This is a genomic window from Labrenzia sp. THAF82 (assembly GCF_009363435.1).
Classification (GTDB): Bacteria; Pseudomonadota; Alphaproteobacteria; order Rhizobiales; family Stappiaceae; genus Roseibium; species Roseibium porphyridii.
In genome coordinates this window covers 5,861,315-5,976,657 of sequence record NZ_CP045354.1, presented here as the reverse complement: position 1 = coordinate 5,976,657, position 115,343 = coordinate 5,861,315, and the positions used below count along the sequence as shown (strand labels likewise).

The following is a 115,343-nucleotide window of genomic DNA, read 5'->3' as shown; positions in this document are numbered from 1 at the left end:
ACACTTATTTGAATTCCATTCACGGCAATCATCGCAATAGTGCGCATGTCAAAATGTCCTAATGTTGACAGAAGCATGGCGAATGAGAGGGGACTTTAATTCATGACGGGCGATCCGCTGGTGACCGCGGTCACACGTGCGCCAAGAGCGCTTTGGTATGCTGGTCGAGAGCAGTGTTCGCTCGAGGGAGTGACGATGGAGGCCTTGCGACCGGGTGACGTTCGTATTCAAACTCTCTTTAGCGGCGTCAGTCGCGGCACAGAAGGACTGGTCTTCCGAGGCGAGGTGCCTGGAAGCGAATGGCAGCGTATGCGCGCACCCTTTCAGGAAGGAGAATTTCCGTTCCCCGTCAAATATGGATATGCCAATGTCGGCAGGGTTCTGGAAGGCGATCCCGCGCTTGAGGGGCGTATCGTTTTTTCGCTCTTTCCACATCAAAGCGATTTCACTCTTCCATCCGGTTACTGTGCTCCCATTCCTGACGCTGTCAGCGCGGAGCGGGCGGTTCTCGCCGCCAATATGGAAACGGCACTTAACGCTATATGGGACGGAAAACCATCACCTGGGGATCACATCTGCGTGGTTGGCGCGGGAGTTGTCGGCCTTTTGACTGCATACGTTGCATCTCGTTTGCCCGGATCAGTGGTCACGATTATCGACACCAATGGCGAGCGGTCTGCCATAGCCGAAGTACTTGGATTTGAGTTTGCTTTGCCGGATGCCGCGCCGGCCAACCAGGATCTTGTGTTTCACACAAGCGCATCCGCTGCCGGCCTTGAAACGGCGTTGAAGGCCTGTGGCGATGGTGCCTCTGTTGTCGAAATGAGCTGGTATGGGGCCAAAGGCGTTCAGGCACCGTTGGGTGCCGATTTTCATTGTCGCCGGTTAAAACTCATCTCAAGCCAGGTCGGAACCATTCCGGTGGACCGGCAGGCACGCTGGTCCTACCGCCGCCGCCTGGAGACGGCGCTCCATTTGCTTCAAGATCCGGTGCTGGACGCGCTGATAAGCCATCGTATAAGGTTTGACGACCTGCCTGATCAGCTTCCCGATTTGTTGAACAAAGCGTCAGATGTGCTGGCTGCGCTCGTCGTTTATGACGGTGCAAACGACTAAATCCCTTTCGTCTCACTTACCTCCACACTTTCAGGACTATCGAAATGTTTGCAGTTGAAGTTCGCGACCATGTGATGATTGCCCATTCGTTCAAGGGAGAGCTGTTCGGCCCGGCTCAGGCGCTGCATGGCGCAACGTTCGTGATCGATGCGGCGTTTCTGGCTGACAGTCTCGATGAAAATGGTGTGGTCATCGATATTGGCCGCGCGCACGATGCCTTGAAAGAAGTGCTGCAGCCTCTGAACTACAAGAACCTCGACGAAGTGCCGGAGTTTGAAGGCACCAACACCACGACAGAGTTTCTGACGAAGCACATTCACGATCACCTCGCCAAGGCAGCGCGCAACGACAAACTGGGCCGTCCGGGGTCAGAACTTGGTGCGATCCGCGTGACAATTTCAGAATCGCACGTGGCACGTGCCTGGTACGAAGCCAAGATCTGAGCCTCGATGAAAAGTCTATGTTTCGCCTATCCGGGCGACTTGGAAACACCAACCGGTGGTTACGGTTACGACCGGCAAATCATCACAGGTCTGAAACGTGACGGCTGGAATGTTGATCTTTTGCCGCTCGGAGATGGATTTCCGTTTCCCGATGACCAGACATTGGCGACTGCCAGGAAGCGCCTGAATGACCTTCCTGACGGTCGTCTGGTGGTCGTTGACGGTCTGGCCTTCGGGGTTATGCCCGACACCGCCATCGAACTTAAGGACCGATTGAAGCTGGTTGCGCTTGTTCATCATCCTCTTTGCCGTGAGAACGGTTTGAGCAACGCTGAGGCGTACACGCTGGAAAGCAGCGAGCGGGCAGCGCTATCCGGTGCAAGTCATGTGATTGTCACCAGCCCCGCTACCGGCAATCAGGTTTCAGATCTTTTTGACATTCAAAAGAAGAAAATCAGCGTCGTCTTGCCTGGTACAGATTTGCCCGCACCGCGACAGAAAAATGCGCAGACACCTGTTCGCTTGCTCGCGGTTGGAACGCTGGTTTACCGAAAGGGATACGATCTGTTGCTAAAGGCGCTGTCCCGCCTGAAGCAATTTGACTGGCAGTTGGATATCGTCGGTGGCCTTGAGGCCGATCCTGCCTGCGCGAATGTAATTCAGCGTCTGGCCCAGGATTTCGGTCTAGAGGAACGGCTTGTTTTTCATGGTGCCATACCCTCGGATGAGCTGAAGAATTTCTATCAGTCTGCAGATGTATTCGTTCTTGCCAGCCGCTACGAGGGGTATGGGATGGCGTATACCGAGGCGATGGCGCATGGGCTTGCCGTCATAGGAAGTGGCGGAGGCGCTGTTCGGGATACGCTTCCGCAAGGCGCCGCGCTTTATTGCCCTCCGGACGATATCACCTCCTTGCAATCGGCTTTGGAAAGTCTGATGACAGATCGGGATCTGCGCCAAAAGCTGTCTGTTGGAGCGCGCCAGGCTGCAGAAAAGCTCCCGGGTTGGCACGATGCGTCCGAAAGGTTCTCGCAGATACTTCAAAGGGTGTCGGAATGAGTGGATTTTCATCGCATTGGTTGGCGTTGCGGGAGCCGCTCGATTTGGCTGCCAGAAACACCGTTGTGGAGCGGGCTTTTCTTGACGTACTGCCCACTTCCGAAGTTCGTGTTCTTGACCTTGCCAGCGGAGCAGGCTCGACCGTTGCCGCATTGAAAGACAAGTTTCAAATGCCGGTCAGCTGGCAACTGACGGATTTTGATGTGTCGTTGCTGGACGTGGCTTCGAGCCGATTTCAGAGTGACCTCAAAGTGCAGCAAGTCGATTTGCAAGCCGATCTGGAGAAACTACCCTTTGAACAGTTCGATGCGATCACCACTTCGGCATTTCTCGATTTGACCTCGAAAGCGTTCCTGGAGCGTCTGATCGACAAGGTTGTCGAAGCGGGGAAGCCGTTTCTGGCAAGCCTGACCTATGACGGGCGGACGGAATTCTCTCCCGGTCATGGTATGGACGAAACTCTGCGCGAAGCGCTCAACCGGCATCAGCAAACCGACAAGGGGTTTGGTCCCGCGCTTGGTCCTGAGGCCGCCAGGGTGGCGATTGAGCTGTTCAGGGCGCGCGATTGTCGCGTCGTTCAGGGCACTTCAGACTGGCAGGCAGGTGATGACACTCAAGATTTTCTGCTTGAGTTCCTGAGCGGATGGCAGCGGGTTGGCCGTGAGGTGGGGCTCGAAGCCGAGCAACTGGAAAGCTGGTGGCAGGACAGACAGATAAAGATTGGTGCAGCGCAGCTGCATGTCATGGTCGGCCACGTGGACTTTGTGGTTCTGCCTTAAAGCCGCCGTCGCCCAAAAAAACAGCGTTGGGCATAGGATTTTTGTAACATGGAAGCTGGTCGCGGCACCATGATGTGTGGCTGGTCCGGTTAATCTGCCGGTAAGCATAAAACCAACGAATTTACGGATTTGGTCGCTTTTCGCAGCTTTTGCGCAATCTTCGTACCACCGAAGCTTCCCGTATAAATGGCATGATAAGGAATTTGCGTTAGCGAGAACTGTAATACAGGAAGCGTTTGCACTATTCTTGAATTGCATTTGGTTCGCAGAAATCTTCGTCTAACAGAAGAGTTCCAGATGTTTGGGGTAGTGCTCAAACTGAAGGTTCCCGCGTGATGGATCAGCGCTGTGAAACGACAAACCGAGCTATCTACGTAGACTTGGATGGCACGCTCATTAAAGGCGATCTTCTTTGGGAGAGCCTTTTTCAGGCGCTTCGCAGAAAGCCTTTTGTTGTTTTCCTGATCTTCGGTTGGTTGCGCCACGGCATTGCCTTCACAAAGGCGAGGCTTGCCGAGGCTGCAGAAATTGACGTCAAAACCCTGCCGTACAGATCAGATGTCGTTGAACGGTTGAAGACAGAAAAAGCGGCAGGCCGGCGGCTCGTGCTGGCGACCGGGTCGAATGAAACCCTTGCTGATGCCGTTGCCGAGCATTTGGCGATCTTTGATGAAGTGCTTGCATCCGATGAAACGACCAACCTGACGGCGCATCGTAAGCTCGATCGGATAAGGGATCGGATCGGCGACGAAGGCTTCGACTATTACGGCAACTCACATCACGATGTCTGCCTGTTTGAGGAAGCGTCTGAAGCGACGGTCGTGGCACCGGACAGGGTTGCGCACAACTGGCAACGCAAAACAGGTGCTGAACGAATTGATGCGACAGAGAGTGAAGTCAAAGCTGCGCTACAGGCCATGCGACCGCATCAATGGCTTAAAAATGCTCTGATTTTCGTGCCTGCGGTTCTGGCGCACGAGATTTTTGTCGGGTCCGTCTTTGTCAGCAGTTTGCTGGCTTTCATAGCCTTTTCACTCACGGCTTCGGCCATTTATGTGGTCAATGACCTCTTGGACCTTGAAGCGGATCGCCGTCACCGCACCAAGTGCAATCGTCCATTCGCAAGCGGCCGGTTGAGCGTTCCAAACGGCTTGCTTCTGGCAGCTGGCTCGATTGTGGTTGCTTTCACTATCTCCGCTTTCCTTCCCTTGGCCTTTACCGGGATCCTGGTGCTTTACCTGTTTATTACAACGGCGTATTCGGTCGCCATAAAGCGCATGCTCCTGCTCGATGTATTTGTCCTGGCCGGTCTTTACACCGTACGTGTCCTTGCCGGTGGGGCTGCGGCAGATATCGAGTATTCGTTCTGGTTGCTCGCATTTTCTGTGTTCTTCTTCCTGTCACTTGCTCTGGTGAAACGCTTCACCGAGTTGCAGCAAGTCGGCGAAGTTGCCTCCAGGGAAGTTACCGGTCGCGGTTACCGTCATGTTGATCTGGAACCTATCTCGCAAGCAGGGATGACATCCGGCTTTGCAGCAGTGTTGGTTCTCGCGCTTTATATTCAAAGTCCGGTAATCGAAGAAGCTTATGCCATTCCGCAGCTCATCTGGCTTTTGTGCCCGCTGGTGCTCTACATCATCATGCGTATCTGGATCCTCGCACGCAGAGGCGAGATGCATGAAGATCCGATCGTCTTCATCCTGAAGGACTGGCGTAGTCAATTCATGATCGGCTGCGGTGCCGTCCTTTTCCTGATTGCTGCAGCCTGGTAAACCCACATGGCTAAAGAAATGCGGCGGATTGCCAGTTGGGGCGGATTGTCCGTCAAAAACCCGCGTCTTCTCGCACCTGATCAGTATCTGACCAGTGAGGTCAAATCGGATGGCGCTTTGCCCTTTGGCAATGGCAGAAGCTATGGCGATAGCTGTTTGAATGCAGCCGGGAGCGCGATCACGTCACAATCCGCAAATCGAATCCTGTCTTTCGACAGGTCTTCGGGTCTGTTGGAGGCGGACGCTGGCATCCTTTTGAGCGATATCATCGCAGCCGTAGCACCGCATGGCTGGTTTCCTGTGGTGGTTCCCGGCACCCAGTTCGTGACGCTTGGCGGTGCCATTGCCAATGACATTCATGGCAAGAACCACCACAGGCGTGGGACATTCGGCTGTCACGTCGTGGAACTGCTGCTCGAAAGATCGGACCAGGGTTCCCTCCTGTTGAAGTCGGATGAGGAGAGTGGTCTTTTCGATGCAACGATCGGGGGCATGGGCCTCACGGGCCTGATCCGCAAGGCGACCATTCAATTGATGAAAATTGGTTCCTCTTCGATCAGCCAGGTGACAACCCGGTTTGACAATCTGGAAGCTTACTTCGGGCTGGCTGATGAGGCAGATGCGCAGCATGAATATGCGGTCGCCTGGATCGATTCTCTGGTCAAAGGGAAGCACTTCGGCCGGGGCCACTTGATTGCCGGCGACCATGCGGCTGAAGGCGAGCATCCGCAACGCAAATCGGCACCGCGTTTGAATATCCCGTTAACTCCGCCGATCTCACCCCTTCAAGGGCCATTCCTGAAGCTCTTCAACGAAAGCTACTTCAGAAGCGCTCCTGTTGGCCGATCCGAGCAACTGGTCGCCTTTGACAAGTTCTTTTTTCCGTTGGACCGCATTGGGCGGTGGAACCGGCTTTATGGGCCAAAGGGCCTGCATCAGCACCAGAGCGTAATCCCGCCCGAAAATGCATTTGAGGTCATAAAATCTCTCCTCGAGTGCACCCAAAGAAATCATCATGGGTCCTTTCTGACAGTCCTGAAACGCTTTGGTTCACTGCCAAGCCCGGGGATCTTGAGCTTTCCGCGTCCGGGTTTCACGCTGACGCTTGATTTTCCGAACAAGGGTGGTGTGACACACCGGTTGCTGGAGCAACTCGACGACATCACCATTCAGGCTGGGGGGGCGGTGAACCCTTACAAGGATCGGAGAATGTCGAGTGCGACTTTCAGGGCCTCCTTTCCCAACTGGCAAGAGATCGAGGAACTGAGGGATCCGGCGCTTATGTCGGACTTCTGGCGCAGAACCGTCCTGGATGGCAGGTAACATGGTGAATCAAACAATAATAACATGAAGAAAATTTAAGTATTAGAGTTACTCATTATTATTCATACAGTGATATCAAAGTTAAATAGCGCCAGAATTAAGATAATTTAATCAAATTAGATCGATAGTTGCGTTGGTAGAATTTACAGTGAGTGGAGACGATGGGGTATGGCTAAGTTCCTCCCTTTTATTTTATTTACCGTACTGACGAATGCAGCTGCACAAATAATGTTAAAGTACGGGATGACCAGACTGGGTGATTTCAGCGGGTTGTCCAGTAATCTGATTATCAAACTACTTCAGGTCGTGTTCTCGCCATTCGTCTTTTTGGGTCTTTGCACCTTTGTGATCTCAATGGCATCACATCTATATGTCCTGTCGAAGGTAGAGCTGTCTTACGCCTATCCGTTTTTGTCACTCGCTTATGTGGTTGTGGCTGTCTACGCCTATTTCATTTTCCAGGAAGACCTGAACGCAATGCGCGTCATCGGGATCGCCTTTATCTGCGTTGGCACGATCTTCATCGCGCAGGGTGGATCCAACCACGATCAGAACCACGCAAAATCCCAGGTTGAAACTGCGGCCCTGAAGGAGACTTCGAAGTGAAACATATTCTTTTCGGCGGCGACGGTTTCGTCGGTCGCCAGCTTGCAAAAAAGCTCCTGGAAGACGGGGAAGAGGTCATTGTTGCCGATATCGTCAATGACAATCAGTCTGTCTATCCGAAGGCAACTTTTCTTACCTGCGATGTGACCGATCCGGCCTCTATCGCCGCGGTTCCGATAGCTGCGGAAGACATGGTTTACAATCTGTCAGCCAAGATGCTTTCACCGATCCAGGTGCGCGCAAAACGCCACGACTTTTTCTATCCGGTCAATTACGACGGAACCAAAAACATCATCGAAGCGATGGACCGTGCTGGCGCCAAGAAATTGGTGCACTACACGACCGACATGGTCTATGGCCACACCGTCACCTATCCAATGACCGAAGATCATCCTGTTGCACCTCTCGGTGAGTATGGTCAATCCAAGTTGGATACGGAGTTTCTTGCAGCCGACTGGCGCGAGCGTGGTATGGATATCACTCTGTTTCGACCTAGACTGATCATCGGTCCGGGCCGTCTTGGCATCCTGACCAAGCTCTTCAAGCTCGTCGACATGAACCTTCCGGTGCCCATGATCGGGTCCGGCAAGAACCCTTATCAGTTCATTTCAGTGTTCGACTGTGCAGATGCCGCTTACCGCGCCTGGAAAGCAGGTGTCCCGAACGAAGCCTATAATCTGGGCTCCATCAATCCGCCTCCGGTCAAGAAGCTACTTGGCGACCTCGTGAAGCATGCGGGATCCAAATCCATATTGCTGCCGACCTGGGGATTTGCGGTCAAGCGCACCCTGGATTTCCTTGACGCCATCAACATGCCCCTGATGGATCCGGAACAGTATCTCATTGCTGACGAGATGTGCGTTCTCGATGTTTCAAAAGGCGAACGTGACCTTGGCTGGGTTCCAGCCTATCGCGACGAAGACATGCTGATCGCCGCATATGACGAATACCGATCACAGAAAACGGCCGGAAACGGTGCCAATCACGGCAGCGTTCAGCCTGCAGAATAGGACTATCCATGTTAGCTAATGTTGCGACAAAGCAGGACATGCCTGAGGCAGAACCGATGCAAAGCACCAAACCGGACCTGATGACGGTTGAAGAGGCGAAGGCTCTCGACACCAAGTCAATGGCTGAGCTGTTCAAAGACCATATCAATCCCGGACAGTTTCATTTCATGAAGTTGCTCGGCTTCCACAAGGTCAAGATCGAGACCGCCGAAGGGATGTATTACACCGACCAGAACGGTAGAAAGATCCTGGACTTTTTCGGTGGGTTCGGCTCGCTTGCCCATGGGCACAATCATCCGCGTGTGATCGCCGCGCGCAAGCAGTTTCAGGACGAAAACAGGCACGAGATCGCCATTGCGTTTCTCTCTCAGTATGCAACAGCTCTTGCCAAGAACCTGGCAGCCTGTTCGCCGGGCGACCTTGACATGGTTTTCCTCGGTTCGACCGGTTCAGAAGCCATGGAAGCTGCCGTCAAGGTGGCCGAGCGGGCCTCGGGCAGGAAAAACTGCAAGATTGTGTACGCTGAGAACTCGTTTCACGGAAAGACGAAGGGCGTTCTGTCGCTGACGGATTCTGAACTCTATCAAGGCGACTTCCAGTTGGTCGGCAACCGGGTGAAGGTTCCGTTTGGTGATCTGCAGGCCCTGAGCAATGCCATTAAGTCTGATCCAGACATCGGCGTCGTTGTTTTGGAAACCGTCCAGGGCGGCGGTGGCATTATCTCGGCACCTGAAGCCTATTGGAGAGGCGTCAGAGACTTGTGCGATGAGCACAATGTGCTTTGGGTGGCCGACGAAGTTCAATGCGGTTACGGCCGGACGGGAAAATTCTACGCTTTCGAACACTATGGCGTTGTTCCGGACGTCACGGCGCTGGCAAAATCGCTCGGTGCGGGCAAGGCTGCTGTTGGTGCAATGATTGCCAAGCGCGATGTTTACATGAAAGCCTACGGCTCTCCCAAAACAGCGATGATCCACGCGCAGGCGACATTTGGCGGCATTGGCGAGGCAAGCGTCACAGCCATGGAAGGTCTGAATGTTCTTTACGATGAGGATCTGATTGAAAACTCCGCACAGGTCGGCGCTCATCTGATCTCGCGCCTGAAGCAGATCCAGGAAAAGTACCCGAAGATCATCAAGGATGTCCGTGGACAAGGATTGATGGTCGGACTGGAATTTCAGGATTTCTCAAAGACGATGCCTATGGTTTTGCGTCCGGTTCTCGCCATGCTTGATGAAAAGCTGAAAGGTTCGCTCTCTGGCTTCATTGGAGCTCAGCTTCTGCGCGATTACGACATTCTGGTGGCCTTCACCGAGTACAATCGCAATGTCATTCGCCTCGAGCCACCACTCGTCTGCACCATGGACAACGTTGATACGTTCTGTGATGCGCTGGACGACCTCTTGTCGAAAGGCATTGTCAGCATCGTGAACGGCTTTATCAAATCGCAGGCCGGTTAGTTTTGAGCAAATTGAGTGCGATCTGGCAGTCAATGTCAGTGCGCTTCAAATATGAAAACCCGCTTCATTCGAAGCGGGTTTTTTGTCTTTCAGGTCGTGTCTCTGCTTGCCATGGCTTGGCAGTTCGGACAGTCACGATAACCAGCCTCCCGTCTGCAAGGCTTCCAAGTGGACAATGGCTTGGCATTCAGGCATCTGCCCGAGTGAGCAGTTTGAAAGCAATATCGGCCTATGAAACCCGTTTGGTTCCGGACTGCGCGACAGAAAATTCCGGCTTCCAGATTTCCATCAGGACCAGCAACAGGGGCAACATGTAGGGCAGATAAACGCGATCATCCGGGAGCGGAAAGGTGACGAATTTTCCGCCAATACAAAGTGTTAAGGCGATAACCGCCATCCATTGACCGCGTGAGATCTCGAAACCGTTGCGGATAAACAGCGCAAATCCGAGCAGAAAGACTGCCAGTAACATCAGCCAATCATAGGCCTGTACCGTGCGCGCAAGGTTGATCAGCAGCGCTTTGATGAAAAGGACGGCGTCAAAGGCTGGGTTGAACCCGCGCATGTCGTCCTGGTATTCAATGTTTGAGAAATAGAAATGAGGCCACCAGCCCGGATGCTCCGCAGAGCCCGTCACAGGGAAATAAAGACACACGCAGGCAATAAAGAGGGCCAGATAGGCCAGCCGATATTTACTCACCGCGAGCGCTGCCAGGAGCAATGCGAAGAACAATAGAATACCATCCGGCCGGACCAGAAAGGCAAGGATGAGAAACGGTGCTGCAAAGAATGGCTTTTCCCTGCAGACAAAATAGATCGCTGGCAGGGTAAATACCGCCATCATCAGGTCAGGTGTCGCTTCTCTGGCAGAAAAGACATAGCCGATCAGTATCGAGACGGGTCCGATGATCAGAAGGCCTTGAACGAAGTTTCGCCGAAAACTCCAGGCAATGACAAAGACACCGACCAACGCTGCTGAAATCGTAGAAATCAGCGTTGTGGCATGCACGCGGCCAGCGACGTCTCCAAGATGCTTGATTGCTTCGACATAGGCCAGTTTCACCCGGTACATGGGGAACAGCGACACAAAGTGGTCAGGGTTCTCATATTGGCCAACCCTATAGGGAATAGATGCAGTCACTTTATAGAATTGAAGCTCCGAAGCGGCTTCCTGAACTTCACCGTAAGCGGTCGCGTGAATTTCTTCCGCCGTTTCAAGCCTGTCTTCCACCGCGATCCCGACATAGGCCAGGATGTCCCAATTGTAGACCGGATTGAAATAGGCGAGCGCCAGGGTTCCAAGAATGATGACCGAGTAGAAGCCGACGGAGAGTGTATTCAAAACACGCTTTGAAAGCAGGGTTCCGATCGATTGCAAAATGGGTCCAAAGCGTTCGCCGAATACGGTTCCGATAGACATTGCTTCAATAGTTCCGATTTGCATTGTTTTCAGATCGTCGCAAAGACTTGTGCTCGATGTTCTTAAGCAAAACGCAAATGCGCCGATCAGTTGATCTCGCACTGATGCGAAAACCAATAGAGTTGGCTTCAATTTAGAAATCTCAGGCTAATAACGCATTAATAGAAGTTGCAAAGAGCAGGAACCACGAGCCAGGTCAGTCAGCTTTTGACGATCTCATGCGAGTTTTCAACCCATCGAACAGCGGTCGGATTTCCTTCCAGGTGACCGCCCTTAGAAGAAACAGTGCCAGGAAATAAACTGGTGCGGCAGCGCTGACGGCGATCAGAAGACCGATCAGTCCGGAGACGATGGTAAGCATGTAGGCTGCTGTTGCCCCGCAAATAGCCGCCGCCAAGGTCGATTTCATCAGGGCAAGCACGGGCAGACGGAGCTGAAGGACGCGATGGCAATAGATACTCAGCATCAGTAACAGAAGAATGCTGGCACCGCCGCGAATCCAGGCGGCTCCCAACTGACCGTAAGACGGTACGGTGATCAGCAGCGACACAGTGGTTGCGCCACACCAAACCAGCATCATGCGAAGCTCGTCAGTGCTCCGGTTTTTGGCGAGGATCGCGCGTGAAATGACAGATGCAAGTGCCTGTGCGATTGCAAATGCAAGCAATATGACCGCCGGCCAGACCGCGGGGGCGAAGTCTTCCCCGAAGACGACCGGAATGAGCTCGCTCGCGATGGAGGCACCGCCAATGGCGATGGGAGCGATGACAATTCCAAGCCATCTAATCGTTTCCTGAAAGGCACTGGCGAAGGCAGTGTCGTCGGCGTTGTCGTGCATTGCTCCGAATTGGGGAACCACGAAGGCGAGAATGAACACGGCCAATTGCGCAATCATGCCAGACATTGTCAGGCCGATGGAATAGTAACCCACTTGGGCGATAGAGAAAAAGAAACCAATAAGTGCAAGCTCGATCCGGGCTCCGAAAAGGGCAAAGACGCTGCCCGATATCCAGTTGTTGCGCGCGTAGATTTTGACATCAGCCGGGATCTCGCGGACACGCTCGGCTGTTTGACCAAGGTAGCGCCTGAGATCGAGAGCCTGCGGCAGGTGCCGTGTGGCATGTCCGAGAATTGCGCCGACGGGGCCGAAAAGCAAAGCACCGCCCAGCACCGAGAAAAACTGCAAGACACAGCCCGTCAACGTCATCTTCGCAGCGCGATCGAACTGACCAAGACCCTGTGCTGCGCCGATGGAAATTGTCGAATAGGCGTAACTAAAAAAGAGAACGATTGTGGCAAGCCAGACGGATGATCCGCGTGCGTCATTCCCACTGGCAAGCCAAAGTGCATAGGTTCCTATTCCGACTGCCATGATCGCCGTTGTGACAACAAAACGGGACAGCAAAGTCTGCAATAGGGCGCTGTGAAGATGATCGCCGGATACGTCACGCGCAATGAAGCGCAATGTTGCTTGCGGCATGCCATAATCCGAGACAACGGTGGCAACGGTCATGAACCAAAGGGCGTAAGCCACGATGCCAGTGCCTTCGACGCCAAGCGTGCGGGCCACAATGATGCTGCAGATGAACCCCATGAACATGGAGAGAACGCCAGCTGTGGTGTTCACCACCGAATTTCGAAGCATGGACGCCATCAGGCCATACTCTTCGCAGTCGAAATTACAGTCATCTGAATCCGGGCCAGACTTGTTCTTGGGCCCAGGGGCCTCTGCATCAAGGATCGGAGACGAATGCCCTCCGACTTGTAACGTGGTGTACTTATTTGGGTCTTGTTTATGCGTATTCGTTTAAGATTTCGTATGGCCGTTTTTCTTGAATGTCGCCGATGAGTGTGCGGGAGATTTCGCAAAAACAGGACGGAACAGTGCTGCTTTTCGGTAGAACAGGCTGTGTTCGAACAAGCTGTAAAACACACGTTGAGCAACAGGTCGGTCAAAAGTCCCTGTATCTGATTGCCACATCTTTCCAATCGAGAACCTCGGTATTGCCTTCCGTGTAAGGCCTGCCAAGAGCGTTTTCGATTGCGAAGGTCACGGAGGCCGTGTCGCCGGGTCTATAGCCATAGCGATTTGGTTTTTCGCCAGCCGCAAAATCCGGGCAAATGGCATTGAGTTTCAGATAGTCGTACTGCATGAGCTTCATGCTGCTATCGACCAGGTAGTCTGCATGCTCCATGTCGTGATAGGGCGCGGCGCCAGCATCGGCATATTTCAGATAGGGAAGCGTTTCCGTAAACTCCATCCGACCATACTCGGTGATGTTTTCTGCACCGTTTTCAAGTTTGGGCGTACCGATCAGATGAAAGTGAATGTCCGGAAAGTTTTCGGATGCGACTTCGAAAAACGTCGGATCGAAAAGCATTGATCCGACTGTGACGATGTTTTTGCCTCCTGAATAGGGACTCGGGCCAATTGTATCGAAATCTGATTTTGAAATGCCATGTGTCACGAAGTGAACTGGACAGCCAAAATCCTGGAAGTGCTTGGCCATGGCCCGGGCGACGACAACTATGTGGCTGATGGCGGATCGGTCGCGGTAGAGCTGCTCTTCAATAAAGGGATGAGCGTTCACGGTTTCCAGAAGATCGGATGCCACGTAAATGAGCTTTGCATTTGGCGCACAGCGCCTGATCCGCCCGACCAACGCCGCCGCTATTCCCGATTCCACGATGATCAGGTCGGCTGTCTCACACGCCCGGTCCATTTCGGAGCAAGACGAGTTGATCCACCATTTGAAAAGACTGTTGGTCAGGAAAGCGAGGCTGCCGAGCCCTCGGTTGAACGGATGTATCGGAGAGCGCCACAAGAAACACTCTATACCGTTCCTGGTTTGCCATCTGTTGGCATCGCTTGAGAGCGCTTTGCGGTGATCATGAGACAACAAGGATAGTGGGCTGAAACCGACGGATACGAATTTTACCGAGCTGCCCAAAGCGTGATAAGCGTCCGCAAGGAAGTGCAGGCTGGCTCGCCACTCGGTTCGATAATCGTGTCGGGAAACGATGAGGATCTTATCTGCCATAAACCTCTTCCGTATTCAGCCTCAGTCGCTGCTCAGGTTTCACCCGCATTGCTGGTCCAGATCCTGAAAATATGGTTTGAGGACTTCAATCTGGGGTTTGTCGATCCCGTTGTCCGGTTGCAGGGACAGGGGATAATCTCCCCACCAGTCACCGGCTGCCCAGGCTGTCCAGCCAATCCAGATGTCGCTCTGACTGGCCAGGTAGTCGCCAAAATCGTCAAGTCCTTCCAGGCAATCGGGTGAACTGGTCCCACCGAATTCACCCAGGAAACCTTTGTACCCATATTGCCGCATCCAACCCGTTACGCCTTCAAGCGCCAGAATTGCGTCTTTGACCCTTGGACAGGTGGGATTGGTACCGGAAAAATTGTCGTCCATATATTGGTGAAATTCGAAGGCGAAATTGTCGGCGCTGTCTGAAATGTGCTGGAACAGTTCGGCATTGGAGCCACCTTCCTGATCATCGAACCAGTGCGAAGCGCCGCTCCAGACATTACCCGGTACAAGAACAAGATTGTTCGCACCCGTCGCTCGAACGGCATCGAGACCCGCCTGCGCCGCTTCGAACCACACCGCAGATCCAATGTCCGTTGGTTCGTTCATCAATCCGTAAACGACCAGCGGGTTTCCGGAAAAGATGGGTGCCAGTTGCGACCAGAAATTTGCGAAGTCGGCCGCTGTCAGTTTGCCTTTGCCCAGGCGATCGTTCTCGTACTCGGCGTAATTGTGCGGATCGAGAACAACTGTGAGTCCGCGTCCGTTTGCCTGCCGGACCACATCAACCAGGCGCGTAAGCTCCGCGCTGTCAAACGGACCGTTCAACTGGGGTTGAAGTCTTTCCCATTTGAAGGGAAGCCGAATGGCAGTCATCTGCCGAGATGCAGCCCAGTCCAGAGTTTCGTCAGAGGGATAAATGTAGCTTTGCCCGTACTCGCCCTGCGATCCGCCAAACTCACCTCCCGCAAGGTTGACACCACGAAGGCATCTTTGTGCGGAAGCCGGATGCGAAATAGCCGCGACGAGCAGGGTCGTAGCAAGAGCGCCGGCAACGAAACGTCCCGGAAGCGGGATGCGTTTTGATGAGGTCAGTTTTGGGCGGTGATATTTCATAAAGGCTATAGACGGGTAAGCGCTGTTTGGCGATATGATCATAAAGATCTTGTTGAAGGACGGATGTTACCTTGCGCGGAAAGTGCTTGAGCACAAATGTTTTCGCCGGAAAAGATATATGAAACATGAACCCGACACAGACGAGATACTTAACGGCATTGCTGATTTCTCCGATGTGCGTGTTGTTCACGTGGTTCGGCAATATGCTCCCAATATAGGTGGCCTTGAAGACGTTGTCCGGAACCTGGCGGCCAAGCAAAATGGGCGGTTTGCCGGTCTCAAGGTTGTCACGCTGGACAGATTGTTCACGGACTTAAGCGCCAGACTTCCGGGACGGGAGATCATTGACGGCATCGAGGTGTGTCGCATTCCGTTTCGCGGAAGCACCAGATACCCTCTGGCTCCGTCGGTCCTGGGTGAAATCAAGGACGCTGATCTGGTGCACGTCCATGCCGTGGACTTTTTTTACGATGCCCTTGCTCTGAGCAGGTTCTGGCACCGGAAAACCCTGGTTGCGACAACGCATGGCGGCTTTTTTCACACAGCCCGGTTTGCGCGTTTGAAGCAGGTCTGGTTCAATTCGCTGACGCGATTGTCCTCATCCCAGTATTCGGGCATTGCCTGCTGCAGCCAAAGCGACTTCGATCTGTTTCGAAAGATCGCGCCAAGGCGCACCGAACTGATCGAAAACGGAGTTGATCTTGAAAAGTTCGGCGAAGCGGCTTCGGTTGAACCCCGGAAAACACTCTTGACACTCGGGAGGTTTTCTTCGAACAAGCGCTTGAACTTGTTGCTGGATCTTATGAAATCCCTGTCGACTTCCGACGACAGCTGGACCCTGCATGTGGCGGGTGTTGAATCCGATCTCACAAAGAATGACATTCTGTCACGAGCACAGTCTCTCGGGCTGGGCAGCCAGGTTTATGTCCATGTTGGTCTCAGCAACCAACAGCTGCGTGACCTGATCGGTCAATGCAGCTTGTTCGTCAGCGCTTCAGATTATGAGGGATTTGGCCTGGTGTTGATTGAAGCCTTGAGTGCGGGTCTCATTCCCGTTGTTCATGCAAATCAGGCCTTTCAATCGCTTTCCGACAGCAATCCACTCATCCGGCTATGTGACTTTGAAGACGTGAAGAAAACGGCAATTGCGGTAGACTCGGCTTTACAGGACCTTCTTTCTGATCAGAGTTTGCGCGAGCGTGCGGTTCAATCCGTTCAACGGTACGGCTGGCCACACACTGCGAAAAAATACGACGACCTTTATACTCGCGCCCTGAGGCTCTGACGATTTTGTTCCCGTGTGCTCCAAAAGCTCCGGGTATCGTGGTTCGACGCAGTGGGTTTTGCAGCGGCGTCTTGTCGGCGCGTGATGGTTGTTGAGGACTTCATGATGTCTGCCGCTCCTGCAGCGACCCAGAAAAGGGCTGCCAGCTTGATCGAATAGAACGAATTGGAAACGGTCATGAGCAAGGAAATATAGACAACGGCCAAGGCCTTGAAGTGAAGTGCTTGCTGGCTGTTGGAAGGCGCAAAGACAAAGAGCGTCCAGAGGGCCAGCAAACCGATAATCCCGCACTTGACGATGGAATAGGCAAAACCGTTGTCGGCAAGAAAGGGAACATCCGGCCGCAAACCGAACAAGGCATCCAGAGTGATCAGCTGCTGCAGATGACTTGCATGGATGAGCCGTCCAATGAAGTTGTCAGCCCAGGGCAAGTCGGGAAAGAGACCACCGAACACAGCCAGAGCAAATACGATCAACGGCGGCAGGCACCACCAAAGAAATCTTGGGACGAGATAGGCAGCGCCTGCTGCAACGAACAGGAAGAAACACACGAACATTCCGAACCGGGCGTCCGCGAGGACAATGACGACAAAGGCCAGTACCAGGAGCAGAATACGGTGATGCATGCCTTTTCGAAAGAGCGCCCAAAGGCATAGAAATGCTCCGAAATTGCCCATCGTAACGGGCTCCAGGAAGACCGAAGAAGCTCTGATCTGACCGAGAAAGTCAAAGAAGTTTCGTCCTCCGACGCGGGTGCTCGAGACAAACAAATTCGAACCTTCGATAAAGTTGTCATCGATTTCCAAGGTGCCACGCGCAACGTAATATCCAAAGATATCAACGGCCTGCGTGTAGAGATCCAGGAAAAGGAATTCGAAGAATCCGATTGCCAGAACAATGAAGGTACAGGTCCAAACCAGCCTGTCAGCGTCTTCTATCCGTTGGAATTTGCGTCCAATGAAATAGAAGATAATCGGGATGAGAAAGTCGCGAATGGCTTTCAGATCAAGTTCCGGACGCAAGGCAAGAATGAAGGCCATGTAACTCAGGTAAAGCGCCAGAATGACATAGAGCGCAGGATTGCGGCTCATGGCGAGCAGCAGCGCGCAGCCAATCAAGGCGAGCTCGGTCAAGATGACGTGGCTTTCAGAGATTCCGATCAAGTTTGTGTTGAAAACCGCCAGCAGGAAGTTGAAGGTCAGGGTCGCGATAACAACTGCGCTGATAGCTTTCAGCCAGAGTTGGTAGCGACGCTCTTCAATGTCCTGCAGTGTTCCGGCAAAGGCTGGCCGGTCAGACAGCTGAGAGTACAACATTGCCGATGATCCGGTCTTGCCAGGGCTCCAGATAGGCCGTTGTGCGCTCAAAGTCACTGGATCTGGTTTCGCCAAGCGCTGTGATCAGAATGATACCATCACAATGGCGCAAAAGGACAGGCAGCAGCGGGCTGGCATCAATGTTACCGGCGTCGATCAGCAGAAAGTCGTCATAGCTGGAAGCGAGATCTGCGTTGGCTGCGTATTTTCGTCTTGTATCGATTTGCTCGACACGCAGATAGCTCGACAAGCCTTTCCTCTGCGACACCGAACCGAGGTCGCTATCGTTGGCCGCGATTGCAAGACCCTGATCGGAAAGGTTCATGGCCAACTTATTGAGGGTATTTACTCTTGGGTTGGCCGAGGCCTCGGTACTGTCTGACGATTGATCTGCACGGCGTTTTCCGACGGTATGAGCAAAGAGCACCTCTTCACCCATGTCATGCAATTCAACAGCGACATTCCGGATAAAGCGAGATGTGTTGCCCGTGTTCCCGATAGACAGAACGAGCACGTTGGCTGGCTTTTCGTCTGCAAATGCCTGCCGGAGAGCATAGGCCACCCGGGTGCGTGCAATTCCGTTCTGCTTTTGAATTGACGACGCGGGTTTTCCCAACCATCCGGTCAGTGCGGACCCGCTTCCGCGGTCATTGGCCGGCGCGGAGATATTGGCCAGGATCGGAGCGCCTGTTCCGGTCACGACAGCGCGTTCGCTGGTCAGGTTACCGCGCAGAAGGGCCAGGCCGATCACACCGGCAGCCGCAAATACAAACCCGAACAGGCTACCAGCACCAAGGGCAACGATCTTGTTGGGTCCGGTTGGTGAGGATGGCACCGGAGCTTCCGAAAGTATCCTGGAGCTGTTGGCGTCCAGTTCCGGAAGTTCTTCCAGTTCTCTTGAGCGCTTCAGGAATGCCTCATAGATACTGCGGCTGGCATCAGCCTCGCTTTGCAGCTGGCGCAATTCAATAAGTGCTTTGCCCTGCAGTGTGTTCTGCGACTGCAAGTTCTTGGATTGCTGCTCCAGGCCGCTCAAGGTGAGGCGTGCCTGCTCGAACTGGCCTTTGACAGTTTGCTTGATACGTTGAAGTTCGGACTGGATCTGACGTCCGGTATTGTTCATTTGCGATCGTAATTCGCGCAAGGTCGGGTGATTGGCGCCAAGCGTTGTTGCAGCCTCAGCTTCCTGCTGGGCAATACGCGAATACTGGACCCTCAACGAATTCAGAACCGAACTGATCGCATCTTGGGGAACGACGCCCGCTTCAACGTCCGCCAGAGTTAGAGATGCCATCTGATCATTGATGACCTTGGCCCTTTCCATCGCAACCCGGGCTTCTGTGATCTGGTTGTTGAGAGCGTCGAGCTGCTGGTCGACAACCGACCCGCCGGCGGTGCTGATCAGGCCTTGCCGTGCCTTGTAGGCTTCCACGGCGGCCTCGGCTGTTTCGACGCGGCCACGCAACTGTTCTGCCTGTTCACTCAGGCTTTCGCTTGCTCGTGCTAGCGACTGGGTACGGTTCGTTCTGGATTGCTCGATATAAGCGTTTGCGGTCTCGTTCGCGATTGCCGCCGCAAGTTGCGCATCTGTGTGCTTGACCACGATAACGAACACCAGTGATCTTTCGATCCGGTAGACGTTGAGCGCTTCGCGAAGGGCTTCAAGCGTCGCCTCTCTTGATTCCGCAGATGACCGGTTGGAGCTGAAACCGCCGAGAATTTTTTGTCTCAGTCCCGGTTGCTGGAATTGGGGCGAATCGTCCAGTCCAAGAGAGTTGGCGACTTGGTTCAGAACGGCTGCAGACAATATGATGTGCGTTTGGCTGTCCAGATCCATGCTCTGGAGGGATTGGTTGCTGGCCGTCCCCACCGGATTGTTGGATATGATCTGCGCTCCTTCCGGCTGCACAAGAAGTTCGGCTCTCGTCTCGTAGACGGGGGTCTTCAAGGCAACAAAGACAAACGCTATTCCGGCAAAAAGGACTGGAAACAGAAGCAGCCAGAAGATATTGCGTTTCAGAAGTGCAGGTATGTCCGTGATATCGATCATGATGTTGTCTGCACTGTTGCGTCAGGAGCAATTTCGGGTCTTGTCGTGTTTCCGGCCAGTCAAAGATGCGTGAGCATGCTTCAACCATCTTGGGTCAGGAAATTCGTAAACAAACATGATTAACGCATCGCAAATATTCGGCAGGCGTCTGCCGGTGTGCGATCTCGGAACATGGTATATGTTCGGTTACTTCTGCCTAATAAAACATGACGGTCCTAAGAATAGGCCATTAATCCTAAAAGCAAATAGCGAGAGGAATTAAATAAATTTAATAATGTTCGACATAAGACTCTCGTAACTTACATAAGAACAATCGTTAGCTCGGCAATTGGCCGTCATTGGAATTTTTTTGGCAATGAACAAGGTTGAGTTGGATCTGCAACCGTGGATCAACACAATGGAAATTGGACCGCTGGAAATTTCGCGCCTGAATCGTCGGGAAGCGATTGGACTGATCCGGTCGGCCGTCCTTCGGGGCGAGCGATTGGATGTTGCCATTTGCAATGCTCATACGGTCCTGACCGCAATTGACGATCCGGAATATGCGGCGACACTCAATCGCATGACCTTGTTGAACGACGGGATCGGGATTGATCTCGCCAGCCGGTTTCTGAACGGGAGCCCTTTTCCTGACAATCTCAATGGCACGGACTTTGTGCCCGATGTCTTGAAAGACATTGGTCTTTCCCTGCGCATCTACCTGCTCGGAGCTGAGGAAACGCAACTACAGCAGGCTCGGAAACATATCGAGAAAACCTATCCTGCACACGAAGTCGTCGGCTGCAGAAACGGCTATTTCGATATGGATGATTGCCAGGAGGTATGCGCGGAGATCAGTGCGCTAATGCCTGATCTTATTCTGGTTGCCATGGGCAATCCGAGACAGGAAAAGTTCATCGTTCAAAATCGACAGAATCTAAATGTGAAAGTAGCGATCGGTGTTGGAGCGCTTTTCGATTTCATGTCGGGGTCCGTTGCCCGCGCGCCGAAGATTGTTCGCGCAGCTGGATTGGAATGGCTCTTCAGGTTGCTGCAGGAGCCGAGACGTTTGTTTCGCCGCTACGTCGTTGGAATTCCGAGATTTGCGTCCGCTGTGTTCAAATTCAGATTTGGCGGCTAGTCGCAACCATCCACGAACTGTTCGACAAATTTCAGAACCTCGGCTGTCGAGGAAGCCGTGTCGGCGTCCGGTAACGCCGGTCTCTTGATCATGAGAAGAGGGACCTGGAGTTGCCGGGCTGCTTCGATCTTGGCGTAGGAGGAGGCTCCACCGCTGTTTTTCGTCACCAGATGCGTGATCTTGTGGTGCTTGAGCAAGTGTCGTTCGGCATCGACGCTTTTGGAAGGACGTTCGAGAACCAAGTGCCAGTGATCGGGCAACGGTCGTTCGGGCGGCTCAATCATTCGCACCAGTGCAAAGCAGTCGTCTCGATAGGTGAACTTGTCAATTTCCTTTCGCCCGACTGAAAGAAACGCGCGCGACTTTTTGGGCAGCGCCTCAGCTGCAGCGGTTGTCGAGGCAACATGTTGCCAGGTGTCACCGTCGACTTCATGCCATATGGGCCGCTCCAGGCGGATGAGATGCGTATCGGTCTGACCGGCAGCGTCAACGGCATGCCGGCTCATTTGGGCAGCGAAGGGGTGCGTCGCATCAATGATCAGGTCGACACTTTTCTCTTGAAGATAGCTGACAAGACCATCAACGCCTCCAAATCCGCCTATCCGGGTCGGAACACCGAGATCAGGCAGATCTTTGACAACGCCCGCAAAGGATACTGTCAGTTTGACCGCGGCAAAACGTTGAGCAATAGACTTTGCTAGTTGTCGTGCCTCGGAGGTTCCGGCAAGCAGCAAGATGTGGTCAAGTGTCCGTGTCAAATCCACATTCTCCGAGAACAAGTCCCTGCCGATCCGTGATCAGGACCTCGATCGCAACAGGGGCGTCCCTCAGGATCCGGCGCACCGCTGCCTTTGACCTGCGCGCCAACGGCAAGCTCAGGTCGATATTTTCTGCCAGAGACGCATCAAGCACTTCTTTGGCGGTATTGGCCGATGCGGCGGCTTCGATCAGGGATGCGGGAGCCGCCGCTTCGCTGAGAAGGCCCTGCAGAAACGAGAAATCGACGGAACTGCGCGCTGAATGCAGGTCGAGCGCGCCTTGGGCCAGTTTCGACATCTTGGCAAATCCGCCGGCCATCGTCAGCTTGTCCACGGGGTGGGCGCGCAAGTATTTCAAAAGGCCGCCCGCAAAATCGCCCATATCCAGATAGGCAGCTTCATCCAGTTGGTAGCGACCGCGAACAGCATCTTCCGAAGATGATCCGGTGGCACCGACCACATGCGTCAATCCGATCGCCCGGGCAACATCAATACCCCGATGGATCGAGGCAATCCACGCTGCGCAGGAAAACGGGCGCACGATGCCTGTCGTGCCAAGAACCGAAAGCCCTCCCACGATACCCAGTCGGGGGTTCATGGTTTTCTGCGCGAGCTCAGCTCCACCATCGATGGAAATGGTGATTTCAACGTCGCCGGCAGCCCGATGTCTGGTGGCGACTTCCGCAATGGCCGCCTGTATCATCTGGCGCGGTACGGGGTTGATCGCGGGTTCGCCCGGAGGAACCGGCAAGCCGGGCCGTGTCACCGTGCCAACCCCTTCTCCGGCCCTGAACTTCACACCTTCAGTCGGTGGCAATCTCGTGACAGCTGATGTGATCAGCGCGCCATGCGTCACATCAGGGTCGTCGCCGGCATCCTTTGTTATGGAAGCGGTTGCTGTGTTGCCTGATAGTGCGTGGCGCGTCAGCGCGAATTGGGTTGTGCCGCCCTTTGGCAGCGTGATTTCAACAGGGTCCGGAAAGGTGCCCGTGAGAAGTGCTTCATAGGCCGCTTTCGCTGCGGCCGTTGCACAGGCGCCGGTCGTCCAACCGCGTCGCAACTCTTTGGGCTCATTTCTCGACATCGTTCCTCTATAGCGGAAGATGCCGTGCTTTGCGCGCTCGTCAATATATAAGCGATGAAATGTCGTATTCGGGCCGATTTTGATCGTGGAATCGCTTGGCGCTTGCGTCCAAGACAGATAAACAGGAATAATGAACGCAGAGAGCGACAACAACAGCTTGCCCAAAGGCTTACCGGATTTTGAGCCGGGTTGGGTCTGGCTGGCCGGTGCGGGCCCGGGTGACCCTGGATTGCTGACGTTGCATGCCTTGAACGGCCTGCGCCAGGCGGACGTGGTGGTCTACGATGCGCTCGTCGACAGCAGCATCCTTGCCTGGGTCAAACCGGATGCGGTTACGGACTTTGCGGGAAAGCGGGGCGGCAAACCCAGTCCCAAACAGCGTGACATCACCCTGAAGCTGATCGATTACGCGCGTCAGGGCAAAAGGGTGTTGCGACTGAAGGGTGGTGACCCATTCGTTTTCGGCCGTGGCGGTGAGGAAGCGCTCGGACTGGTCGAGGCTGGAATTCCGTTTCGGATCATACCTGGAATAACAGCAGGTATCGGCGGTCTTGCCTATGCCGGAATTCCAGCGACACACCGCGACTGCAATCAGGCCGTCACGTTTCTGACAGGACACGACCAGTCTGGACTGACCCCGGACGCCATCAACTGGGAGGGCATCGCCAAAGGTTCGCCGGTTATTGTCATGTATATGGCAATGAAGCATCTGGAAACGATTGCCGGAAAACTCATGGCGGGTGGACGATCCGCAGCTGAGCCGGTTGGCATTGTCTGCAACGCTTCTCTTGACGGCCAGGAAATCCTCGAAACCAGCCTGGGTCGGTGTGCCGAAGACGCCAAGGCTTCAGGGATGGCTCCGCCGGCAATTGTGGTCGTCGGCGAAGTCGTACGGCTGCGCAGTGGCCTTGACTGGCTCGGAGCAATGACCGGCAAGATGCTGGATAGTGATCCGCTGGAGCTGCGGTCCGGCCGCCGTTCGGCCGATGCCGGTTGAAGCTGCACCTGTCACGACAAAGGGCCTGATGATTGCCGCACCGACGTCCGGTGCTGGCAAGACAACTCTGACGCTTGCGCTTCTTCGTGCCTTTAAAGACGCTAGCAAGGTGATCGTCTCAGCCAAGTCGGGTCCGGACTATATCGACCCACGCTTTCACCAGGCGGCCAGTGGAAAACCTTGCGTCAATCTGGACGCCTGGGCCATGACACCTGACACGCTCAATTCTCTAGCTCTTTCTCAGACAGACAACGCCGAACTGATGATCGTTGAGGCAGCCATGGGCCTCTTCGACGGTGCTGCAAATGGCAAAGGCTCTGCAGCAGATCTCGCTGTTGCGCTGGGTATTCCCGTCGTTCTCGTCATTGACTGCGCAAAACAGGCTCAGTCGGTCGCCGCACTTGTTCACGGCTTTCGCACTTTCCGGTCAGACATCGATTTGGCGGGTGTCATCTTGAACCGGGTGGGCAGTGCCCGGCACGAAAGGATGCTGCGTGATGCGCTCGCACCGCTCGAGGTCGAGGTGTTTGGGGCCATCGAAAAGTCTGATGCTCTTGGTCTTCCCGCACGCCACCTTGGGCTGGTGCAGGCGAACGAACACCCGGACCTAGACGCTTTTTTGAAGGGGGCTGCAGGCGTTTGTCGGGACAGAATAGATCTGGACCTTTTGGCGCATAAGGCAGTTCAACTCAGTGACGCGAAGCGGCGGTCCCGCGATCTGCCTGAGCCGCTTGGCCAGCGAATTGCCGTTGCGCAAGATGTTGCCTTCGCCTTTGCCTATCCGCATCTCCTGAAACACTGGCAGGAAAGTGGATCTGAGCTATCCTTTTTTTCACCACTTGCCGATGAAGCGCCAGACAACAGCGCGGATGCGATTTTTCTTCCTGGCGGTTATCCGGAACTACATGCGGGAAAGCTCGCCAGCGCGACGCGGTTTTTCGCCGGCATGACAGAAGCAGCGAATGCCGAGCGCCTCATCTACGGCGAGTGCGGCGGCTACATGACACTCGGCGAAGGAATGATCGATGCAGAGGGCATTCGCCACCGGATGCTCGGGCTTCTTCCGTTGGAAACGTCGTTCAAGGCGCGCAAGCGCCACCTCGGATACCGCAAGCTGCGCCCGTTGAAAGGTGCTGCCTGGACCCGTCCCCTGACGGCACATGAATTTCACTATGCAAGTATCATGTCGGAAGGAAAGGCCGCACGATTGTTTTCTGCTGAGGATGCCGCTGGCAATCAACTTGGCGATCTTGGGCAAACCATAGGGGCGGTCAGCGGCTCCTTTGCACATGTGATCGCCTGTAGTTGAGTGCCGCTCGCAGCTGCACAAAATCTCGCCGTTTCTCCTGAAAACATCGACAGTTGACGCAAAGCGTCTGCAAGACCGGATGCGCCTGATGGCACGGGGCGCAATGGAGAACCGGTTACATGAAAGTGCTCATCGTCAATCCGCCGCATACGGCCATCGGCAGCCGTATACCTGATGACCATCTGCCGCCGCTTGGACTTCTTTCCATCGCAGGGCCCCTGATCGACGATGATCATGAAGTAGATTTTCTGGATGCGGAATTCGGTCCATTGCCGATTTCTGACATCGTTTCCGCAATAGAAAAGTCAGGTTGCGAAGCTCTGTTACTCGGCCATTCCGGGTCAACGTCCGCCCATCCGACAAGTTCCGAAATTGCAAGGCGTGCCAAAGAGTGCTGCCCGGGGCTGCTGGTCATCTATGGGGGTGTTTTCCCGACTTATCACTGGCGGGACATTCTGCGCGAAGCACCAGAGTTCGACATTCTGGTCAGGGGCGAGGGCGAGGAAACCTGCCGACAGCTCGTCAATGCTCTTGGTCGAAACCAACCGATTGCCGGCATAAGAGGCATAGCGTTTCGAGCCGAAGGGAAGGTTGTCTCAACACCGCCGCAGCCGATGATTCGAGACCTCGACGCCTACCGGATCGCATGGGAACTGATCGACTTTGATCGCTATTCCTACTGGGGTGGAAAGCGCGCGGTGGTCGTCCAGTTTTCAAGGGGGTGCCCACATCCTTGTACCTATTGTGGCCAGCGCGGGTTCTGGACACAGTGGCGCCATCGTAACCCGGAGGTTTTTGCAGCCGAATTGGCCTGGCTTCATCGCAAGTATGGCATCGAGGTTTTCAATTTTGCCGACGAAAACCCAACGTCCTCGAAGAAAATGTGGAAACGGTTTCTGGAGGCGGTCATCTCGGAGAATGTTGAAATCACTTTGGTTGGCTCAACGAGAGCAGACGATATTGTTCGTGATCGCGACCATCTTCATCTTTACAAGAAAGCGGGCGTGGAACGGTTCCTGATGGGCATGGAGCACACGGATGAGAAGGTTCTTGCCAAGATCCGCAAAGGCGCGACACCCAGTACGGATCGTGAAGCGATCCGGCTCATGCGGCAGCACGGCATGCTGTCCCTCGCAACCTGGGTGGTCGGTTTTGAAGAGGAACGGGATCGGGACTACTGGCGGGTTCTTCGTTTACTGCTCAGCTATGACCCGGATCAGATCCAATCGCTTTACGTGACGCCGCATCGCTGGACACCTCTGTTTGGCGATATCCGGCACCGCCGGGTCATCCAGTTGGATCAGCGCAAGTGGGACTATAAACACCAGGTCCTTGCCACACGGCATGTACCGCCCTGGCGGGTGTTTCTTTGGGTGAAGGCAATCGAATTCATCGTGCAATCCCGTCCACGTGCGCTTTGGCGGCTTTGGTCAATGCGCGATCCAAAGCTCAGGCACGCCCACAAATGGTACTATGCAATGGGTCGAAGGGTGTGGATACACGAGGTGCTCGGGTTCCTGTTTCGTGACAAGCGCATCAAAAATGGGCCAAGCGTCGCTGAATATTGGGGTGAAAATTACGAGAGCGAGGAAGCGTTGTCACGAAGCCGATCGGCTGCTCCTTCTATCTCCAACGCTGAGCCATTGCAGTTGAACAGCGCGAGCTAGACAAAACGATTGCCTTACCAAAAGCTCTTCTTCGGCCGCTTCCGCAGCTGACACATCTAGGAGACCATTCAGGCTGTCAGATGAGACGGCAGCGGTTTTCTTCCCGTTCGATCCGCTTGCTTTTGTCGAGCAATGCGAGTGCACGATAACAGGCCTCGTGCGACAGCCCGAGTGTCCGGGAAATGTCTTTCCAGGAAAGATGCGGATCGCGCCAGCCCTTCGCATCGGGTGGTAAAGATTGAAGATAGGAATAAACCCTGTCGTCGGCACGTTTGATGTTGCGCAGCTCGATCTGATTGCGCAGGCCGCGGATCTGAATCGAGTAGGCTTTCAGCATCAGCATCGCCATGGCTGGATCATTGAGTGCTTCCAGCACAGCAGCCTTGTCATAAGCCGTGCAACGAACGTCCGTTTCACCAACGGCATCGCAATGGTAACGGTCTGAAAAAAGGGACGCCTCTGCGAAGAGGTCGCCGGGGTCGGCGCGCTGTACGACGAGTTCCTGGCCGCTTTCAAGGATACGAACCATGACCAGTCGGCCCGTCCGTACAAAGAACATACGCTTGACCTGATCGCCTGTTCGAAAAAGAAAGTTGTGTTTTTTCAATGCGACATCAGTGGCTTGCAATCCGGCGGCGTCAAACGCCGCGCGTATGTCTTCTTGGCCACTCATCAACAGAACACCTCACAAGCATATGATTATGATCATATACCTTTTGCGACAAGTTTGCGAGACTAGGCCAGAACGGCCCCATCGGTCGGCGTGAAGCAACAGATGCCGAAAAACTCAAACAACGGCCAGAGCCAAATCGGACATTGCAAGTGCTTCACGCCTTGGCCTTCTTCTTGGGCCTCAAAACGTGAACATGATCGGCGTCATAGAGCGCGCTGTCGCGGAAGTCCTCACCCGGCTTTAAGGCATGACCGACAAATATCAGGGCGGTTCGGGTAATTTTGGAGGCCCGGACCTTTCCTGCAATGGTCGACAAGGTTCCATGAATGAAGCTCTCATCCGGCCATCCGACGCGGAAGGCGACAATCACAGGGCAATCCGGACCGTAGTGTGGTGTCAATTGCCGCTCGATCTCGCGCAGATTTCTGACAGAGAGATGGATTGCGAGTGTGGCACCGCTTCGGCCAAGCGTGTCCAGATCCTCATTGTTCGGCATGGCGGACGACTGCATGGCCGTTCTGGTGACAATAACTGTCTGCGCCACCTCTGGTATTGTCAGTTCAGTCTTTAGGGCTGCCGCGGCTGCCGCAAAGGCTGGTACGCCCGGCGTCACATCATAATCAATGCCAAGGGCATCAAGACGTCGCATTTGCTCAGCGGTTGCGCCATAAATGGACGGGTCTCCGGAATGGACGCGGGCGACATCCAGGCCTTTGTCATGGGCAGACTTGATTTCCTCGATGATCTCGTCAAGCGTCAACGGCGCGGTATCAACGACCCGAGCATCCTCTGGAGCTGCTGCAACAATCTGTTCAGGGACCAGAGATCCGGCATAGAGGCAGACCGGACAAGACTGGATGAGCCTCAGTCCTCTAACCGTGATGAGGTCCGGATCGCCCGGACCGGCGCCGACAAAATGAACAGTCATGCCTGGTTTTCCGCTTCAGTTTCGTGTGAGCTGTCGTCTGCTGGGGATGACGTATCTTGAGATACATCGGTCGGCTTTGGAGCATCTATGCGTTTGGAGTAGCCGCGCGGGGTATAGACGAAGGGATGGCCGTCGCCGCGCAACACCGAGCGGGTCGTTGAAGAGCCGACGAGCACCGTCGTCAGCATATCAACATCGTCAACGGAAAGTGCTTCCAGCGAAAGCACTCTGATCGTCTCATCCGGGCGGCCGAGATTGACGCCGAGAATGACCGGTGTGGCACCCGAACGATGCTCCAGCAGAATCTCTTTGGCCATAGCGAGTTGGGTACGTCTGCGCTGTGACACCGGGTTGTAGAATGCGATCACGAAGTCGCCTTCAGCGGCGGCCTTAAGACGTTTTTCAATGACTTCCCAGGGGGTCAGCAGATCGGACAGGGAAATTGCGCAAAAGTCGTGACCGAGCGGAGCGCCGATCAACGCCGAACATGCCTGCAATGCCGAAATGCCCGGCGCATTGGTGATCGTAACGCGTTTTGCCGCATCGGAAACACCGCCGAATTCCTGGTTTCGATGCAGCAATTCGTAGACAAGCGTTCCCATCGCGTAGATGCCGGCATCGCCGGAAGAAATCAGCGCGACATTCTTGCCTTTGCCGGCTTCCTCAAGTGCGAACCGAACCCTGTCTTCTTCTGCACCAAGCGGAAAATTGTGATGAGTCTTGCCGGTGATGTGTTTTTCGACAATGTCGAGGTACAGCGAATACCCGACGACGTCCGATGCCTCGGACAGCAGTTTGGTTGCCTGCGGTGTGCGCCAATCATCCTTGCCGGGTCCGATGCCGATCACCGACAGGTGCCCTCTTGCCTGACCCACGGCCGACGTGTCGATTGCCTTTGGAGATCTGGCAATGGCGCAGGTCGCATTTTCGGTTTTCTGCTTTTCAACCGTCAGTGCAGCGAAGGGACCGGCCGCCGCAAGCGCGCCACCTTCCGCAACGCCATAACAACCCACCTCATCGAAGACCACATTTGAGGGGTTTTTCAGCCGAGGCGTTTCACGCTGCAGTTCCACGGCGGAAAAAAGTCGCACTGGCACACCGAGATGATCGGCCAGGTCATTGACGGCAGTCTCATCGGCCTTCAGGTCAATTGTTGCAACACATGCAACGGCTCCGGGGGCGATTTTGGCTTCTGCGAGTTGTGTCTCGACAAGGTCGATCAATTCCTGGTTGGCACATCCTCTTGCACAGCCGACGCCGACGGCGAACTTCTGTGGATGGTAGACCAACCGGGTCGGTCCGCTGACCTCCGGTTGCTCACTGGCAACGAGGGAAATGGCCGCGTCGTCAGAGTGCACAAGGTCGGCTTCTGACAACCAATCCGCATTGCCTTCCAGGCGGACCGACGCGCCTGAGATAAGCTCGGCCATGACCGGTTTGGCATCTTCGGGGTTGATCAGCCGCCAGCCGGAAGGAGGAGCATCAAGCGCGACGCCAAGCTTAAGATCGCCGGCGGTTGTGATCGCCGCATGGCCGCGAAGCCCACGGGCCAACACACGGGCCAGCTCGTTGGCGCCCCTGTGACCGCCGAGCAGCGGCACAATGCTTGAACCGTCCTCTGAAATGGCGATGACTGGAGGTTCTGATGTCTTGTCCGAGAGAACCGGAGCCAGCGCGCGTATCAGGATCCCGCTCGCGCAGAAGCCGACGATCGGATGGCCAGCCTTGAACAGGAGCTGAATGTGCTCGATCGTTTCGTTGAACTGGGTATCGGCTATCGGCACACGGCCGGCCAGACCGTGAATGCGCGCAGTCGAAAACCGCTTGGCAACGTCTTGTGCCGTTTCAAAGCCGGTCTCGTTCAGGACGAGAAGGATGGGGGAAGCGTCCACGCTTCGTCTCCCTTGTAGATAAGGATCATGGAAAAATAGGGTGCAGTTTCCGCCTCTAGGTCAACAAGGCGGTGAACCTTTTGTTCGGGAAGGCTGGCGCGTTCCACATAGCCGGCGCGATCGAGCAACCCCATTTCGGACAAAAGCGCCTTCAATCGTGCCAGATGTCGCCCGACCTTCATGATGGCGACAGCCTGGGCCTCTTCGACCTTGCGACGGATCTCATTGTCGGGAAGGGGTCCTGGGATGATGGTCAGAACGTCGTTTCGCGATGTTAGCGGGCGTCCGAGCTGTGCCGCACAGGTTGTCAGTGATGTGACCCCTGGCACGATTTCAACCTCGAACCGATCTGCCAAACGTTCAAAAAGATACATGAACGATCCGAAGAAAAACGGGTCGCCTTCACAAAGGGTGACAACATCCAGGCCACTCTCAAGCACTTCGGCAATGTCTGCAGAGGCCTTGTCATATATTTCCTTGGCGGGAAACCGGTCCACGCGCATGGGCACAATGATCGGGATTTCCCGCGCCTCGTTGCCGATCAGGCCATCGGCGATTGAACGTGCGAAACTTGTTCCAGAATCTGGGGCTGGATAGGCCACCACCTTCGCCGACGTGATCAATCGATGCGCCTTGAGGGTCATCAGCTCCGGATCCCCTGGGCCGAGGCCGACGCCATAAAGCTTGCCGCTCATGACTTGGTGACACTCCACTGGGTTACGGTCATCTGCGGGCGCCACCCTGTCAGGCCGCCCACTGCGCTTGCCTTCTGTACGGAAAGCCGTTTCAAGGCTCCTCCAAGCGTTCGATATGCTTCAAGTAGCACGGCTTCGCTTTCAAGGGTGACCGCGTTGGCCACAAGCTGTCCGCCAGTTTTCAACGCAGCCATGGCAGCTGTAACAGTGCCGGGAGTTGAGAGACCCCCGCCGATGAAAACAGCATCAGGTTCAGGCAAATCGGCAAGTCCATCCGGCGCAGATGCATCTTTGAGCTCAAGATGCGGTACGCCGAGTGCAAGCGCATTGTCCGCAGCCATTTGGCGCCGGTCGGCATTTGGTTCCAGCCCAATGGCTTGCGTGCGATCAGCTGCGCGCAACCACTCAATGGCAACCGATCCGCAACCCGCGCCGATATCCCAGAGGAGAGCGCCCGGAAAGGGTTTCAATTCAGCAAGCGTCACTGCACGGATGTCCTGCTTGGTCATCTTTCCGTCGTGTCGAAAGGCGTCGTCGGCAAGGCCGGCTGTCCGACCACGGAACCTTGAGTTCGGGTCGGCGACGACGTCGAGCGCGAGCGTGTGAAGGTCCGCAACCGTGTATGACCAGTCTTCCACCGTCCCATGCACGATGCGCTCCTTTTCACCGCCAAGATGCTCCAGAACCGTCAGCTTTGTACGTCCATAGCCTTCATCCGCCAAAATGTCGGCGACCTGGCGTGGCGTGTCGCTATTGCTGGTCAGAAGCAGGATCCGAGCCCCCGGATAAAGGGCTGCCCGTACCAAGTCGACAGGCCGGCCGTGTACCGACAGACATTCTGTTTCCTGAAGAGACCAGCCCTTTCGCGCGGCCGCCAGTTGGAAGGCGGAAAGAGAAGGCAAGACCCTCATTTCATCCGCTGAAAAGTGCCTTAGAAGCGAAGCGCCAATGCCGAACCACATCGGATCTCCGCTTGCGAGAACAGCAACTTTTTTGCCGGATTGCTGCTTCAGGTCCTCATAGACGCCTGCGAACGGGCTGGGCCAGGACTTCGCCTCAGCACCAGCCGGGACGTTTGCCAGCGCCAGATGACGCTTGCCTCCGTAAACGAGGTCAGCCTGATCGAGTGCATCCCGCCCACCTGGAGCCAGCGCACCGTCTTCGCCTATGCCAATCAGGGTTAGCCAGGAAGTCATTCTTCTTCCTTCAGGCTGTACGGTTTTATAGAGGGCCTTACGGATAGATCCTTTGGTTTTCCGTCTTGCGGAAGCACAACCTTGCGGCCACCTCTGGATCGGTGATGCTGCTTTTCAGCCGAGGTTGCCTCGCTTGTGCCCGAGCCTTTGTTTGGGAATAGCGCTGCGGTACCGCCGGGTCGAGAGAGAAACCCGCGAGAGCGCATTGGCTCTTTTGTCCCAACCGATCTGAATTTGGGTTTTCCGATTTCGTCGCTCAAGTCAGTCTTCCTCCGGGAGACCGGCCACAAGCGCGTTTACCGCTGCCGCAGCCATCGCCGAACCGCCGCGCCGGCCGGCAACGGCAAGATAGGGGATCTCAAATGGATTGTTGACCAATGCGTCCTTGGATTCTGCAGCGCCGACAAAACCAACCGGGAACCCCAAAATCGCTGCTGGGCGAGGTCCGCCATCAGTGATGAGTTCCAACAGGTGAAAGAGCGCGGTCGGCGCATTGCCGATGGCAACGATCGCTCCGTCCAGTCGTTCACGCCATAATTCAACGGCCGCCGCCGATCTGGTCGTTCCGAGCTGCCCGGCAAGGTGAGGCACCTGTTGATCGTTCAATGTGCATATCACCTCTGACCGGTCTGGAAGCCGGGACTTGATAATGCCGTGAGAGACCATTTCCACATCACAGAACACCGGTGCAGCGGAAGCGATGGCGGAATGCGCAGCCTCCAGAATACCGCTTGACCAGCGCAGGTCCTTTGGCAGATCCGTCATACCGCAGGCATGGATGAGGCGGATGGCCACCGGATGCAAGTTTTCTGGAAGACTTGCAAAATCAGTCTCCGCACGCACTGTAGAAAAGGACTGGCGATAGATCGCTGCAGGGTCCTTTTCATAGTCGTAGGACGGTTTCGTATCCGTGCTCACTGCCCTGTGCTTACCCGTCTCGGTTCAAAGATTTTGGCCCGTGCGGATGGTCCGCGTGAGGATAGGGATGGTGATGATGATCGTGGCTGTGATCGTGACTATGGCCATGCCCGTGATCATGACTATGCCCGTGATCATGGTGATGATGACCAGCGGCACGAACCTGCTTCTCACAGGCTCCTGTGCAGATTTCATCGCAAAGTTGACACTCTGCTTCCGCACCAAGACCTTCCACGTGGTGGTGATGGCTTTCTTGCGCCAGTCCCACCTCCGCTTCGAAGCCAAGCACCTGCTCGCGGTATTTGCACATCTGACAGTTCATCAGATTGGCACCTTGCAGAATTTCCTGCACACGATCCGCCATTGTATCAATGACCTGCGGATGGTCGTTCAGATATCCAGCCTTGATGAACTCAATGTCCGGATGGTTGGCGGCAACCTCATCCGTGTTTGAATAGATCCTTTGAACGAGAACCCCGGTAAACAGGAAATACGGGAAGACGATAATACGCTTGTATCCAAGCTTGGCCGCGTGTTCGAGACCGGCCCCGACAAGGGGAAATGTCACGCCGGAGTAACAGGTTTCCGCCCAACCGAAACCGAACCCTTCCCAAAGGAGGCGCGTGATCTTGGTAACGTTTGAATTTGCATCGGGATCAGATGCACCGCGACCTACCACCATAAGCAGCGTTTCATGCAACGGCACGTCGCCTTCTGCTGCATCGATGGCTTCCTGGATGCGCGCACCGGCTGCCTTGACCATGCGCATATCGACAGCAAGTTCCCGGCCATAGGAAATTTTCATTTCCGGGTGCATGGCCTGATAGGTGTTCAGCACCGAAGGGATGTCATTTTTGGCGTGACCTGCCGCAAAAAGCATTCCTGGAACCGCCAGAACATGCGTGCACCCCTGTTCGCGCAGCTTGGTCAGACCATCATGGATGACCGGATTGGCGAATTCCAGGTAGCCGTACTCTACCGGCCAATCTGGAAAACGCGCCTTTAGCCCTTCAGCCAGCTGGGCAAACTGCTTGACCGCGCCTTTGTTGCGACTTCCATGGCCGCAGATCATCAAACCGAGTTTTTCACTCATTGAGCAGCTTCCCCGGCAGTTTTCGTGTCTTCAACATCTGCATCAGTCGGATCTTCGGATTTCTTTTGCTTGCGGTCCTTCAAAGCGACAAGGCCGGCAACCAGAGCAGCGCCGGCAATCGCTGCGACCCCAACCCAGTGGGAGTGTCCGGCAAGTTCGCCAAGGTGACCACCATGTGCAAACGCAGATGTCGGCAACATCGCGGTGGTAAGGCCGGTTAAAACGGTCCGGTGAAACATCTCTCTCTCCCCCTCAAAAGGCAGGTTATCGTCGACAATCCTGTTGGGGAGATGAAAGCAAACACGCGCAAGGGTCCGGCGCTTCACCGGATCATCGCTTGTGCCTTGGACAGCTCCGGCATTGGTCCCCTGTTTGGGTCAACCGCATCCGGAATCGCTCTCAGTCCCTTCAAAAGGACGCCGTCAGGTCGCGGCACATTAGGGGAGGGCCACAGGAGGATCAAGCGCGAAAGCGACATCTTGAGGCGCATACAGACAACTTGTGAAAAATGGCCGGAAATGCTGATGCGACTATCAAAAGTTGTGGTTCGTTGAGGTTGCGTTTGTGTTCGTATGGGCGCTGGTCTAGAGATCGACCTGCGTGAAGAGAGGAGCATCGACGGCGTGGAACGTTTCCGGAAAACAGGCCCGGATTCGATGAAGGTGATCAGAACACTGCTTCTGCTGCCTTTTCTTTTTGTTGCCCTCTTGCCGAAGGGCTTTATGCCCACAGTGCAGGTGGATGGCACCTTCACCGTTACACTTTGTACGGCTGAAGGGTTGAGAACTGTCACTCTGGACGCCAACGGTGCCGAAATCCCCTCCGATAGCGATTCGGACGACGACGCACTAAAGCACTGTGTTTTTGCTGTTGCTGGTGTGTTTGCACTTCTTCATGCTTGTGCGGGTTGCTGGGACGCGCCACGGAACTCCGAGCAACATGTGCCCTTCCAGACAATGGTTTGGGTGACGAGAAGCTCGACAGGCCAGCATGGTGCGCGAGCGCCTCCCAGATTGGTTTGACCGACTTTCCTCAATCAAAAATTCAGTCTGACCAGAAGCCGCACCTGCAGAAAGCAATGGTGATCGACTTCGCTATGGAGTTCTCATGTCAATCAATACTGAGGATGCTGGAAACGCCTCCGCACCCAGCCGGTTTTACCTGGCCGCCTGGCGCTGGCACTTTTATGCGGGCCTGTTTGTCATACCCTTTCTGATGACCTTGGCGGTCACCGGAATGACGATGATGTATGTCGGTTATTTCGACGGAAGGGATGGCGAAAACATTCATGTGCCAAAGGTGGGCGAAACGCCGATGCCCATATCCGACCAGGCCGCCGCTGCTTTGGCGAGCCAGCCCGGCAGCACGCTTGTGGAGTGGCTGAAAGGCCGGAGCGCTGAAAGTGTGTCCGTCTTCAGGATCAACTCCGACGGTGTCCAGTCCATGGTGGCCGTCGACCCGTATCAAGGTGGCATTGTCGAGACCTGGGTGCGCCGGGATGGCTGGTATGATTTTGCCGACAGCATTCACAGTGATCTTCTTCTCGGAACGACAGGTGACCGCCTTCTGGAAATAGCAGCCGGCTTTGCCATCGTGCTCACCGTGACAGGCCTTTACCTGTGGTGGCCGCGCGACAGATCCTTTGTGCGTGCGCTCCTCCCCGTCATTGGGGGTCGTGGTCGCCCGGTTTGGAAGATACTTCACGAAGGTATCGGGATATACGTCTCGCTTCTTTTGGTTCTTTTCCTGATCACCGGTATGGCCTGGACAGGCATCTGGGGTGGCAAACTGGTTCAGGCCTGGAACACGTTTCCAGCTGAAAAATGGAACGAAGTTCCGCTCTCCGACAAAACGCATGCCTCGATGAACCACGGAGCGATTTCGGATGTTCCCTGGGCGCTTGAGCAAACGCCAATGCCGGCGTCGGGCTCTGGTGCGGGAATTGTCGGGATCGCCCCCGGTGTTCCGGTGACCATCGACAGCATCGCCAGTCTTGCCGAAGAAATCGGGTTCAATGCGCGCTTTCGTGTCGCCTATCCTGGGGGAGAATCGGGCGTCTGGACAATCAACCAGGACACCATGAGCGCGGATGCCGAAGATCCTTTTTCGGATCGCACAGTCCATGTGGATCAATACACGGGCCGTGTTCTGGCAAATGTATCCTTCGCCGACTATTCGCTCGCCGGTAAGGCGATGGCAGTTGGCATACCGCTCCACATGGGCCTTGTCGGGCTGTGGAACCTGATACTCAACACGCTTGTGTGCCTGTCGGTGATCTTTTTATGTGTCAGTGGACTTGTGATGTGGTGGCTCCGCCGCCCAAAAGGGTCTGCCTTCAGAGTTTTTGCGCCCAAAACACCTGAAAACCTGCCGCATTGGCGTGGGGCGATGATCCTGATGCTGTTTCTCTCGTTGGCATTCCCGCTTGTTGGCGTAACGCTCCTGACGGTCCTGGTACTGGACTATCTGATTGTCAAACGCGTCCCGATGCTCAGGCGGGCGCTCGGATAAAACGTATGTTTGGGGTCATGATCGGTCCTGGATGCTCTCAAGTCTGGTCTTTGACTGGATTTGAGGGCTTGAGTGTGAATGGATCAAAACGCACCGCGGAGAGTTGACGGCTCCCCGCGGTGAGCGCCATATGGCATCAGGACAATCCGGCTGCTTGTGTTCAGCATTCCGGAATTGTCCGGATGCCGGAGCACGGCGCTGAACTGGAGCACTAGGAACATGCAGACCCATCTTGTATTTACGGTGATCGCAAAAGATCGGCCAGGGCTCGTGGAACGGATGGCCGAGGTCATTGCCGGATTGGGCGGCAACTGGATCGAAAGCTCCATGGCCCGTCTTGGAGGTGAATTTGCCGGCATTGTTCGCGTTGCCATTGCCGGTGACAGTGCAACTGAACTGGTCAGCCAGCTCAAAGCGCTATCCGACGACGGCATCGACATCACGCTGCGTTCCGATAAGGCAGGAGATGACGCGCCTGCGGGAGCATCTGCTCATCTTGATCTGGTTTCACAAGACCATCCCGGCATTTTGCGCGACATCAGCAGTGTTTTGAGTGACAAGGGTGTCAGCATCGAAAACCTGGAGACTGAAGTTGTCTCAGGTTCCATGCAGGGCGAAGCCTTGTTCAAGGCGTCTGCCGATCTTCGGCTGCCCGCAGGCCTCGATCCAACTGACTTGAGCGATGCCCTGCAGGAAACGGCAGGTGATCTGATGGCCGATATCAATCTGGTGGACTGATGAGTTTCCCGCAGCTTGAAACCACTTGCGAACTGTAAGTCACAACAATCAGGATTTTTTCCGGAGCGTTTCATGCTTGATCGCTTGTCCTTTTCCGCATGTCTTTGGGTCTACCCGGGCAAGGGTGGCTGGACGTTCGTGACGCTGCCAAAGGACTGTGCTGACCAGATCCGTTTTGTGAACGGGCACGGCAAGGGCAAGGCCTTTGGCATGGTCAAGGTCAAGGCGCAATTGGGGTCAAGCGTCTGGCAAACGACCATCTGGCCGGACAAAACGTCCGGATCCTTTCTTTTGCCTGTCAAATCAGCCGTACGAAAGAAAGAGAAGGTTGGTGCCGGCGACAAAGTGGATATTGATCTGACCTTGAAATCACCGCCGGACCTTTGAGCCAGCGCTTGGCGGGATCACGCGGCCAGTGCCCAATCGGAAGCATCTTCGCGCGCTCCGATCAACGCAAGACCGTTCGCGACAGAGGTAAGTTCATTGCCGCCGGAGATCCTGTCCGCGCCAAAGCGCTCGCTGAATTGCCGTCGTACGGCCGGAACAAAGGAAGTGCCGCCGGTCATGAAAACCCGGTCAATGTCATTGTTTTCAAGTCCGGCTCTTTCAAGCGTTCTGTCCAGTACCAGATCCATTTTCTTTAGATCCGGCGCAATCCAGCTTTCAAAATCCGATCGCGCAATTCGTGCCCTGAAATTACTTCCAAGCGGCGTGAACAAAAGATCGGCCTCGTCTTGCTCTGAAAGCTGTGCTTTGGTTTCTGAAACGGCCTTATAGAGCGGATAGCCCTGATCTTCCTCGACAAGATCGATGAACAACTCGATTTTGTCTGGCTCCAGGCACCAGCGGAGCAGTTTTTTCATTTCCTTGAAATCATCGGAAGTCTTGAAGATCGACAGCATGTGCCAGCGTGCAAAATTTGAAAAGAGATTTGGCGGGATCTCGAGCACCTTACCCATGCTTTTATAGGCTGACCCTTTGCCAAGTTCTGGCAAGACGACGTTGTCGATGATGCGGTAGTCAAACGTGTCGCCGGCGATACCGACACCGCCGCGCCCGAGCGGCGTCGCCTTCATGTGCCCTGCCTGCGTTTCGAACTGCATCAAGGAATAGTCCGTCGTGCCACCACCAAGGTCGGCCACGAGAATGGTCGTGTCCTCGCCAAGCGATTGTGCATAGGCAAATGCCGCGCCGACCGGCTCCATCACAAAGAGAATGTCTTCAAATCCGAGTCTCTGAAAAGCTCTCCGGTATCTGGCCATGGCAAGCTGATCGTCTGGCTTGTAGCCTGCAAACTCTACCGGCCGCCCGACGACAAGCCGGGTCGAGGCCGGGTCAATAACGTTTCCCGAGCGCTCAAAAGCGCACTTTAAAAATGTTGCCATCAGCGCTTCGAAATCAAACGGTATGCCGTAAATCCCCGTCCCCTTGAACGCCGCGCTGGCCGCAAAGGTCTTGAGCGACTGGATAAACCGCACATCCCCAAAACTCTCCAAAAACTGCCTGATCGCCCAGGGCCCAACCTCCGCATGCGGCGCCTTCGCCGCACCCTTGTCAAGAAAACTCAGAACAGTCGGCAGTGAGGTGAAGGTGCTATCGCCATCTCGGAAATGGACTGGCGTTGTGGCAGATCGACCACCTGCGAGAACAGCAACGGTGTTGGATGTGCCGAAATCAAGGCCGATGGTTTGGGGCAAGGTGCAATTCGAGCTTTACGAACGATAATAGAATAGAGTTGGATGAGGTGAGTATGCGGGTTTGTGCCATGATGTAAGACTGCTTGCAAACAAAAGCTTATGGAAATTGGCTGACGTGGGTTAGCGATACGTCGTTTTAAAGCGAAGACAGAGGCATGCGACTCAGGTAGGTCTTGGGACCATGAAAATCGGCCTTGCGACATCCGGCTTGTGGCGGCTGCGCCACGTGGTGGAACAGAAAACTAGCGCCACGGCAACTCGGCATCTACCCTTTGGGTTGGGTCTTGACGCAATAGCAGGTTGGGGGCACAAGCCTACCGCTGCTAAAGCCCGGGCCGCTGCGCGTCAGCTCCAAATTCCTTATATTGCTTTCGAAGATGGGTTTTTGCGGTCTATTAAGCCTGGCGATACAGAAATGCCGGTCGGCATGGTTATGGATCGGACCGGAATCTATTATGATTCGCGCCAGCCGAGCGACATGGAGGCATATATAAATCGGCGCCGGTCAAGTGAGTGCGGTTCGGATATCCAGCAAGCGATTGATGCGCTGCGCACCAGTCGACTATCGAAATATAATCATGCGATGGTGAATGACTTGACTGGTCTCGCGCTTCGCTCCTCTGATCGGTGCGAGCGCGTTTTAGTAATTGACCAGACTGTTGGGGACGCCTCTGTTCCCGGCGCAGGTGCCGACGCAAGCAGTTTCGAGCAAATGCTCAAAGTCGCCGCTGCAGAAAATCCGTCGGCTGAAATCCTGCTACGCGTGCACCCAGAGACGTTGCTTGGTCGAAAGTCCGGCCATTTCAATTCTGACCTGGTGCGGTTGCTTGCCAACTCGGACACAGCGCTAAGGCGCTGTCAAAGCGAAGGCCGTCTGCGATTGACGCCAGAGCCTGTCAATCCATGGGCGCTTCTCGAAGGCTGCTCTAGAGTATATTGCGTTTCGAGCCAGCTAGGTTTCGAAGCGGTTCTGGCCGGGTGCGAGGTCCACTGTTTCGGCATGCCCTTTTACGGCGGCTGGGGTCTGACCCGAGATCGGGCTGTACCGGCCCCACACAGACGTGGGCCAGCTTCCCTTAGAGCAGTGTTTGCAGGAGCTTATTTGGATTACAGCTTTTATCTCGACCATACGGAGCAGCGGTTTCTGTCATTTAGTGAAGCCATCGAACTGTTGTCACAAAGGCGTAATAGCGACCGCCGATGTGTAACCCTAGGTTGGCGAATTGACGCGGTGCCCAGAACTGGAGTTGGATACAAATAAAATTTTCTGCTCTTGTTCTTGTCGGAGGGATATGGGATGAGAACATCGAGTGGGCTCGGGCTCCAGGCTCGGCCCTAACCTAGCGTTTTCAGGCTAACCAAGTCTAAGGTTTGGCTAAGAAGGTACAAAGATGGTTGATGTAAAGGTTATTGCCGAGATCGGTTGCAACCATAAGGGCGATATGGATATCGCCAAGGAACTGATCCAAGTTGCGAGTAAAATCTGCGGTGCCGATGTTGCCAAGTTCCAGAAGCGGCACAACCGAGAGCTTTTGACGGCAGAAGAGTATAAAACCCCGCACCCCGTTCCCGAGAATGCCTACGGCGCCACCTACGGTGAGCACCGTGAGTTTCTAGAATTCTCCGTCGGTCAGCATAAGGAATTGCAGGAAGAGTGCCGCTTTGCCGGTATCGACTATTCCACCTCAGTGTGGGACGTGACCTCTGCGCAGGAAATCGCCTCGTTGAAACCGAACCTGATCAAGTTGCCGTCGGCAACCAATCAGCACTTCGTTTTGCAGGAATTCCTCTGCAAGAATTATGATGGTGAAATCCACGTTTCGACCGGTATGACCACCCGCGACGAAATTGAGAAGGTGATTGCCTTCTACGAGAAGCATGGCCGTGCCAAGGACCTCGTGGTCTATGCCTGCACGTCCGGCTATCCGGTCGCGTTTGAAGACCTTTGTCTGATGGAAATCAACAACCTTCAGGAAAAGTTCGGTGACCGCGTGAAGTCCATCGGTTTTTCCGGCCACCATCTCGGTATCGCAGCCGATGTTGCCGCTATGGCTCTCGGAGCTGCAGGTTACGAGCGCTACGGCAAGGGCAAGTTCGAGTATATCGAACGCCACTTCACGCTTGACCGGACATGGAAAGGCACCGACCACGCTGCCAGCCTGGAGCCGGATGGGCTCCGCCGCATGTGCCGCGACCTGCGGAACGTTGCTAAGGCACTTGAATTCAAGAAGTCGGATCTCCTGGACGTCGAAAAGGTTCAGCGTGACAAGCTGAAGTGGCGCGAGGAAAAACACGGGGCGAACATCCGCCAAGTGTCTTAAGTGCTATGGATGCCATTGCCATCATTCCGGCCCGGGGAGGTTCTATCGGCCTGCCCGGCAAGAACGTCCGTCCGCTCCTCGGGATGCCGCTTGTCGCACGCACTGTGAAGGCCGCGCTTCAGGCGCGCCAGGTCGCAACCGTATACGTGTCGACCGACGACGCCGGGATCGCGCGCGTCGCGGCCGAGGCCGGAGCGACGGTGGTCGAACGGCCTGACGACCTCAGCGGCAGCACTGCAAGCTCGGAAAGTGCCCTTCTGCACGTTCTGGATCGGCTGCGAGAGGACGGGCGTCCGTTGCCGGAGCATATGGTGTTCTTGCAATGCACGTCGCCGTTCACTCGGCCCGAAGACATCGATACCGCGCTTGAGACCCTGGTGGCGAAGGGTGCGAGTGCCGCGCTTTCGGTGGTTGAAGACCACGGGTTCATCTGGCACGAGGGTGACGACGGCTTCGCGGAAGGCATCACGCACGACCACACGAAACCCCGTCAGAGACGGCAGGACATGAAACCGCGCTACCGCGAAAACGGTGCCATCTACGCCATGCGCGTCGCCGATTTCCTGGACCGGAAGGAACGGTTCTGCGGACCGGTCGCGCTGGTGTCCGTCCCGGGACCGGCGGCGGAAATCGACGATCAGGATGACTGGGATTTCGTCGAGGCCTTTCTGTCGGTCAGGGAGCAGCCGGCTAGGACATCCGTCAGGCCCGGCAGTATCGCCGCCGTGGTAACGGATTTCGACGGCGTGCACACCGACGACAGAGTGCAGGTGAGCGAGAACGGCGTTGAATCCGTCTCCTGCAACCGGCGCGACGGGCTCGGTCTGGAGCTGCTGCGCAAACGCGGCACGAGGCTGCTTATCCTATCAAAGGAAGCCAATCCGGTCGTCCGGGCCAGGGCCGCAAAGCTCAAGATGGAGGTGTTGAACCAGGTCGACGACAAGCTTCCCGTTCTGGACGCCTGGTGCAGGGAGCAGGGACTGAAATGGAGTGAGATCGTTTACATTGGCAATGACGTCAACGACATAGACTGCATGAAAGCAGCCGGTCTGTCCTTTGCTCCGGCCGATGCACATGAAACCGCACTGGCAGTCGCCGGGATCGTGCTGAAAAACGGAGGCGGCAAGGGAGCGCTTCGTGAAATGTGTGATTACCTGATCTCCGAGGAGCTTGTCGGATAACTCACGATGAAGATGCTCGCGCTCGCAGGTTACGACTCGTTCCTCAATACGGCCAGGCTGATCGCGCCGAGCTTCGAGAAATGCGGTGTTGAAGTCGACTATGCCCTCGTCAGGGCGCGCAAGACAAAGCAGATCAGCCCGGAACAGGTCGCCGAACTGGGCGTTAGCAAGACGATAGGTGAGATCGATCTGATCGACTTCTGCGAAAGCGGCGCGATTTCTCAATATGACATCGTACTCGCTTGCCTGGAAGGCCTATCAACACGTAGACTGTTTCAGTTCCTACCGCCTTTCGGGAACGGCCGCCCGATTGTCATCAGTGCGTATCCGGGCCTTGTCCTGCGCTACCTCTTCGACGGCCTCGCGACCCGGGCTACCGCGGACTTCTTGTGGCTGAATTGCAGGCGGGACATGCGCGAGTACGCCCGGATGTGCGAAGGCTATGGCATCGATCCGTCCAATGCGCGCCTGTTCGGCAACGGCTCTGTCCTGGACAAGATTGATCGGGAGCCGGACGCGATTGTCAGCGGTCCGATCGTCTTTTTCGAACAGGCGGTGATACCGAGGCACTATGACGAGCGCCGCTTTCTGGTGGAGCAACTCTTTGAGCTGGCACGCAGGCACCATGACCGGCAGATTCTGATTAAGGCACGCGTCAATGGCAACAAGGCGACACTGCACCGGACCTGGCATGCTATCGACAGCCTTTTTTCAGAGGTCGCATCTGCGTCAGGAAACTCGGTACCGCCCAATCTGGCGCTGACACAGGAAAGCACGCGCGGGCTTCTGGCGAAGGCGTCACTGTGCCTGACCGTGTCCTCGACGGTCTCTGTCGAAGCCCTTTATGCAGGAGTTCCAACTCTCATTCTCAATGACTTTGGTGCGCACGACGATTACGGCCTGCAGTACTTTTATGGGTCCGGCATCCTCAGAAGCTTCAGTCAGATCGATCCGGAGAACGTACCCGTTCCCGTAATGACCTGGCTTGAAGACTGCACGCACGATCCGTCACTTTCGATCGCCGTACTCGTCGCCGAGGCCGTCGAGGCCGCAAGGAACGGCACGACAGCTTCAGGACCGAAAAACGCCGACGCGCTGCATTCGATAGCCTTTCTTGAGTTTCTGAAGCGGTCGAGAAGCCTGCGCTCGATCGCCGCTCGTGAATTCCAGAGGCGGAATTCCGCGTTCGGATCGTTCCTGAAAAGATTTCGAGGGTGAAGTGCGCAAACTCGGACTTCTGATCGACAGCGACAGCCAGTACTTCGGTACCAGGGCCATCGCCGGCCATTTCCTGGGGGTCGGGTGGCAGGTCGACTATATCGTCCCGGAGCTGAAGGCGTTTCCCGAAGCGCTTGTGAAGGAACTGAAGGCCAACCATTCGCTGGTCGAGGCCAGCCTGGACCAGTTTTGCTTTTCAGACGAAATCGCTTCCTTCGCCGCGGTGGGGTGCTATTCGAGGGGCAGCCAGATACGACGTTTCCAGCGCAACGTCGCCTATCACCATCAAGTTACGGGTAGCAGGCCCTACATCTTTTCAGGCTACAACGGAGTCGTCTACGAGAAATACGAGGAAGGCATCTTCTGGCGGTGCGGCTACGACAGCATCTGTGTCAACGGCCCGAGGGACGTCGACCTGTTCACCGCGATCTTGGCCGGGACGATCGCGCGGGACCAGAAGTTGATCCCCTTGGGGCTGAACAAGCCCGCGCATGACGGCAGCGGTGATGCCAAGCGCAAGAACGTGGTTTTCGCCGAACAGGTGATTGTTCCTGGGACCGTCGACGAGCGCAAACGTCTGTTCCAGGCGCTGAGCGACTTTGCCGACGCAAACAGGGACTGGGAGATCGTTGTTCGGCCGCGGGTGCCGGCCGGTAGCCAGACCTTTCACGATCACGTCCTGCATCCGGAAGATTTCCGCGGTTGGCCAGAGAATGTGCGCATTTCCCACGACCCGCTTCCGGATCTCATGAAGCAAGCGCAGGCGCTTCTTTCCGTGTCGAGCACCGCGTATTTCGACGCGATCGCCTTCGGCATCACGCCGCTATGCATCATGGACTTCGGCGTGAATGCGGCGCACGGAACGCATTATTTCGTCGGTTGCGGAACCGAGATGACGCTGCGTGACTGCAAGGCCGTCGAAACGCTTTTCGGCATGGAAGTCTGCCCGGATTGGCTGTCGCGAACCGGCTACAACATGAATGGCTACTCTCGGTTGCTGGAGGACATCGAGGCTTGGTCCGTCCGTCAGCTGCCGCCGGCGTTTCCCGAAGAGATTCTCAATACCACCCGGAATGGCCGCATTGCCGCAACGACGTCACCCGAGGAGGTGATGTTGCTGGAGCGGGCCCGGCGGTTGCTGGCCGAAGGCGAACTTGCCCGCCTTGCGCGGCTCATCGAGGAAGAGCGGGCTTGGTTCGTTTCGGACCCGTATGCTGCCTACCTGGCAGCGGAGTGCTACGAGGCTCTCGGGCAGTGGCGCACAGCCCTCAGGTGGCTGGGACGGGTTCACAAACTGAAGCCGAAGTGGAAAAAGACCAGGTGGAAGACGTTGGCAGTCGCCTGGAAGTGGCTTAGAGGCCCAGAGGCCTAGGCAGAAGGCCGCGTTGCTTGGCGTTTGCTTTTCGGCGACGCCCGGCCGGTCTGCCGAAATCGGGCGTAACCTGGCCAAGCGTTTGAATTGTTGGAAGATTGGAGCATTGCCGTGAGCGACTGGAAAATTTGGTTGGACGAGTACTACGCAAAGTTTAGGCCCGCTTTCGATCCAGCCGTCTATGAAAACCTTGTTGCGTTTCGCGATATGGCCGCGGAGGTTCGTGATCGGAAATCGAAACTAATTTTCGCGGGCAACGGCGCCAGCGCCTCAATTTCGTCCCACGGCCGCGTCGACTTCACCAAACAGGGAAAAGTCCGCTCGCTCGATTTCAATGAACCGAACCTGATTACCGCGTTCTCGAACGATTACGGCTACGAGAACTGGATCGCGCGCGCACTCAAAGCCTTCGCCGACGACGGAGATGCATGTGTCTTCACCTCTGTCAGTGGCACCTCGCCTAACATCGTCAAGGCGGCTGAGTATGCCAGATCGACGGGACTGAAAGTGGTGACGTTTACCGGGAAATCCGCAGACAACCCGCTCAAGGCCCTCGGCGACATCAATTTCTGGATGGATTCGTCGGCCTACAACGTCGTGGAAGCCGTCCACATGATGTGGCTGACGACGGTGGTCGATATGCTAATCGGCAAGGCTGAGTATTCGGTCAGCTGAACCAGCCCTGAGCCTCCATGAAGGCGCGTTGCGCCCGGATGTCGATTTGTGCCATGCCGTATGTCTGCAAAGTGCCGATATCCATGTGATAACGGTCATTGTGCCAGGCGAAGATGCGGCCCAGGAATGTCGGCACGACATCGAGGCTCAAGTCGGGCGTGTCGCTCTCCATCCGTTCGATGAAGTGTAGCACTTCAGGTTCCATAAGGTGGACGGCCGCGCTAGCGCGCGTTCCGGGCGGGTTCGCGACTTTCTCGTGAAATTCCTGCACAAGCCCGTTCCCGTCGCATTTGACGATGCCGCATTGGGTCGGATCCGGGGCCTCGAATGTCATCATCGTCATCGCGGCCGCAGCGGGCCGAGCGCGATGTGCGGCCTGGAACGCATTGAAATCGCAAATGCAGAGATTGTCGGCGTGGGCAACAAGGCAGGGAGCGTCTGCGCAAAAGGCAGCGTTTTGCCGGATTGTTCCCGCCGTTCCCTGGAGCGTCTCCTCGTGCACGACGGTGATACGGTCGCGGTAGAGGGAATTCGCAACCAGTTCATTGACCTGGTCCGGGAGGTAATGCGTGTTTATCAGGACTTCCTCGAACCTCGAGTGGAACAGCGAATGCAGCCAGTATTCGAGCAGCGGTCTGCCATCAACGGGCACCAGTGCCTTGGGAACACGATCGGTCACCGGCCGCAGTCGGGTGCCGAAACCCGCAGCAAGCAAGACCGCGCGCATCACACATGTTCCTCATGCATCAGTTCTCGGATAATTTCCTCCGGCTTCAGGGGAATGTTGCCGACCCGTCCAACCTGACAGGCCGAAGCGATCGATCCGAGATAGGCCGCTTCCCAGATCGTGCCGCCGCTTGCCAGAACCAGCGTGGACATGACCAGCATGGCATCACCGGCGCCCGCCGGATCCTTGGGGCTCTGGTTCATGGCTGGAAGCCGATCAACCTTCAGGTCGTGATGAGAGCCGCCTGTCGGGTCCGAAGAATGAATGAGCAGACCGTCGCTTCCTAGAGTGATGTATACGTGACCTGCATTCGTTCTCGAGCACAATTGCTCGGCAAGTATTACAATTCCATCCTCGCTGTTTTGCAGCGCGACTCTAACCTCTCGCTCAGTCGGAGTGAGAAGCTTCGCATTTTTGTACCTAGAGATATCACCGATCTGGGACGAGGTCTGGCTATCCGCCGCCACCAGAACATTGTTGCGCTGAGCAACGTCGGTAATCTTCTTAACTAGGCTTTGCGGCAGGATGCCGTAGTTGAAATCGGAAAAGATTATGGCGTCTATTGTGGCGGCCTCCGTCTCGAAAGCGGCAACAATCTCTTCCTGGGCCTCTTCATCAATAGCCTGTTCGGTGAAATTGTTGACGCGTAGCATGGTCTTGTCTTCTGCGCGGTACCGTTTCTTGTGGGTGGTCTTGCGGTAAGCGTCGCGGATGACAATTCCATTGATATTATGCTTTGCGAACTCGGCTTCCGCGAAGTCGGCGGGCTCGTCGTCCCCGGTGACGGTGGCGAAGGTCACCTTTGCACCGAGGTTGCGTGCATGGCCGGCGACGATGCCGGCACCACCGAGAAATAGATTGGACTTGAGCGGACGAACGACGATCGTCGGGTCTTCACGCGACATGCCGACGGCGTCGCAAAAGGCATATTCGTCGATGATTGTGTCACCGATAACCCAGAGATTGAGGTCCTGAAATCCGACGACATAGCGGCGTAGTTGCTCGAGCGTCACCTGGTGACGGTCGAGATAGCCGACCGGTTTGAGGATGCTCGAACGGTAAGCTGCATTCTCTGTACTGACTTCACCGTTGGGAGCAAGGGGTACGCTTGCGCCGGAACTATAGACGACGTGCCCGCCGTAGCTTTCGACAAGGTTCTCTTCCGCTGGGTTCTTGCCGCGGTGCTCCGGTCCCATAACGACCACTTCGGGCTTTAAGTCGTTCAAAAGCGCTTCCAGGCCATGTTGCATCACGATGACATCGTCAACGCAGCTAATGCTCTGCAGGGCGATCTTGCGGTCATTGTCCGGCAGGGTGGAGGAGAGATGGTCCGTCGGTTTGGCGATCAGTCCGATGACCAGCCTGTCTCCCTGTTCTGCCGCGTAATAGATGAGGCGAAGATGCCCGGGGTGCAGAATGTTGAAGTAACCCGACACTAACACGACCTTGCCGCCCGCAGGCATCTGTTCGCGAATCTTGCCTGCTTCACCTGTGTTTGCGCTGGACATCTTGTGGACTTTCCCGAAGTTAGTCTTAGGCGGCGTCTGCCGGCGGCTCGCTGATCTTGATGAGTGCCCGGATGATTTTCCGGTTTTCAAGATCCTCGAGTGCTTCGTTGATCGTTTCCAGCGTGTAGGTGTCGCTCAACAGCTGACGAAGCGGGAGACGCCCCTGCCGGAATAGGTCGGCCAGGATCTCGAAGTCACGGTCCGGCTTGGAGCTGCCGCCCCAGCTGCCGCGGATCTGTTTGCCCTTGATCAGCTCGAACGGGTCAAGCCGGATCACGTCACCAGCCTTCGGGTGGGAAGCGAACACCAGCTCACCACCGCCTGGTCGAATGACGTTGAACGCGCGCTCGATCATCTCCGCAAGCCCGGTTGCCTCTACGGCATGATCCACGCCTTTCCCGTCTGTGAGCGCGAGGATTTCCGCTTCCCAGTCGTCATGTGCGGCATGGAAGGTGTGAGTCGCACCAAACTCTTTCGCGAGGTCGAGTTTGCTCTGCTCGATATCGACGGCGATCAGCCGCTCCGGGTCGAAGGTCGTGGCCGCGAGCAGCGCACTGATGCCGATCCCGCCAAGACCGACAACAGCCAGCGTGGCGCCCTTTTCCGGCTTGATGTCGTTGAGCACGATGCCAGCACCGGTCGGCAGAGCACATCCAAGGAGCACGCCAAGATCAAACGGGATGCCTTCCGGCTTCTTGACCAGTCGGTTTTCGGAGGCAACGGCATATTCACCGAACGTGGTTACACCACCGGAATTGATCGTTTCGCCTGAAGGGCCTGCGTAGCAGCAACCGCCGGCCTCATGGCCGGACCCCTTGATCCACGTCATGATGACATGGTCACCGGGGGCCACCTTAGTAACACCTTCTCCGACAGCGACCACTTCACCGGTGCCTTCATGGCCAAGCATGTGTGGCAGGTATGGATCCTGGCCGCGGTGACCACGGGCTTCCATGACCTGGCTGTGGCACAGGCCGGCATAGTAGATCTTGACGAGCACCTGACCCTTTTTCAGGTCCGGGAACTGGATGCCTTTCACCAGTTCCAGGGGCTTGTTCAGTTCTTTCAGCACGATCGCATCAAAGGTGACGTTATCCGACATAATGCTTTCCATTAAATAAGACTGGGGTCAAAACGACCTGATGGTGCTCAGAACGGTCCGTTGAACCAGGTGCCCGGGACATCATGTGCCCAGGTCTGCTGGGCGAGCAGACTGTCTTTTTCGATTGTCTTGCCGGTCAGGGTGGAGATCGCGTCGATGACTTCACTGGGGCCGGGATAAAAGTGTTTTGTAAGGGCAGGGCTTGTGGGCTGGCTGCGATCCGGCAGACACAGGCGCTGCGGCGGTGCTTTCAGGGCGCCGGGCATCTCCATGGCAACGCGGGCGATAATCTCCGAAGAGACGGAAGCCATCGGTGCACCGATATCGAGCACGAGCAGACGTCCGGTGCGTTTGACGGAGCTGAACACGGCGTCCCAGTCAAGCGGACGGACTGTCCGCAGGTCGACCACGTCGCATCCGATACCCTGCGCCTTCATGTGATCTGCGGCATGAAGTGCCTCGACCGTCATGAAGGAGTTGGACACGATCGTCACGTCATCGCCCTGATGAGCGAGGCGGGCCTTGCCGAGCGGAATCCTGAAGTCGCCTTCCGGAACCTCGCCTTCCATATTGTGCAGCCAGCGATGCTCCAGGAACACCACGGGGTTCTCGTCAAAAATGCTCTCCAGCAGGAGGCCTTTGGCATCTTCTGCGTTGGTCGGCATCACCACTTTAAGGCCCGGAATATGAGCAAACCAGGAGTGGAGCGCCTGGGAATGGGTCGGGCCCTGGCCCCAACCGCGTCCGATCACGAGACGAATGGTGATCGGAACGGAATTCTGACCGCCGAACATATAGTGCCATTTCGCCGCGGAATTGATCATCTGGTCCATGGCGAGAAGAAAGAAATCGACTCTTTGATGGACGCAGACAGACCGGTATCCGGCTAAAGCAGCGCCAACTGCGACACCGGTCATGGCGTTTTCGGCCGTCGGCATGTCGAACACGCGTTCAGGCCCGAATTCCTCAACGAGGCCCTGTGTCGTACCAAAGATGCGTTTCGGATCATCCACGCCGAGGCCGTAGCACAGAACCTTGGGATCCTGCCGCATAGCGACTTTCATTGCGTCGTTGATGGCGTCGGAAAATTTCACAATTAAACCCTCGATTAAGCCATGTATTCGTCGATATAGGCCTCGTTCTCCTCGGGAAAGGGAGACTCGATCGCGAAGTTGAACGCAGCTTCGACTTCCTGGTCGATTACCTGGTTCATGGTTGCGACACCGTCCGCACTAATGGTGCCGCGGTCCAGGAGGCGCCGCTCAAGTTCAGGCAGCGGGTCGCGTTTTTGCCAGTCTTCGAATTCACGCTCCTCCCGGTAGGGCAGATGGTTGTCCCAATTGGGGCCGCAATGCTCGCGCCAGCGGTAGGTCGTGATTTCGATGAAGGCCGGGCCAGCGCCGGTTCGAACCTTGTCGACAGCCTGCCGCAGCATTTCCGACGTGGCTTCCGGATCATCTCCCTCGACGAAATAGGTGTCGATACCGCCATAGGCGTTGACCATCTCGTGAATGACCCGGGACGTGGGCTGCCGGACGTTCAGCGGAGAATACACGGAGTAAAGGTTATTTTCGCAGATGAAAATAACAGGCAGTTTGCGCACGGCCGCGATGGTGGCCGATTCATAGAAGGCCCCTTCCTCGGTCGCGCCATCGCCAACAAAAACGGCACTCACCTGGTCTTTGCCATCGAGTTTTGCAGCCAGTCCGAGACCGACGCCAATCGGAATGGAATTGCCGACGATTGCCGTCGTGCCCATGAAGCCCACGCTTTCGTCAATAAGATGCATGCTGCCGCCACGACCGCGGCTGCAGCCGGTCACCTTGCCATAGATTTCGGCAAGCATCCGGCCGATGTCGCCGCCCTTGCCGATATAATGGGCGTGGCCCCGGTGTGAACTGACGGCAAAGTCTGTCGGCCTGAGGGCGATCCCAGCCAGGGCGCCGACCAATTCCTGGCCGATCGACAAGTGGGTAGGACATCGCATCTGTTGAGGCTGGACCATGTAACGGTCTGCGATGCCCTGTTCCACGGCACGAATGCGCTTCATGCCGCGCAACAATTCGATCAGATCTGTCATGGGATAAACCAGTAATAGTCGCCCGTGTATCCGACCTTGTCGAAGAATTCCTTCCATTCGTCGACATGCATCATCGTCAGGGCCGTCAGGTTCCAGGCTTCCATGCGCTCGCGCTCTTCATCATTGCGATACGCATCAAGCGTGATGAAACTGCCGCGCCTGGTGACCCGCTCGATTTCCCGAAGGGCCGTTGCCAGGTCGTCTTTCTCGAGGTTGTGCAGGGTCGTGATCGAGATCGAAACATCAACGCTGTTGTCTTCGAACGGCAGATCCACTGCACTTGCAACCTGCATGTGAGGCTTCATCTCTTCCATGCCATTCTCGATGGCATATTCAGAAACGTCGATGCCCTTGACTTCAAGACCCGGGATCAGGCGCGCGGCGTCGTACATCATGAAGCCCTTCGCGCAACCGATGTCGAGAAGCACACCGCCCGATTTCAGATCGAAATGTTCCTGGAAGGTCGGGATGACCGGCTCCCAGAAGCGAGACATGTAGGAAAAGCCGCCATAACCGACGTCGCGGGACCCGTCGAAGAATTCCTTGCCGAACTGGCGCGCAATGGCCTGCTGCTCTGGTGTCTTGCTCGCGCCGCGCGCCGCAGGGTCGCGTTTCGTGCGCGGGTAGTTGACCATCAAATCAATTTCTTGTCCCATAATTCCTCGCAGTGACGGTGGCCCGTCATTCAATCCTTCAGGCTGAATAGAAATTCCGGATTTCAGCGATCACACGCTTGATCTCACTGTCTTCCAGTTCCGGATAAATTGGCAGGCTCACCATGCGCTGCACCTGGTCCTCCGCCACCGGGAAGGAGCCTTCGGGCAGCTTGAGATGCTTTGCGGCTGGCTGCCTGTGAAGCAGGATCGGATAGTGGATCTTGGTATCGATCCCCTTGTTGTCCAGATATTGCATCAGCTCGTCGCGACGATCCGCCAGAACCACGAAATTGTGGTAGACGGAATACTCGTGGTTGAGTTCTTCCGGGACGCTGACCACGTCCTTCAAACTTTCCCGGTACTGCGCCGCGATGGACCGGAACCCTTCTGTCCAGGCATCGAGCCGTTTCAGCTGGACCAGACCCAGGGCCGCCTGGATGGTATCAAGCCGCGAATTCAGGCCCCATTCAGAGCTAGTGTTGCGATCGACCAGACCATGATTGCGCAACCCGCTCATGCGCTCGTAAAGGTGCTTGCAAGGCGTGGAAAGGAAACCCGCATCTCCGAACACCTGCAGGTTCTTGAGCGGATGCAGGCTGAAGCTTGCAATGTCGCCCAGGCTGCCCACGGGTCTTCCCTTGTATTTCGCACCGATTGCCTGTGCCGCGTCTTCGATGACGTAGAGGCTGTGACGCTTGGCGATCTCTTTGATCTCGTCCATCGGAGCAGGGCGCCCGGTCAGGTGGACCGGCATGATCGCCTTGGTGCGCTCGGTGATGGCGGCTTCGAGCTTGGCGGGATCGAGATTGTAGTCCGGGCCGACGTCGGCGAACCGCACTTCCGCACCGGTCATCTGAATGGCACCGGCCGATGCGATGAAGGAGTTGGGTGCCGTGATAACCTCGTCGCCGGCGCCGATATTCAGCGCGCGCAGGGCAATGATCAGGCCATCGGTACCGTTTGCGACGCCAAGCACATGGTCGACGCCGCAATAGCCCTTCAGGGCGTTTTCAAATTCCGCGACTTCCGGGCCCATGATATAGGCGCCGGATCTGAGGACCTTCCGGAAGGCGTCCACGAGTTCGTCTTCATAGTCCCGGATCCGCAAGGGCAGGTTTACGAAGGCGACGCGGTCGGTGCTCATCTGTAGAACTCCTTGATCAACTCGATGACCTTGTCCTGCTGATCCCGGTTGACGAATTCATGAACCGGGAGAGACATGGTCGTGGCGCAGCAGGCTTCGGCGACCGGGAAATCGCCGGGTTTGTAGCCCCATTCGGCAGCGCCCGGCTGCAGGTGCATCGGGATCGGGTAATGCACCTTGGCATCGACACCGCGCTCCTCGAGATAGGCCTGCAATTCATCGCGCCGCTCATATCGCAGCGAATAGATGTGGAAGACCTGCTTGACCTCATCGGCGTCGCGTTCCGGGATGGTGATCCCGGAAACACCGGCGAGCTGGGAATCGAAATAGAGCGAGTTGGCGATGCGGCTCTCGGTGATGTGGTCGATCTTCTGCAGCAGATGGCTGGCGACGACGGCCTGGATCGTGTCGAGACGCGAGTTATAGGCAAACATGGCGCACCGGTTGCGGTCGATCAGCCCGTGGTTGCGCATCAGGCGCATCTTCTCGGCCATTTCGTCGGAATTCGTCACCGCCAGGCCGCCGTCTCCCCACACATTGAGGTTTTTCAGCGGGTGCATGGAGAAGGCTCCGAAATCGCCGAAGGAACCCGCGCCCTTGCCCTTGTACTTGGCCTGGATGCCGTGACAGCTGTCTTCGACAACCTTGAGCCCGTGCTTGTTTGCAATGGCCAGGATGTCATCCATGCGGCAAGGCTTGCCGGACCAGTGAACCGGCAGGATTGCCTTGGTTTTAGGCGTGATAGCAGCTTCGATATTGTCCGGATTGATGTTGAAGTCATCCAGGACATCGACAAAGACCGGCCGGGCACCGGCGGTCACGATGGCGCCGATCGTTGCATAGAAGGTGAACGGCGTGGTGATGACTTCATCGCCTTCGCCGATCCCCAATGCCTTGAGGCTCAGGAAAAGCGCATCCGTGCCGCTGCCGACGCCAATGGCGTGCTTCACGCCGACCACTTCGGCAAAATCCCGCTCGAACTGGTCCACAGCACGCCCAAGCGTGAAGTCACCCTTGCGAACGACTTCGCCCACTTTGGCGAGGATTTCTTCGTAGTCGGCAAATTGCTCGGGCAGATAATTGTGATTGATCTCAAGAGCGTCCGTGCGATCGTATTGATCCGGAAGAAAGTTCTGATTGGCCAATGTCTTTCCCTTCCATGAAAAGTGAGGCAACCGTGCGGTCCGTCCTCAGGCCTTGTGTACGTAATTCTGTTCCATGGTCCTGATCGTATCCAGGTTGTCCCGGACCCAGCCAATGCACTGTTCAAGACCTTGATCGAGCGTGTAATCGGGTTTCCAGGCAAGCTCACGCGTCGCCTTGTCAGCCGTCATCAGGTAAGCCTTGTCCTTTCCAGGACGGTCTTCTGTTTCCTGTACAAAGTCTGACATATCGCGTCCGAGCAGATCGGCAATCTTCTCCACCAGGGCCCGGATCGTCACGAACGGATCGGTGGTGAAGTGATATGCCTCGCCGTTCTTGCCGAGCGTCAGTGCCTTGAAGACGCCGCTTGCGACGTCGTGACCATGAATGAAGGCCCGCGTCGAATGACCGCCACCATGCAGCATCAGCGTCTGGTCCGACAGGCCGCAGATAATGGTTTTGGGCACGATGCGATAAAGCTGCTGTCCCGGGCCGTAAAAGTTGGCAAACCGGGTCAGAACAACCGGGAAATCCCACTGGCGATAAAACGCCGTCAGGCTCATGTCGATCGCCGCATGCGAAACGGCATAGGGCGTTGACGGATTGTATGCTTGGTCTTCGTCGATCAGGCCGTCACAGTCGCCGAACACTTCGGGGGTCGAGACGCGCACATAGCGCTTCATGCAGGACAGTTCCCGCAAGGCGTTATGCAGCTTTACCTTCGAGACGATATTGGTTTCGTACCACTGTTCCGGCCAGTTCCAGCTCGGGGCGACCATGCCCTGACCGGCAAAATCGGCAACATAGTCTGGCTGGAACGCGTTGATCGCACCGAGTATGGCGTCAAGGTCGTTGTTCACATCCATCTGCTGGTAGGTGAAGCGACCGACATGAGGATTGGCCAGGTAGGGCCGGCAGACCGGATGAACTTCTTCCGATCTGCTGACGCCATAGACTTCCCATCCCTCATTCAGGGCATAATTGACAAATGACGCACCTCCAAACGAGTTGCTGCCAAGTACGAATACGCGCGTCATAAAAATCCCTTAGCAATGACAGGACTGTAGGTGCGGTGTAGATCAGGCCGCGTTTGCAAGAACCGTTTTCTGCATCCAGCGAAGATTGTGGAACCGGTCTTCGTCCTTCAGGGCACCAGAGGAATAGGCCTCGATGATTTCGGCAATCGCGTCGTCAACCGTCTTGCTCGGTGTAAAGCCGGTCGCGAGCAACTTGTCCGAATTGACGCGGTAGGACCGCGGGTCATTCGATTCCGTGACCACGATTTCCGCGCCGATGCGCTTGGCGGCCATTTCCGCAATGCTCATGATCGAGATATTCTCGAACCCGGCGTTGAACACGCCCTGGATCTTGCTACCCTGCTCCAGCATGTAGAGATAGACGCGGCAGATGTCCTGCATGTGAATGTTCGGGCGAACCTGGTTGCCGCCAAACACCGTGATGCGCTTGTTGGTCAGGGCCTGCATGGTCAGCATGTTGACCGAGACGTCGAGGCGCATGCGCGGAGACAGGCCGCAAACGGTAGCCGGGCGCACGATCTGAACCAGCATGTCGTCGGCATAGCTCAGCAGAACTCTTTCGGCGACCATCTTGGTCTTGTTGTATTCACTGATCGGCTCAAGGGTCAGGTCCTCGGTGACCTGCTCTTCTTCCTTGACGCCGTAGACGCTGCCGGACGAGGCATAGATGAAATGCTCGATGCCGAGACGGCGGGCCCGGTCGGCAAGCTGCATCGTTGCAAGTGCGCTCACTTCCCAGGTCAGTTTCGGATTGAGATCGCCGCAGGGGTCGTTGGCAATCGAGGCTAGATGGATGATGGCGTCAATGCCGTCCAGATTGATGGCGTTAACGTCACGCACGTCTGCCTGAACGACTTCTAACCCGGGGTGTTTCGGCAGAAAATTTCCGAACCACTGGGTGTCAACAGCGCGGACCTCATGGCCTGCATCTAGCAACATCGGTGTAAGAACTGTACCCTTATATCCGCAGGCGCCGGTGACCAAGACTTTCATAAGATTAGTGACCCTCTCGTGCTGTAACGCGGGATCAGTGAAATTTTGACCCCACCCGGCGAAATTCCTTGCGCCAGGCGTCACACCCTTAATACAGCTTGCTTTGATTTTCCAGTGGCAGGCAGGTTGATTCTGCATTGCGATAGAAAGGTGCTTTCGATGACCACTGAAAGCAATCGACAGCTTGGCCCAGTCGCGATTTTCGATCGGGACGACACCCTGCTCGTAGATCGGCACTACATGTTCGATCCCCAGGACATCGAGTGGGTTCCCGGCGCGATGGAGGTGATTTCGTTGTTGCGAGACAAAGGTTTCAGAATTTGTGTGGCCACTAACCAGTCCGGAATTGCCCGAGGCTTTTTCACTGAAGCGCAGATGCACCGGTTTCACGATGCCATGCAACGACAACTGGTCTCCGCTGGAGGGGTAATCGACGGCTTTTTCCACTGCCCTCATCATCCGGAAGGCACCGTCGCAGAGTATGCTGTTGTCTGCCGGTGCCGCAAGCCGGCACCCGGTTTAGTCGAACAGATCGACCGAACTTTTCCGATGGATCGAGCCCGATCGTTCTTGATAGGAGACAAGCCAAGAGACGTTCAGTCTGCAGAGGCTTTTGGCATTGCGGGATATCTATACAAAGGTGGGTCCCTTCTAGACAGAGTTACCGAAATCCTAGAATTAACTACTGCCCACCAACGATGTGATATACCGTAGCGGCGTGTATTTAGGATCGGCCCAAGATGTCCTTTATATACCGTTTAAGGGTATTTTCGACTGACATCGGTTTGAAACCGAACCTTGTGCGCGCTTTGCCTATCTCTATTACAGCCGGTGCCCCGCTGGGTCCTTTGTCTACAATCTTGCTCCGGCTGGATACCTCGTTTACGATCGTGCTCGCCACTTTGATCACCGGTATGGGATCAGTCGCGGCAAGATTTACGACTTCGATCGAGGGAGAAGTTTCTTCCGAGGCCAGCTCCGCAAGTACGAAGTCGCAATAGTCGGCGACGTGCAATGTACTGTTGAATCTCGCGGCTGCATTATAGATCTCGAGGGTTTGATTGCTACTGGCGCGGTCAACCAGGTTTGTGACCCAGTTCGGGTTAGCACCCGTCCCAAGGATGCCTGGCGTTCTCGGTATGATGATGCGCATTTTCCCGGCATAGTCAGCAGCCACCAGTTCGCAGACGTACTTCGAAGCACCGTAGGGAGTAGGGGCTGTCGATGATGTTGACTCAGACCAGGTGTCAGACTGCGGGTGGCCATAGACCGAAACCGATGAATGCATGATAACTGTCTCTACAGCCAGCGACTGCGCAAGTTTGAACATTCCGAGCGTCGGAAGGATGTTACCGTGCGCGAATTGGCCGGCTTTGATGCCGGGAAAGACCACCTGTGCTGCAAGGTGGACGATTGAGCGAATCGGATATGTGCAGGAGGTGCCCTGTGCCAGGTCGCCTTCGATATACCGAAAAGTGTCGCTGTCGCGGGAAAGTGGTCCAGTCAGAGGCCTGGGGCTCCGCTGCATGGCAATCACATTGTGCCCGACTTCGAGCAACCGCTGGACGCAGTGCCCCCCGACGAAGCCGCTCGCGCCGGTCACCAGAACCCAATCTGCTAATCTTAACATCAGTTCGCCGCACCTCGAGAGAAATCCGAATTCAACAGTGCGCCAGCCATTTGGATCGCCGACGCAATGCTCTCTCTTTAGGCTTTTTAGTCGTTGTATGCCACCGGAGCGATATGCATACTCCATCGTCGAAAAATCGTCCGAGACCGGCCTTGGAGAGCATATCAAGAGATACAAGATAAAAAGCAGATACAAGATAAGAAAAAGATGTTGATTCCCTAGAAATGGATTGCGGTGAAAATGGATGTAAAGGCGGAAAATTTCAAAGTTCGTTTTATTTGTGTGTTATGGGGCGATGACTACATTGATACGTTTCTGAATATCGTTCTTCCTTCGTTGTTGCAGGAAGGAAATCTGCCGTACTTTGTTAAGCACTTCAGATCCATTTTTCATTTCGTGACGGATAGCCACGGCGCTTCCGTTCTGAGCAGTTCTCCTCTTCTCAACTCTCTGGAGGATCTGGGAGAATTGGTCATCGAAGTCGGTCAAATGGAACGGCGTCACAAGTTTGACAGAATGTCGGAACTGCAGAACGTCGGTATACGCGCAGCCTCTGAACATGGAAACGCGATTGGGTCGATACCGGCTGACGCCGTTTGGGCGAAAGACAGCTTCGTGGAATTTGTTGACGCGTTGTTGATCGGCAAACGGGTGGTCGCGTCATTTAATTTCAGAGCGATAAAAGAAAAGGTTATCGAAGAAATCGAGAAGAATTTCCCTGCAGAAGATGGGGTAATAGAAATTCCTCAGGAAGATCTGGCCGATATCGCGTTGAGCAATCTACATCCTCTCATTTATCCACATTTCTGGAAAGAGGAGCGGAGTATTGATTTCTGCGGTCACCTTTTCAATAGAGAAGATTCTTCTGAAAATAGAATATTGATCAATACGTTTCTCCCTGTTCCATATGTCATAGTCCCGCGGAATCCTATGAAAGAAATTCCATATGGCCCGGGGGTCAGAGGAATAAGCAATACTTATCATGATGTATTTTTGTCCATGGTAAACCCGGACAGCGAAGATTATTATATAGCAACGAATTCTGGCGCGCACTTTAACGTTGAGCTGAGTAAATATTTTGATGTTGAATACAATGAAAAAGCCCCGGGTGTTCGAGAATTTGTGCTTTGGACAGAAAAGGCTTTGAACGAGATGCATAATGATTTCTTCAAGGTGAATATATTCGCCTTGGGGAAAGGGCAGGGGGAGTTGCTCGAGACGGAGGAATACAAACAGTTCAAGGCGGATGTTATCGACGCCCGGAACCGCTCTACCATTGCTCTGTTGCGCGGTGACTGGCGACAGCTTTTCGCCCGCGCCACCTATCACAAGTTCAAATCCAGCTATGCCCCACGACGGGATGGATATATTTCGAGGTGGCTGTTGGATTATATTGCTGCAGAAGAACGCCCGTGGGAAAATGATTATAGCAATTTTGAAGACGGCAGTTACGCTGGATTTCTGGCGCAAAAGGGCGCTGGTAAGGAAAAAAGCAAAGTCAGCCCTCCCGACTTGAGAGTTAGACTGTTGACTCTAATGACGTGACTCCAGTTCATTCCATCGATCCGGCACCTGATTGTGTTGGGTCACCAACCAGCCGAATCTCCGGCGCACCAAATTTCGCATTTCGCACTCGGTGTAGATCCGCAAGCGGACGTCGCGATGAAGTGGATGGACCGGGCTTCAAGTCAAGCTCCATCGTCCTCAGCGGCTGGATGCTCTGGCAATTCTGGCATGGTTCAAAGCCTCGAATCCGCGCTCCTGCAATCCGAAAAAATGCGAAGGGTTTTAGCGTTTGAGTCTGGGGCAGGCATGAGTTAGTCCTTTCGCACCTTGTACACCCTCACGAAGCTAGGCGAACCATCATGGGCTCAAGCACGCTGAAGAAGATAGTCAGTTCCGGCAAGGGCTTGAAAAAGTCCATCTCGCGCTTATTAGGTTTCGAAAGAAACACCAAGAAGAAACGGATTCCGAAGGATCTTGTTTCGGGTGCGGGAGGGGCAAAGGTGGATCTCCGAAGCTTTGGAAACACCATGAGCATTGAAGAGATTATTGATCTGTGTGCCGCGCAAGAGGCTCTCGACAACAGCTCGACCGCCTTGTCTCTCTGGCGCCTGTTGCTGGAAATCTGTCCGAAGGCCCCAGATATCCGTGCAGGCCACCTGAAATTCCTGCAGGAAGGCAAGGCCTCCAGGGCCGACCGCATCAATGCGGCACATGAATGGGTGACCGTCAGTCCCAAGAGCGACCGCGCGTTCAGTGCCCTTGCCTATGAGTATAACGCGTGCCGACAATACCTGAACGCTGAGCACTTCTACTCCCGGGCTCTGGAGTGCGCGCCAAAAAAGGCCTTCCTTCACAATAAGATAGCCGAAGTGCGGGTGTCCAACTTGCAGGTGAGCGCCGCAATCGACGGTGTCATCGCGGCACCGCTCGGCAATCAAAAGAAAGCGGAGATACTGACAAATGTCCTGCGCCGGGCGTACAAGCGCGGTGCGCGAGCAGGTCTGGTCGATGGCGTCGTATTTGTGCTGAAGCACGGGAATGAAAAGGCCCGCCTGGAAATGGAAATTCTGGCGTCTTCATTCGACCTCGACCAGTTCAACGTCGTCGAACGGCAGGCATCCGGCAGCTTGAAAAACATAATAAAGGACAAGAAACCTTCTCATGTCCTTGTAACAATCAACATGAACAAGATGCCGTATAGCATCGGAGAGTGTTTGTATATGTACGTCGCTGCAAATACGCTCTGCAAGCTTCACGAGGCTGCCTGCGGCAAGCTGAAAATCGATGTGATCTTTCTGGTGGATCCGGAAAAGCCGGACCGTGGCGATCAGAAGGTTTCGAAAGAACAATACTTTCTCAAGATTTTCGACCTGATGGCGACGGTCAAGTCGCTGTCAAACGTAGAAGATGTGGCAATATTTGGGAATATTGAACATTACAAGAAATACATATCAACCTTAAGGAAGAAATACGTGTTCTGGCCTCCGCTCGAGGACGTTTTCGGCAACGGGGCTTACTATAAGAGAAATTGCGACTTCATTCAGTATGCGTTCAAGTCCGCGGACGTGAGGCCGGACTACCCTTTGAGCGACACCGCGAGGAGGACGGCCATCGAGTTTATCAGGAATCATGCTTCCGACCGGCGTCCCGTCGCTTTGCATCTGAGGGCCAATCGTCAGCATTACGACGACAGGCGCAATTCGGATCTCGAAGTCTGGGAAGACTTTCTGCGCAAGAGCGTCACGACGTTTCCGGAATATGTATTCTTCGTCGTGTGCGGGCAACGGGAAGCGCAAAGTCAAGAGGTGTTGAGGCTCCAGAATCTTCGGAATGTCGTGATCGTCAAGCATTTCTCGACCGATGTCGCGACAGACATAGCCTTGTGCCTGACATGCGGAGCATATCTGGGAGGGCCGAGCGGCCCGGCCGTGCCCGTCGCCTATTCGCCCCAGCCTTATGTATTGTTCAATTTCAAGCGGGACACGGATTTCCATTTCATCGACATGCTTCCCGGCGAGGGATACCCGCACGCAACGGCAAATCAGAAAGTCGTTTGGGAAAAAGAACGCGTCGAGACCGTCACAAAACTCTTCAGGCAGATGGTCGACAAGGTTGACTGGACCGAGGTGCAAAACCGAATAGGGGGCGAGGAAGAGAAGGACGAGATCAACATGCATGTGCTGAACTGAGGGCTCGATACGTGGCAACATTCGACGAAATAGATCCGTCTTCCTATCGAAAAGACGTCTGTGATTTGCTGATTGCCATCGAGGATGAGGTCAACACACAAGCGCTCACCGTCGCGGGCATCGATTACTGGCCCATGCTGCGCTCGATCATCGGCCATAACTTCGAGCAAAAGATCTTGGGACGAAACAACGAGGTTCAAACAGAATTAGAAAGCAAGCTGACGAGCCTGACACGATTGAACCGGGGGAGCGATCCTGCGCGGTCGGCTGCCCCGGCCTCGAAGAAGAAATATGATCTGGGCATTGCTCCGATGGGGAGCCCGCAGGCGCTCGCCCCACCCCATGGAGAGTACGCGCGACACGATCCGCTCGAAGAACTGGACGGGTACAGGCATCTGCTGTTTTCGCGAGCGAATCGGATCGTCGACAACGCCGGCGTATTGAAGCACCGGGACTTCGGCCGCTTTCTGTCGCAGCGAAGTCGCTCGGATGACGGGGCCGCCGGATCCGGCAAGGTCGCGTTCATAGAGTATGAGAATCCGCTTTCCGGATATCACAAGGGAGCGAATTCCTACGTCCTCAGGGAGGAGGAGGGGTTCAGGGAGGTGATCGCCTGGCAGTATGGCCCCCGGCTTCGGAGGCACGGAAGCGAGGTTTATTCATATCTTGCGGAACTGGTAAGCAAGGCGTTCCAGGTTCCGAAGGCGATCTTTCCCGAAGTGGCGATCTGGGTCCGATACCTCAGCAACGTTCTGGGCAAAATGGAACTGGCCTATCGGCACCTGAAAGATGAGAGGGACCTGATCGTCTACACCACTCTTTGCCTGGATCACGTTCATGGCACGCAGGGACTTGTCGCGGCCTGCAAGAAGCTGGCTATCCCGACCGTTGAGATAATGCACGGTGTCGGCGGACGTCATTGCTGGCCCTATACGCATTGGAGACAGAGCAAGAGCCGGCAGTATAATACGCTGCCGGAGTACCTGGCGACATGGGACCTGACGACTTATACAACTGTCCTTGAGCAAAAGAACACTGGCTTAAACGGATTTGCGCCGATCTATCTTGGAAACCAGATGGAGAACTACGGTGCGTCGGAAACCGCGGCTGAGATCGAAAGCGTTACCGTCAAGGCTTTCGACAAGATGCGCCAGGACTACCGGAAGATCGTCGTTTTTGCTGGACAGCATGGCAAAGGCATGATTCCCGCAGTCGCCCTCGATGCAATGCTGAAAGCGCCGAAAGACTGGCTGTGGCTCATTCGTCCGCATCCAGAAGTTATGGAAAGTGCGGACATTTGGGCAGTGCAGCTGCTGAAATCCGGTATCACGAATTTCGAGACAACGTTCGCCAACGGCACCGACATCAATCTGTTGGTCAAGTTTTCAGACGCTGTCGTGACTTACTTCTCGACCGTCGTTCTCCTGTCAAAACTTCACGGCAAGGCAGCCGTAGTCCTCGGAGAATTGGGACAGGACGTGTTCCACGACTATATCGAGAAAGGAGAGATGCATTTGGCTTACACGGCCGAAGACATCATCTCCAAGGTCGAGCAACACGAGCCGGGAATGCAATCTGAAACACGAGACGTGTATGAGCCGGGTCGAATGTTCAAGCACATAGAAAACAGCATCTGGGGCCCTAAAGTAAATTGACACGAAGCGTTCGCTAGTTTCCGACGGTTTTGACTATCGCCCATAGTGCTTGACGTGCTCCCCTGAAAGTTCCTCGATTTGAGGTTAGTCTGTTCCCAGTTAAAGGATACAGACAATGAAGCGATTCAGGTTCTCTGAAGAACTGATCATCGGTATTTTGAAAGAACATCAGGCGGGCATTTCGGCCGCCGAGCTTTGTCGCAAATATGGTGTCAGCGATGCAACCTTTTACAAGTGGCGTTCGAAGTACGGCGGCATGGAGGTGGCTGATGCCAAAAGGCTGAAGACCATTGAAGAAGAGAACGCAAAGCTGAAGGAGCTGCTCGCGGAGTCGATGATGGATGTGTCGACGCTCCGCGAGATGCTCGGAAAAACTTCTGACGCCTGGCTCAAGGAGGAATGCCGTGAGCTGGGCAATTGGGACCAGGGGCTATTCGCAGCGCCGCGCCTGCGGGTTGGTCGGCATCGATCCGCGTGTTTACCGCTATCGGTCGACGAGATCCGATGATGCCGGGTTACGTCAGAGGCTGAAGGAATTGGCTTCGGAGAGACGGCGCTTTGGTTATCGTCGTCTGCACATCCTGCTGAAGCGCGAAGGCATAGAAGCCAACTGGAAGAAGGTCTACCGGATCTACCGGGAAGAGCGTCTCACGGTGCGCAAGCGTGGCGGCCGGAAACGAGCTCTGGGAACGCGAGCGCCGATGGCTGTGCCGCAAGCCGCTAATCAACGCTGGTCCCTCGACTTCGTCTCCGATGCCCTGATTGACGGGCGCCGGTTCCGTATCCTGTGTGTCATTGATGACTTCAGTCGCGAATGTCTTACAGCGGTGGTCGACAACTCGATCTCCAGAGCCCGGGTTTCACGGGAACTGGACATGATCGCTGAGCGCCGCGGTCGCTATCCTTTGATGGTGGTCAGCGACAACGGTACGGAACTCACCTCAAACGCGATGCTCAAATGGCAGCAGGACCGCAGCGTCGATTGGCATTACATCGCACCGGAAAAACCGATGCAAAATGGTTATGTCGAGAGCTTCAACGGCCGGCTTCGGGATGAATGCCTCAACGAACATCTGTTCCGCAGCTATCGCCACGCCCGGGACATCATTGAAGACTGGAGGATCGATTACAATCTGAACCGACCCCATACGAGCCTTGACGGGCTTACACCCCATGAATTTGCAACTCAGTCCAACTAAGATCACACCGTGAACAGAGCTAACTTATGAATGCGGACAATCAGGGGAGCACGGCAGACTATGTCGCATACTTACGCGCATGTGTGCGAGACATCTCCGGTCGCCGACGGAGCCCTTTTTTAAACTCCTGCGCACGACAGGACAACCTTGGCTAGTTGCCTGACGCTCGAATATCTCGTTGGTTCGTTGCGATCAAATACGGTCGCGGAAAAAATCATAACATCCTGATGCCTGACAACGAGGGTCTTTGATTCCGCCAGAGCCAGCGACAGCAGCGAGAGATCGGTCCCGAGAGCAACGTTCAATGCCGAACCCCGGTGAAGCGCCGCGCGAAGCTCTACATTGTAGAGTGCTTCGTGGCAAAGAACGACGCGGTCGTCCCAAAACAGCGTTTCCTCGTCGAGAACATTGTCTCTGTCGAGGATCAGGAACCGGGCTCTGTTTGCACCTAAATCAAACAACTCCAACATCAGCCGGGTGACGTCGACCTCGCACGTGTCATCGATCGAGAGGACGATATAGGGTTTTCCGTCCAGCTTCCTGGCCTCCCACTTGCTGGCGAGCGCCAGCGCTTCGGCCGTTGGCTGCAGGGAAGGGAAAGAATTGAGTTGTCTTGCCTGTTCGAAGCGATCCGTCTCGCGAACGGCTTCGCATGCGAAGGTCTCAGCGGACCCCTGGGCCCACCAGGCGTCGATTTCTTCCGCCTCGTTGGGCGTATGGGAAAAATTGATTCCTCTCACATGGCAGCTCAGGCGCGTGAAGATCGGCAGTATTTCATTGTTGAACGGCCAGCTGGAATAAACGTTTTCTGGCTCGGTGCAGATATTCAGGATGACTTCGCCCTTGTCGGTCTCGCTCCGGATTGTCTCGATCTGGAGCGCGCAGTAAATCGCACCGAGAACCGAAGGGTTCAAACCGACCCGGACGTTGACAAGCAGGCGATCTTCGGAGCTCGCCGCCTCGGACAGCTGCGGCTTCCCTGCCTCCCTGGCGTCCGGGGCCGCGACGCTCGACGCATGGGTGGTGCATCGGTGGTCGAGGTCCAGTTTCAAGGTTTCGGTCCGCATCCAGTTCTGTTTGCGGCCGATCTTCAGAAAGTGCTCATGGGCGCTGGAGAACCTCCCGTCCGCGATCTCTTCCGACACGGCTGGAAAGCGTTTCAAATAGGCTGTGCCGCAGAAGGCGCCGGTCGTGTCGTGGAAGGACGCATCCTCCTCAGTGAGCTGTGACGCCTCGATTCTAATGGTGTTCGACTGCGGGGAGCTGTCGCTGAGATGCGTTCGAGGATCCAGACCCTCGTCGATCAATCTGTTCGTGACGTCGGCCAGGGAGAAGTATTTGTTGAGGTTCGAAACCGTGTCAGTATCCCAGCAAAGGTGTTGGTGATCCCCTAGGAAGCGATACTTGCTGTCGATCGGATCGCCCTGCCGTCTTCGAAATTCGGTGGACGTCACCAGGACCGCCTCGGTAATCAGCTTTACCATGATCGAGTTGACGTTGTCGTCGTACAGCCCCAGCACCCAGGGGCCGTTGTTGACGAACATGCTTATGTAGCTCAGTTCGTAAAGTGCCAGGCGGAACTCCAGGTTCCAGGAGGCAATGCTGCAGGTTTGCACATTTTTGAAGAAAGCGGGCAATTCGTCGAAGGCCGTCACATGATCGCGGATGACGATCTTGGCAAACTGGCGATCATCGAGAGAATTGAGGAAGCGGCTCCAGCTGCCGATATCCGAGTTGCGCGGCTGCTCGTACGAACACTCGCGCAGCGTTACCGTGACGACCTTCTTTCCGGCAACCTGGTTCTTGAGCCAGTTCCCGACTTCTTCCCGGGCTTCGCGTCGTGCGCGTAGCGTGGTGACGTAATGGCCCTCGTTGAAAAGCCGCCAGGTCCATTTCCAGCTGTAGATTCCGGTCGGAGTCTCGATTGTGTAATCGGACGGAATGACCCGCGCACCTGCCTTCGCCAGGATCGGTGCCGCGTCCGATCTGTCCGCACACAGGACATAACCGATGCAGCTCGGGTGAATCCGGCAGGCGGGTATCAGAACGTTGAACAGTCTGTAAAGCTGTGCCGACTCACTGTGTACCTGTCCTGCCCTTTGCTTTCCCTCTGCAACCCGCAGGAAAATGACCTTGAAATAGTCCAGTCCCATCTCAATTCGCTTGATTTCCGCATGGCACAGAAAGTTGCCGATGTCGAAGGTCTCGGGCGAAACCGTCAGATCGTATACGGCGTAGAGAACGCGCTCTTCGCGATACTCTATATGGCTGAGTCTGGTCTGGTTGCTCATTGAATGCATGTGCTTTTTTCACTACAGCCTAAAGTTGAATACCGCCTTGCCGATGCCCTGGCCGGTTTCGGATCGCCTGGTTCTTGTCGCCAGAAAAGGCCGACTGAGGTCTGGCCGGCGCGCTCCGCCCTGCAACGGCCTCCCATCCAGGCCGCTCGGTTCCCGGAAAGGGCCTTGGAAATGTCGGCTAAACCGGGTTGCGAGACGCTTTCTCCGAGAGACCCTGGAGGAAGCGGGCACAGGCAGCCCGGCGTTCGGAATAGCTGGCGGCGTACTGGTGCGTTTTTTGAAACTGCTGGCCGTCCAGCATTTCCAGGTGGCTCATCATGGCTTCCAGGACGCTTTCCGCGCCGGACGGCAAGGGCCCGTTGAGGAAATCGGTGTTGTCCGCTTTCTGAATGTCTTCGATGACGTTGAACGCGTCGAAGGCGCAGTTGTTGTTGATGCAGAAAGAAAAGAATGAAATCAGGCTGGGAAGCGAAGTCTTGTCCGCCGCAAGTTTCTTGAGAAGGTTCTTCCTGTTGATGAAGATCGCGTCGGCCCAAATCGGGGGGCCAGCTTTTTCGACATCGCTGAACGGTCCGCCGTCCATGCTGAAACCAAGCTCTCCCTTGCCAGGTGTTTCCAGTCTGCGCAGGGAGAAGCCGAGATCGTCCAGGTACTGGCCGAGCTCATAGAAAGAAGGAGACGCCCGGTAGAGCGGCGCCACGTTCACTTCGCACCGAATGCCGACGATGGAGCTCTTAAGCAAGCTGCGCCCCCCCTCCATTATCTCCATTTCGGCACCTTGCACGTCAAGCAAGAGGTAGTCCGGGGAAAGGTTGTATTTTTTGCAAACCGCTTGCATTGTCGAAGTTTGGAACTCTATGACTTCGACGGGCGTGTCGTTGGCGTGCCGGTACCTTTCCGTCGCGCCGGAGTCCAGTTTGAAGAGCGAATTCAGATCGCCTTTTTCGTAGATGTTAAACTGTCGGGTTTCCTGCTCGGACTGGCCAAGAGCGGCTGGAATGACCTTGAAGTTGATATTGGAATCGTTAAGGTCGTCGAGCGCTTCGAACGCGTCAGCGGACGGATCAAAAGCGAAATAGCTCACAGGCCATGGCCAACTATGCCAACTACGGTGAGTGCCACCCCTGGCACCACAGTGAAAGACGACTGTATTCGGAGTATCACTCATGCACTCATTCCATCAATTTTCGGAGACTGGAAAGCAGGGAATTTCAGAAATCGTATTGCATGTGTTGAATGCGGAATTCAACACAAATCATGCTACAACTGAGCCGTTCCTCGATGAACTGCGTAGAGGTAAACGCGTTCCCTTCAAGCAATATCGGGACAGCATGGTTCAGTTGGAACAAGTTCTTGCCAAGGAATTGCAGAAAAACGGCAAACTTGAGGGTGTGTATGGCATAGAATTTCCGGTCAACGTCCGGATAGCACATGCAGTACCTCCCAAAGACTATCTGAAACTTGTCGATGCGACGGACTACTTGCACTGCGATCCCTGGGCAGGAGAGCCCACCGACTCGATCAACGTGTTTTCCTACCTGCATACGGAAGAAGGCTGCCCGCAGCTTCAGCTCTTTGAGAGTATCCGCGCGAATCCCGCTGCCGTTGCCTACAACGGCGGTTATCGCGACGCGCCAATCGAAAAAGAAAAGCTGGAGGAAATCGACGTGCCGCTTCGCACCGACTTTCTTTTGGTTTTCGACAGCTTCAGCCCGCATAGAACTTTTCGCAAGGGGAACGGTGTCAGGATGAGCGTGGACTTCCGACTCAAGGCCGGAGATCCCTACGCAGACATCTCTGAGTCTTGGATGCGGGACCGCATTCCTCTCGGGAAATACTGGTACTTGCCGGCGCAGGGCGCCTCGACTTTTGACGAGAGGGTCTCGACCGAGTTGAACACGCTCGCCGAAACATTCGGGACCGAAAGCCGCGAGCTAAAGGCCAGAAAAGACTACATCGAGAAGTTTTTCGAACTGGCTTGACCGGCGGTCGGAACTTTACCCGCGGGTTCAGGGATGTCCTTAACCTGCGGTTCGATCATCGTACCCTGCCAGGAGCTAAAGGCTGTTCGGCAGGGCCGGGGGGCCTAGTCCCGAAGCCTAAAGTGTCTCCGTCGGCCCGGGATTTTCTCCGACACCTTTTGCCGTCCCGACAACCCGCCTTGCGGTCCAATATGACCGAGGGCTCGATGCCGGGACAATCCGTTAAAAGATGAAGTCGTGTTCCGTTAGATTTCCAAACAGAAAATTTCTTATCTCGATTGTGAAGTCGTCTCCGACAACGTAGGTGTCTGAGCCGATCTGCTGAATGTAAAGATCCGCAAAACTCAGGCCCGAACCGGCAAGAGATATGCTGTCGATGCCATCTTCAAAGTCCATGATGACGTCGGCGCCGCCGCCGGTCGTGAAATGAAAAACATCCGCTCCTGCGTTTCCGGTCAGAACATCGTTCGTGACATTGCTGAACGCGTCGACTAGGCCGGATGAATAGGTCTTGGCGGACATCTTGCTGTTGATCTCTGTATCCTTCCAGTAGAAGAGCAGATCCGCCTTTCCGTCGCCATTGGTGTCTGTGACGAAGCCGCCATTTAGGTCGGCCGTCTCAAGCGAGCCGGAGAGCCATCTGAAAAGTTGAAAGGATCCGCCCGTCGAAACGTGGACGTCTGCATACATGCGTCCGTCGCTGCTCCAGAGTTTCATCAGGTCGTCGCGTCCGTCGCCGTTGAATTCGCCGACGCGCCAGTCCATTCCGTCCCATATTCCACCCTGACTTGACGCCCATCGTGCAAGGGTGAAACCATTGCCGTTGGAGAAATGAACGTCTGCATACATGCGTCCGTCGCTGCTCCAGAATTTCATCAGGTCGTCGCGTCCGTCGCCATTGAAGTCGCCGACGCGCCAGTCCATTCCGTCCCATATTCCACCCTGGCTTGACGCCCATCGTGCAAGGGTGAAACCATTGCCGTTGGAAACATGAACGTCGGCATACATGCGTCCGTCGCTGCTCCAGAATTTCATCAGGTCGTCGCGTCCGTCACCATTGAAGTCGCCGACGCGCCAGTTCATGCCGTCCCATATTCCACCCTGGCTTGATGCCCATCGTGCAAGGGTGAAGCCATTGCCGTTGGAGACATGAACATCTGCATACATGCGTCCGTCGCTGCTCCAGAGTTTCATCAGGTCGTCGCGTCCGTCACCATTGAAGTCGCCGACGCGCCAGTTCATGCCGTCCCATATTCCACCCTGGCTTGACGCCCATCGTGCAAGGGTGAAACCATTGCCGTTGGAGACATGAACGTCGGCATACATGCGTCCGTCGCTGCTCCAGAATTTCATCAGGTCGCCGTTCCCGTCGCCATTGAAGTCTCCGGACCGCCAATCCATTCCGTCCCATATTCCACCCTGACCCGACGCCCATCGTGAAAGGGTGAAGCTGCTACCGTTGGATACGTGAACGTCTGCAAACATACGTCCGTCACTGCTCCAGAATTTCATCAGGTCGCCGTTCCCGTCGCCATTGAAGTCTCCGGACCGCCAATCCATTCCGTCCCATATTCCGCCCTGCCTGGTCGAAGCGGAAGCGACTATGAAACCCGCGCTCTTTTCGACCGAGGTATTGACGTCAAGGTTGTCGTTGCCGCCAAACAGAAAGTCTGCTCCACCGCCTCCTCTGAGGTCATTGTTGGAACTGTTCCCAGTCAGAACGTCATTGCCGCTCCCGCTGACAGCGTTTTCGATAACTGAGCCCCGGGCAATCACAAGATTGCCGGTATAGCCTCTGACGTTGGAAATAGCTTCCTCGCGCAGGTCGATCGTCTGGTTTGCGCTGGAAGAACTGTAATCCAGCGTGTCTGTGCCGCCGTCATCCACGACCGTGTAGCTGATATAGCTGTTCGTGCTGCTGATCTTCTGCATGATGTCGCCGGAATTGGCGTTGTTACCATAGGTGGTGTTTCCGGTGCGGGTCGTGCCGGTGGTGCCATAAAGATTTCTGATCGCGATGATATCTGCGGCCATCGGGGTGATGGCGTATGTGTAACTGGCGTTGATATAGGTGTTTTCCGGCTGGCTGAAATAGGACATCACCGAGGCTTGCCAGGAATCGTTGGCATAATGGTTGTCCATGCCGTAAGTCGCTGAGCCGTTGTAGTTGCCTGCATGACCGAGGCCCAAGGCGTGGCCGATCTCGTGCACATAGGTTTGCAGCGAGTAGGTATTGATGCCGGTGCCGTAATAGCCGATCCAGCTTGTGCCGACATTGGTGTTGCTGGAATAGATTGTTCCGCCGCCCGTCGAAGACCAGTTCCAGGCTCTCCAGGCGTCTGAATCGTCGAAGGTTATGTTGGCGCTGCCGGCAGTGAAACTGAAGGAAAGGCCCGTTGTGTCGGTCCACAATTCGAGTGCTTGTCGGGCGAGGGTCTGACCTGCTGAACTCAGGCCAAAGATGTTGACGGAAATGGTCCCACCGACGCCAACATTGAATGACCGCTCGATTCCCCCCCAATAAACGTTTGTCAGTTGGTTGGCGATTTGGTCGGTAGTGTACACCGGTGTTGCGGCGTGGGCTTCAGCGGTCGAAGCGCTGTTTCCGTTGCTGCAGGAAAAGCCAGCCACGATAGGATGATCCAGCGATCTGCGAACAGCAATGCAAAGAATACACACTTTGAAATCCTTCGCATCACATTAAACACAAAAAGAAAGAAGGATCTATTAATGCGAAAAATTGCAACCTAATTCATTATTTTCGCAACTATTTGGTGCTATTTTAATTAGATTTTCAGTATGAAAAGTTATTTGTATAATACATCAATGTCTAACGCTGTATTCGAGTGCAAGTGTCTGGGGGCGTAATCACGAAACGACGAGCGCCGTCAACCTATTCGGCGAAATCTCGCAAGACGATCGCTCGACCGCGTAGGACTGCATTGCTGGCGAATCAGACCTCCGACTTCATTCAGCTAACGCTCAATCCTATACTTACCCCTGGAATTTCTTGAACGTCTCTAGACCACCTATAGATGTTAAGCGAAAAACGCCTTTGCGGAGTGGTTCATTCTCGCCACGGAGCTCGCGAATGAGCGGCATCCATTGACGATCCACGTTGAACAGATGCTGTGGACGGCCCCCGCACCGGCCCAGTTTGCGATGATTTGGCCGTTGGTCAGGTCTAAGGAGGATTTCCATGCATCAGGATATTACCGTTGTCGGTCTCGATCTCGCCAAGCGGGTTTTTCAGGTACATGCTATCAGCGCCGACGGAAAAGTCTTCGCGAAACGCAAGTTGCGCCGAAGCGAAGTCATCCCTTTCTTCTCCGCGCTGCGACCATGCCTTATCGGGATGGGGGCCCTGTGCCTCTGCACACCACTGGGGTCGGGAGTTACTTGCTCTCGACCATAAGATACGGTTGATGCCACCAGCATACGTCAAACCCTATGTGAAACGAGGGAAGACAGATGCAACTGACGCCGAAGCGATCTGTGAAGCGGTAACAAGGCCGACGATGACGTTCGTCGCCGTCAAAAGTCGACAGAAACGGGGCGTACTCATGCTGCACAACACCCGAGACCTCCTGGTTCGGCAACGTACCGCACTGATCAAAGCCCTGCGTGCTCATCTGGCTAAATTTGACTTGGTCACTGCTACTGGACCTGGTGGCGTCAGAGCACTTACCGGTTTGTGCACGAGCAGCAGGACGATCCGCCATCCCATGCGTGCACCGCTCTATTCTCGATTGTCGAGCAACTTAAAAAGCTCGCTGAGGAGATCGAAAGACTTGAGAAGCAAATCCTGGCTTGGCATCGCTCCGATGACACCAGCCGCCGATTGGCTACTATACCAGGCATCGGACCGATCACGGCTTCCGCCATTGCAGCAGCTGTCCGGACCCAGGATAATTCCGGTCGGGTCGTCAGTTCGCTGCTTGGCTTGGCCTGACGCCGCGCCCCAACAGCTCAGGTGGAAAGGATCGACTTGGCGGCATCAGCAAACAGGGAGACGGGTATCTCCGACGACTGCTAGTGGTTGGAGCGACTGCGATCGTGCGGAGGGCGCGCGCTGACCCAAGCAAGCAACCTTGGCTCGGGGAGCTTCTCGAACGAAAAGCTGTTCGGGTGGCAACTGTCGGGCTAGCCAACAAGACTGCAAGAATCGCATGGGCGATCATGACAAGAAAAGAAATCTACGCCGCCTGAGATCGTCCCGATTGCCATTGGGGGCGAAGGGATGATGAAAGAGGACTGAGCGGTGATGACAAACCGGTCAGACCGGGGATCGGCCAAACCCAGGGGAGCAGAGCGCTTCGAGCGCGTTGACCTGATCAGGGAACCGATCTGCGGACTTCATCAGGGCCAGCAGCCATGTTGAGCTGCACAAACAGGCCGAACACGTGGATGCACCCGACTGGTGCGCCGCTTCACAAATCCTCTTGCGCCAAGGGAGCCGTCCACACGAGGCTAAACGGCCAAATCATCGCACACTGCGCCGGTGCGGGGGCCGTCCACAGCATCAGGTCAATTGCGCGCCCCGGTCGACTATTGCATCAAGCTGATCGATAGCTATTTTAGCGCATGATCGACAAGTTAGATGGACACATGAACAACGGATACGGTCAGAACCGTCTCAAACACCAATTCGCAGTCACATCCGCATTGATCATCCGCGAGATGACGACCCGCTACGGCAATAAGTTTGGCGGTTATCTTTGGGCCGTTCTCGATCCTGTGCTGACGATTGCGATACTAACGACCGTGTTTTCGGCAATTGCGCATGTTCCACCACTTGGGCGAAGCTTCGTTTTGTTCTTTGCGTCGGGGTACATCGTTTTCTACATGTACCGGTCCATGTCGGACCAGATAGCGACGGCGGTCTCTTCGAATCAGGCACTGCTCAACTATCCGATCGTAAGGCCCTACGACACCATCATTGCCCGAGTATTGTTGCAAACGATGACACTTTTTGTTGTTTGTATATTGCTATTCGGTGTCATCTCGCAAATCACAGAGATTGGCAGCGGCCGGATCGAAAAAATCCTGCTAGCAAGCTTGATTGCAATCACTCTGGGCGCTGGCGTCGGGATTTCCAACATCGTCTGGTTTCACTTATCAAGCACCTATCAGCAGATCTGGGGTATTATCAACCGTCCGGCTTTTATCGTTTCAGGTGTTTTCTTCTTGCCTGAATCACTCCCATATCCTTTCAATCACATAATTCTCTGGAACCCGCTGGTCCACGTCATAGGACTGTTTCGTTCCGGTATTTACCCAAACTACCGTGCAGCTTACGTTGATCTAAGTTACGTGGGAGGCCTTGCCATCTTCTCGGTCGTTTTCGGCCTTACGCTAGTATGGCTGTTTGACGCTAGATTACGGGAACCAAAATGATCCGGCTGGAACATCTCACAAAACGGTACAGGCACAAGGGCCAATTCAGATATGTGGCGAAAGACGTATCTTTCACCATCCCGCGTGGCGAAAGCATTGGCCTGCTTGGGCGCAACGGAGCTGGCAAATCCACGCTGCTCAAACTGATTGCAGGAACGATAAAGCCGAATTCTGGCCGCATCAGGAGGTTTGCCAATGTTTCATTTCCACTAGGCTTTCAGGGCAGCTTCAACGGTTCTCTAACAGGTGCTCAAAATGTCCGCTTCGTTGCGCGAATTTACGGGCATGACACAGAAGACCTAGTTGAATATGTTGATGACTTCGCTGAGTTGGGCAATGCATACCACATGCCTGTTAAATCCTATTCTTCAGGAATGAAAGCCCGCCTCGCATTCGGAGTGAGTATGGGGATCTATTTCGACTATTATCTCGTTGACGAAATCACAGCAGTCGGCGATACCAATTTCAAAAAGAAATGTAAGTTGGTGTTTGACGAGAAACTACAAAACTCGGATATTATTATGGTTTCGCATTCTGTTAAGTCACTCAAAGAATACTGTACAGCTGGAATCGTTCTTGAAGATGGAAGACTAAGATATTTTCCTAACATTGACGATGCGATTGAATTGCACGACGAAAACATGTCGCGCCGATAGCATATCAGCTGGAAACAGGATCGATAAAGATATGTCCTCTGCACCAAGCGCATTGAAACCTGAACAAAAACAAACATCGAATGCGGATGTTGTGCCGCTACCCAAAAGCGCAAAACCTGCTGCGCCGTTGAGGCCTGCGAAAGACACCACGCTTTTGGATCGGCTGAAAAAGTCTGGACTTGACCCACAGCGTCTGCTTGATTTGACCCTGCCCGGGTCCACTGGCAAGGTTTCTCCCAAGAAAAGACATCGCGCTATCATCGCAGGTTTCTTTTTGGCTGTCTTACTTCCATCGATCGCTTTCACTGCCTACATGTTTTTTTGGGCAAGTGACCAGTTTCACAGCGTTACAGCGTTTGCTGTTCGCAGCGCTCAGAGCACCCCTGCAAGCGATGTCTTGGGGCTGATGTTCTCAAGCGGCTCGGAATCAACCAGCTCCAATAGTTATATTGTAAATGATTACCTGCAGAGCCAGGCCGTTGTCGAGGACATAGATGACCAAACCAATTTGGAAAAGGTTTTCAACCGCAACGATGCAGACTGGCTTTTCAGAATGGGCACTGAGTTGCCGATCGAGGAAAAACTTAGTTACTGGAACAGTATGGTCGACGTGAGTTACGACGCAACTTCCGGCGTTATTCACGTAGAGGTCCGATCATTTGATCGACAAGACTCTGTTGATATTGCGCGCGCAATTCTTCTACGTAGCGAGGTCCTAGTAAACAAGCTTTCTGAAGCCAATCGTCAACAATCAGTCAAGTTTGCAGAACAATCGGTTGCGAAGGCGGAGGCAAGATTGAAGGCCATTCGCAAACAGATGCTGGACTATCGGCAAGAAACGCAAGAAATCAGCCCGAAGGAGAACGCCAAACTCACGATGGAGATGATCGCGGGTCTGGAAGAAGAAGTTATCAAGCGCGAGACCGAGCGCTCAACATTGCTAAGTTATCTTGACCAAGATTCTCCTCGCATTCGAATAATCACGGAGCAGATTAGTGCTCTGAGGGCGCAGATCGCGAATGAGAGGCAACGTCTTGGCAGCGGCACCAACGCAAATTCGAGCGACCGCACGTCTATTTCCTTTCGTATTGCAGACTATTCCGAGCTGGCGCTTGAAGAAGAATTTGCTCAAGCACTTTTCACGACCTCCCTTGCCGGACTTGAACAGGCGCGCAAGGACGCGGACAGCAAGCACCTATATCTTGCAACGTTCATTCAACCGACTCTTTCAGACTCGGCCCAATACCCGCAGCGTTTCATCTATTCGCTGGCCGTATTCTTGCTGCTCAGTGGATTATGGATTGTCTCGATTCTAATGTATTATAATATTCGTGATCGCACTTAGGCAGTGGGCTCTCGCAAACCTGAGACTAAATACGGATGGCACAAGCTTAACGACAACCCGGAAGTTGGCTGCACGTTCTAAATAGGTTCGCCGCCATCTCTTCTGGAACGTTGACCTGATGCTGTGGACGGCCCCCGCACCGGTGCAGTGTGCGATGATTTGGCCGTTTAGCCTCGTGTGGACGGCTCCCTTGGCGCAAGAGGATTTGTGAAGCGGCGCACCAGTCGGGTGCATCCACGTGTTCGGCCTGTTTGTGCAGCTCAACATGGCTGCTGGCCCTGATGAAGTCCGCAGATCGGTTCCCTGATCAGGTCAACGCGCTCGAAGCGCTCTGCTCCCCTGGGTTTGGCCGATCCCCGGTCTGACCGGTTTGTCATCACCGCTCAGTCCTCTTTCATCATCCCTTCGCCCCCAATGGCAATCGGGACGATCTCAGGCGGCGTAGATTTCTTTTCTTGTCATGATCGCCCATGCGATTCTTGCAGTCTTGTTGGCTAGCCCGACAGTTGCCACCCGAACAGCTTTTCGTTCGAGAAGCTCCCCGAGCCAAGGTTGCTTGCTTGGGTCAGCGCGCGCCCTCCGCACGATCGCAGTCGCTCCAACCACTAGCAGTCGTCGGAGATACCCGTCTCCCTGTTTGCTGATGCCGCCAAGTCGATCCTTTCCACCTGAGCTGTTGGGGCGCGGCGTCAGGCCAAGCCAAGCAGCGAACTGACGACCCGACCGGAATTATCCTGGGTCCGGACAGCTGCTGCAATGGCGGAAGCCGTGATCGGTCCGATGCCTGGTATAGTAGCCAATCGGCGGCTGGTGTCATCGGAGCGATGCCAAGCCAGGATTTGCTTCTCAAGTCTTTCGATCTCCTCAGCGAGCTTTTTAAGTTGCTCGACAATCGAGAATAGAGCGGTGCACGCATGGGATGGCGGATCGTCCTGCTGCTCGTGCACAAACCGGTAAGTGCTCTGACGCCACCAGGTCCAGTAGCAGTGACCAAGTCAAATTTAGCCAGATGAGCACGCAGGGCTTTGATCAGTGCGGTACGTTGCCGAACCAGGAGGTCTCGGGTGTTGTGCAGCATGAGTACGCCCCGTTTCTGTCGACTTTTGACGGCGACGAACGTCATCGTCGGCCTTGTTACCGCTTCACAGATCGCTTCGGCGTCAGTTGCATCTGTCTTCCCTCGTTTCACATAGGGTTTGACGTATGCTGGTGGCATCAACCGTATCTTATGGTCGAGAGCAAGTAACTCCCGACCCCAGTGGTGTGCAGAGGCACAGGGCCCCCATCCCGATAAGGCATGGTCGCAGCGCGGAGAAGAAAGGGATGACTTCGCTTCGGCGCAATGAACCGCACCGGTCTTACCGGACATTTTTTGTTTCAAAGATTAGGCGACCTTATCAAGGGCATTTGCGTTTCGAAAGAATGCCTCCTCCGCTTCACGTGGGGTTGTGTATCCGATGGAGCTGTGGAGCCGCACGGTGTTGTACCAAGAGACCCATTTCAGGGTCTCCCATTCGATCTGGCCCGCTGATTTCCATGGGCCGAACAGGTTGATGACTTCCGTCTTGAACAAACCGATGATGTTTTCGGCCAGAGCGTTGTCATAGCTGTCGCCAACGCTTCCGACCGACGCGTCGATGCCGGTCTCCGCCAGCCAACGGTTTTGCGGTCAAAGACGTCGACGACGAAGGCCACATAGACCATTCCCTGCCATGTCGAACAATAGGTGAAATCCCAAACCCTGAGCTGGTTCGGGGCTGTGGCCGTGAAGTTCCGGTTGACCTTGTCCAGTGGACAGGGCATGGCCGGATCCGGTGTTGTTGTCTTTTTCTTGCCACGCGTGACGCCTTGCAAGCCAAGCCCCTTCATCAAGCGTTCCACGGTGCAGCGGGCAATGTCCCAGCTCTCGCGGTGCAGTTGACGCCAAATCTTGCGGGCTCCATCGCGCCCCTTGCTTATCTCATGGACGCGCAGGATCTCCTCGGCATCCGCGGCATGCGAATAGTAGCTCGATGAGGCGATCGGCAAAACGCGGCAGATCGGCTCGACCCCAAAGGCTTCACGGTACTCTTCGATGAACGCGGTCATTTGCGGAACGGTCGGTCGAGCTCCGCTTGGGCAAAATAAGCAGACGCCTTCTTCAGGATCTCGTTGGCCTGGCGAAGTTCCCGGTTCTCCCGCTCAAGAGCTTTGATCCGCGCCTTGTCCTCGCGCGTCGGGCCTGCTCGTTCTCCTGCATCACGCGCCGCATGGAAACACCACGCACGCAGACTGTCTTTGGAGCAACCGAGCTTCGACGCTATGGCACGATAGGCGGCGTTGTCGCTGTCATAGTCGCTGCGGTGGTCTCGAAAAAGCTGAACGCCACGTTCGCGGAACTCAGCTGTTTATCTCGGGGGAACTGTCTTCTGATCCATAAAGGGTATCCAGTGAGAGTTTTACTCTCCGGTAAACCCGGGGCGGTTCACAACTTGCGTTTCACGACAACTTTTCCGTCGGCGCTGATAGCATGTACCTGAAAAACCCGCTTGGCGAGATCGAGACCGACAACGGTAATAACCTGAAGCATAGAAATCCTCCTTAGACCTGGCTCAACGGCCAAATCATCGCACACTGCGCCGGTGCAGGGGCCGTCCACAGCATCAGGTCATCAGAAATTCGACAAGAAATGAAACATGGCAGCGACTAGTGCAAGCCGCGTTGGAGCTAAGTTCATCGACTGCGCTGGCCGGTACGACGTTGTGAAACGATGTCGCGATCTCTATTTGTTTTTCATAGGTTTTTGACCGGCGTAGTGTACGCGAATATTCTCTCTGAATGCCCCAAATAAGTCCGGCTCCAAATGACTTCTACCGCGGCCGTTTACATCTCGGCGCCGTTCAGTGTAGTCGAAACGGCATATCAATCTTTCGAGAGCAGGAAACAACGACGCCAGTCCTTCCGGGCTGTAACGCCAATAGTCGATTGGGCAAGGGTGATACCGCCAGGCAAAGAGAGTTGAATGGACTGTTACTCCGCCTGGGCGCAATAGTCTTTGGATTTCTTGGCCCGCAAGCCATGGCTTATCTATGTGCTCAAAAACATCGAAGCTGAAAATTAGATCGAAAGACTCGTCTGGAATTTCAGGACAGTTGGTTATATCCCCCGCGGTTACATGAACAGGGCTATCGTCGACGAACTGAAGGTCCATTGCTGAATATTTGAAGTCTGGAAAAGATTCGTTTCGTGGATTTCGGCGACCGCCTATTTCAAGCATGCTGCCTGATTCGAGTTGCGCCATTCCCATGGCCTCATAGGTTACATCCTTGACGCGTTGCCATCTGTCAGGTTGTTTGAGGTATTCTTTGCCTGCCTCCATGAGAACTCTTGAGACAACGTCTTTTTCGAATAAATCTGGATCCTTGAAAAGTAATATAGAATTTTTTATACGATTAAAAAAAGAGCGATCATGAAATTCGAACCGTTTTTTGCGGTTATAAGAGTCTTTTTGCGACATTCAGTTTGTCCGTGTTTTGGCAAAAGCAAGCCAGAGCGATTAGTCTACTTAGAGAAAATCAATTGGGCGGTGATAGTGTATAATCCGCGCTGTTAAATCCTCTCCGGTGACTTAAGCATGCTAGTGGGGCCGTTTCTAGGCCGCGCGGACGAATTACTTACGTATTCGTCTTGGGATTCGGGATTTGATGTAAAGTGATTCACAGGTTGCTGACGTGATTTTGAGACTGGTTATCATACCGATGATCAGCCCCACCAGAGTGGTCCGTTTTGATTTTTAGTGCATGCCTGGGTTTTGGTCCATTCGGAAGATAGTTTCTGGTGCTGGTGGTCGGTAGCCCAAGGCGCTGTGTGGGCGCTTGGTATTATAAAGTTTCCTCCATTGTTCAATCAAGATTTGTGCTTCCTTTGAGCTATAGAAGATTTCACCATCGAGTAGCTCATCTCGGAAGGCGGGCGTTGAAGCTCTCGCAGTGTCCGTTCTTCCATGGTGAACCTGGTTCGATGTATACGGTCTTTGCACCCACAGCGTTGATTCAGTCCCTAACGGCTTGAGCAACGAACTCCCGCCCTTGGCACGTCGGGAATACATGCTGTTGGTAGGTTATGGCCGCCAGCGCAGCCTTCAACTAGCGCAGCGGGTGGCCATAACCGGTCGCAGGTCTCAACAGTGGTTTTGCACAAACCACACTGCTGAGGAGACCGGTTATGACTGCCATCAATTCTATTGCTTCAACTGTGTTTGTCGCCATCGACATTTCCAAACACCGGCATGAGGTTCTGATCAGCATCCCTGGCAAGTAGCGTCGCCGCCGACTGACAATCATGAACACAATGAAGGATTTTGAACGCCTGGCCGGGTTTATTTCCGGCTACCAGACGCTAGCGCGGATCGAATTTGAGGCCACGGGCAACTATCACCGGCCGTTGGCGTATCATCTTGGCCGGGTCGGGTTCGATCTGAGGCTCGTCTCCTCCGTTGCATTGGCCTGAACCCGCGAAGCTTTGCACAACAGTTGGGACAAGAACGATCCGAAGGACACCCAGGTCATTCTGCACATGCTGGAGATCGGCGCCGTGCAGTTCTTCCATGATCAGCTGGTGAGCGGCACTGCTGACATTCAGGAACTGTCCAAAACACATGAGATCGTTTCCCGGTCAAAGACCGAGCTCTGGCATCGCATCCTGACGCATTATCTTCCGCTCTGCTTTCCGGAAGCCGACCGCTTGCATCGCAGTGCGCGCTCCGACTGGTTCATGGCTTTTCTGGAGAAGTATCCCACGCCGCATATGATTACAGCCATGACTGAGGCAGCGCACATTGCCGATGCTTGACGAGTGGTTGGCCGCAAGGTTTCAAAAGAATGTTTACTTTCGGACATTTATGCCACGGCCGCTGGTTCTGTCCGTGTGCCGGTGCAACCCGATACCGACGCCGTACGAATGTTTCGTCTCGTGTTTGCAGAAGGCCGTAGCCCGGTCCGGCAACGCAACGAGATCGAAGCTCGGGCCGTTGGGCTCTTGTTGGATCATGCAGACAATCAATTGCTGACAACCATCCCCAGAATCGGGCCGATCAATGCAATGACCGTCCTGGCCGAAGCCGGGGACCTTCGCCGGTTCCGGCATCACCGCCAGTTTCTCAAGTTCTGCGGCATGGACCTTGCCACCTTGCAGTCCGGAATGTTCCGCGGGCAGAGCAAAATCTCAAAGTATGGCAATGCAAGGCTTAGACGGACACTCTGGATGGCTGGCCAAACAGCAGTCTTGAAGCGGACCAACAGCTTTCGGGACAAGCTCGAGCGTTACATCTCCATGGACTGACACAATGCCCATCTGCGCCACAAGGCCTATACAGCAATTGCGGCCAAGATGGCGCGCACCATTCACGCCGTCGTTAAACACGGCGAACCCTATCGCCCCTTCTTTGTAGGGGTGAGCCCAGGCGGAAAGACTTCTCTCTGAGACGGGCCGTCGAGGTAGCTCGCTGACCTCGTAGATAATGTTCGGGCTTTCTGCTTGGGAATTCGGATCTCGTCTTAAGGGCGGTGAGGGCCGCCGTGGCGCGTGCCCTGTGTTCGCTTATTGGATGACGGCAGAACCCGTCTGGGCAACCTTAATGGGGTGTCTGAACTCTCAGACGCCGTACAACTGCTGACCTAAGCAGCAATTTTTTCCCGACATAGGACGTTGTCTGATCTGATGTAGGCTGGAACACCTCGAAGGATGGAGAGATCCGTCAGCACGTCAATCACGTCGGTGGAGTTCAGCTTACGCTTCACCCGGATTGCCAGACACTCGCGGGTATGTTCATCCAGGATGTTCAAGGTCCGGAACGCCTTTTCATCATGAGTTCGACAATGCACGAAGTCATAACTCCAGACATGATTGGGATCCTCCGGTCGCAGCCGAACACATGATCCGCCGTTCAGCCAGAGCGCCCTCTCCTTGGTTGTTTCATTGGCACTTTCAGCCTCTCTCGTCGCCGCAGTCGCTCGACGCGCTTGTCGTTCACATGCCAAACTGCATATCTGAGCAAAGACGCGATCCGCCTGTTGTTCCCCGTCAGCGCTTATGGGTCCAGATAAGCTGATTGTCTAAGGGAGAGGTTTTGGCTCATCTTCACTGATCAGGAGTGAAGCATGAGACAGAAGAGCGAGCGTCATCGGGATGCAGTATATCGTACAGTGAAAGACATCCGCCGTAAGACGCGGAAGAGGTATTCCGCAGAAGACAAGATCCGGATTGTGCTTGCTGGCCTTCGCGGCGAAGACAGCATTGCCGAGCTGTGTCGCCAGGAAGGTAATGCCTAGAGCCAGTACTACAGTTGGTTGAAGGAATTCATGGAAGCAGGTCGCAAGCGTTTGGCTGGTGACACTGCCCGGGAAGCGAACACAGGTGAAGTGCAGGATCTGCGTCGTGAAGCTCGAGACCTCAAGGAGGTGGTCGCCGAGCAAGCCCTAGTGTTGCGGTTGATCAAAAAAAGCATGGTCGGGGATGGGGGCAAGGACGAATGAGATACCCTGCATCAGAGAAGCTCGAGATCAATCGGCTGGTGGAGCAGTCCCACCTTCCTGCCAAACAGGCTCTTGATACGCTTGGCATCCCCCGCACTACCTTCTATCGCTGGTACAATAAATATCTGACAGGTGACCCGGAAGCCCTGGAAGATCGCTCTACAAAGCCGTCACAAGTGTGGAACCGCATCCCGAATGACATTCGGGATCGTATTGTTGATCTGGCCCTGGCAGAGTCCGAGTTGTCACCACGAGAGTTGGCGGTGCGGTTTACTGACACACAGTAGTACTTCGTGTCAGAAGCATCGATGTATCGTCTGCTCAAGGCCCATAATCTGATCACCAGTCCGGCCTTCGTAGTCATCAAGGCTGCGGATGAATTCCAAGACAAGACCACCGCTATCAACCAGATGTGGCAGACTGACTTCACCAACATAAAGATCATTGGCTGGGGTTGGTTCTATCTGTCGACCATTCTGGATGACTTCTCCCGGTACGTTGTCGCCTGGAAGCTATGTACGACGATGTCGGCAAGCGATGTCACCGACACGTTGGAACTGGCCCTTGATGCTTCCAGCTGTGATCAGGTCGATATTCGGCACAAGCCACGGCTGCTGTCGGTCAATCATCTTGCCGCCGCAGTCCTTCGGCTTGCGGTCTCCCGAGAAGATGATGGACCGATCCCCGGAGTTTCATCGTGTCGTCCTGTTTTTGGTCGCAGCCCCTGAAGGGTCTGCGGCTTTTTTTGTTTTTGCTTCGCATGATTTTCGGACGCTCGCCGTTTGGCAGAGGTTCATGCGCGGGGGAGTTTTCCTTTTTGATCGGCTTCGCCGCGCTCGGATCAACATCAAACCAAGCGAGCCCAATATGACCATTCAATTGCATGCACAGCCCTATGATATCATCTCACGAGGCTTCTATTTTTGTTCCGCCGATGAGTTTGATGCGAAGGCCAAAACCCACCGCAACGCATACGGCGGTCTGGTCGAGGATCATGAAATCCAATTTATCGATGGCAAGAGCATCGATTGCGAATTGGCAAGAGCCTGGAGGTTGCATCAAGGCAATTTTGCGGACTTTCTTGGAAAGGTGGAGGAGTGGAGCGACGATCAAAAGACCCGCTACATCATCGCCGTTGGAGAGTGCGGCTTCGACCATGCGGACGTTTCAGATGATCCCTATGACACTGATATCGACCTCTATGAGGTGGATGACATGCGCGAGCTGGCAGAGCAATTTGTCGATGAGGGGCTGTTTGGTGTCATACCCGAGCACCTTGAAAATTACATCGACTATGATGCTATCGCCCGTGATCTGGCGATGGATTACACAGAGACGGTCATCAACGGCCAGAGCCTGATCTATCGCTGTGCTTGAAGAGGGGTGCAGCGTGATCTCATTGAATTGTCTTGACTATTTTCAAATTATAGAACAATATAGGAACAAATACCTAGAAGTACGCCCGTATTTTTGTATCTGGTTCGATCCGCGTTTTGCCGCGAATGATCCCAAAGCCAAAGTAAAGGGCCTTTTTATGCCATTGCCTTTGAACTCAAGATCAAGGCGTGGTTTCCCGCTCATCTTAATTGCACGCCAGTGCAGCTTTCCAGCGCGAGACTGCGCCGGAAAGAAATTGCAATGACACAAGACCACCACGCGCAGCCAGCTGTTTTGGATTGCGAACAATACCGCGCGTACATTGCGCCACTGGGCCTAAGCCGCAAGCAGGAAGACGAACTCTTGCGCGATCTTTGGGCAATCACGGAAACACTGGTCGATCAGTGTTTCACATCCCCGACTTATCCGCAGCAATTCGCCATCGCCACACATGCCTTTCGTGCGCTTGATGACGCAGTTGCGGTAGAATCGCAAAAGCAACAAATAAATGAGGCCGCAAGACACAAGGAGGAGCTATGACCATTGCTGTCATCTACACACGCGTATCGAGCAAAGCGCAATTGAAAAAGGGCGATGGTCTCGCCTCTCAGGAGCAGCGCTGCCGCGAATTTGCAGCCTACAAAGGCCATGAGGTGGCAGAAGTCTTTCGTGATGAAGGCGTGTCCGGCGGCATTGTTGACCGCCCTGCAATCAAGGCCATGCTCACATGGTTGCGCAAAAACAGGGGCCAAGAGCCTGTCGTTCTGATTGATGACATCTCTCGCATCGCCAGAGGCATCGAAGCGCATTGGAAACTGCGTACAGCCATCGGTTCAGTAGGGGCAAAACTCGAAAGCCCTTCGATTGAGTTTGGTGATGACAGCGACAGCCAGCTTGTCGAAAACATGCTGGCATCTGTCTCGCAGCATCAGCGTCAGAAAAACGGAGAGCAAGTCGTCAACCGCATGAAAGCGCAGCTCTTGAATGGCTACTTCACATTCTGGGTTCCAACAGGACTTCGCTATGACCGCGTCAAAGGTCATAGCGGCATATTCGTCGTCCGCGATAAACCTGACGCCTCTCTCATTCAGGAGGCGCTTGAAGGCTTTGCCACAGGCCGCTTCGAAACGCAGGCCGATGTGAAGCGCTTCTTGGAACCCCATCCGATCTTTGCACGAGATTGCAATGGCGAAATTCATCCGCAACGCATTGCCAACCTTCTGACCAACAAGATTTATGCGGGCTACTACGAATACAAGCCATGGAATGTCCCGCTCACCAAGGGAAAACACGAGCCTTTGATTTCTTGGGAGACGTTTCAGCGCATTCAAGACCGCCTGAATGAAGGTGCAATCGTTCGTGGTAAAGCCGACCATGAAAACGAATTTCCGTTGAAGGGGTTTGTCACATGCGGATGTTGCGGCAGGTCTCTCACGGCTTACTACGCTAAAGGGCGAAACAAACGTTATCCTTACTATGAGTGCTTCAACAAGGACTGCGATGAGCGCCGCAAATCCATTCGTAAGGATCAGATCGAAGGCGAGTTCGAGTCTCTCGTTCAATCCATGCGCCCGCGCTCGGGTATCATGTCCACCATTGCAGTGATGTTCAGGACGATCTGGAATTCACGAAATGCAGAGTTTGAGGCAAAGCGCGCTGAGCAGAGGAAAGCGCTGACGGGTGTTTCTGCAAAGATCAGCTGGCTCACAGACCGCCTGATTGAAACAACGAGCGAAAGTCTGATCAGGAACTATGAAGCGCAGCTTGAACAGCTCGAAACTGAGAAGGCTCTTCTTGCCGAGAATCTGGCCAAAAAGCCTGATCGCGACAAAGACTTCGATGCGAATTTTCGAGCCGCTATGAATTTCCTCGCTAACCCTTGGAAACTTTGGGATTCTAACAATCAAATACACCGCAAGACCCTGCTCAAACTGGTCTTTGCAGAGCCTTTGCCATATGTGCGAAATCAGGGTTTTCGAATCGCAAAAAAATAGCCCTTTCAAGGCGTTAGATGCGATTGGAGGCGATGAAAATGAAATGGCGGACAGAGAGGGATTCGAACCCTCGATACGGTTGCCCGTATACACGCGTTCCAGGCGTGCGCCTTCAGCCACTCGGCCACCTGTCCGTTCGCAAGCGGTAGCCGCTTGGAGTGGGCGCAATATACTCATGACGTGTTATTGCGCAAGCGCTTGCAGGAGTTTTTTTTGAGAACTCTGTGGCTTGTGGATTCTGTGGCAATCAAGGGCCTTCAAAGGCAGCCACATGGATCCTGTTTGCGCCAGAAAATGCGAACGGCCAAATCAGATCTGGAGCATGTTTGGGCCTGAAACTGCGTCGACAGATTTGCTGCATACATCAGGCTTCCGCTGCTGTTTGCCGGTGAATTGCAGCAAAATTCGTGACCGGGTCGCAAAAATCTCACAAGAATGTGTTGCATATCAATTCTTGTGCAAATTTTGTCGCTTATTTATCTAAGGAATACTCCGAGAGCAGAGAGTGCGTTTTTTCAAAGCACTCCATGGAGAGTATTAACTAGCTTAGACCGACAGAGCCGAAAGAATATCCATGACGAGTGTTTTTAAGTTTTTATTCCGCGTTTTGGGATACGCTTGTATTGCGATTGCGATTGTCGCCGGTATTTCCGATGCCAGCAGTTCCATTGCCTTGTCACAGGTGGAACTGCAACCACTTGGAAAACTTCTTTTTGATCTCTTTCCAGACAGCTTCCCTATTCTGCAGCCCGCTATTGAGCGGCATATCCATCCGGCCCTTTGGGATCCGGGCATTCTGACCGTGTTGACCTGGCCGGTCTGGGCGTTCTTTGCACCACTTGGTTTGCTGTTTCTTTGGATTGGCGCACGTCGCCGCAGGCAAACCGTTCAATTCGCATAAAGGCTGTCTCGGGCCGGTGTCTCAACAGGCCCTTGGAATATGGACATAACTGCTCCACATTCATGAAGATGAACGCGATTGGAATTGAGCCGTCCCGGCTGGACCGGAGACGGCTCAGCGCAGGAGAGTGCCATGTCCTTCATGACGATGTTGAGTAAGAAATTTTCACTTCCCGCACACGATGAAGCATTGCCGGGCCGGTCGGACGCAATTGTGCCAGGTGAGGCCCATTTCGTGAACGGTCGCTCGCTTCAGGGGCCTTATCCTGAAACTTTCAAAACTGTGCTGTTTGGCATGGGGTGCTTCTGGGGTGCCGAGCGCTTGTTCTGGCAGCTCCCGGGCGTCCATGTAACCGCCGTTGGATATGCGGGCGGTCATACGCCCAACCCGACCTATCATGAAACCTGTACCGGGAGGACGGGTCACACCGAGGCCGTTCTTGTTGTCTACGATCCGGATCAGACCAGTCTCTCCGATCTCCTGAAAGTGTTTTGGGAAAACCACGACCCGACGCAGGGAATGCGTCAGGGCAACGATACCGGCACCCAGTACCGTTCGGCGATCTATGTGGGCTCCGAAGAAGACCTTGCACTGGCCGAACAGTCCAGAGACACCTACCAGTCGGCATTGAAAGCTGGAAGCCATATGGCATCGATCACAACCGAAATCCGGCAGCTCGACGAATTCTATTTCGCAGAGGACTATCACCAGCAATATCTGGCGAAAAATCCAGCCGGCTATTGCGGCATTGGCGGGACGGGCGTTTCGTGCCCGACGGGTCTTTGATAACGGGTCTTTGACAATAGGCGGCTTCATCCCGGTGCTGGAAACGGCTCCGGGGTGTTATGTTGTTGTCTTGTCTGATCTAAGTATTTTTGACGAGACTATTAGGCGCGAATACAGCGCCTTCCGCGTGTAATTCGGTTTTCGACTGTCAGGTTGCATAGAATTGCCGACAACCTCTTTTAATTTCAGATTTTATTAAAGTTACATGGCCAGAGTTCACTCATAGCGCTTCCGCGTTGAGGGTAAGGTTCATGTCTAAATCCGCAAAAGTTTTTGCGGCCGTTTATTTCCTGCTTTGCAGCACGATTGTGGTCATCGGGTCATTGATACCCGGCAGCCAGGGTTTGGTTGCCGTCTTTGCAAAGCCTTGGGGTGAAAACGCTCTTGAGGTCATTGCACAATCTGACGGTCAAGTGATCTTTGTAAACGATTCAACCTGGATCGCTCTCACGGAAGTCAGAAATTCAGACGATGTCGCCAGGCTTTACAAGTCTGGCGCCGGTTTCGTTGCCTCCTCGTTGGTGGCGCAGGCATGCGCCCGCTGGAGTGCAATTTCATTGGGGAGCTCAACATGACTGATACGGCAAGCCCAGCTTCGGGCCTGGACGCCTTCCGGGACAGTTTTGCCCGGATTGCGGTCTATTTTACCTGGTTCAACGTGCTGCTGGTCGTGGGGACGGCCTGGTGGAACGGATTTGTTTCAATGACGGCGGTCGGTGGTGCTGCGGTTCTTCTTGGTCTTGCGGCAACCGCGTCCTGGGTCAAGTTTGGGGCGGGCGTTGAAACACGCCTGGCAACATCCATGTCCCTTGCGGGCCTCGTCGCCTTGTTCGTCGCCGCTCTTGCGACGCCTGCCGGTGAGGTGTCCTATCAGCTCGACGGTCATATGTACTTCTTCGCGGTTCTGGCCATGCTGGCCTGCTGGGTGGATTGGCGTGCGCTGGTCGCCTATGCCGGCGTCGTTGCCGTGCACCACCTTGTGCTGAACTTTGCCATGCCGTGGGCGGTCTTCCCGAATGGGGCTGATTTTGCCCGCGTGGTTTTCCACGCGACGATTGTTGTCGCTGAAGTTGCCGTCCTGTGGTGGATGGCCGACAGCCTTGCCAAAGCCTTCCAGGCTTCTGATCAGGCGCGCCATGAAGCGGAAACCGCGCGTTCGGAAGCTGAGTTGCTGCAACAGCAGACAAGCGAACATGACGAGATGGAGCACCATCGCCGCGAGGCAGTCAGTCAGCGCATCGATGCCTTCCGGGACGAAATCTCAGGTGCACTGAACAATGTCGGCGAAAGAGTGCGCGACATGCGCGGCTCTGCTGAAGAGCTTGGGGTTGTTGCAGAAGACACGACGGAACGCGCCTCCTCCGTGTCCGATGCCTCTGAAACCGCGTCCTCGAACGTTCAGATGGTCGCCTCTGCCGCCGAAGAGCTCTCATCTTCGATTTCCGAGATTACCCGTCAGGTTGAGCAGACCACTGAAATCGTCCACCAGGCGACGGAAAACGCACAGACCAGCAACCAGAAAGTTGCCGGGCTGGCGGAAGCCGCCAACCGAATTGGTGAGGTTGTCACCTTGATCCAGGCGATTGCAGAGCAAACCAATCTCCTGGCGCTCAATGCCACAATCGAGGCAGCACGCGCTGGTGAAGCAGGTAAAGGATTTGCGGTTGTTGCCTCTGAAGTGAAAGAGCTGGCAACCCAGACATCCAAAGCAACGGAAGAGATCGGTTCTCAGATCGCAGCCATTCAGGCCGAGACGAAAGATGCCGTCAATTCCATTGGAGTCATTGCGGCGACCATGGACGAAGTCAACAGCTATACTGCTGCCATTGCCTCCGCGGTTGACCAACAGGGTTCCGCAACAGCTGAGATTTCCAGAAACGTTGCCGAAGCAGCCGATGGAACAGGCCGTGTTGCGACAAATATCGGCGGCGTACGGGAAGCGGTTGAACGCACAGGCCAATCCGCATCGTCTCTGACAGGTTCAGCCGATGTTCTTGAAACGGAAACAGAGGATATGCGCCGGGCGATCGACAGTTTCCTGAAGGATGTCGCCGCAGCCTGATGCTGCGAGGATAAAACGATGAAACAAGAGACCGGCTGGTGACCAGCCGGTCTTTTTTTGTTTGGGGTCTGGAAGCCTCAAACCTTGACCGGATGACGCTTGGATGTCATGAGCCGCTTCTTATGAGACATTCGCGCCCAAAATGCGTGACACACTTGTCTCAAGTGTCTTGAGCAGTTCCAGAACCGGCCCATCCAGATGTCAGCGAATGCGTTGCAGCCAGGATCAATCCTGCTTGTTGATCTCCTCAAGCAGAAGTCCGCGCTTTTGTTCAAAAAGCCCTTTGAAGTTGTCTCCTGCACGCGTCTGGAAGACGTGCCCGACTGTTTGTCGAGGCTCGAGACCGCGCAGCAAGACGGCAGCTATGCTGCTGGTTTTCTGGCATATGAGCTTGGTTTTGCCTTTGAACAAAAGCTGCGGGACCGATTTGTCGAAACTGGTGAACCGCTCATGTGGTTCGGACTCTATGATGCCCCTTCCGAGCTGAGCCTTGATGAAGCCAGAGCCTTTCTTGCCGGTATCGCTGCAGGGCAGGGGGCGGAGACAACAGCTCCGCAATTCGACATGAGCCGGCCGCAATACGAAGAGGCGTTTTCGCGTGCTCAGAAGCATCTGGCCCAAGGCGATATCTATCAGGTCAATCTGACGATGCGTGCCCGGTTCACGCACAAGGGCTGTGCTGAAAGACTGTTCCTGGATCTCATGCGAAGACAACCTGTCGAGTTTGCTGCGCTTGTCAGGATGAACGACAGGACGGTGGTGTCCTTGTCGCCGGAGCTTTTTCTTGAACGGAGTGGAACTCGTCTTCGCACGAAACCGATGAAGGGCACCGCCCCAAGGGGCAGATCGGGTTCCGAGGACATGAGGATTGGCAAAGAGTTGGCCTCAGATCCGAAACAACGGTCCGAGAACACGATGATCGTTGATCTGATGCGAAACGATCTGTCGCGCATTTCCGAGACCGGCTCTGTTCGTGTGACGAAACTGTGCGAAGTTGAACGCTACCTAAGTCTTCACCAGATGACGTCGACAGTCGAGGCGCGTGTTCCGCCCGATGTCGGTTTTAGCGATATCATCAGCCGTCTCTTTCCATGTGGCTCCATCACTGGGGCGCCCAAATTGAGCGCGATGCAGATCGCGGATGATCTGGAGTCTGGTCCACGGGGCGTCTACACCGGCTCCATTGGATATCTGAAGCCCGGTGGTGATTTCCGGCTGAACGTCGCAATCCGAACGCTTCAACTGCGCGATGATGGAACGGGCGTGGCCGGAACGGGGTCCGGTGTTGTTTTTGAGTCCGGCGCTGCACCGGAATATGATGAATGCGCCTTGAAACTCAGGTTCATGAGCGAAGACCTCCCTGACTTTGAATTGTTGGAGACACTGGCTTTTGATCCTGCGGATGGCTTTTTGTTGCTGGAGCGTCACCTGCAGCGCCTCGAGAAATCCGCAAATTATTTCGGCTTTCCCTTCGACGAGGCGGAAATCAGATCCAGCCTTGCTGCAGGTGCAAGAGGATATGCTGGGCCCATGCGTGTGCGGTTGCTGCTCAGTGCAGAAGGTGACCTGTCCGTCACTGCTACCGACTTGACGCCGGTAGACGAGAAAACCGTCTTCAATCTTGTATTGGCCAGTGAGACAATCGATCCAAGCAATCGGTTCCTCTATCACAAAACCACGCACCGCGCGTTCTATGACGAGACCAGAACGCGTTATCAGGCAGAGACAGGCTGTCAGGAAGTTCTGTTTGAAAATGAAATGGGGTTTCTGACCGAGGGCAGCTACACCACGCTGTTTGTCAAGAAGGGCGGCCGGTTGATGACACCGTCTCTGAGGCATGGTCTGCTGCCGGGAACTTTCCGTGCAGGGCTCCTCGAACGCGGCCTTGCCTTTGAAGCTGATCTTAGACCGGCAGATCTGGAAACGGCCGATGAGATGTTCGTCGGCAATTCCGTGCGCGGCCTTGTAAGGGCAAGGCTTTTGACCAGGCAAGCATCACAACCAAGCGATGTTAGCGCTTCAGATGCTGTGCACGAAACACGCAAGGCCGGTTGAACGAAAGATGACAAGTGGTGATTGGCAGTTTGAGGTCGGGTTGCCCTCACCCTGTCCAAGGCAAGACAGTTAGCTCAGGCCACAACTCTTTCATGCGATCTGCTTTCTCAACATAGGTCTTTTCGTTTGGTTGCACATAATTGGGCACCAGACGCATGCCGAAAAGATTGGCAAGTCCAAAGGGAGCGTATGGTTTCAGGGTTCCGTCTTCGTTTATGCAGACTGCAACCGCGTGCGTGCGTGCGGCATAGGTTGTCAGGGAGTCCATCGCGCAATCAAGCGGCCGGTAAGGCCGACCAAACCGTTGCTCGTACCACAAATGTACCCGGGCCTGGTTCCTGACTTCCAGAAGGTTAGCAAGGTCCGGCAAGGCTCTGTTGACCCTTTTGATGACGGTATCTTCGGCTTCATAGGAAAGATCGCTGCCGTCAAAATAGATGATGTCGAAATCCTTGATGCCATGAAGGACCGGACGACCCGTCATGACGTTCCAGACGGTTTGATAGATACCTCCCGAAACAAGCCAGGCGTCCGGCAGCTTGAGATCGCGCACCGCGGCAAGAATGTCGATCACATGCGGGATCGCTTGAAGGATTGCGACCAGAGCGGCGAGCCGCTCTTCTTCGGTTGACGCATAAGGGTCGCCCAACCGATCCCAGTCGGGAGTTCGTTCTGCATTTGTCATTCGGGATACCAATCGGCGAAAAGGGAAAGCAAAGCATATCCGATTCTGAAAGACGAGAAAGCCTGCCGGGACCTTCTTGCTGCTGGCCTCCCAATGATCTCACCCGGGCTGCACCAGATTCTGGTGTTAAAATCGGGCGACATCTAAGCACTCTTGCGGAGCTTGACAGCAACAGGCCTGACGCCATCTCATCAAGAGGACAAACCAACCAGGACTCTAGAGATGCGACCAGTTTCAGTTTCGTTTCCAGCCGCCGCTGCGGGAAAGTGTTTTGCGATTGCCATCGCTGGAACGGCGCTTTTGCTACCCACAATTCTGGACGCCGAGGCTCAATCAAGAAGGCCCTTGTCGACATCCATGACCTGTTCACAGGCGCAGTCAATGATCAACCAGCGCGGGGCCGTTGTCATGAGCACCGGTCAATACACGTTCGACCGATATGTCTCCAACCGGAACTTCTGTGAGCGGGGCGAATTCCTGGTGCGTGCCAACATTCCGACAAAGGACAAACGGCGGTGCACAGTGCAGCGCTGCGACAGTGCCAGCCCGTTTGAATTCAATCGATAGACGCTGTTTGCAGCATTTGAAGGAGGGAAGATGGCTTTTGAAGCCAACAGATCTTGCGTCATGAAGACGATCGGGAGTTTTGTGAGTGGTTTTCTCATCCTGCAGACTTCTGCCACCGCAATGGCGCAGACCGGAAGACCGGATACGCGCCAATTGACCTGTTTTCAGGCGCAGTCTCTGGTGAAGGATAGCGGCAGTGTCGTCATGACAACCGGTCCGACCACCTTCGATAAATTTGTTGCGAACGCCGGATTTTGCGAGTCCCGGTCAAACTCGCTCCGAGCGAGATATGCACCTACAAAAGACAATCCCAAATGTGCCGTCGGCTTCAGATGTTTTCAAAACAGAGACAACAGGTGACGGGCTGAGCACCGTTCAAAAACGGCACCCCGAAGCCGAATTGACTTTATAACCACTGCTCAATGCCACAGCGGCATTGCATTTCCTGTCCTTTTCACAAATATGAAAAGGGATGATCCACCTCGGGTAATCATTTTCATTTGAATAGTATTATTTGCCTGAAAGATCAGGAAAGGCCTTGCAATGCGCGGGAAAAATACAAAAAAACACCAAAAAAGTGCAGGGTCTTTGGCTGTAGGAGTGAGCATGTTGCTTGCGCCTTTGTGGGCCGCATCTTCAACAGAGGCACAAACACGACGGCAACCGGATACGACGCAGCTCACATGCGCGCAGACAACAGACCTCATCAACAGGTTCGGCGCGATTAATCTGAAATCCGGCCCGGTCAAATTCGACAGATATGTCGCCAGCCGCAATCAGTGTTTTCCCGGGCAGAATGTAAGGACGACGACCGTCCCGACCAAGGACACGATGCACTGTGGTGTCAGTGTCTGCGTTGAGCCGCGCGAAAACAACAACTAGGCCAAATAGTTCGGCCTTGTCGGCAATGGCAGACGTTCCTGTGACGCTACGCGGCGGACCGCGCAGCGTCTGCTACCTTGCAAATTAGCCGCGGAGTGTCCCGCCAGTCGCTTTTTCGACATTGGCGATGATCTTCTTGGCGACAGCATCAATGTCTTCGTCGGTCAGGGTCTTCTGGCGCGGCTGCAGCATCACATCGATCGCGACCGACTTTTGATCTTCCGGCACGCCCTGTCCTTCATAAACATCAAACAGGGTCACGTCGCTGATCAGGTTCTTTTCCGCACCACGGGCTGCCTTCAACAGTGTTTCCGCAACAACGTCCTTGCCGACCAGGAATGCAAAATCACGACGCACCGGCATCAGATCGCTTGCGTTCAATGCACCCTTGGAGCGCCCACCTTTGCCTTTTGGCTGTGGCAGGGCTTCCAGATAGATCTCGAAGGCGACCAACGGACCTTCAATGTCGAGCTTCTGCAGGAGGCGCGGATGGATTTCTCCGAAAACGGCCAGTGTATTCTTCGGGCCGAGTTTCAGGCAGCCTGACCGTCCCGGATGAAAGGTGTCAGGAGCATCCGTATAAACCTGCAATCTCTCGACCGGGGCACCAATGGCCGCCAATGCTGCCTCGGCGTCCGCCTTGGCATCAAAGACATCAACACTCGATGCAGCACCTGACCAGTGCCGACCTGACCCCTGAGGTTTTGCGGTCCCGCGACGAACGCCGCTCGCCACCATCTTCTGTCCCTCTGGCGTGTCGTCCAGAAACACCTGTCCGACCTCGAAAAGGGCCACATCGCCGAAGCCACGATCCGCATTGCGCTGGGCAGCAGCCAGCAGACCCGGCAGCAGGCTGGGGCGCATGTCCGACATCTCCGGCGAGATCGGATTGGCAAGTGCCAGCTCCGGTACTCCGCCGCCGAACAGGTCTGCCTGTTCAGCCGAAATGAATGACCAGGTCACAGCCTCGTTGAACCCGCGTGCGGCAAGCGCCCGACGGGCCCTGTTGCGGCGGATCTGGCTTGTCGTCAGCACTTTCTGGTTCACGGTGCCTGTGCGTGGCAACGGGGTGAACGGCACCCGGTCGAGGCCGATGATACGCACCACTTCTTCAACCAGATCGGCCTTGCCTTCAATGTCCGGGCGCCAGCTCGGTGCTGCCACTTTCACGGTGTCACCGGAGCCGGAAATCCAGAAGCCAAGGGACTTCAGCGCGAGATTGATTTCTGCAAGCGAGAATTCAACGCCGGCGAGACGTTTCACTTCCGAATAGGGGAAATCAACGATGTTCGTGCTGTCTGGTACAGCGCCAGCCTGGGTCGCCTCTGAAGCTTCTCCGCCACAAAGATCCATCACCATGCGTGTCGCATATTCAAGGCCGGGCATCATGTAGTCCGGGTCGACGCCACGCTCGAAGCGATACCGCGCATCCGTGTTCACACCAAGCTTCCGGCCCGTGGCGGCAATATCGTCTTCATCCCAAAGGGCCGATTCAATCAGCACATTGACGGTGTCTTCGGTACATCCGGACGGTTCGCCGCCGAGAATGCCTCCGAGGCTCTCCACGCCGTTATCATCTGCTATGACGCAGATCGTGTCGTCGACGTCGTACGATTTGCCATTGAGGCCATCGATCTTCTCACCCGTCCTACCGCGGCGGACGACCAGATTGCCGTGCACTTTGTCCGCGTCAAAAACGTGAAGCGGGCGACCCTGATCGAATGTGATGTAGTTGGTCATGTCGACGAGCGCGTTGATCGGTCGAAGGCCGATAGCCGTCAGACGATCCTGAAGCCATTTTGGTGACGGGCCGTTTTTGACGCCCTTGACCATACGCAGGCCGAACGCCTTGCACATCGCCTTGGTGTCGCCGAAGTCGAGCGAGATATCGACGGGACAAGGATATCCGCCACGGATTTGTTCGTGGCTGCGTTCTTTCAGTTTACCGAGGCCGGCAGCTGCCAGATCGCGCGCAATGCCGTAAACGCCGGTACAGTCCGGGCGATTTGGGGTCAGGCCGATTTCGATGACCGGTTCGTCAAGGCCTGCCCATTCGGCATAACTCATGCCGACCGGGGCGTCTTCGGCCAGATCGATGATGCCAGTGTGCTCGTCCGAAAGCTCCAGCTCACGTTCGGAGCACATCATGCCAAAGCTCTCGACATCGCGGATCTTGCCGACGGACAGCGTCACATCAAGACCGGGAATATAGTCGCCGGGTTTCCCCAGAACACCAACCAGTCCGGCACGGGCATTGGGAGCTCCGCAAACGATCTGGATCGGGTCGCCTTCGCCCGTGTCCACCTTCAGAACGCGCAAACGGTCGGCATTGGGATGCTGTTCAGCTTCCAGAACCTTGGCAATCCTGAACGGCTTCAGCCTGTCGGCCCTGTTGGTGACTTCTTCAACTTCCAGGCCGATCATGGTCAAACGTTCCACGATCTCTTCCAGGCTGGCGTCGGTGTCCAAATGGTCCTTGAGCCAGGACAAGGTGAATTTCATAATCTTTACTCTTCAATCGGTCATGCGGCGCTAGTGGGCCGCAAATCTGGTCAAGTTGCCCGTCAGTTACTCAGTCGGTGAACTTCGGGCAGCAACGTCGCGTCGGCATAGCTCACTGCAAAGCGGCGGCCGATGTCGGAAAAGTCCTCGGTCCAGCGACGCACCATGTCCGGCGTGATCTGATTGCCGGTTGCGATTGCCTGCGCTGCTTCCGTCTCGATCCGGTCGCGAAGGATGCCGAGCTCAAACTGAGCCGCATATTCCGCGCGGTACTTTCCGAGCCAGCCCATGGCGACGATCACAACCATCACCAGAAGAGCCGCGGTGCTTGTCAGTCCCGCCCATTTGGCAGTGCCACCGATGCGGCGGTCGCTTGCAATCAGGACGATCGAGGCGATGGTCAGAAAGGCCACGATATAAATCGCCTGAAGAAAGCTCTGATACTTTTCCGTGGAACTTGCCTCATGGCTCGCTCTCAGGCGGGTGATGCGGTCTCTGAGATACAGCAGCGAATCGGCTTCCGTTCCGAGCTTGTCGCGAAAATAGGTATCGCAGAACCGCAGTCGCCCACGGCTTTCGATTTTTTCAGCACAGGCTTCCAAAAAGGATGTTGGCGTTGGAACGCGCGCGTCCTTGTCGGTGGTCTGCGCTGCAGCTGGCAAAACAGCTGCGAACGAAAGCGCTAAAGCGAGAAAGAGCCGGGTCAGCAGTGACATGGATGATCGCCCCCCAAAGGTCCAGAAGATTAACTCGACAACCCGCCGAACAATGTCGGCAGGTCAAGCGGGCGGAAGCCGTAGTGCTGTATCCAGCGCACATCCGCGTCAAAAAAGGCCCGAAGGTCCGGCATGCCATATTTGAGCATGGCTATCCGGTCGATACCCATGCCCCAGGCAAAGCCCTGATAGACATCGGGATCAAGGCCGCAGTTGCGGATGACGTTCGGATGCACCATGCCGCAGCCTAGAATCTCAAGCCAGTCTTCGCCCTGGCCGATTTTCACTTCACCGCCGGACCTATCGCACTGGATGTCAACTTCCATGGACGGCTCGGTGAACGGGAAGAAACTTGGCCGGAACCGCATCTTTATGTCATCCACCTCGAAGAACGACTTGCAGAATTCGCGCAGGACCCATTTCAGGTGGCCGAAGTGGCTGCCCTTGTCGATGACAAGACCTTCCACCTGGTGGAACATCGGGGTGTGGGTTTGGTCACTGTCACAGCGATAGGTTCGTCCGGGAATGATGACGCGGATCGGCGGTTCCTGTGTCCGCATGGTCCGGATCTGAACCGGAGAGGTGTGCGTGCGCAGGAGCAACCGTTCGCCATCGGCCTTCTCGTTGAAGAAGAACGTGTCGTGCATTTCGCGCGCCGGGTGGCCTTCCGGAAAGTTCAGCGCGGTGAAGTTCAGTTCATCGGTTTCAACATCCGGGCCTTCGGCAATGGAAAAACCCATATCCGCGAAGATCGCCGTGAGTTCATCAATCACCTGGCTGACCGGATGTATGCGGCCCGTCTCGGTTGCTGCCGGGCGTAGCGGAAGGCTCACATCCACCTTTTCGCTTGCAAGGCGCGCCTCGAGAGCGGCTTCCGCCAGAACATCCTTGCGAGCGGATATAGCGTCAGTGATCTTTGCCTTGAGGCCGTTAAGCGCCGGCCCCATGACCTGGCGTTCATCGGGCGTCATCTTGCCAAGCGTCTTCATTTGCTCGGAAATCTTGCCCTTTTTTCCAAGGGCCTGGACGCGGACGTCCTCCAGAGTGGCTTCATCATCCGCACCGTCAATGGCGGTCAGAAGTTCGGATTCAAGTGTGTCGAGATTGGACATGCGTGCTCGGTGGTCGGTTCGCGCTGAGTTGCGCGCATCTGTGTCGAAACTGAAAGTCGGGACCTTTTAGCGAATAATGGCGCACAATGCCACGGCCTCAAACGCATTATTGCGTGAGCCCCGAGTGAAAAGAAAAGCGCCGGAAGAAGAGCGCGTTAGCGCATAAATCGCCCGCAAGCGGGGCCCTGCAGCTCACGCAGACGCACACAAGCACCTGGCTGCGACAGCAGAGCGTTGGCTTGGCCGGAACGGCAAGTATGTGCGATGCGGTAAATCATGGTCGCCAATTTACCGAATGAACGGGGGAAGGCAAGCGGAAAAGGTGCAAGGTGAATTCAGGCGCAGACCGCTTTCACCCTAACAGTGCTGGGTCACGCGCCTGCACAAGACTAATCAACCACCACATCCGCCCCTTTCGGTCGGCCTATCGACGTTTGCAGCTCTTCCTTGAGCCAGTTCCCGAAGGCTTGTTTCGCCTTGGTTCTTGGAGCGTTTTTGCCGCTGATCAGCCAGTACCCCAATCCGGTTGCCGGTCTTTGCGGAAAGGGGGAAACAAGCTGGCCGGACTTCACAGCGTAGACGGCTAACGTTTCCCAGGCGAGAAAGACCCCCTGGCCGGCAATGGCAGCGTCAAGGCAAAGCGAGCCATCCGAAAAGGTTGGCCCGTCCTGAAGGATGCTCTCGTTAAGACCAAAAAGGTCCAGCCATGTCTGCCAGGAAAACATCTGGCCCGGGTCGCGAATGATGGGCAAACGGCCGATGTCTTCAGGGCCTTTGATCCGATCTGCCAATGCTGGGCTGCAGACAGGGAAAACACGCTGGTTCAACAGCTTTTCAGCGTTCAGCCCTGGATAGGGTCCTTCACCAACACGAATGCACAGGTCGACATCGCTGGCGTCCGGATCAACCAGATCGACGGTCGCCTCGACGCGGACACGCACATCCGGGAATGCGCGGTTGAATTTTTTCAGGTGCCAGACCAGCCACTTGCCGGCGAAGACAGGCGCGACAGAGATCGTTAGAGCATCTTCACGACCTCTTTGCGTTGTAGCGATCGCGGTCGATAGCGAGGACATTGCGGACGTGAGATGTGGTTGCATGGCCATGAGATGAGGCGTTGGCAGCAACAAACGGTTTTGCCGTTCAAAAAGCTGAACGCCAAGCTGGGCTTCGGTCCTTTGAACCTGTTGACTGACAGCACCCATCGTTACGCCAAGTTCCTCTGAAGCGGTTTTGATTGAGCCCAGACGCCCAACTGCTTCGACAGCTCGTAGGCCTGACAAGTGTATGGAGTTCAGATTTTTCATTTTAGAAAAACTATACTGAAAATCACAAAAAGTCGATTTATTTATAGAAATTCAGAGCATATATATGAAGTCAAGCTAAATTCAAAAGAAGGATTTGGCGATGAGAAAAACAATAAAAAGGAGACTTAAACTCATGATGAAACTGTTTATGCGACGCCAATTCAGAGCACGGCCAGCTTCCGCTTACGATCGGACCGACCCGCTCTCCCATCCGGCGATCCAGCGTATGAGCCAGCGTGAATTGGCAGACTTGCCACTCGGCAGGCTTTAACAGCAACCGACCGGCTGAAACGCCGGTCGATACAAAATTGATCGACCCGAAAGGGTCGGTTGGAAACACAGAAAACGGCGCCTGGATCCCCTCCGGCGCCGTTTCTGGTTTTGCCGATAGCTCAACACGCAGCCGATTTGCTTTTCATGCCTGACACACTTGACTTGGAGTGACTTCAACCCGGTAGGATTTTTACAAATCCAGCAGGTGAGGGATATGAGGATATCGGAAGCATCGGCGAAGTCAGGCTTGAGCGCGGACACTATCAGATACTACGAGAAATCCGGGCTCGTTCCTGCAATTGAACGCGGCCCCGACGGCTTGCGCCAGTTTACGGGCGAGAACATCGAGTGGCTCACACTGCTGTACTGGCTCCGAAAAACCGGAATGCCGATGAAGGAGATGCAGCGTTTTGCGGCGCTCTACCGCCAGGGCGAGACCACCATCGGTGAGCGCAAAGATGTCTTGTTGAAACATGAGAAGCGTCTGCGCCAGCGGAGGCTCGATCTGGATCGATGCCAAGAAGTGCTGGCCCACAAGATTGCGACCTACAAAAAGATTGAAGGAGGCCTTTCATGAAGATCATTTTGGTCGGCGCGTCCGGTGACGTTGGAAAAGCCGCTTATGCAGAGCTCGCTTCGCGCCATGATGTCGTTTCAGCCGGACGCTCATCTGGAGATATTCAGGTCGATTTGACCTCTGGAGACAGTATCAAGGCAATGTACCGACAAGTCGGCCCCGTCGATGCTGTTATCTCGGCCGCCGGTGAGGTGGAATTCGGGCGCGTGAGCGACATGACGACAGATAAGTTTCGTTTTGGTCTGGAGAACAAGGTGCTCACTCAAATCAACCTCGTTCTGTCCGGGTTGGAGACGGTCCGCGAAGGTGGGTCCTTCACGTTGACGAGCGGCATCCTGGACCGTGACCCAGTTCGGATGGGAACGGGAGCGGCAACCGCCAATGGAGCTCTGGGTGGGTTCGTGACTTCAGCTGCAATCGATTTGCCGCGAAACCTGCGACTTAACGCGGTCAGCCCGGGTTTGCTTGACGTCTCCGCTGATCAATACGGGGCCTGGTTCCCGGGCCATGATCCCGTATCGTCCAAGAGGGTTGGTCTTGCCTACGCCAAATGCGTTGAAGGCGGGATTACCGGCAAGGTGGTCGCCGTTGATTAGCATTAAGGCCGGTATCCTTTGATCTCTCAGGTCGGAAGCGCTTTTTCCGCATATTGCGCTATGCCATGCCCAAACGACCAGTTTTCCGGATTGGTCTCGACCAGACTGATGAACACATCTTCCGGCCGTACGCCCAATTCGCGCACCAGACCGTCCGCAATGCGCTTGAAGAGTGCTTGTTTCTGACCGGTGTTCCGCGTGTTGCTGACAGTCAAACGGATCAAGATCAGGTCGTCGGACCGGGCGATATTCATGTAGTGTCGGCCGAAGTCAAAGTCCTCGGTGGCATATTCAGTCAAGGTCATGAACCGATCGTCCTCCGGAACATCGAACGTCTCGCGCATGGATAAGTAAATCTCATTGAAAAGTGTGCGTTTTTGAGTCTCGGTTTTTGAGCCCTTACGAATGGAAATCTGGGTGAGCGGCATATCGACCTCTTAGTGTTCATGGCTGTAAGAGGACGCTAATCGGCGTGTAATCATGAATGAAACAAATCTTTGATATATTTATAATTCGAATTTATAATAGGTAAATGACTGATCTCGATCCGGACCTTCTTCGGGCCTTCATTGGCGTTGCAGAAACCAACAGTTTTACCAAGGCTGGCTTGTTAACCGGTGCGAGCCAGTCGGCTGTCAGCGTCAAGATCAAGAAGCTGGAAGAGCGGCTCGGGAATACATTGCTTGCACGGTCTCCGCGATCTGTTCAGCTGACGGCATTCGGCGCAAGGTTTTTGAACGATGCGCGCGAATTGATTGCGTTGCACGATCGGGTGATATCGCGGGCTAACGGCAAGGACACCCCCAAACAGGTTTTATTGGGCATCAGTGACCACGCAGCCGGAGCCCGGCTTCCAGAAATCATCGCGAAGCTCAGTCACGAACTGCCGGAGTGCCGCTGGCACGTAACGGTTGGGCTTTCTGGCAGTCTTTTTAGTGACTACAAGTCGGGTCTGTTCAATGCCGTCTTGGTCCGCTTTGAAGATGTTGAAGTCACGGGTCAGACAGCCTTTGAGGAAGAACTCGTCTGGACGGCCTCAAACGACTTTCAATGGCAAGCGGGCAGTAACTTGCCGCTGGTGGCGTTGGCCAGCAGTTGCGCATTGAGACAGCTTGCCACAAATGCTTTGAACACGGCAGGAGTGGGGTTTGAGGACGCCTTTGTCGGCACGGGTGTCGGCGCGGTTCAAGCGGCCGTCAGCTCTGGCCTCGGCATAGCCTGTCTCGACAAGCGCAACGTACCAGGTGGTTGCCGGGATATCGGTGCAGAGTACCAGCTTCCAAAGTTACCCAAGACCAGAATGACCCTCTACAGCCGGGAAAAAGCAGCAATCGGTTCTGCGATCCTGAGGGCGTTTCGGGCCGCTTGAGCGGCCCGGAATTTAGAGGGTGACATAGCAGCTGCCGACGATCCCGACCGTTTGAAAGCAGCCGACGGTTCACCGGCACATGGACAGTCTAATGAACCGGCAGCTCTCTCACTCTTCCATCTTCAGGGCCTGGATAAAGGCATCCTGCGGGATTTCCACCTTGCCGAACTGGCGCATCTTCTTTTTGCCGGCCTTCTGTTTTTCCAGAAGTTTGCGCTTACGCGTGGCATCACCGCCGTAACACTTGGCGGTCACGTCCTTGCGCATTGCGGAGATGGTCTCGCGGGCGATAACCCTGCCTCCGATCGCTGCCTGGATCGGAATCTTGAACATGTGCCGGGGGATCAGCTCTTTCAGCTTTTCGCACATGGCCCGCCCACGCCGGTCGGCCTGACTGCGGTGTACCAGGACCGAAAGCGCGTCGACTGGTTCCTCGTTGACGAGGATGGACATTTTCACCAGATCGCCGGCCCGATAGTCTGACAGCTGATAGTCGAAGGAGGCATAGCCTTTTGAGATTGATTTCAATCGGTCGTAGAAATCGAACACGACTTCATTGAGCGGCAGGTCGTAGGCGACCATGGCGCGAGACCCCACATAGGACAGTTCGACCTGAATGCCCCGACGCTCCTGACAAAGTTTCAAGATGCCACCGAGATAGTCGTCTGGTGTCATGATGGTGGCCCGGATCCAGGGTTCGCGGATCTCGGAGATTTTGACGATATCCGGCATGTCGGCCGGATTGTGCAGCTCAACGTCCGACCCATCGGTCAATGACATCTGATAGACAACGGACGGCGCGGTCGCGATCAGGTCGAGATTGAATTCGCGTGAAAGACGTTCCTGGATGATCTCCAGATGCAGCAGCCCCAGGAAGCCGCAACGGAAACCAAAACCGAGTGCAGCAGACGTTTCCATCTCAAAGGAAAAACTGGCGTCGTTGAGGCGCAGTTTGCCCATCGCCGCACGTAAATCCTCAAAGTCATTGGCATCGACAGGAAACAGCCCACAAAAGACCACCGGCTGCGCAGGCTTGAAGCCCGGCAATGGTTCATCGCAGGGTTTCTTGTCGAGCGTAATCGTGTCACCGACACGCGTGTCGGCCACTTCCTTGATCGACCCGGTAATCACCCCGATCTCGCCGGCTTTCAACTCTTCGACCTGAAGGAATTTGGGCGTCATGACGCCGACCCTGTCGACGTCATAAGAGGCGCCGGTTCCCATCATCTTGATCTTCTGGCCCTTCTTGAGAGAGCCATTGATGATGCGCACCAGGACCATCACACCAAGATAAGTATCGTACCAGCTGTCGACCAACATCGCCTTGAGCGTGTCATCAGGATCACCATTGGGTGCCGGAAGCTTTTGAACGATTGCTTCCAAAACGTCTTCAACACCAAGACCCGTCTTTGCCGAAATCATGCAGGCTTCAGACGCATCGATGCCAATCACGTCCTCGATCTGTTCCTTGATGCGATCAGGTTCAGCGGCAGGCAGATCGATCTTGTTCAGGACCGTGACAATTTCATGATCGTTGTCGATGGCCTGATAGACGTTGGCAAGCGTCTGGGCCTCGACGCCCTGAGAGGCATCGACCACCAGCAACGAGCCCTCACAGGCAGCCAGCGACCGGGAGACTTCATAGGCAAAGTCCACATGGCCAGGAGTATCGATCAGGTTCAGCGTGTATTGCTCGCCGTCCTTGGCATTGTAAACGAGCCGGACTGTCTGGGCCTTGATCGTGATGCCGCGCTCGCGCTCGATATCCATGGAATCGAGGACCTGTTCGGTCATTTCCCGATCGGTCATGGTGCCGGTCATCTGGATCAGTCGGTCAGCCAGGGTCGACTTGCCATGATCGATGTGGGCTACGATGGAAAAGTTTCTGATGTTGGAAAGCGTCTTCGTCGTCATGGCCGCCCCTTTACCACTGCAATTCGATTTCGCCTAGTGGATTGAGGGCATTGAGCGCCGAAATCCGTTGGTTTTTTGACGATCAACTTTTTCCTTGAAGCACCATTCAATGCAAAGCGCCGTCAATACGTGAATTGACGGCGGCAAGAGCGCTAGAAACATGATGTGACTGTTTCGGTGCTCGACTATGTTTTGTTGGCTGGGCAGTGCGGAAAATCGCACGAAAAAGACAAGAGATCGATGATGAAAATTCGCAACGCCGACCCGAAAGACATTCCAGAAATCCTCGCGCTCTATAATCATGCCGTCAGAGAGACAACGGCTGCCTGGACGACAAGAGAAGAAACCCTCGAAGAGCGCCTCAACTGGTTCGAAAATCGTCAACTGGCAGGTTTGCCGGTGTTGGTGGCGGAAACGGAAGAGGGCAGCGTCGCCGGTTTTGCCAGTTACGGATCCTTCCGTGCAAAGGAAGGCTATCGTCTGACGGCCGAACACACGGTCTATGTTGATCCGAGGGTGCAAAGGCGGGGAGTTGGGCGCAAGCTTCTGACGCAGTTGATCTCAACCGCAACGGCAAACGGATATCATGTTCTGGTCGGCGTGGTAGATGGCGACAACGCTGCATCAATTGCCTTACACAGTGCTGTTGGTTTTGAGGTCACCGGACGCTTGCCGCAGCTCGGAACCAAGTTCGGACGCTGGCTGGACCTGGTATTCCTGACAAAGGTGCTCGACGAAAAGGCGGCAGCTCCGGTGGGCTAGTTCGCTTTCAGCACCGTTCTGCAATCTCGGGGCAAGGCTGCCAGGGCCATCGGGCGTTTCTTGACCACCTTCGGCTTCTCGCCTTTTTTGGGCGGGTTCTTCGGCACCCAGGGTTCGTCCGACAGCCAATAGGTCAGATGTTCGCCACAGCCGTCGCCGGGCGGTGGCGGGTTCTGGTTCTTGCAGCCAACACTGCCGGCCGGGCAAGATAGTCGCACATGGAAATGATAGTGGTGGCCCCACCAAGGCCGGATCTTTCGAAGCCAAGCCCGGTTCTGGTCTTTTTCAAATTCGCACAAGGCTTTCTTGATTGTCGGATTGACGAATATCCGTGCGACACGCTTGTCGGAGGCGGCCCGGCGGATCAGGCGGGCGTGGACGTCGGTCCATTTGTTCAGGTCGACACGGCGATCGGCACCTTTCACATCCAGTGGACCTTTCAACATTGAGATTGCCGAAATCTGTTCACGTTCCTCGGTGCTCAAGCGCCGGTTGGGCATTTCCCTGAGCCAGATGTCAGCATCCAGGCCAATCTGATGGCTGGCATGCCCGGACAGCATCGGTCCTCCTCGAGGCTGTGCCAGATCACCGACCAAAAGGCCATTCCAGCCGACCTTTGGGGCATCTGCTGCAAGATCCTTCAGGTAGGCGATCAGTTCGGGATGGCCCCAGTTGCGGTTCCTGGAAAGCCGCATGGCCTGCCATGTTGGACCATCGGCAGGCAGAACAGTTCCGCCGGCAAGGCATCCTTTTGCATAGGAGCCTATGGCACGGGCTTTTAACGACGCCGGACCGTTTGCAGCGCCGAAATAGTTCTTGGCTGGGAAATCGGGGTAAAGCACCAGCTCAGGTTTGCTGGCAACGTAGCCTTCAGGGACGGCACGCTTTCGTGCGGGCACCGGGGTGCCCGCAATTACCTTCAGACTTGGTGTGTCGTCGGTCTGTTCAGCAGATGTCGGTTTGACGGCTGGAACAGGGACAACGGCCGCCAATGACGGGGTCGACAGCACGAAAAATGCAGCACCTGCGCAAGCGATGAGCGCGGGCTTCAAATTGCTGGCTGCCGATCTCCAGTCCATGACCACTTTGGAACCTCGTGCATCAATGCCTCAGTGGAGCCAGTGCACACCGGAGGGGTTTCCGGCGCCCGGTTCCACCTTATTGCTTCAGGCAGCATGCACTAATTCTGTTGGTCCTGCATCCGTTTCCCTGCTTTCCGCGTGCTCTTTCAACATGTCAGCAAGGTCATCGAGGAATATCGTATTGTCACGAATGACGACGTCGGCTGCACCGTTGAGCGCAATGATGTTGCCGGGTCGGGCATTGTCCATGTCTTCGCCATCCGGCGCCAGTTCCGCATTCAGCCGGTAGTAGGTGACATTTGGCAGGTCGCCGAAGAGATGCGCCGCTTGATAGGCCGCAGTCTGGCTCTGGCCGTCGGAGAATATCGACAGGATTGGTACACCCTTTGAAGGCTGCATCCAGCCGAGGCCACCCCAGCCGATAGCTTCCTTGTAGGGGAAGGGTCGTTCAGGCGCTTTTCCGGTCCCGAGCGACAGGATAACGATTTCATCCTGATCCCATCCGATCTTGCGCGCTTCGAGATAGGCGGCAACGGCCGGGTCGTTCATGAAGACTCCGCCATCGACGAGAGCTTCATCTCGCTTGCGGGTCAGATTCTCGACCTTGGCCGGCTCAAAGAAGGAAGGCGCTGCCGTGGTCGCACGCACGGCCTGCCAGAAATAGTAGTCATCGGGACGACTGCCATTTTCCTCAAGCCCGTTGGTCATGAACACCGCCTTGCGCTGTTCAATGTCGTAAGCTGTCAGCACCAGCTTTGTGAGTGCGCTGGCCATGGAAGTCCATCCGAAACGCTCCTTCAGGAGTTTTTCAAGCGGCCGCGCATCATAGGTCTCGTCAAACAGGCCGTAAGGGTTGGTGACGGCACGCGCTAGTCTGGTCGTGATCGAGTTGTTGAAGATATCACGCGCGTCACGTTCATAAAATGCTCTGAGTTCGGCAATTGTCGCTGCCGCTTCACCCATGTTGCCACCAGGACGTGGTGCACTCAAACCGGCGGCAATCAGGCCGCCTGTAGACGTGCCTGCCATCAGGTCGAAGACTTTGTGTAAGCCTGCACCGATGCCACGCTGGTTGAGCCTGTTTTCAAGCGTTTCGAGAATACGCAATGGAATAAGGCCGCGAACACCGCCGCCATCTATAGAGAGAATAAAACGTCTTTTCTGGGCCATGATCCGTCCCCGAGTGGTCTAATCGAAAGGGGCTACGTCTTTTCGCAAAAGCGATAGGCGTCTTTTTTATCTAGGAACAATTTTTCGCGATAAAATACGACACCGCAATGGCAAAGCATAAACTGCAGGTTCGAAATTGCGAATTTGACGACCAATCGGTTAAGGCGTAGCAGAGATTATCTTCAAAAAAGACAGGTCCTAATTGCTGCTTTACGCTGTTTCTTGCCGCTTATGCTCTTTATCCGTGTGGGGATTTTGGCATAGGATCGGATCTGGAAATCAACCCCGACAGGATGCCCCATGAATATCGAACTGCTCCGCAACCTTTGTGAAACACCGGGTGTACCGGGTCACGAACACCGCGTTCGCGACTTGATCCAGGCCGAAATCAAGGATCTTTTCGACGAAGTGACGGTCGATCCCATGGGTTCGCTTTTGTGCAAGCGGAACAGCCGCAAGGCATTGAAAAAAGGCGAACCGAAGAAGGTCATGCTGCTCTGTCATATGGATGAGATCGGGTTTCTGGTCTCCCATGTCACGGACAAGGGCTTCGCGCATGTCCAGCCGGTCGGAGGTTTTGATGCTCGCAACCTGTTCTCCCGGCGCGTGCTCGTGTCCACAGATGAGGGGGACTACAAGGGTGTGATGAACCCGGGCGGCAAACCGATCCACATTTCTTCACCGGAAGAACGCAAAAAAGTCCCTGAACCCAAGGAATTCGTGATCGATCTGGGCCTTGGGGAAAAGACCAAGGATGTCGTCAAGGTCGGTGACATGGTCACCATGGATGAACCCTTGATCGAAATCGGTGACAAGATCGTCTCGAAAGCGCTCGACAACCGTATTGCCTGCTGGCTGGGTATTGAGGCGATCAAGGGGCTCGGCAAGGTCAAACACGCTTGTGAAATCCACGTAGCCTTCACCTGTCAGGAAGAAGTTGGTCTGCGCGGTGCCCGCACAGCATCCTTTGCCATAAAGCCCGACATTGGCCTCGGCATCGATACGACCCTTTCCTGCGATACACCTGGCGTTCCGGAGCAGGATCGAACCACGGTTCAGGGCGCAGGCTTTGGTCTTCACGTGAAGGATTCAAGTTTCATTGCCGACCGGGATCTGGTGAAGGAATTTGAAGCGCTTGCGGAAAAAGAAAAAATTCCGTTCCAGCGCACGATGCTGGCCGCCGGTGGCCAGGATGGCGCCGCCGCTCAGCAAGCCGCAGCCGGTGCCAAGGCAGTCGGTATCGTCGTCGGCACCCGCTACATCCACACTGTCACTGAAATGATCCACAAATCGGACCTTCAGGCCGCACTGGATGTTCTGGTCGCCTACCTGAAGAAGGCATGATCTGGCAGGTCTTTCCTGTCCGGCTGGCATGAAGCTGGGCTGAGATTGGAAAAAGTGTAAGGCCCTGGGTCAAGTCCGGGGCCTTTGCCATTTGCGTATGATGTCCGGCTTTGTCGCGTTCAAGTGACCGGGCGCAGGAAGTGGCGGTCGTAGCGCCGAATGCAGGCTGTTTCTTCTGCGAACCGAAATGCCTTTTGGCAGTCAGCATCCTCCATACTCTTGGCACGATAGGCCTCGTAGTCGGCAAGGGAAGGGAAGGAAAAGAGACAGACCGCAAGATCGCTCGGGCTTTCATGCGGCAGATAATAGCCGTGATGTGTGCCGCCGAACTTTTCCACCAGCGGGATCCACATCCGCGCATATTCTTCAAATTCGTTCAGCTTCGCCGGTTCGATTTCATACTTGATGTAACAGGTAATCATCACGTGTCTCCCGTTGCTGCTGACCGACAACCATTTGTCCGTGCCGACACAAACTTTACAAGGTCAAACCGAAAAACCCCGCCAATGAGCGGGGCTTGGTGTTGTGTCAATTGCGGCTCATAAGATGAAAGTCTTGGCAGCGATCAGGCAATGGTTCCCAGGAGATTGGAGACCTGTTCACTGTTTCCCGCATAAAGCTCGCTCACAGACGCGCTCTGATAGCTGAAGGAGCTGTCCCCAAAGTCGCCTTCAATAGTGGAGGCGCTGGCTGAGCGAACGGAAAGCCCGGTTTCGCTGTCGAAGGAGACCCGCTCGAAGGAGACGAATTGAGCCGATAAGGTCTCACCGCCGATTTCCGCTTCAATTGTTGTCGTCGAGATCGTCGCACTCTCATAGGCAACAGACGCCGATGGACCTGCAGTCTCTTCGCCCAGGGCCACCTTCAGCTTGCCTGCTGTTTTCTGATAGTCCTCGACGGTTGCCAACGCACCCTCTTTGGCGTCTTCCCCGTCTTCACCTTTGCCCTTTTCGACGGCCGCTTGCAGCGCGGCAATCACCACCGCATCTTCTTCGGCCTTTTTGCTGGCAGTTTCCAGAAGGCTTTCTGCCGGTGCGGCCTGCTGTCCCTTGCGCTGGCCGATTTCATGGCCGTGAGCATGGCCTTTTGGGCCATCTTGGACGCCATTCGAAAAGCTGGCTGAAAATAGACTTGCGCTCTGGGTGGTGGTTTCGATCGAAATCTGCATTGTGCGTGGATCCTCGGCTCCCGGCCCGTTCTGGGCCGGCAAAGGTGCACAGAGGATCGCTCAATAGGGTTAACAGGCCATTAACCAATTGGTATCGGACAAGACGTCTTGGAAAGCTGCTCCTTCAGGAATTGACCGCCCAATGCCAGACCGCGCTCGTCGATGCTGTGGGGAAGACCGGCGAGTTTGTGCAAGTCACACGCAATCCCTGCCTTGGTGAGCGCAGCATGTGCAGTATCGGCGTGATAGCAGGGGACGACATCATCCTCAGTGCCATGCACGATCAGTACGGGACAGCTGGTTCTCACCTCGCCAAGGCGATCTGCGCCCGGCAGAAGGCCGGAATATCCAACAATGGCGGAAGGTGAAGACTTTCGGCGCAATCCGCATTGCAATGCCATCATTGTGCCCTGACTGAAGCCGACAAGTGCGAGGGAGCTGACATCCAGCGAATGCCGACGGAGTTCAGTGTCGAGAAATCTGTCGAGTATCGATTGCGCGGCCTCGGCTCCAATGCGGTATTCGTGCAAGGAGCGTTCCGTTAAGGCAAACCATTGGCGCCCGCCAAAAGCCTCGAAAGGCAAAGGTTCGGGAGCATTGGGGGCTATGAAAGCAGCCTCTGGCAACAGGCTTTGCCAGGCTCGACCCAGTTCGATCAGATCGCTGCCGTCTGCACCATACCCGTGCAATAAGACAACCAGTTGGCTGGCTGTGTTGCCTGAGAGTGGATCAAGGCGCGGGCCATCCAGGACAAGGTCATTCAGTGGATCTGTCATCTCATTCCGCCGGGTTTTCTTTCTTTTCGTTACGAGCGCCAGCGGGCGTTTTTTCCTGGAGACGCATGAAGGGCAGGGAAATCAGCATGGAGGCCAGGATCAGGAGGCCTGCAAGGGCGAAAGGCGCGCCCGGAAAATAAACGGCAGCATCCGGTCCGGAGAAGTGGGAAAAGACTTGTGTCATCACAAATGGACTGAAGACCATGGAAAGACCTGCCGCACTGGAAATCAGCCCCTGAAGTTCGCCCTGCGCGTTGTCCGGAATACGATTGGACATAAGGCCGGTAAAGGCTGGTGTCGCCAAAGCACCGAAGGAGGCAAACGCGACCATGGCATAGGCCATCCAACCGGACTGCGCGAAGGAAAGTCCTGTAAATGCGATCAAATTGGCAACCAACCCGATCAAAAGTGTTCTGCCCGGTCCGAGTTTCGGCTCCAGGACGCGAATGAGGTATCCCTGAACAAAGGCGAAGCCGACGCCGACGAATGCCAGGGACAGGCCGATATCACCTGGGCTCCAGCGAAACACTTCCTCTGTGTAGTAGCTCCAGATAGCAGGGTAGACATAGTGCGCGATATCGAACAGGAAGACCGCAAGCAGGAGCGTCCTGACTGCGGGATAATGGGCGATCTGTTTCAGGGCGCCGAGGGGATTGGCACGCTTCCATTCAAACTTGCGTTTGTTTTCTTCTTTGAGTGTTTCAGGCAGAACGAAATAGCCAAACAGGAAGTTGACAAACGACAGTGCAGCCGCCGCGTAAAACGGTGCGCGCGGGCCCCATTCGCCAAGAAATCCGCCGATCATGGGACCGAGCACAAAACCGACACCGAAACCGGCGCCAATCAGGCCGAAATTCTTGGCGCGATCTTCTTTAGAGGACACGTCGGCGATATAGGCTGACGCGGCAGCGAACGTGGCGCCGGCCACGCCCGAAAGCGTCCTGCCGATGAAGAGAATTGCCAGGCTCCAGGACAGTGCCATGATGAGATAATCCACGGCCATGGCAAACATGGAGGCAAGCAGCACAGGCCGTCGTCCGAACCGGTCTGAGAGGTTGCCGAGGGTCGGGCCGCACGCAAACTGCATAAGCGCGTAAACAACACTCAAAGCGCCGCCCCACCGCGCGGCATCACTGACAGGCAACTCAGTCAGTTCGGTCAACAGCGACGGCATGACGGGCATCATCAGCCCGATGCCCATCGAGTTGATGGTCAGCGTTACGAGTATGAAGCCGAGCGCACTGCGTTTTGAAAGACCGGTTTGCACAAAGCCTTCCTGGTCTGGTGTTGGATCCGACCGGAATGCTTTAGCGCAACTACTCTGCGGCGACCAGAGTTGGCTGCTCCCAGTTGCCCTTTTCGATATCCGCGATCTGTTGATCGATCTGTGTCATGACAAACCGGGAGAACGGGCCAAGGTGAACGTAGAGCGCAAGCATCATCATGACCGGTTTAAGCGCACGGAAGTTCGTAAAGGCCGTCTTTGCCAAGGTCTTCCAGAACGGACCGCGATAGGTCGTTTCCACGAACGTCATGGCATACATCAGCCTGCCGAACTGCTTCATGTCGTGGAAAAAACCTGCGCCGAAGATCGAACCGTTGGCGCCTTTCATGTCCAGCATTTCCGCAACTTTCTGAACGCGACCAAAATAGGCTTCCGGGCTGTAAACCCTGTCGATGACCTTCTTGAAATCCTCAAGGATCTGTTCGCGGGGACGAACGGTCGTGAAGTTGAGACCTGCTGTGCACTGGTCACCATGGACCGTATCTGGATCGTCCATGCCGAAATCCGCATGCAGTCGGCCTTCCTTGGCAAGTCGGCGCGTCAGCTGGGTATTGGGGAGCGCATAGAGAAGACCGGTCATGGCAACCGGAATGGCGGCCTCTTCGATCAGAGCGGAGATTTCATCTGCAACCTTGTCGCTTTCTTCGTCGAAGCCGACAATGAAGCCAGCCAGGACGAATATCCCTGCGTCATAAATCTTGTGAACGCTCTTGGCGATATCCCTGCGCGTGTTCTGTTTCTTGCGTGTGGCGACAAGAACCTCAGGATCTGGGCTCTCGATGCCGATAAAGACGGAAAAATATCCGGCGTCCTGCATCATTTTCAGAAGCGCTTCGTCATCCGCCAGATTGAGGGAGGCTTCGGTCGACATTTCAAACGGATAGTTCCGTTCTTTCTGCCAGGCTGCCAATTCGGGCAGAAAACCCTTCACAGCGCGCTTGTTGCCGATCAGATTGTCATCGACGAAATCGACATGGCCGCGGTAGCCAAGTTCATGGAGACGGTCGAGCTCAGCCAGAATCTGTTTGTTGGATTTGGTGCGCGGCACGCGGCCATAGAGTTCAATGATATCGCAAAATTCGCACGTGAACGGACAGCCGCGCGAATATTGAACGCCGATCTGAACATAGTCGTCGAATTTCAGGAGATCGAAACGCGGGATCGGGCTTGAAGTGACGTCGGCCTTGAACTTTTCTGCAGTAAAGCGTCCTTTGCGGTCACCTTCGTTCCAGGCGTCAATGAAAGTGCTCAAGATGCCTTCCGCTTCACCGAGCACGAGAAAATCGGCGGCTTCATAAACTTCAGGAGACGATGTGGCATCAGGTCCGCCAACAGCGACCGGAACGCCCTTTTCCTGCGCTTTGCGGATCACGGAAAGGCAATCGGCCTGCTGTGGCAGCATGCCGCCGGTCATGATCATGTCGGCCCAGTTGAAATCTTCTTCTTCAAGCTCGCCTGTGTTGCGATCGACCAGGCGCACATTCCAGTTCTCCGGCAACATGGCTGCAACGGTGATCAGTCCAAGGGGTGGTGCCGGATATTTAGCGCCAACCATCTCGCAGGTTTTGCCGTAGTTCCAAAAGGAACCGGCGTTAAACCGCGGATAGACCAATAATACGTTGCATTCCGTCATGCTGAATTTCCTTTCGAACGGGCAATCCGTCCTAAAACTGGCGACACATTATCAAGTTTACACGTGGGCACAACAGTTGAAGTGTCAACGGTTGCTGCGACAAATGATTGGTGATGTGATCTGGCCGTTACTCAACTGGTGCGTTGATCTTCTGCAAATGAAAAATAAGTCCGTGCACATCCTTGCCAAGTTCGCGGCGTAGAACAACAGGTTCTTCCTTCGTGTAAGAAAGTCCTGCAGCCTCTGCGCTGCGTCTCAGGTAATCCGGCGTATGGGCATATCGCCCGGTTGGATCGACCCGATAATCGGGGCCTGAAGTATCAGCCAAATGCTCGACGCTTGCGATCAAAAGCCCACCTGGTTTGAGTGCCCCGCTCAAGGCTTTCATGAACGGGTCGAGATCTCCGAGGTAACACAGCGTATCGACGCAAACTGCAAGGTCAAAGCGGGTTGGCAGGTCCGAATTCAAGAACTCGACAAGTTCGACTTCAAGCAGGAAATCATAGGCATTGAGCGCAGCGGCTTTTTTCAGCATCCCGGGCGACAGATCGATCCCGGTCAGTTTGTCGCAATGATCGCGGATCAATGGTCCACACAAACCGGTCCCGCAACCAAGGTCAACCACGTCCTGAAAAGCCTTGTCACCTTGTTTCACCAGTGCAATCACTTCATCGGCGACCAGCTCCGGCGCCCGGTATCCAAGGTTCTTGAGAACATCATCAAAACTCTCGGAAAAGCTGTCAAAGTGCTCTTTGACGTAGGCTTCAGGCGCCTGGTCGAGCGCGTCGCCGCGCACCGCTGCAAGCTGATATTGTGCGACCTTGTTGTCCGGGTCGGCCGCGACAATCGATTCCAAGTGACTGACTGCACGGTCCTGCCGTCCGAGCGCGCATAGAACGCGCGCATGCCAGACAGGGTCCGACCAAACTTCCGAGCCGAATTCCAGGCACCGCTCCAGGGCCTCGGCGGCCTCTTCTTTCTTTCCGGCAAGCATCAACGACAAGCCGTAATTGTGCCAGGCATTGGGATTTTCCGGATCCAGGCGAACAACTTCCGTCAGGATCGGCAGAAGGTCTTCATTGTTGTCCGCGCCTTCGAGCATAAGACTGATATTTTTCCAGGCATCCTCATGGCGTGGTTCCAATTCGACCGCACGCACATAGGCTTCGAGCGCCTGGTCGGATTGTCCGCCGATTTTCAGGATATTGCCGAGATTGTTGTAGGCCGCAGCGTTTTTCGAATTCTGTTCAAGGGATTTGCGGATCAGGATCACCGCATTGTCCGCCTTGCCGGCCTCAAAATGAAGAAGTCCTAGAAAATGAAGCCCGTCCGCATGGTCAGGGTCTTCGGTCAGGACGTCCTTGTATGCCGCCAGGGCTCCTTCGAGATTTCCGCTGCGATGTGCATCAATGCCTTCCTGCAGCCTTGCATCTATCTGCATGTCGTCACTCGTTCTGCCAATAAAAAAGGGCGGTCATACCGCCCTTGTTTTCGGAAAGACCTGCGAGTGACCTTACAGGACTTTCAAATCTTCAGCCACCATTTGCCCGCGGCGCCACTCCAGATCAAAGGCAACGAGCTGCCCTTCTTTCAAAGTGTCGATACCCGATCGGTGAAGGGCTGAGATTTCGACGGGGATGTCCTCGCCATCTTCGGGTTCGATGCTGCCGATACCTCGGCGCTGATCAAACCATTTTACGTTTCCATGTTGCATGGATCTTGCTTTCCAATTCTCCGTATCAAGGCGCATGTCCGGCATTGATAATCGCCGATTTCAACGCCTTGATGACAATGTTGAAGTTAAAACTAAAGTACTTGTCAGATCCGATCCGGAATAAAAGGTCGGTTACGCAG

Annotated in this window: 97 protein-coding genes, 1 tRNA gene, 8 pseudogenes and 1 other annotated feature; of the genes and pseudogenes, 52 read left to right on the top strand and 54 right to left on the bottom strand. The window is 55.0% G+C overall.

Annotated elements, in window-relative coordinates; genetic code table 11:
- Nucleotides 1-102: 102 nt before the first annotated feature.
- The 9 genes from FIV00_RS27455 (at nucleotide 103) to FIV00_RS27415 (ending at nucleotide 9,568) form a co-directional block, all read left to right on the top strand.
- Nucleotides 103-1,116 (top strand): zinc-binding alcohol dehydrogenase, encoded by a 1,014-nt coding sequence (locus FIV00_RS27455; RefSeq protein ID WP_152503685.1) that lies wholly within the window; start codon nucleotides 103-105, stop codon nucleotides 1,114-1,116.
- Between the two features lie 44 nt (nucleotides 1,117-1,160).
- Nucleotides 1,161-1,559, top strand: coding sequence for a 6-carboxytetrahydropterin synthase (locus FIV00_RS27450; protein ID WP_152503684.1), 399 nt, complete (start codon nucleotides 1,161-1,163; stop codon nucleotides 1,557-1,559).
- A gap of 6 nt (nucleotides 1,560-1,565) precedes the next feature.
- The gene (locus FIV00_RS27445) at nucleotides 1,566-2,618 is read left to right on the top strand and encodes a glycosyltransferase family 4 protein (protein ID WP_152503683.1); all 1,053 of its coding nucleotides are present in this window, start codon (nucleotides 1,566-1,568) and stop codon (nucleotides 2,616-2,618) included.
- Nucleotides 2,615-3,397, top strand: a complete 783-nt coding sequence (locus FIV00_RS27440; RefSeq protein ID WP_152503682.1) for a class I SAM-dependent methyltransferase — start codon at nucleotides 2,615-2,617, stop codon at nucleotides 3,395-3,397. The genes FIV00_RS27445 and FIV00_RS27440 overlap by 4 nt, the downstream gene beginning before the upstream one ends.
- A gap of 335 nt (nucleotides 3,398-3,732) precedes the next feature.
- On the top strand, nucleotides 3,733-5,169 hold the full coding sequence (locus FIV00_RS27435) for a UbiA family prenyltransferase (RefSeq protein WP_152504479.1): 1,437 nt from the start codon (nucleotides 3,733-3,735) through the stop codon (nucleotides 5,167-5,169).
- 6 nt (nucleotides 5,170-5,175) lie between these two features.
- Entirely contained in the window at nucleotides 5,176-6,492 is a 1,317-nt protein-coding gene (locus tag FIV00_RS27430; protein WP_247649294.1) for an FAD-binding oxidoreductase, read from the top strand.
- 168 nt (nucleotides 6,493-6,660) lie between these two features.
- Nucleotides 6,661-7,098, top strand: coding sequence for an EamA family transporter (locus FIV00_RS27425; protein ID WP_152503681.1), 438 nt, complete (start codon nucleotides 6,661-6,663; stop codon nucleotides 7,096-7,098).
- Nucleotides 7,095-8,108, top strand: a complete 1,014-nt coding sequence (locus FIV00_RS27420; RefSeq protein ID WP_152503680.1) for an NAD(P)-dependent oxidoreductase — start codon at nucleotides 7,095-7,097, stop codon at nucleotides 8,106-8,108. The genes FIV00_RS27425 and FIV00_RS27420 overlap by 4 nt, the downstream gene beginning before the upstream one ends.
- Nucleotides 8,109-8,116: 8 nt before the next feature.
- Nucleotides 8,117-9,568, top strand: a complete 1,452-nt coding sequence (locus FIV00_RS27415) for an aspartate aminotransferase family protein (RefSeq protein ID WP_152503679.1) — start codon at nucleotides 8,117-8,119, stop codon at nucleotides 9,566-9,568.
- A 229-nt stretch (nucleotides 9,569-9,797) separates the two neighbouring features.
- Here FIV00_RS27415 and FIV00_RS27410 read toward each other — a convergent pair whose 3' ends face one another.
- The 4 genes from FIV00_RS27410 to FIV00_RS27395 form a co-directional block, all read right to left on the bottom strand.
- On the bottom strand, nucleotides 9,798-10,988 hold the full coding sequence (locus tag FIV00_RS27410; RefSeq protein ID WP_152503678.1) for a hypothetical protein: 1,191 nt from the start codon (nucleotides 10,986-10,988) through the stop codon (nucleotides 9,798-9,800).
- A gap of 196 nt (nucleotides 10,989-11,184) precedes the next feature.
- Complete coding sequence (locus tag FIV00_RS27405; RefSeq protein WP_152503677.1) at nucleotides 11,185-12,642, bottom strand: lipopolysaccharide biosynthesis protein; 1,458 nt, start codon at nucleotides 12,640-12,642, stop codon at nucleotides 11,185-11,187.
- Nucleotides 12,643-12,940: 298 nt separating this feature from the next.
- A complete protein-coding gene (locus tag FIV00_RS27400; protein WP_152503676.1) occupies nucleotides 12,941-14,029 on the bottom strand; it encodes a polysaccharide biosynthesis protein GumK in 1,089 nt (362 codons plus the stop codon).
- A gap of 39 nt (nucleotides 14,030-14,068) precedes the next feature.
- Nucleotides 14,069-15,181, bottom strand: a complete 1,113-nt coding sequence (locus FIV00_RS27395) for a glycoside hydrolase family 5 protein (protein ID WP_209006730.1) — start codon at nucleotides 15,179-15,181, stop codon at nucleotides 14,069-14,071.
- A 76-nt stretch (nucleotides 15,182-15,257) separates the two neighbouring features.
- On the opposite strand from FIV00_RS27395, the gene FIV00_RS27390 reads away from it, so the two are divergent.
- A complete protein-coding gene (locus tag FIV00_RS27390; RefSeq protein ID WP_152503675.1) occupies nucleotides 15,258-16,424 on the top strand; it encodes a glycosyltransferase family 4 protein in 1,167 nt (388 codons plus the stop codon).
- Here the strand turns inward: FIV00_RS27390 and FIV00_RS27385 are convergent.
- On the bottom strand, nucleotides 16,400-17,740 hold the full coding sequence (locus FIV00_RS27385; RefSeq protein ID WP_152503674.1) for a UDP-phosphate alpha N-acetylglucosaminyltransferase: 1,341 nt from the start codon (nucleotides 17,738-17,740) through the stop codon (nucleotides 16,400-16,402). The two genes, FIV00_RS27390 and FIV00_RS27385, sit on opposite strands and share 25 nt — an antisense overlap.
- Nucleotides 17,718-19,790 (bottom strand): GumC family protein, encoded by a 2,073-nt coding sequence (locus FIV00_RS27380; RefSeq protein ID WP_152503673.1) that lies wholly within the window; start codon nucleotides 19,788-19,790, stop codon nucleotides 17,718-17,720. The genes FIV00_RS27385 and FIV00_RS27380 overlap by 23 nt, the downstream gene beginning before the upstream one ends.
- Before the next feature lie 355 nt (nucleotides 19,791-20,145).
- Between FIV00_RS27380 and FIV00_RS27375 the strand changes: the two genes are divergently transcribed.
- A complete protein-coding gene (locus tag FIV00_RS27375) occupies nucleotides 20,146-20,910 on the top strand; it encodes a WecB/TagA/CpsF family glycosyltransferase (protein ID WP_152503672.1) in 765 nt (254 codons plus the stop codon).
- Here the strand turns inward: FIV00_RS27375 and FIV00_RS27370 are convergent.
- Together FIV00_RS27370 and FIV00_RS27365 are read right to left on the bottom strand one after the other, a co-directional pair.
- Nucleotides 20,907-21,674, bottom strand: coding sequence for a cobalt-precorrin-6A reductase (locus tag FIV00_RS27370; RefSeq protein ID WP_371419558.1), 768 nt, complete (start codon nucleotides 21,672-21,674; stop codon nucleotides 20,907-20,909). The genes FIV00_RS27375 and FIV00_RS27370 overlap by 4 nt on opposite strands.
- Nucleotides 21,652-22,752, bottom strand: a complete 1,101-nt coding sequence (locus FIV00_RS27365) for a cobalt-precorrin-5B (C(1))-methyltransferase (RefSeq protein ID WP_152503670.1) — start codon at nucleotides 22,750-22,752, stop codon at nucleotides 21,652-21,654. The genes FIV00_RS27370 and FIV00_RS27365 overlap by 23 nt, the downstream gene beginning before the upstream one ends.
- A gap of 130 nt (nucleotides 22,753-22,882) precedes the next feature.
- On the opposite strand from FIV00_RS27365, the gene cobA reads away from it, so the two are divergent.
- The 3 genes from cobA to bchE all read left to right on the top strand — a co-directional run bounded on the left by cobA (nucleotide 22,883) and on the right by bchE (nucleotide 26,725).
- The gene (gene cobA, locus FIV00_RS27360) at nucleotides 22,883-23,749 is read left to right on the top strand and encodes a uroporphyrinogen-III C-methyltransferase (RefSeq protein WP_152503669.1); all 867 of its coding nucleotides are present in this window, start codon (nucleotides 22,883-22,885) and stop codon (nucleotides 23,747-23,749) included.
- On the top strand, nucleotides 23,739-25,058 hold the full coding sequence (locus FIV00_RS27355) for a cobyrinate a,c-diamide synthase (protein WP_152504476.1): 1,320 nt from the start codon (nucleotides 23,739-23,741) through the stop codon (nucleotides 25,056-25,058). The genes cobA and FIV00_RS27355 overlap by 11 nt, the downstream gene beginning before the upstream one ends.
- Before the next feature lie 119 nt (nucleotides 25,059-25,177).
- The gene (gene bchE / locus FIV00_RS27350) at nucleotides 25,178-26,725 is read left to right on the top strand and encodes a magnesium-protoporphyrin IX monomethyl ester anaerobic oxidative cyclase (protein ID WP_152503668.1); all 1,548 of its coding nucleotides are present in this window, start codon (nucleotides 25,178-25,180) and stop codon (nucleotides 26,723-26,725) included.
- A 76-nt stretch (nucleotides 26,726-26,801) separates the two neighbouring features.
- Here bchE and FIV00_RS27345 read toward each other — a convergent pair whose 3' ends face one another.
- The 8 genes from FIV00_RS27345 to FIV00_RS27310 form a co-directional block, all read right to left on the bottom strand.
- Nucleotides 26,802-27,398, bottom strand: coding sequence for a Crp/Fnr family transcriptional regulator (locus FIV00_RS27345; RefSeq protein WP_152503667.1), 597 nt, complete (start codon nucleotides 27,396-27,398; stop codon nucleotides 26,802-26,804).
- A gap of 154 nt (nucleotides 27,399-27,552) precedes the next feature.
- Nucleotides 27,553-28,326, bottom strand: coding sequence for a precorrin-4 C(11)-methyltransferase (cobM, locus tag FIV00_RS27340; RefSeq protein WP_152503666.1), 774 nt, complete (start codon nucleotides 28,324-28,326; stop codon nucleotides 27,553-27,555).
- Complete coding sequence (gene cobJ / locus FIV00_RS27335) at nucleotides 28,323-30,218, bottom strand: precorrin-3B C(17)-methyltransferase (RefSeq protein ID WP_152503665.1); 1,896 nt, start codon at nucleotides 30,216-30,218, stop codon at nucleotides 28,323-28,325. The genes cobM and cobJ overlap by 4 nt, the downstream gene beginning before the upstream one ends.
- Entirely contained in the window at nucleotides 30,188-30,913 is a 726-nt protein-coding gene (cobI, locus tag FIV00_RS27330) for a precorrin-2 C(20)-methyltransferase (protein WP_173006186.1), read from the bottom strand. Before cobI ends, cobJ begins: the two co-directional genes overlap by 31 nt.
- Nucleotides 30,910-32,109 carry a precorrin-6y C5,15-methyltransferase (decarboxylating) subunit CbiE gene (cbiE, locus tag FIV00_RS27325; RefSeq protein ID WP_152503664.1) on the bottom strand — a complete coding sequence of 400 codons (1,200 nt, stop codon included), beginning with the start codon at nucleotides 32,107-32,109 and terminating at the stop codon, nucleotides 30,910-30,912. The genes cobI and cbiE overlap by 4 nt, the downstream gene beginning before the upstream one ends.
- Nucleotides 32,110-32,370: 261 nt before the next feature.
- Nucleotides 32,371-33,027, bottom strand: coding sequence for a precorrin-8X methylmutase (locus FIV00_RS27320; protein WP_152503663.1), 657 nt, complete (start codon nucleotides 33,025-33,027; stop codon nucleotides 32,371-32,373).
- A gap of 10 nt (nucleotides 33,028-33,037) precedes the next feature.
- Nucleotides 33,038-34,120 (bottom strand): sirohydrochlorin chelatase, encoded by a 1,083-nt coding sequence (locus FIV00_RS27315; protein ID WP_152503662.1) that lies wholly within the window; start codon nucleotides 34,118-34,120, stop codon nucleotides 33,038-33,040.
- Nucleotides 34,117-34,359: a DUF6732 family protein gene (locus tag FIV00_RS27310; protein ID WP_152503661.1), complete on the bottom strand. Its 243-nt coding sequence runs from the start codon at nucleotides 34,357-34,359 to the stop codon at nucleotides 34,117-34,119. Before FIV00_RS27310 ends, FIV00_RS27315 begins: the two co-directional genes overlap by 4 nt.
- A gap of 333 nt (nucleotides 34,360-34,692) precedes the next feature.
- Here FIV00_RS27310 and FIV00_RS27305 point away from each other — a divergent pair, with 333 nt between their 5' ends.
- The 4 genes from FIV00_RS27305 (at nucleotide 34,693) to FIV00_RS27290 (ending at nucleotide 37,756) form a co-directional block, all read left to right on the top strand.
- Nucleotides 34,693-35,142, top strand: a complete 450-nt coding sequence (locus tag FIV00_RS27305; RefSeq protein WP_152503660.1) for a hypothetical protein — start codon at nucleotides 34,693-34,695, stop codon at nucleotides 35,140-35,142.
- An 85-nt stretch (nucleotides 35,143-35,227) separates the two neighbouring features.
- The gene (locus tag FIV00_RS27300) at nucleotides 35,228-36,631 is read left to right on the top strand and encodes a PepSY domain-containing protein (RefSeq protein ID WP_152503659.1); all 1,404 of its coding nucleotides are present in this window, start codon (nucleotides 35,228-35,230) and stop codon (nucleotides 36,629-36,631) included.
- 219 nt (nucleotides 36,632-36,850) lie between these two features.
- Nucleotides 36,851-37,369, top strand: a complete 519-nt coding sequence (locus tag FIV00_RS27295) for a glycine cleavage system protein R (protein ID WP_152503658.1) — start codon at nucleotides 36,851-36,853, stop codon at nucleotides 37,367-37,369.
- Nucleotides 37,370-37,441: 72 nt separating this feature from the next.
- Nucleotides 37,442-37,756: a DUF1905 domain-containing protein gene (locus tag FIV00_RS27290; protein ID WP_152503657.1), complete on the top strand. Its 315-nt coding sequence runs from the start codon at nucleotides 37,442-37,444 to the stop codon at nucleotides 37,754-37,756.
- A 17-nt stretch (nucleotides 37,757-37,773) separates the two neighbouring features.
- Here the strand turns inward: FIV00_RS27290 and FIV00_RS27285 are convergent, their stop codons facing one another.
- A complete protein-coding gene (locus tag FIV00_RS27285; RefSeq protein ID WP_152503656.1) occupies nucleotides 37,774-39,066 on the bottom strand; it encodes an Hsp70 family protein in 1,293 nt (430 codons plus the stop codon).
- A 181-nt stretch (nucleotides 39,067-39,247) separates the two neighbouring features.
- On the opposite strand from FIV00_RS27285, the gene FIV00_RS27280 reads away from it, so the two are divergent.
- From FIV00_RS27280 to FIV00_RS27255, 6 genes are all read left to right on the top strand, one after another.
- Complete coding sequence (locus FIV00_RS27280; protein ID WP_152503655.1) at nucleotides 39,248-40,327, top strand: hypothetical protein; 1,080 nt, start codon at nucleotides 39,248-39,250, stop codon at nucleotides 40,325-40,327.
- 130 nt (nucleotides 40,328-40,457) lie between these two features.
- On the top strand, nucleotides 40,458-41,387 hold the full coding sequence (locus FIV00_RS27275; RefSeq protein WP_152503654.1) for an N-acetylneuraminate synthase family protein: 930 nt from the start codon (nucleotides 40,458-40,460) through the stop codon (nucleotides 41,385-41,387).
- Nucleotides 41,388-41,392: 5 nt separating this feature from the next.
- Nucleotides 41,393-42,568, top strand: a complete 1,176-nt coding sequence (locus FIV00_RS27270; protein WP_152503653.1) for an acylneuraminate cytidylyltransferase — start codon at nucleotides 41,393-41,395, stop codon at nucleotides 42,566-42,568.
- 6 nt (nucleotides 42,569-42,574) lie between these two features.
- The gene (locus FIV00_RS27265; RefSeq protein WP_152503652.1) at nucleotides 42,575-43,786 is read left to right on the top strand and encodes a DUF6716 putative glycosyltransferase; all 1,212 of its coding nucleotides are present in this window, start codon (nucleotides 42,575-42,577) and stop codon (nucleotides 43,784-43,786) included.
- A gap of 1 nt (nucleotide 43,787) precedes the next feature.
- A complete protein-coding gene (locus tag FIV00_RS27260) occupies nucleotides 43,788-45,158 on the top strand; it encodes a DUF6716 putative glycosyltransferase (RefSeq protein WP_152503651.1) in 1,371 nt (456 codons plus the stop codon).
- 111 nt (nucleotides 45,159-45,269) lie between these two features.
- Nucleotides 45,270-45,833 carry an SIS domain-containing protein gene (locus tag FIV00_RS27255; protein WP_209006729.1) on the top strand — a complete coding sequence of 188 codons (564 nt, stop codon included), beginning with the start codon at nucleotides 45,270-45,272 and terminating at the stop codon, nucleotides 45,831-45,833.
- Here FIV00_RS27255 and FIV00_RS27250 read toward each other — a convergent pair.
- From FIV00_RS27250 to FIV00_RS27205, 10 genes are read right to left on the bottom strand one after another with little or no spacing between them, the layout of a single operon-like run.
- The gene (locus FIV00_RS27250; protein ID WP_152503650.1) at nucleotides 45,826-46,560 is read right to left on the bottom strand and encodes a nucleotidyltransferase family protein; all 735 of its coding nucleotides are present in this window, start codon (nucleotides 46,558-46,560) and stop codon (nucleotides 45,826-45,828) included. The genes FIV00_RS27255 and FIV00_RS27250 overlap by 8 nt on opposite strands.
- Nucleotides 46,560-48,068 (bottom strand): PfkB family carbohydrate kinase, encoded by a 1,509-nt coding sequence (locus FIV00_RS27245; RefSeq protein ID WP_152503649.1) that lies wholly within the window; start codon nucleotides 48,066-48,068, stop codon nucleotides 46,560-46,562. The genes FIV00_RS27250 and FIV00_RS27245 overlap by 1 nt, the downstream gene beginning before the upstream one ends.
- 25 nt (nucleotides 48,069-48,093) lie before the next feature.
- Complete coding sequence (locus FIV00_RS27240) at nucleotides 48,094-49,170, bottom strand: zinc-binding dehydrogenase (protein WP_152503648.1); 1,077 nt, start codon at nucleotides 49,168-49,170, stop codon at nucleotides 48,094-48,096.
- Nucleotides 49,171-49,217: 47 nt separating this feature from the next.
- Nucleotides 49,218-50,264 carry an alpha-ketoacid dehydrogenase subunit beta gene (locus FIV00_RS27235; RefSeq protein ID WP_247649293.1) on the bottom strand — a complete coding sequence of 349 codons (1,047 nt, stop codon included), beginning with the start codon at nucleotides 50,262-50,264 and terminating at the stop codon, nucleotides 49,218-49,220.
- Nucleotides 50,265-50,278: 14 nt separating this feature from the next.
- Complete coding sequence (locus FIV00_RS27230) at nucleotides 50,279-51,250, bottom strand: thiamine pyrophosphate-dependent dehydrogenase E1 component subunit alpha (RefSeq protein ID WP_152503646.1); 972 nt, start codon at nucleotides 51,248-51,250, stop codon at nucleotides 50,279-50,281.
- Entirely contained in the window at nucleotides 51,247-51,906 is a 660-nt protein-coding gene (locus FIV00_RS27225) for a class I SAM-dependent methyltransferase (RefSeq protein ID WP_152503645.1), read from the bottom strand. Before FIV00_RS27225 ends, FIV00_RS27230 begins: the two co-directional genes overlap by 4 nt.
- A gap of 37 nt (nucleotides 51,907-51,943) precedes the next feature.
- Nucleotides 51,944-53,050, bottom strand: coding sequence for a DegT/DnrJ/EryC1/StrS aminotransferase family protein (locus FIV00_RS27220; protein ID WP_152503644.1), 1,107 nt, complete (start codon nucleotides 53,048-53,050; stop codon nucleotides 51,944-51,946).
- Nucleotides 53,047-54,195, bottom strand: coding sequence for a DegT/DnrJ/EryC1/StrS aminotransferase family protein (locus FIV00_RS27215; RefSeq protein WP_173006184.1), 1,149 nt, complete (start codon nucleotides 54,193-54,195; stop codon nucleotides 53,047-53,049). Before FIV00_RS27215 ends, FIV00_RS27220 begins: the two co-directional genes overlap by 4 nt.
- 45 nt (nucleotides 54,196-54,240) lie before the next feature.
- Nucleotides 54,241-55,230: a GDP-mannose 4,6-dehydratase gene (locus tag FIV00_RS27210; RefSeq protein ID WP_152503642.1), complete on the bottom strand. Its 990-nt coding sequence runs from the start codon at nucleotides 55,228-55,230 to the stop codon at nucleotides 54,241-54,243.
- Between the two features lie 42 nt (nucleotides 55,231-55,272).
- The gene (locus FIV00_RS27205) at nucleotides 55,273-56,223 is read right to left on the bottom strand and encodes an NAD(P)-dependent oxidoreductase (RefSeq protein ID WP_152503641.1); all 951 of its coding nucleotides are present in this window, start codon (nucleotides 56,221-56,223) and stop codon (nucleotides 55,273-55,275) included.
- Between the two features lie 159 nt (nucleotides 56,224-56,382).
- On the opposite strand from FIV00_RS27205, the gene FIV00_RS27200 reads away from it, so the two are divergent.
- Entirely contained in the window at nucleotides 56,383-56,937 is a 555-nt protein-coding gene (locus FIV00_RS27200; RefSeq protein WP_152503640.1) for an HAD-IIIA family hydrolase, read from the top strand.
- Nucleotides 56,938-56,947: 10 nt separating this feature from the next.
- On the opposite strand, the gene FIV00_RS27195 is transcribed toward FIV00_RS27200, so the two are convergent.
- A complete protein-coding gene (locus FIV00_RS27195; protein ID WP_173006183.1) occupies nucleotides 56,948-57,853 on the bottom strand; it encodes an NAD(P)-dependent oxidoreductase in 906 nt (301 codons plus the stop codon).
- Between the two features lie 240 nt (nucleotides 57,854-58,093).
- Between FIV00_RS27195 and FIV00_RS27190 the strand changes: the two genes are divergently transcribed.
- The 4 genes from FIV00_RS27190 to FIV00_RS27175 all read left to right on the top strand — a co-directional run bounded on the left by FIV00_RS27190 (nucleotide 58,094) and on the right by FIV00_RS27175 (nucleotide 64,402).
- Nucleotides 58,094-59,398, top strand: a complete 1,305-nt coding sequence (locus FIV00_RS27190) for a hypothetical protein (RefSeq protein WP_152503638.1) — start codon at nucleotides 58,094-58,096, stop codon at nucleotides 59,396-59,398.
- A 320-nt stretch (nucleotides 59,399-59,718) separates the two neighbouring features.
- A complete protein-coding gene (locus FIV00_RS27185) occupies nucleotides 59,719-61,548 on the top strand; it encodes a M48 family metallopeptidase (RefSeq protein WP_152503637.1) in 1,830 nt (609 codons plus the stop codon).
- 11 nt (nucleotides 61,549-61,559) lie between these two features.
- Complete coding sequence (locus tag FIV00_RS27180; RefSeq protein ID WP_152503636.1) at nucleotides 61,560-63,203, top strand: hypothetical protein; 1,644 nt, start codon at nucleotides 61,560-61,562, stop codon at nucleotides 63,201-63,203.
- A gap of 115 nt (nucleotides 63,204-63,318) precedes the next feature.
- A protein-coding gene (locus FIV00_RS27175; protein ID WP_152503635.1) for an IS3 family transposase occupies nucleotides 63,319-64,402 on the top strand; the annotation gives its coding sequence in 2 pieces (ribosomal slippage) (nucleotides 63,319-63,575 and nucleotides 63,574-64,402; 1,086 coding nt in all).
- 119 nt (nucleotides 64,403-64,521) lie between these two features.
- On the opposite strand, the gene FIV00_RS27170 is transcribed toward FIV00_RS27175, so the two are convergent.
- On the bottom strand, nucleotides 64,522-66,693 hold the full coding sequence (locus tag FIV00_RS27170; protein WP_152503634.1) for a hypothetical protein: 2,172 nt from the start codon (nucleotides 66,691-66,693) through the stop codon (nucleotides 64,522-64,524).
- Nucleotides 66,694-66,880: 187 nt separating this feature from the next.
- Entirely contained in the window at nucleotides 66,881-67,870 is a 990-nt protein-coding gene (locus FIV00_RS27165; RefSeq protein WP_152503633.1) for an FkbM family methyltransferase, read from the bottom strand.
- Here FIV00_RS27165 and FIV00_RS27160 point away from each other — a divergent pair.
- Complete coding sequence (locus tag FIV00_RS27160; protein ID WP_152503632.1) at nucleotides 67,869-68,684, top strand: hypothetical protein; 816 nt, start codon at nucleotides 67,869-67,871, stop codon at nucleotides 68,682-68,684. The two genes, FIV00_RS27165 and FIV00_RS27160, sit on opposite strands and share 2 nt — an antisense overlap.
- A 222-nt stretch (nucleotides 68,685-68,906) precedes the next feature.
- Here the strand turns inward: FIV00_RS27160 and FIV00_RS27155 are convergent, their stop codons facing one another.
- Nucleotides 68,907-71,363 (bottom strand): M10 family metallopeptidase C-terminal domain-containing protein, encoded by a 2,457-nt coding sequence (locus FIV00_RS27155; RefSeq protein ID WP_152503631.1) that lies wholly within the window; start codon nucleotides 71,361-71,363, stop codon nucleotides 68,907-68,909.
- A 520-nt stretch (nucleotides 71,364-71,883) separates the two neighbouring features.
- Here FIV00_RS27155 and FIV00_RS27150 point away from each other — a divergent pair.
- From FIV00_RS27150 to FIV00_RS27135, 4 genes and pseudogenes are all read left to right on the top strand, one after another.
- A pseudogene (locus tag FIV00_RS27150) lies at nucleotides 71,884-72,893 on the top strand (IS110 family transposase).
- 399 nt (nucleotides 72,894-73,292) lie between these two features.
- On the top strand, nucleotides 73,293-74,081 hold the full coding sequence (locus tag FIV00_RS27145; protein ID WP_209006728.1) for an ABC transporter permease: 789 nt from the start codon (nucleotides 73,293-73,295) through the stop codon (nucleotides 74,079-74,081).
- Nucleotides 74,078-74,737, top strand: a complete 660-nt coding sequence (locus FIV00_RS27140; protein ID WP_152503629.1) for an ABC transporter ATP-binding protein — start codon at nucleotides 74,078-74,080, stop codon at nucleotides 74,735-74,737. The genes FIV00_RS27145 and FIV00_RS27140 overlap by 4 nt, the downstream gene beginning before the upstream one ends.
- Before the next feature lie 31 nt (nucleotides 74,738-74,768).
- The gene (locus tag FIV00_RS27135) at nucleotides 74,769-76,082 is read left to right on the top strand and encodes an RkpR, polysaccharide export protein (RefSeq protein ID WP_152503628.1); all 1,314 of its coding nucleotides are present in this window, start codon (nucleotides 74,769-74,771) and stop codon (nucleotides 76,080-76,082) included.
- 432 nt (nucleotides 76,083-76,514) lie between these two features.
- On the opposite strand, the pseudogene FIV00_RS27130 reads toward FIV00_RS27135, so the two are convergent.
- The 5 genes and pseudogenes from FIV00_RS27130 to FIV00_RS27110 form a co-directional block, all read right to left on the bottom strand.
- Nucleotides 76,515-77,425 (bottom strand): annotated as a pseudogene (locus FIV00_RS27130) (IS110 family transposase).
- A gap of 41 nt (nucleotides 77,426-77,466) precedes the next feature.
- A pseudogene (locus tag FIV00_RS27125) lies at nucleotides 77,467-78,463 on the bottom strand (IS3 family transposase); the annotation flags it as partial.
- Nucleotides 78,096-78,212 (bottom strand) — a sequence feature (AL1L pseudoknot). Its footprint overlaps the pseudogene before it by 117 nt.
- A gap of 86 nt (nucleotides 78,464-78,549) precedes the next feature.
- Nucleotides 78,550-78,651, bottom strand: a pseudogene (locus FIV00_RS30395) (IS110 family transposase); the annotation flags it as partial.
- Nucleotides 78,652-78,843: 192 nt separating this feature from the next.
- Nucleotides 78,844-79,578, bottom strand: a complete 735-nt coding sequence (locus tag FIV00_RS27115) for a class I SAM-dependent methyltransferase (protein ID WP_152503627.1) — start codon at nucleotides 79,576-79,578, stop codon at nucleotides 78,844-78,846.
- 276 nt (nucleotides 79,579-79,854) lie between these two features.
- A pseudogene (locus tag FIV00_RS27110) lies at nucleotides 79,855-80,149 on the bottom strand (transposase); the annotation flags it as partial.
- Between the two features lie 136 nt (nucleotides 80,150-80,285).
- On the opposite strand from FIV00_RS27110, the pseudogene FIV00_RS27105 reads away from it, so the two are divergent.
- Nucleotides 80,286-81,542, top strand: a pseudogene (locus FIV00_RS27105) (IS110 family transposase).
- Between the two features lie 224 nt (nucleotides 81,543-81,766).
- Here the strand turns inward: FIV00_RS27105 and FIV00_RS27100 are convergent.
- A pseudogene (locus FIV00_RS27100) lies at nucleotides 81,767-82,131 on the bottom strand (DDE-type integrase/transposase/recombinase); the annotation flags it as partial.
- 88 nt (nucleotides 82,132-82,219) lie between these two features.
- On the opposite strand from FIV00_RS27100, the pseudogene FIV00_RS27095 reads away from it, so the two are divergent.
- The 4 genes and pseudogenes from FIV00_RS27095 to FIV00_RS27080 form a co-directional block, all read left to right on the top strand.
- Nucleotides 82,220-83,220, top strand: a pseudogene (locus tag FIV00_RS27095) (DDE-type integrase/transposase/recombinase); the annotation flags it as partial.
- 241 nt (nucleotides 83,221-83,461) lie between these two features.
- Nucleotides 83,462-83,971, top strand: a complete 510-nt coding sequence (locus tag FIV00_RS27090; RefSeq protein ID WP_152503626.1) for an antirestriction protein ArdA — start codon at nucleotides 83,462-83,464, stop codon at nucleotides 83,969-83,971.
- A 261-nt stretch (nucleotides 83,972-84,232) separates the two neighbouring features.
- Nucleotides 84,233-84,511, top strand: coding sequence for a hypothetical protein (locus tag FIV00_RS27085; RefSeq protein ID WP_152503625.1), 279 nt, complete (start codon nucleotides 84,233-84,235; stop codon nucleotides 84,509-84,511).
- Nucleotides 84,508-85,965, top strand: a complete 1,458-nt coding sequence (locus FIV00_RS27080) for a recombinase family protein (protein WP_152503624.1) — start codon at nucleotides 84,508-84,510, stop codon at nucleotides 85,963-85,965. Before FIV00_RS27085 ends, FIV00_RS27080 begins: the two co-directional genes overlap by 4 nt.
- A gap of 44 nt (nucleotides 85,966-86,009) precedes the next feature.
- Here the strand turns inward: FIV00_RS27080 and FIV00_RS27075 are convergent.
- Nucleotides 86,010-86,099: transfer RNA gene (locus tag FIV00_RS27075), tRNA-Ser, on the bottom strand.
- A gap of 440 nt (nucleotides 86,100-86,539) precedes the next feature.
- On the opposite strand from FIV00_RS27075, the gene FIV00_RS27070 reads away from it, so the two are divergent.
- The 5 genes from FIV00_RS27070 (at nucleotide 86,540) to pabB (ending at nucleotide 91,769) form a co-directional block, all read left to right on the top strand.
- Entirely contained in the window at nucleotides 86,540-86,866 is a 327-nt protein-coding gene (locus FIV00_RS27070) for a hypothetical protein (RefSeq protein ID WP_152503623.1), read from the top strand.
- A 132-nt stretch (nucleotides 86,867-86,998) separates the two neighbouring features.
- Nucleotides 86,999-87,652 carry a peptide-methionine (S)-S-oxide reductase MsrA gene (gene msrA / locus FIV00_RS27065; protein WP_152503622.1) on the top strand — a complete coding sequence of 218 codons (654 nt, stop codon included), beginning with the start codon at nucleotides 86,999-87,001 and terminating at the stop codon, nucleotides 87,650-87,652.
- A 251-nt stretch (nucleotides 87,653-87,903) separates the two neighbouring features.
- Nucleotides 87,904-88,227 carry a hypothetical protein gene (locus tag FIV00_RS27060; protein WP_209006727.1) on the top strand — a complete coding sequence of 108 codons (324 nt, stop codon included), beginning with the start codon at nucleotides 87,904-87,906 and terminating at the stop codon, nucleotides 88,225-88,227.
- Nucleotides 88,224-89,714 carry a methyl-accepting chemotaxis protein gene (locus FIV00_RS27055; RefSeq protein ID WP_152503621.1) on the top strand — a complete coding sequence of 497 codons (1,491 nt, stop codon included), beginning with the start codon at nucleotides 88,224-88,226 and terminating at the stop codon, nucleotides 89,712-89,714. The genes FIV00_RS27060 and FIV00_RS27055 overlap by 4 nt, the downstream gene beginning before the upstream one ends.
- Nucleotides 89,715-89,912: 198 nt before the next feature.
- Nucleotides 89,913-91,769, top strand: coding sequence for an aminodeoxychorismate synthase component I (gene pabB, locus FIV00_RS27050; RefSeq protein WP_152503620.1), 1,857 nt, complete (start codon nucleotides 89,913-89,915; stop codon nucleotides 91,767-91,769).
- A 46-nt stretch (nucleotides 91,770-91,815) separates the two neighbouring features.
- Here pabB and FIV00_RS27045 read toward each other — a convergent pair whose 3' ends face one another.
- A complete protein-coding gene (locus FIV00_RS27045) occupies nucleotides 91,816-92,454 on the bottom strand; it encodes a nucleotidyltransferase family protein (protein WP_152503619.1) in 639 nt (212 codons plus the stop codon).
- 222 nt (nucleotides 92,455-92,676) lie between these two features.
- Between FIV00_RS27045 and FIV00_RS27040 the strand changes: the two genes are divergently transcribed.
- Together FIV00_RS27040 and FIV00_RS27035 are read left to right on the top strand one after the other, a co-directional pair.
- Complete coding sequence (locus tag FIV00_RS27040) at nucleotides 92,677-93,021, top strand: hypothetical protein (RefSeq protein WP_152503618.1); 345 nt, start codon at nucleotides 92,677-92,679, stop codon at nucleotides 93,019-93,021.
- Between the two features lie 606 nt (nucleotides 93,022-93,627).
- Nucleotides 93,628-93,903 carry a hypothetical protein gene (locus FIV00_RS27035; RefSeq protein ID WP_152503617.1) on the top strand — a complete coding sequence of 92 codons (276 nt, stop codon included), beginning with the start codon at nucleotides 93,628-93,630 and terminating at the stop codon, nucleotides 93,901-93,903.
- 84 nt (nucleotides 93,904-93,987) lie between these two features.
- Here the strand turns inward: FIV00_RS27035 and pheT are convergent, their stop codons facing one another.
- The 4 genes from pheT to FIV00_RS27015 all read right to left on the bottom strand — a co-directional run bounded on the left by pheT (nucleotide 93,988) and on the right by FIV00_RS27015 (nucleotide 99,540).
- Entirely contained in the window at nucleotides 93,988-96,405 is a 2,418-nt protein-coding gene (gene pheT / locus FIV00_RS27030; RefSeq protein WP_152503616.1) for a phenylalanine--tRNA ligase subunit beta, read from the bottom strand.
- A gap of 62 nt (nucleotides 96,406-96,467) precedes the next feature.
- Nucleotides 96,468-97,121, bottom strand: coding sequence for a phenylalanyl-tRNA synthetase subunit alpha (locus FIV00_RS27025; RefSeq protein WP_152503615.1), 654 nt, complete (start codon nucleotides 97,119-97,121; stop codon nucleotides 96,468-96,470).
- A 29-nt stretch (nucleotides 97,122-97,150) separates the two neighbouring features.
- Nucleotides 97,151-98,233, bottom strand: a complete 1,083-nt coding sequence (gene pheS, locus FIV00_RS27020) for a phenylalanine--tRNA ligase subunit alpha (protein ID WP_152503614.1) — start codon at nucleotides 98,231-98,233, stop codon at nucleotides 97,151-97,153.
- A 389-nt stretch (nucleotides 98,234-98,622) separates the two neighbouring features.
- The gene (locus FIV00_RS27015; RefSeq protein WP_152503613.1) at nucleotides 98,623-99,540 is read right to left on the bottom strand and encodes a LysR substrate-binding domain-containing protein; all 918 of its coding nucleotides are present in this window, start codon (nucleotides 99,538-99,540) and stop codon (nucleotides 98,623-98,625) included.
- A 133-nt stretch (nucleotides 99,541-99,673) separates the two neighbouring features.
- On the opposite strand from FIV00_RS27015, the gene FIV00_RS30005 reads away from it, so the two are divergent.
- The 3 genes from FIV00_RS30005 (at nucleotide 99,674) to FIV00_RS27005 (ending at nucleotide 100,986) form a co-directional block, all read left to right on the top strand.
- The gene (locus FIV00_RS30005) at nucleotides 99,674-99,811 is read left to right on the top strand and encodes a hypothetical protein (protein ID WP_173006180.1); all 138 of its coding nucleotides are present in this window, start codon (nucleotides 99,674-99,676) and stop codon (nucleotides 99,809-99,811) included.
- A gap of 216 nt (nucleotides 99,812-100,027) precedes the next feature.
- Nucleotides 100,028-100,390, top strand: a complete 363-nt coding sequence (locus FIV00_RS27010) for a MerR family transcriptional regulator (protein ID WP_152503612.1) — start codon at nucleotides 100,028-100,030, stop codon at nucleotides 100,388-100,390.
- Nucleotides 100,387-100,986 (top strand): short chain dehydrogenase, encoded by a 600-nt coding sequence (locus tag FIV00_RS27005; protein WP_152503611.1) that lies wholly within the window; start codon nucleotides 100,387-100,389, stop codon nucleotides 100,984-100,986. Before FIV00_RS27010 ends, FIV00_RS27005 begins: the two co-directional genes overlap by 4 nt.
- A gap of 26 nt (nucleotides 100,987-101,012) precedes the next feature.
- Here the strand turns inward: FIV00_RS27005 and FIV00_RS27000 are convergent, their stop codons facing one another.
- Complete coding sequence (locus FIV00_RS27000; protein WP_152503610.1) at nucleotides 101,013-101,414, bottom strand: tautomerase family protein; 402 nt, start codon at nucleotides 101,412-101,414, stop codon at nucleotides 101,013-101,015.
- 104 nt (nucleotides 101,415-101,518) lie between these two features.
- On the opposite strand from FIV00_RS27000, the gene FIV00_RS26995 reads away from it, so the two are divergent.
- Complete coding sequence (locus tag FIV00_RS26995) at nucleotides 101,519-102,355, top strand: LysR family transcriptional regulator (RefSeq protein ID WP_152503609.1); 837 nt, start codon at nucleotides 101,519-101,521, stop codon at nucleotides 102,353-102,355.
- Nucleotides 102,356-102,463: 108 nt separating this feature from the next.
- Here FIV00_RS26995 and lepA read toward each other — a convergent pair whose 3' ends face one another.
- A complete protein-coding gene (gene lepA / locus FIV00_RS26990) occupies nucleotides 102,464-104,269 on the bottom strand; it encodes a translation elongation factor 4 (protein ID WP_152503608.1) in 1,806 nt (601 codons plus the stop codon).
- 240 nt (nucleotides 104,270-104,509) lie between these two features.
- On the opposite strand from lepA, the gene FIV00_RS26985 reads away from it, so the two are divergent.
- Nucleotides 104,510-105,031, top strand: a complete 522-nt coding sequence (locus FIV00_RS26985; protein ID WP_247649292.1) for a GNAT family N-acetyltransferase — start codon at nucleotides 104,510-104,512, stop codon at nucleotides 105,029-105,031.
- Here FIV00_RS26985 and mepA read toward each other — a convergent pair.
- Nucleotides 105,028-106,110, bottom strand: coding sequence for a penicillin-insensitive murein endopeptidase (mepA, locus tag FIV00_RS26980; RefSeq protein ID WP_152503607.1), 1,083 nt, complete (start codon nucleotides 106,108-106,110; stop codon nucleotides 105,028-105,030). The genes FIV00_RS26985 and mepA overlap by 4 nt on opposite strands.
- 87 nt (nucleotides 106,111-106,197) lie before the next feature.
- Nucleotides 106,198-107,283: a patatin-like phospholipase family protein gene (locus tag FIV00_RS26975; RefSeq protein ID WP_152503606.1), complete on the bottom strand. Its 1,086-nt coding sequence runs from the start codon at nucleotides 107,281-107,283 to the stop codon at nucleotides 106,198-106,200.
- Between the two features lie 300 nt (nucleotides 107,284-107,583).
- Here FIV00_RS26975 and FIV00_RS26970 point away from each other — a divergent pair, with 300 nt between their 5' ends.
- Complete coding sequence (locus tag FIV00_RS26970; protein WP_152503605.1) at nucleotides 107,584-108,627, top strand: M42 family metallopeptidase; 1,044 nt, start codon at nucleotides 107,584-107,586, stop codon at nucleotides 108,625-108,627.
- A 119-nt stretch (nucleotides 108,628-108,746) separates the two neighbouring features.
- Here FIV00_RS26970 and FIV00_RS26965 read toward each other — a convergent pair whose 3' ends face one another.
- The 7 genes from FIV00_RS26965 to FIV00_RS26935 all read right to left on the bottom strand — a co-directional run bounded on the left by FIV00_RS26965 (nucleotide 108,747) and on the right by FIV00_RS26935 (nucleotide 115,203).
- Nucleotides 108,747-109,049: an NIPSNAP family protein gene (locus FIV00_RS26965; protein WP_152503604.1), complete on the bottom strand. Its 303-nt coding sequence runs from the start codon at nucleotides 109,047-109,049 to the stop codon at nucleotides 108,747-108,749.
- Nucleotides 109,050-109,192: 143 nt separating this feature from the next.
- Complete coding sequence (locus FIV00_RS26960; RefSeq protein ID WP_152503603.1) at nucleotides 109,193-109,795, bottom strand: hypothetical protein; 603 nt, start codon at nucleotides 109,793-109,795, stop codon at nucleotides 109,193-109,195.
- Between the two features lie 80 nt (nucleotides 109,796-109,875).
- Nucleotides 109,876-110,571 (bottom strand): alpha/beta hydrolase, encoded by a 696-nt coding sequence (locus FIV00_RS26955; RefSeq protein WP_152503602.1) that lies wholly within the window; start codon nucleotides 110,569-110,571, stop codon nucleotides 109,876-109,878.
- Between the two features lies 1 nt (nucleotide 110,572).
- Complete coding sequence (locus FIV00_RS26950) at nucleotides 110,573-111,838, bottom strand: TCR/Tet family MFS transporter (RefSeq protein ID WP_152503601.1); 1,266 nt, start codon at nucleotides 111,836-111,838, stop codon at nucleotides 110,573-110,575.
- 49 nt (nucleotides 111,839-111,887) lie between these two features.
- Nucleotides 111,888-113,489: a B12-binding domain-containing radical SAM protein gene (locus FIV00_RS26945; protein WP_152503600.1), complete on the bottom strand. Its 1,602-nt coding sequence runs from the start codon at nucleotides 113,487-113,489 to the stop codon at nucleotides 111,888-111,890.
- A 127-nt stretch (nucleotides 113,490-113,616) separates the two neighbouring features.
- Nucleotides 113,617-114,930 (bottom strand): tetratricopeptide repeat protein, encoded by a 1,314-nt coding sequence (locus FIV00_RS26940; RefSeq protein WP_152503599.1) that lies wholly within the window; start codon nucleotides 114,928-114,930, stop codon nucleotides 113,617-113,619.
- 72 nt (nucleotides 114,931-115,002) lie between these two features.
- A complete protein-coding gene (locus tag FIV00_RS26935) occupies nucleotides 115,003-115,203 on the bottom strand; it encodes a cold-shock protein (protein ID WP_152504471.1) in 201 nt (66 codons plus the stop codon).
- Between the last annotated feature and the right edge of the window lie 140 nt (nucleotides 115,204-115,343).

Excerpts from the sequence above, each read along its gene's own strand:
- FIV00_RS30005 (WP_173006180.1), top strand. The coding sequence starts at position 99,674 with ATGATGAAACTGTTTATGCGACGCCAATTCAGAGCACGGCCAGCTTCC.
- FIV00_RS27140 (WP_152503629.1), top strand. The coding sequence starts at position 74,078 with ATGATCCGGCTGGAACATCTCACAAAACGGTACAGGCACAAGGGCCAA.
- FIV00_RS27310 (WP_152503661.1), bottom strand. The coding sequence starts at position 34,359 with ATGTTTCACCGGACCGTTTTAACCGGCCTTACCACCGCGATGTTGCCG.
- FIV00_RS27265 (WP_152503652.1), top strand. The coding sequence starts at position 42,575 with ATGAAGATGCTCGCGCTCGCAGGTTACGACTCGTTCCTCAATACGGCC.
- FIV00_RS27365 (WP_152503670.1), bottom strand. The coding sequence starts at position 22,752 with ATGTCGAGAAATGAGCCCAAAGAGTTGCGACGCGGTTGGACGACCGGC.
- mepA (WP_152503607.1), bottom strand. The coding sequence starts at position 106,110 with ATGGACTGGAGATCGGCAGCCAGCAATTTGAAGCCCGCGCTCATCGCT.
- FIV00_RS26940 (WP_152503599.1), bottom strand. The coding sequence starts at position 114,930 with ATGCAGATAGATGCAAGGCTGCAGGAAGGCATTGATGCACATCGCAGC.
- FIV00_RS26970 (WP_152503605.1), top strand. The coding sequence starts at position 107,584 with ATGAATATCGAACTGCTCCGCAACCTTTGTGAAACACCGGGTGTACCG.
- FIV00_RS27290 (WP_152503657.1), top strand. The coding sequence starts at position 37,442 with ATGCTTGATCGCTTGTCCTTTTCCGCATGTCTTTGGGTCTACCCGGGC.
- cbiE (WP_152503664.1), bottom strand. The coding sequence starts at position 32,109 with ATGACTTCCTGGCTAACCCTGATTGGCATAGGCGAAGACGGTGCGCTG.
- FIV00_RS27205 (WP_152503641.1), bottom strand. The coding sequence starts at position 56,223 with ATGAAAGTCTTGGTCACCGGCGCCTGCGGATATAAGGGTACAGTTCTT.
- FIV00_RS27225 (WP_152503645.1), bottom strand. The coding sequence starts at position 51,906 with ATGGGACAAGAAATTGATTTGATGGTCAACTACCCGCGCACGAAACGC.
- FIV00_RS27390 (WP_152503675.1), top strand. The coding sequence starts at position 15,258 with ATGAAACATGAACCCGACACAGACGAGATACTTAACGGCATTGCTGAT.
- lepA (WP_152503608.1), bottom strand. The coding sequence starts at position 104,269 with ATGACGACGAAGACGCTTTCCAACATCAGAAACTTTTCCATCGTAGCC.
- FIV00_RS27405 (WP_152503677.1), bottom strand. The coding sequence starts at position 12,642 with ATGGCGTCCATGCTTCGAAATTCGGTGGTGAACACCACAGCTGGCGTT.
- FIV00_RS27200 (WP_152503640.1), top strand. The coding sequence starts at position 56,383 with ATGACCACTGAAAGCAATCGACAGCTTGGCCCAGTCGCGATTTTCGAT.
- FIV00_RS27280 (WP_152503655.1), top strand. The coding sequence starts at position 39,248 with ATGAAAATCGGCCTTGCGACATCCGGCTTGTGGCGGCTGCGCCACGTG.
- FIV00_RS27070 (WP_152503623.1), top strand. The coding sequence starts at position 86,540 with ATGACGAGTGTTTTTAAGTTTTTATTCCGCGTTTTGGGATACGCTTGT.
- FIV00_RS27400 (WP_152503676.1), bottom strand. The coding sequence starts at position 14,029 with ATGGCAGATAAGATCCTCATCGTTTCCCGACACGATTATCGAACCGAG.
- FIV00_RS27170 (WP_152503634.1), bottom strand. The coding sequence starts at position 66,693 with ATGAGCAACCAGACCAGACTCAGCCATATAGAGTATCGCGAAGAGCGC.
- FIV00_RS27115 (WP_152503627.1), bottom strand. The coding sequence starts at position 79,578 with ATGTCGCAAAAAGACTCTTATAACCGCAAAAAACGGTTCGAATTTCAT.
- FIV00_RS27220 (WP_152503644.1), bottom strand. The coding sequence starts at position 53,050 with ATGAGCACCGACCGCGTCGCCTTCGTAAACCTGCCCTTGCGGATCCGG.
- FIV00_RS27450 (WP_152503684.1), top strand. The coding sequence starts at position 1,161 with ATGTTTGCAGTTGAAGTTCGCGACCATGTGATGATTGCCCATTCGTTC.
- FIV00_RS26955 (WP_152503602.1), bottom strand. The coding sequence starts at position 110,571 with ATGACAGATCCACTGAATGACCTTGTCCTGGATGGCCCGCGCCTTGAT.
- cobM (WP_152503666.1), bottom strand. The coding sequence starts at position 28,326 with ATGACTGTTCATTTTGTCGGCGCCGGTCCGGGCGATCCGGACCTCATC.
- FIV00_RS27210 (WP_152503642.1), bottom strand. The coding sequence starts at position 55,230 with ATGACGCGCGTATTCGTACTTGGCAGCAACTCGTTTGGAGGTGCGTCA.
- FIV00_RS27195 (WP_173006183.1), bottom strand. The coding sequence starts at position 57,853 with ATGTTAAGATTAGCAGATTGGGTTCTGGTGACCGGCGCGAGCGGCTTC.
- FIV00_RS27445 (WP_152503683.1), top strand. The coding sequence starts at position 1,566 with ATGAAAAGTCTATGTTTCGCCTATCCGGGCGACTTGGAAACACCAACC.
- cobA (WP_152503669.1), top strand. The coding sequence starts at position 22,883 with ATGAACGCAGAGAGCGACAACAACAGCTTGCCCAAAGGCTTACCGGAT.
- FIV00_RS27005 (WP_152503611.1), top strand. The coding sequence starts at position 100,387 with ATGAAGATCATTTTGGTCGGCGCGTCCGGTGACGTTGGAAAAGCCGCT.
- FIV00_RS26985 (WP_247649292.1), top strand. The coding sequence starts at position 104,510 with ATGATGAAAATTCGCAACGCCGACCCGAAAGACATTCCAGAAATCCTC.
- FIV00_RS27160 (WP_152503632.1), top strand. The coding sequence starts at position 67,869 with ATGCACTCATTCCATCAATTTTCGGAGACTGGAAAGCAGGGAATTTCA.
- FIV00_RS27035 (WP_152503617.1), top strand. The coding sequence starts at position 93,628 with ATGTTGCTTGCGCCTTTGTGGGCCGCATCTTCAACAGAGGCACAAACA.
- FIV00_RS27250 (WP_152503650.1), bottom strand. The coding sequence starts at position 46,560 with ATGCGCGCGGTCTTGCTTGCTGCGGGTTTCGGCACCCGACTGCGGCCG.
- FIV00_RS27085 (WP_152503625.1), top strand. The coding sequence starts at position 84,233 with ATGACACAAGACCACCACGCGCAGCCAGCTGTTTTGGATTGCGAACAA.
- FIV00_RS26960 (WP_152503603.1), bottom strand. The coding sequence starts at position 109,795 with ATGCAGATTTCGATCGAAACCACCACCCAGAGCGCAAGTCTATTTTCA.
- FIV00_RS27090 (WP_152503626.1), top strand. The coding sequence starts at position 83,462 with ATGACCATTCAATTGCATGCACAGCCCTATGATATCATCTCACGAGGC.
- msrA (WP_152503622.1), top strand. The coding sequence starts at position 86,999 with ATGTCCTTCATGACGATGTTGAGTAAGAAATTTTCACTTCCCGCACAC.
- FIV00_RS27185 (WP_152503637.1), top strand. The coding sequence starts at position 59,719 with ATGGGCTCAAGCACGCTGAAGAAGATAGTCAGTTCCGGCAAGGGCTTG.
- FIV00_RS26945 (WP_152503600.1), bottom strand. The coding sequence starts at position 113,489 with ATGACGGAATGCAACGTATTATTGGTCTATCCGCGGTTTAACGCCGGT.
- FIV00_RS27275 (WP_152503654.1), top strand. The coding sequence starts at position 40,458 with ATGGTTGATGTAAAGGTTATTGCCGAGATCGGTTGCAACCATAAGGGC.
- FIV00_RS27435 (WP_152504479.1), top strand. The coding sequence starts at position 3,733 with ATGGATCAGCGCTGTGAAACGACAAACCGAGCTATCTACGTAGACTTG.
- FIV00_RS27410 (WP_152503678.1), bottom strand. The coding sequence starts at position 10,988 with ATGTCTATCGGAACCGTATTCGGCGAACGCTTTGGACCCATTTTGCAA.
- FIV00_RS27345 (WP_152503667.1), bottom strand. The coding sequence starts at position 27,398 with ATGAGTGGCCAAGAAGACATACGCGCGGCGTTTGACGCCGCCGGATTG.
- FIV00_RS27165 (WP_152503633.1), bottom strand. The coding sequence starts at position 67,870 with ATGAGTGATACTCCGAATACAGTCGTCTTTCACTGTGGTGCCAGGGGT.
- FIV00_RS27010 (WP_152503612.1), top strand. The coding sequence starts at position 100,028 with ATGAGGATATCGGAAGCATCGGCGAAGTCAGGCTTGAGCGCGGACACT.
- bchE (WP_152503668.1), top strand. The coding sequence starts at position 25,178 with ATGAAAGTGCTCATCGTCAATCCGCCGCATACGGCCATCGGCAGCCGT.
- FIV00_RS27055 (WP_152503621.1), top strand. The coding sequence starts at position 88,224 with ATGACTGATACGGCAAGCCCAGCTTCGGGCCTGGACGCCTTCCGGGAC.
- FIV00_RS26935 (WP_152504471.1), bottom strand. The coding sequence starts at position 115,203 with ATGCAACATGGAAACGTAAAATGGTTTGATCAGCGCCGAGGTATCGGC.
- FIV00_RS27380 (WP_152503673.1), bottom strand. The coding sequence starts at position 19,790 with ATGATCGATATCACGGACATACCTGCACTTCTGAAACGCAATATCTTC.
- FIV00_RS27245 (WP_152503649.1), bottom strand. The coding sequence starts at position 48,068 with ATGTCCAGCGCAAACACAGGTGAAGCAGGCAAGATTCGCGAACAGATG.
- pheS (WP_152503614.1), bottom strand. The coding sequence starts at position 98,233 with ATGTCCAATCTCGACACACTTGAATCCGAACTTCTGACCGCCATTGAC.
- FIV00_RS27305 (WP_152503660.1), top strand. The coding sequence starts at position 34,693 with ATGGGCGCTGGTCTAGAGATCGACCTGCGTGAAGAGAGGAGCATCGAC.
- FIV00_RS27455 (WP_152503685.1), top strand. The coding sequence starts at position 103 with ATGACGGGCGATCCGCTGGTGACCGCGGTCACACGTGCGCCAAGAGCG.
- FIV00_RS27430 (WP_247649294.1), top strand. The coding sequence starts at position 5,176 with ATGGCTAAAGAAATGCGGCGGATTGCCAGTTGGGGCGGATTGTCCGTC.
- FIV00_RS27145 (WP_209006728.1), top strand. The coding sequence starts at position 73,293 with ATGAACAACGGATACGGTCAGAACCGTCTCAAACACCAATTCGCAGTC.
- FIV00_RS27190 (WP_152503638.1), top strand. The coding sequence starts at position 58,094 with ATGGATGTAAAGGCGGAAAATTTCAAAGTTCGTTTTATTTGTGTGTTA.
- FIV00_RS27060 (WP_209006727.1), top strand. The coding sequence starts at position 87,904 with ATGTCTAAATCCGCAAAAGTTTTTGCGGCCGTTTATTTCCTGCTTTGC.
- FIV00_RS27270 (WP_152503653.1), top strand. The coding sequence starts at position 41,393 with ATGGATGCCATTGCCATCATTCCGGCCCGGGGAGGTTCTATCGGCCTG.
- FIV00_RS26965 (WP_152503604.1), bottom strand. The coding sequence starts at position 109,049 with ATGATTACCTGTTACATCAAGTATGAAATCGAACCGGCGAAGCTGAAC.
- FIV00_RS27385 (WP_152503674.1), bottom strand. The coding sequence starts at position 17,740 with ATGTTGTACTCTCAGCTGTCTGACCGGCCAGCCTTTGCCGGAACACTG.
- FIV00_RS27440 (WP_152503682.1), top strand. The coding sequence starts at position 2,615 with ATGAGTGGATTTTCATCGCATTGGTTGGCGTTGCGGGAGCCGCTCGAT.
- FIV00_RS27415 (WP_152503679.1), top strand. The coding sequence starts at position 8,117 with ATGTTAGCTAATGTTGCGACAAAGCAGGACATGCCTGAGGCAGAACCG.
- FIV00_RS27240 (WP_152503648.1), bottom strand. The coding sequence starts at position 49,170 with ATGTCGGATAACGTCACCTTTGATGCGATCGTGCTGAAAGAACTGAAC.
- FIV00_RS27375 (WP_152503672.1), top strand. The coding sequence starts at position 20,146 with ATGAACAAGGTTGAGTTGGATCTGCAACCGTGGATCAACACAATGGAA.
- FIV00_RS27015 (WP_152503613.1), bottom strand. The coding sequence starts at position 99,540 with ATGAAAAATCTGAACTCCATACACTTGTCAGGCCTACGAGCTGTCGAA.
- FIV00_RS27080 (WP_152503624.1), top strand. The coding sequence starts at position 84,508 with ATGACCATTGCTGTCATCTACACACGCGTATCGAGCAAAGCGCAATTG.
- FIV00_RS27230 (WP_152503646.1), bottom strand. The coding sequence starts at position 51,250 with ATGACAGATCTGATCGAATTGTTGCGCGGCATGAAGCGCATTCGTGCC.
- FIV00_RS27425 (WP_152503681.1), top strand. The coding sequence starts at position 6,661 with ATGGCTAAGTTCCTCCCTTTTATTTTATTTACCGTACTGACGAATGCA.
- pheT (WP_152503616.1), bottom strand. The coding sequence starts at position 96,405 with ATGAAATTCACCTTGTCCTGGCTCAAGGACCATTTGGACACCGACGCC.
- FIV00_RS27000 (WP_152503610.1), bottom strand. The coding sequence starts at position 101,414 with ATGCCGCTCACCCAGATTTCCATTCGTAAGGGCTCAAAAACCGAGACT.
- FIV00_RS27355 (WP_152504476.1), top strand. The coding sequence starts at position 23,739 with ATGCCGGTTGAAGCTGCACCTGTCACGACAAAGGGCCTGATGATTGCC.
- FIV00_RS27295 (WP_152503658.1), top strand. The coding sequence starts at position 36,851 with ATGCAGACCCATCTTGTATTTACGGTGATCGCAAAAGATCGGCCAGGG.
- FIV00_RS27045 (WP_152503619.1), bottom strand. The coding sequence starts at position 92,454 with ATGACAAATGCAGAACGAACTCCCGACTGGGATCGGTTGGGCGACCCT.
- cobI (WP_173006186.1), bottom strand. The coding sequence starts at position 30,913 with ATGAGCGGCAAGCTTTATGGCGTCGGCCTCGGCCCAGGGGATCCGGAG.
- pabB (WP_152503620.1), top strand. The coding sequence starts at position 89,913 with ATGTCAGCGAATGCGTTGCAGCCAGGATCAATCCTGCTTGTTGATCTC.
- FIV00_RS27040 (WP_152503618.1), top strand. The coding sequence starts at position 92,677 with ATGCGACCAGTTTCAGTTTCGTTTCCAGCCGCCGCTGCGGGAAAGTGT.
- FIV00_RS27025 (WP_152503615.1), bottom strand. The coding sequence starts at position 97,121 with ATGTCACTGCTGACCCGGCTCTTTCTCGCTTTAGCGCTTTCGTTCGCA.
- FIV00_RS27395 (WP_209006730.1), bottom strand. The coding sequence starts at position 15,181 with ATGATCATATCGCCAAACAGCGCTTACCCGTCTATAGCCTTTATGAAA.
- FIV00_RS27135 (WP_152503628.1), top strand. The coding sequence starts at position 74,769 with ATGTCCTCTGCACCAAGCGCATTGAAACCTGAACAAAAACAAACATCG.
- FIV00_RS26975 (WP_152503606.1), bottom strand. The coding sequence starts at position 107,283 with ATGGCCCAGAAAAGACGTTTTATTCTCTCTATAGATGGCGGCGGTGTT.
- FIV00_RS27315 (WP_152503662.1), bottom strand. The coding sequence starts at position 34,120 with ATGAGTGAAAAACTCGGTTTGATGATCTGCGGCCATGGAAGTCGCAAC.
- FIV00_RS27300 (WP_152503659.1), top strand. The coding sequence starts at position 35,228 with ATGTCAATCAATACTGAGGATGCTGGAAACGCCTCCGCACCCAGCCGG.
- FIV00_RS26995 (WP_152503609.1), top strand. The coding sequence starts at position 101,519 with ATGACTGATCTCGATCCGGACCTTCTTCGGGCCTTCATTGGCGTTGCA.